This window comes from Streptomyces sp. SudanB25_2051 (assembly GCF_964272635.1).
GTDB lineage: Bacteria > Actinomycetota > Actinomycetes > Streptomycetales > Streptomycetaceae > Streptomyces.
The window spans coordinates 3,746,784-3,860,475 of the sequence record NZ_OZ186787.1 but is presented as its reverse complement, the minus strand read 5'-3'; the positions used below and the strand labels follow the sequence as shown (position 1 = coordinate 3,860,475).

The 113,692-nt window shown below is 73.0% G+C and carries 98 protein-coding genes, 3 rRNA genes and 3 pseudogenes (2 of these 104 only partly in view); 40 read left to right on the top strand and 64 right to left on the bottom strand.

Translation table 11 applies throughout. From position 1 onward, the window contains the following. Together mqnE and ACSUPT_RS17365 are read right to left on the bottom strand one after the other, a co-directional pair. On the bottom strand, positions 1–762 hold the 5' portion of the coding sequence (gene mqnE, locus ACSUPT_RS17370; protein WP_351966713.1) for an aminofutalosine synthase MqnE. It extends 402 nt beyond the left edge of the window; only the first 762 of its 1,164 coding nucleotides appear in the window; it begins with the start codon at positions 760–762; the stop codon falls past the left edge of the window. A 112-nt stretch (positions 763–874) separates the two neighbouring features. Next, entirely contained in the window at positions 875–1,330 is a 456-nt protein-coding gene (locus tag ACSUPT_RS17365; RefSeq protein WP_351966712.1) for an Lrp/AsnC family transcriptional regulator, read from the bottom strand. A 115-nt stretch (positions 1,331–1,445) separates the two neighbouring features. Here ACSUPT_RS17365 and ACSUPT_RS17360 point away from each other — a divergent pair, with 115 nt between their 5' ends. Beyond that, positions 1,446–1,604, top strand: a complete 159-nt coding sequence (locus ACSUPT_RS17360; protein ID WP_351966711.1) for a hypothetical protein — start codon at positions 1,446–1,448, stop codon at positions 1,602–1,604. A gap of 259 nt (positions 1,605–1,863) precedes the next feature. On the opposite strand, the gene ACSUPT_RS17355 is transcribed toward ACSUPT_RS17360, so the two are convergent. From ACSUPT_RS17355 to ACSUPT_RS17335, 5 genes are all read right to left on the bottom strand, one after another. Next, positions 1,864–2,544, bottom strand: a complete 681-nt coding sequence (locus ACSUPT_RS17355; protein ID WP_351966710.1) for a UbiX family flavin prenyltransferase — start codon at positions 2,542–2,544, stop codon at positions 1,864–1,866. Positions 2,545–2,665: 121 nt separating this feature from the next. After that, positions 2,666–3,226, bottom strand: coding sequence for a Uma2 family endonuclease (locus ACSUPT_RS17350; RefSeq protein ID WP_365727726.1), 561 nt, complete (start codon positions 3,224–3,226; stop codon positions 2,666–2,668). Positions 3,227–3,269: 43 nt separating this feature from the next. Continuing rightward, complete coding sequence (gene mqnP / locus ACSUPT_RS17345; protein ID WP_436944865.1) at positions 3,270–4,202, bottom strand: menaquinone biosynthesis prenyltransferase MqnP; 933 nt, start codon at positions 4,200–4,202, stop codon at positions 3,270–3,272. Further along, positions 4,199–4,702, bottom strand: coding sequence for a hypothetical protein (locus tag ACSUPT_RS17340; RefSeq protein WP_436944863.1), 504 nt, complete (start codon positions 4,700–4,702; stop codon positions 4,199–4,201). Before ACSUPT_RS17340 ends, mqnP begins: the two co-directional genes overlap by 4 nt. After that, the gene (locus ACSUPT_RS17335) at positions 4,699–6,150 is read right to left on the bottom strand and encodes a menaquinone biosynthesis decarboxylase (RefSeq protein ID WP_361661066.1); all 1,452 of its coding nucleotides are present in this window, start codon (positions 6,148–6,150) and stop codon (positions 4,699–4,701) included. Before ACSUPT_RS17335 ends, ACSUPT_RS17340 begins: the two co-directional genes overlap by 4 nt. A gap of 164 nt (positions 6,151–6,314) precedes the next feature. On the opposite strand from ACSUPT_RS17335, the gene ACSUPT_RS17330 reads away from it, so the two are divergent. From ACSUPT_RS17330 to ACSUPT_RS17320, 3 genes are all read left to right on the top strand, one after another. After that, positions 6,315–6,731 carry a PLD nuclease N-terminal domain-containing protein gene (locus ACSUPT_RS17330; RefSeq protein WP_365727723.1) on the top strand — a complete coding sequence of 139 codons (417 nt, stop codon included), beginning with the start codon at positions 6,315–6,317 and terminating at the stop codon, positions 6,729–6,731. Between the two features lie 216 nt (positions 6,732–6,947). Further along, positions 6,948–9,134 carry a hypothetical protein gene (locus tag ACSUPT_RS17325; protein WP_436944862.1) on the top strand — a complete coding sequence of 729 codons (2,187 nt, stop codon included), beginning with the start codon at positions 6,948–6,950 and terminating at the stop codon, positions 9,132–9,134. Between the two features lie 5 nt (positions 9,135–9,139). Next, positions 9,140–10,690, top strand: a complete 1,551-nt coding sequence (locus ACSUPT_RS17320; RefSeq protein WP_436944860.1) for an ABC transporter substrate-binding protein — start codon at positions 9,140–9,142, stop codon at positions 10,688–10,690. A 25-nt stretch (positions 10,691–10,715) separates the two neighbouring features. Here ACSUPT_RS17320 and ACSUPT_RS17315 read toward each other — a convergent pair whose 3' ends face one another. The 8 genes from ACSUPT_RS17315 to hemL form a co-directional block, all read right to left on the bottom strand. Further along, entirely contained in the window at positions 10,716–11,162 is a 447-nt protein-coding gene (locus tag ACSUPT_RS17315; RefSeq protein WP_436944859.1) for an SRPBCC domain-containing protein, read from the bottom strand. Positions 11,163–11,226: 64 nt separating this feature from the next. Continuing rightward, positions 11,227–12,324 (bottom strand): c-type cytochrome biogenesis protein CcsB, encoded by a 1,098-nt coding sequence (gene ccsB / locus ACSUPT_RS17310; protein WP_351966701.1) that lies wholly within the window; start codon positions 12,322–12,324, stop codon positions 11,227–11,229. Beyond that, entirely contained in the window at positions 12,321–14,279 is a 1,959-nt protein-coding gene (gene resB, locus ACSUPT_RS17305; RefSeq protein ID WP_436944857.1) for a cytochrome c biogenesis protein ResB, read from the bottom strand. The genes ccsB and resB overlap by 4 nt, the downstream gene beginning before the upstream one ends. 8 nt (positions 14,280–14,287) lie before the next feature. Continuing rightward, entirely contained in the window at positions 14,288–15,025 is a 738-nt protein-coding gene (locus ACSUPT_RS17300; RefSeq protein WP_361661081.1) for a cytochrome c biogenesis CcdA family protein, read from the bottom strand. A 3-nt stretch (positions 15,026–15,028) separates the two neighbouring features. After that, complete coding sequence (locus ACSUPT_RS17295) at positions 15,029–15,640, bottom strand: TlpA family protein disulfide reductase (protein ID WP_351966698.1); 612 nt, start codon at positions 15,638–15,640, stop codon at positions 15,029–15,031. A 109-nt stretch (positions 15,641–15,749) separates the two neighbouring features. Further along, positions 15,750–17,036: a hypothetical protein gene (locus tag ACSUPT_RS17290; RefSeq protein ID WP_436944856.1), complete on the bottom strand. Its 1,287-nt coding sequence runs from the start codon at positions 17,034–17,036 to the stop codon at positions 15,750–15,752. 408 nt (positions 17,037–17,444) lie between these two features. Beyond that, positions 17,445–18,167, bottom strand: a complete 723-nt coding sequence (locus ACSUPT_RS17285; RefSeq protein WP_361661087.1) for a histidine phosphatase family protein — start codon at positions 18,165–18,167, stop codon at positions 17,445–17,447. After that, positions 18,164–19,480: a glutamate-1-semialdehyde 2,1-aminomutase gene (gene hemL / locus ACSUPT_RS17280; RefSeq protein ID WP_351966695.1), complete on the bottom strand. Its 1,317-nt coding sequence runs from the start codon at positions 19,478–19,480 to the stop codon at positions 18,164–18,166. Before hemL ends, ACSUPT_RS17285 begins: the two co-directional genes overlap by 4 nt. A 783-nt stretch (positions 19,481–20,263) precedes the next feature. Here hemL and ACSUPT_RS17275 point away from each other — a divergent pair. The 3 genes from ACSUPT_RS17275 (at position 20,264) to ACSUPT_RS17265 (ending at position 22,170) form a co-directional block, all read left to right on the top strand. Next, entirely contained in the window at positions 20,264–20,701 is a 438-nt protein-coding gene (locus tag ACSUPT_RS17275) for a hypothetical protein (RefSeq protein WP_351966694.1), read from the top strand. Then, entirely contained in the window at positions 20,692–21,237 is a 546-nt protein-coding gene (locus ACSUPT_RS17270) for a GNAT family N-acetyltransferase (RefSeq protein ID WP_436946226.1), read from the top strand. The genes ACSUPT_RS17275 and ACSUPT_RS17270 overlap by 10 nt, the downstream gene beginning before the upstream one ends. Before the next feature lie 198 nt (positions 21,238–21,435). Beyond that, positions 21,436–22,170: a Mut7-C RNAse domain-containing protein gene (locus ACSUPT_RS17265; protein ID WP_361661096.1), complete on the top strand. Its 735-nt coding sequence runs from the start codon at positions 21,436–21,438 to the stop codon at positions 22,168–22,170. A gap of 174 nt (positions 22,171–22,344) precedes the next feature. On the opposite strand, the gene ACSUPT_RS17260 is transcribed toward ACSUPT_RS17265, so the two are convergent. Continuing rightward, on the bottom strand, positions 22,345–22,932 hold the full coding sequence (locus tag ACSUPT_RS17260) for a TetR/AcrR family transcriptional regulator (protein WP_351966691.1): 588 nt from the start codon (positions 22,930–22,932) through the stop codon (positions 22,345–22,347). Positions 22,933–23,062: 130 nt separating this feature from the next. On the opposite strand from ACSUPT_RS17260, the gene ACSUPT_RS17255 reads away from it, so the two are divergent. Then, a complete protein-coding gene (locus ACSUPT_RS17255) occupies positions 23,063–24,517 on the top strand; it encodes an FAD-dependent monooxygenase (RefSeq protein ID WP_436944853.1) in 1,455 nt (484 codons plus the stop codon). 414 nt (positions 24,518–24,931) lie between these two features. After that, positions 24,932–25,696, top strand: a complete 765-nt coding sequence (locus tag ACSUPT_RS17250) for an SDR family oxidoreductase (protein WP_351966689.1) — start codon at positions 24,932–24,934, stop codon at positions 25,694–25,696. Positions 25,697–25,871: 175 nt separating this feature from the next. Here the strand turns inward: ACSUPT_RS17250 and ACSUPT_RS17245 are convergent, their stop codons facing one another. After that, complete coding sequence (locus ACSUPT_RS17245) at positions 25,872–27,065, bottom strand: RtcB family protein (RefSeq protein ID WP_436944851.1); 1,194 nt, start codon at positions 27,063–27,065, stop codon at positions 25,872–25,874. A 171-nt stretch (positions 27,066–27,236) separates the two neighbouring features. Between ACSUPT_RS17245 and ACSUPT_RS17240 the strand changes: the two genes are divergently transcribed. The 3 genes from ACSUPT_RS17240 to ACSUPT_RS17230 all read left to right on the top strand — a co-directional run bounded on the left by ACSUPT_RS17240 (position 27,237) and on the right by ACSUPT_RS17230 (position 30,855). Next, positions 27,237–28,130, top strand: a complete 894-nt coding sequence (locus ACSUPT_RS17240; protein WP_436944849.1) for a DUF3558 domain-containing protein — start codon at positions 27,237–27,239, stop codon at positions 28,128–28,130. A gap of 182 nt (positions 28,131–28,312) precedes the next feature. Next, entirely contained in the window at positions 28,313–29,050 is a 738-nt protein-coding gene (locus ACSUPT_RS17235) for a DUF3558 family protein (RefSeq protein ID WP_351966686.1), read from the top strand. A 116-nt stretch (positions 29,051–29,166) separates the two neighbouring features. Then, positions 29,167–30,855, top strand: coding sequence for a DUF2637 domain-containing protein (locus ACSUPT_RS17230; protein WP_436944848.1), 1,689 nt, complete (start codon positions 29,167–29,169; stop codon positions 30,853–30,855). A 221-nt stretch (positions 30,856–31,076) separates the two neighbouring features. Here ACSUPT_RS17230 and lysS read toward each other — a convergent pair whose 3' ends face one another. Further along, the gene (gene lysS / locus ACSUPT_RS17225; RefSeq protein ID WP_351966685.1) at positions 31,077–32,831 is read right to left on the bottom strand and encodes a lysine--tRNA ligase; all 1,755 of its coding nucleotides are present in this window, start codon (positions 32,829–32,831) and stop codon (positions 31,077–31,079) included. 335 nt (positions 32,832–33,166) lie between these two features. On the opposite strand from lysS, the gene argS reads away from it, so the two are divergent. Then, on the top strand, positions 33,167–34,954 hold the full coding sequence (argS, locus tag ACSUPT_RS17220) for an arginine--tRNA ligase (RefSeq protein ID WP_351966684.1): 1,788 nt from the start codon (positions 33,167–33,169) through the stop codon (positions 34,952–34,954). 160 nt (positions 34,955–35,114) lie between these two features. On the opposite strand, the gene ACSUPT_RS17215 is transcribed toward argS, so the two are convergent. Then, complete coding sequence (locus ACSUPT_RS17215; RefSeq protein WP_436944846.1) at positions 35,115–36,752, bottom strand: helix-turn-helix domain-containing protein; 1,638 nt, start codon at positions 36,750–36,752, stop codon at positions 35,115–35,117. Positions 36,753–37,061: 309 nt separating this feature from the next. Here ACSUPT_RS17215 and ACSUPT_RS17210 point away from each other — a divergent pair, with 309 nt between their 5' ends. Continuing rightward, the gene (locus tag ACSUPT_RS17210; RefSeq protein WP_399217080.1) at positions 37,062–37,826 is read left to right on the top strand and encodes a DUF4232 domain-containing protein; all 765 of its coding nucleotides are present in this window, start codon (positions 37,062–37,064) and stop codon (positions 37,824–37,826) included. Positions 37,827–37,988: 162 nt separating this feature from the next. Here ACSUPT_RS17210 and ACSUPT_RS17205 read toward each other — a convergent pair whose 3' ends face one another. Then, on the bottom strand, positions 37,989–38,258 hold the full coding sequence (locus ACSUPT_RS17205) for a DUF1876 domain-containing protein (RefSeq protein ID WP_351966681.1): 270 nt from the start codon (positions 38,256–38,258) through the stop codon (positions 37,989–37,991). 209 nt (positions 38,259–38,467) lie between these two features. On the opposite strand from ACSUPT_RS17205, the gene ACSUPT_RS17200 reads away from it, so the two are divergent. From ACSUPT_RS17200 to ACSUPT_RS17180, 5 genes are all read left to right on the top strand, one after another. After that, positions 38,468–38,899 (top strand): VOC family protein, encoded by a 432-nt coding sequence (locus ACSUPT_RS17200; RefSeq protein ID WP_436944844.1) that lies wholly within the window; start codon positions 38,468–38,470, stop codon positions 38,897–38,899. A 66-nt stretch (positions 38,900–38,965) separates the two neighbouring features. After that, on the top strand, positions 38,966–39,505 hold the full coding sequence (locus ACSUPT_RS17195) for an SRPBCC family protein (protein ID WP_436944843.1): 540 nt from the start codon (positions 38,966–38,968) through the stop codon (positions 39,503–39,505). A 106-nt stretch (positions 39,506–39,611) separates the two neighbouring features. Beyond that, the gene (locus ACSUPT_RS17190; protein WP_436944841.1) at positions 39,612–40,217 is read left to right on the top strand and encodes a hypothetical protein; all 606 of its coding nucleotides are present in this window, start codon (positions 39,612–39,614) and stop codon (positions 40,215–40,217) included. Positions 40,218–40,306: 89 nt separating this feature from the next. Further along, positions 40,307–40,852: a SigE family RNA polymerase sigma factor gene (locus tag ACSUPT_RS17185; RefSeq protein ID WP_399217083.1), complete on the top strand. Its 546-nt coding sequence runs from the start codon at positions 40,307–40,309 to the stop codon at positions 40,850–40,852. After that, complete coding sequence (locus tag ACSUPT_RS17180) at positions 40,849–41,583, top strand: hypothetical protein (protein ID WP_351966676.1); 735 nt, start codon at positions 40,849–40,851, stop codon at positions 41,581–41,583. Before ACSUPT_RS17185 ends, ACSUPT_RS17180 begins: the two co-directional genes overlap by 4 nt. Before the next feature lie 40 nt (positions 41,584–41,623). Here ACSUPT_RS17180 and hemB read toward each other — a convergent pair whose 3' ends face one another. Both hemB and ACSUPT_RS17170 read right to left on the bottom strand, forming a co-directional pair. Then, a complete protein-coding gene (gene hemB / locus ACSUPT_RS17175; protein ID WP_351966675.1) occupies positions 41,624–42,622 on the bottom strand; it encodes a porphobilinogen synthase in 999 nt (332 codons plus the stop codon). A gap of 117 nt (positions 42,623–42,739) precedes the next feature. Beyond that, positions 42,740–42,922 carry a hypothetical protein gene (locus ACSUPT_RS17170; RefSeq protein WP_436944839.1) on the bottom strand — a complete coding sequence of 61 codons (183 nt, stop codon included), beginning with the start codon at positions 42,920–42,922 and terminating at the stop codon, positions 42,740–42,742. 23 nt (positions 42,923–42,945) lie between these two features. On the opposite strand from ACSUPT_RS17170, the gene ACSUPT_RS17165 reads away from it, so the two are divergent. Then, the gene (locus tag ACSUPT_RS17165) at positions 42,946–43,713 is read left to right on the top strand and encodes an alpha/beta fold hydrolase (RefSeq protein WP_351966673.1); all 768 of its coding nucleotides are present in this window, start codon (positions 42,946–42,948) and stop codon (positions 43,711–43,713) included. A 34-nt stretch (positions 43,714–43,747) separates the two neighbouring features. Then, entirely contained in the window at positions 43,748–44,284 is a 537-nt protein-coding gene (locus tag ACSUPT_RS17160; protein ID WP_351966672.1) for an SMI1/KNR4 family protein, read from the top strand. Positions 44,285–44,303: 19 nt separating this feature from the next. Here the strand turns inward: ACSUPT_RS17160 and ACSUPT_RS17155 are convergent, their stop codons facing one another. Further along, positions 44,304–45,266, bottom strand: a complete 963-nt coding sequence (locus tag ACSUPT_RS17155; protein WP_403498752.1) for a helix-turn-helix transcriptional regulator — start codon at positions 45,264–45,266, stop codon at positions 44,304–44,306. Between the two features lie 99 nt (positions 45,267–45,365). On the opposite strand from ACSUPT_RS17155, the gene ACSUPT_RS17150 reads away from it, so the two are divergent. Then, entirely contained in the window at positions 45,366–45,911 is a 546-nt protein-coding gene (locus ACSUPT_RS17150) for a DinB family protein (protein WP_361661143.1), read from the top strand. A gap of 246 nt (positions 45,912–46,157) precedes the next feature. Here the strand turns inward: ACSUPT_RS17150 and ACSUPT_RS17145 are convergent, their stop codons facing one another. From ACSUPT_RS17145 to ACSUPT_RS17135, 3 genes are all read right to left on the bottom strand, one after another. Continuing rightward, a complete protein-coding gene (locus ACSUPT_RS17145) occupies positions 46,158–46,766 on the bottom strand; it encodes a hypothetical protein (protein WP_351966669.1) in 609 nt (202 codons plus the stop codon). A 582-nt stretch (positions 46,767–47,348) separates the two neighbouring features. Further along, entirely contained in the window at positions 47,349–48,269 is a 921-nt protein-coding gene (locus ACSUPT_RS17140; protein WP_351966668.1) for a serine hydrolase, read from the bottom strand. Positions 48,270–48,771: 502 nt separating this feature from the next. Further along, entirely contained in the window at positions 48,772–50,175 is a 1,404-nt protein-coding gene (locus ACSUPT_RS17135) for an MFS transporter (RefSeq protein ID WP_436944837.1), read from the bottom strand. 70 nt (positions 50,176–50,245) lie between these two features. On the opposite strand from ACSUPT_RS17135, the gene ACSUPT_RS17130 reads away from it, so the two are divergent. After that, a complete protein-coding gene (locus tag ACSUPT_RS17130) occupies positions 50,246–50,671 on the top strand; it encodes a MarR family winged helix-turn-helix transcriptional regulator (protein WP_351966666.1) in 426 nt (141 codons plus the stop codon). Positions 50,672–50,963: 292 nt separating this feature from the next. On the opposite strand, the gene ACSUPT_RS17125 is transcribed toward ACSUPT_RS17130, so the two are convergent. The 5 genes from ACSUPT_RS17125 to ACSUPT_RS17105 all read right to left on the bottom strand — a co-directional run bounded on the left by ACSUPT_RS17125 (position 50,964) and on the right by ACSUPT_RS17105 (position 56,737). Continuing rightward, positions 50,964–52,631 carry a uroporphyrinogen-III synthase gene (locus ACSUPT_RS17125; RefSeq protein ID WP_351966665.1) on the bottom strand — a complete coding sequence of 556 codons (1,668 nt, stop codon included), beginning with the start codon at positions 52,629–52,631 and terminating at the stop codon, positions 50,964–50,966. Beyond that, a complete protein-coding gene (hemC, locus tag ACSUPT_RS17120; RefSeq protein WP_361661153.1) occupies positions 52,628–53,620 on the bottom strand; it encodes a hydroxymethylbilane synthase in 993 nt (330 codons plus the stop codon). Before hemC ends, ACSUPT_RS17125 begins: the two co-directional genes overlap by 4 nt. Next, a complete protein-coding gene (locus ACSUPT_RS17115; protein ID WP_436944836.1) occupies positions 53,617–54,975 on the bottom strand; it encodes a glutamyl-tRNA reductase in 1,359 nt (452 codons plus the stop codon). Before ACSUPT_RS17115 ends, hemC begins: the two co-directional genes overlap by 4 nt. Next, positions 54,972–55,787, bottom strand: a complete 816-nt coding sequence (locus ACSUPT_RS17110) for a redox-sensing transcriptional repressor Rex (protein WP_361661159.1) — start codon at positions 55,785–55,787, stop codon at positions 54,972–54,974. Before ACSUPT_RS17110 ends, ACSUPT_RS17115 begins: the two co-directional genes overlap by 4 nt. A 680-nt stretch (positions 55,788–56,467) precedes the next feature. Further along, entirely contained in the window at positions 56,468–56,737 is a 270-nt protein-coding gene (locus ACSUPT_RS17105; RefSeq protein WP_361661162.1) for a glutaredoxin family protein, read from the bottom strand. Between the two features lie 112 nt (positions 56,738–56,849). Here ACSUPT_RS17105 and ACSUPT_RS17100 point away from each other — a divergent pair, with 112 nt between their 5' ends. From ACSUPT_RS17100 to ACSUPT_RS17090, 3 genes are all read left to right on the top strand, one after another. Further along, positions 56,850–57,788: an HAD family hydrolase gene (locus ACSUPT_RS17100; protein WP_351966660.1), complete on the top strand. Its 939-nt coding sequence runs from the start codon at positions 56,850–56,852 to the stop codon at positions 57,786–57,788. Between the two features lie 419 nt (positions 57,789–58,207). Continuing rightward, positions 58,208–58,990: an ECF subfamily RNA polymerase sigma factor, BldN family gene (locus tag ACSUPT_RS17095; RefSeq protein WP_351966659.1), complete on the top strand. Its 783-nt coding sequence runs from the start codon at positions 58,208–58,210 to the stop codon at positions 58,988–58,990. A gap of 424 nt (positions 58,991–59,414) precedes the next feature. Next, on the top strand, positions 59,415–60,632 hold the full coding sequence (locus tag ACSUPT_RS17090; RefSeq protein ID WP_351966658.1) for a DUF5667 domain-containing protein: 1,218 nt from the start codon (positions 59,415–59,417) through the stop codon (positions 60,630–60,632). Between the two features lie 130 nt (positions 60,633–60,762). Here the strand turns inward: ACSUPT_RS17090 and ACSUPT_RS17085 are convergent, their stop codons facing one another. From ACSUPT_RS17085 to ACSUPT_RS17035, 11 genes are all read right to left on the bottom strand, one after another. Continuing rightward, the gene (locus ACSUPT_RS17085) at positions 60,763–61,878 is read right to left on the bottom strand and encodes a 1-acyl-sn-glycerol-3-phosphate acyltransferase (RefSeq protein ID WP_436944835.1); all 1,116 of its coding nucleotides are present in this window, start codon (positions 61,876–61,878) and stop codon (positions 60,763–60,765) included. A gap of 2 nt (positions 61,879–61,880) precedes the next feature. After that, entirely contained in the window at positions 61,881–62,987 is a 1,107-nt protein-coding gene (locus ACSUPT_RS17080) for an NAD-dependent epimerase/dehydratase family protein (RefSeq protein WP_361661171.1), read from the bottom strand. Positions 62,988–63,167: 180 nt separating this feature from the next. Continuing rightward, positions 63,168–63,266, bottom strand: coding sequence for a 30S ribosomal protein bS22 (locus ACSUPT_RS17075; RefSeq protein ID WP_003948845.1), 99 nt, complete (start codon positions 63,264–63,266; stop codon positions 63,168–63,170). Between the two features lie 144 nt (positions 63,267–63,410). Further along, the gene (locus ACSUPT_RS17070) at positions 63,411–63,623 is read right to left on the bottom strand and encodes a helix-turn-helix domain-containing protein (protein ID WP_058944276.1); all 213 of its coding nucleotides are present in this window, start codon (positions 63,621–63,623) and stop codon (positions 63,411–63,413) included. 127 nt (positions 63,624–63,750) lie between these two features. Next, positions 63,751–64,566 (bottom strand): phosphatase, encoded by an 816-nt coding sequence (locus ACSUPT_RS17065; protein ID WP_351966655.1) that lies wholly within the window; start codon positions 64,564–64,566, stop codon positions 63,751–63,753. 104 nt (positions 64,567–64,670) lie between these two features. Beyond that, a complete protein-coding gene (locus ACSUPT_RS17060) occupies positions 64,671–65,852 on the bottom strand; it encodes an acetoin utilization protein AcuC (protein ID WP_351966654.1) in 1,182 nt (393 codons plus the stop codon). Next, positions 65,821–67,017: an MFS transporter gene (locus tag ACSUPT_RS17055; RefSeq protein WP_436944832.1), complete on the bottom strand. Its 1,197-nt coding sequence runs from the start codon at positions 67,015–67,017 to the stop codon at positions 65,821–65,823. Before ACSUPT_RS17055 ends, ACSUPT_RS17060 begins: the two co-directional genes overlap by 32 nt. Positions 67,018–67,060: 43 nt before the next feature. Next, positions 67,061–67,705, bottom strand: a complete 645-nt coding sequence (locus tag ACSUPT_RS17050; protein WP_351966652.1) for an HAD family hydrolase — start codon at positions 67,703–67,705, stop codon at positions 67,061–67,063. Between the two features lie 71 nt (positions 67,706–67,776). After that, a 5S ribosomal RNA gene (gene rrf / locus ACSUPT_RS17045) occupies positions 67,777–67,893 on the bottom strand. A gap of 77 nt (positions 67,894–67,970) precedes the next feature. Then, positions 67,971–71,093, bottom strand: a 23S ribosomal RNA gene (locus ACSUPT_RS17040). Positions 71,094–71,376: 283 nt separating this feature from the next. Continuing rightward, positions 71,377–72,904 (bottom strand): 16S ribosomal RNA (locus ACSUPT_RS17035). The 16S, 23S and 5S rRNA genes sit together here, the layout of an rRNA operon. Before the next feature lie 821 nt (positions 72,905–73,725). On the opposite strand from ACSUPT_RS17035, the gene trpS reads away from it, so the two are divergent. Beyond that, positions 73,726–74,727 carry a tryptophan--tRNA ligase gene (gene trpS, locus ACSUPT_RS17030; protein ID WP_361656309.1) on the top strand — a complete coding sequence of 334 codons (1,002 nt, stop codon included), beginning with the start codon at positions 73,726–73,728 and terminating at the stop codon, positions 74,725–74,727. Here the strand turns inward: trpS and ACSUPT_RS17025 are convergent. Then, positions 74,694–75,680 carry a helix-turn-helix domain-containing protein gene (locus tag ACSUPT_RS17025; protein WP_365729481.1) on the bottom strand — a complete coding sequence of 329 codons (987 nt, stop codon included), beginning with the start codon at positions 75,678–75,680 and terminating at the stop codon, positions 74,694–74,696. The two genes, trpS and ACSUPT_RS17025, sit on opposite strands and share 34 nt — an antisense overlap. Before the next feature lie 94 nt (positions 75,681–75,774). Here ACSUPT_RS17025 and ACSUPT_RS17020 point away from each other — a divergent pair, with 94 nt between their 5' ends. Next, complete coding sequence (locus ACSUPT_RS17020) at positions 75,775–76,410, top strand: cysteine hydrolase family protein (RefSeq protein WP_351964061.1); 636 nt, start codon at positions 75,775–75,777, stop codon at positions 76,408–76,410. A gap of 72 nt (positions 76,411–76,482) precedes the next feature. Here ACSUPT_RS17020 and proC read toward each other — a convergent pair whose 3' ends face one another. From proC to ACSUPT_RS16995, 5 genes are all read right to left on the bottom strand, one after another. Continuing rightward, positions 76,483–77,292, bottom strand: a complete 810-nt coding sequence (gene proC / locus ACSUPT_RS17015) for a pyrroline-5-carboxylate reductase (RefSeq protein ID WP_351964060.1) — start codon at positions 77,290–77,292, stop codon at positions 76,483–76,485. 184 nt (positions 77,293–77,476) lie between these two features. Beyond that, positions 77,477–78,214, bottom strand: coding sequence for an ABC transporter permease (locus ACSUPT_RS17010; RefSeq protein WP_399219619.1), 738 nt, complete (start codon positions 78,212–78,214; stop codon positions 77,477–77,479). Beyond that, the gene (locus ACSUPT_RS17005; RefSeq protein WP_436944829.1) at positions 78,211–79,023 is read right to left on the bottom strand and encodes an ABC transporter ATP-binding protein; all 813 of its coding nucleotides are present in this window, start codon (positions 79,021–79,023) and stop codon (positions 78,211–78,213) included. Before ACSUPT_RS17005 ends, ACSUPT_RS17010 begins: the two co-directional genes overlap by 4 nt. A gap of 389 nt (positions 79,024–79,412) precedes the next feature. Continuing rightward, positions 79,413–79,973, bottom strand: a complete 561-nt coding sequence (locus tag ACSUPT_RS17000) for a hypothetical protein (RefSeq protein ID WP_436944827.1) — start codon at positions 79,971–79,973, stop codon at positions 79,413–79,415. 55 nt (positions 79,974–80,028) lie between these two features. Beyond that, entirely contained in the window at positions 80,029–80,292 is a 264-nt protein-coding gene (locus ACSUPT_RS16995; protein WP_351964057.1) for a peptidase, read from the bottom strand. A gap of 158 nt (positions 80,293–80,450) precedes the next feature. On the opposite strand from ACSUPT_RS16995, the gene ACSUPT_RS16990 reads away from it, so the two are divergent. Further along, positions 80,451–82,874: a protein kinase domain-containing protein gene (locus ACSUPT_RS16990; RefSeq protein WP_436944825.1), complete on the top strand. Its 2,424-nt coding sequence runs from the start codon at positions 80,451–80,453 to the stop codon at positions 82,872–82,874. A 343-nt stretch (positions 82,875–83,217) separates the two neighbouring features. Here the strand turns inward: ACSUPT_RS16990 and ilvD are convergent, their stop codons facing one another. The 4 genes from ilvD to ACSUPT_RS16970 all read right to left on the bottom strand — a co-directional run bounded on the left by ilvD (position 83,218) and on the right by ACSUPT_RS16970 (position 87,752). Further along, positions 83,218–85,071: a dihydroxy-acid dehydratase gene (gene ilvD / locus ACSUPT_RS16985; RefSeq protein ID WP_399219615.1), complete on the bottom strand. Its 1,854-nt coding sequence runs from the start codon at positions 85,069–85,071 to the stop codon at positions 83,218–83,220. Positions 85,072–85,279: 208 nt separating this feature from the next. Beyond that, positions 85,280–85,960, bottom strand: a complete 681-nt coding sequence (locus ACSUPT_RS16980; protein WP_403498257.1) for a TetR/AcrR family transcriptional regulator — start codon at positions 85,958–85,960, stop codon at positions 85,280–85,282. Continuing rightward, on the bottom strand, positions 85,957–86,787 hold the full coding sequence (locus ACSUPT_RS16975; protein WP_351964085.1) for a sugar phosphate isomerase/epimerase family protein: 831 nt from the start codon (positions 86,785–86,787) through the stop codon (positions 85,957–85,959). The genes ACSUPT_RS16980 and ACSUPT_RS16975 overlap by 4 nt, the downstream gene beginning before the upstream one ends. Before the next feature lie 35 nt (positions 86,788–86,822). After that, complete coding sequence (locus ACSUPT_RS16970; RefSeq protein WP_436944823.1) at positions 86,823–87,752, bottom strand: Ppx/GppA phosphatase family protein; 930 nt, start codon at positions 87,750–87,752, stop codon at positions 86,823–86,825. Between the two features lie 49 nt (positions 87,753–87,801). On the opposite strand from ACSUPT_RS16970, the gene ACSUPT_RS16965 reads away from it, so the two are divergent. After that, the gene (locus tag ACSUPT_RS16965; RefSeq protein ID WP_361656283.1) at positions 87,802–88,695 is read left to right on the top strand and encodes a hypothetical protein; all 894 of its coding nucleotides are present in this window, start codon (positions 87,802–87,804) and stop codon (positions 88,693–88,695) included. Between the two features lie 116 nt (positions 88,696–88,811). Here the strand turns inward: ACSUPT_RS16965 and ACSUPT_RS16960 are convergent, their stop codons facing one another. Then, a complete protein-coding gene (locus ACSUPT_RS16960; protein WP_436944822.1) occupies positions 88,812–90,626 on the bottom strand; it encodes a BACON domain-containing protein in 1,815 nt (604 codons plus the stop codon). Positions 90,627–90,821: 195 nt separating this feature from the next. Here ACSUPT_RS16960 and radA point away from each other — a divergent pair, with 195 nt between their 5' ends. Then, on the top strand, positions 90,822–92,249 hold the full coding sequence (gene radA, locus ACSUPT_RS16955) for a DNA repair protein RadA (protein WP_351964050.1): 1,428 nt from the start codon (positions 90,822–90,824) through the stop codon (positions 92,247–92,249). Positions 92,250–92,376: 127 nt separating this feature from the next. Continuing rightward, positions 92,377–93,498, top strand: coding sequence for a DNA integrity scanning diadenylate cyclase DisA (gene disA / locus ACSUPT_RS16950; protein ID WP_351964049.1), 1,122 nt, complete (start codon positions 92,377–92,379; stop codon positions 93,496–93,498). Between the two features lie 318 nt (positions 93,499–93,816). On the opposite strand, the gene ACSUPT_RS16945 is transcribed toward disA, so the two are convergent. After that, a complete protein-coding gene (locus tag ACSUPT_RS16945) occupies positions 93,817–94,689 on the bottom strand; it encodes a hypothetical protein (protein ID WP_436944819.1) in 873 nt (290 codons plus the stop codon). Positions 94,690–94,859: 170 nt separating this feature from the next. Between ACSUPT_RS16945 and ACSUPT_RS16940 the strand changes: the two genes are divergently transcribed. The 6 genes from ACSUPT_RS16940 to cseC all read left to right on the top strand — a co-directional run bounded on the left by ACSUPT_RS16940 (position 94,860) and on the right by cseC (position 100,570). Next, positions 94,860–95,546, top strand: a complete 687-nt coding sequence (locus ACSUPT_RS16940) for a phosphatase PAP2 family protein (RefSeq protein ID WP_351964047.1) — start codon at positions 94,860–94,862, stop codon at positions 95,544–95,546. Positions 95,547–95,712: 166 nt separating this feature from the next. Next, positions 95,713–96,699 (top strand): A/G-specific adenine glycosylase, encoded by a 987-nt coding sequence (locus ACSUPT_RS16935; protein WP_351964046.1) that lies wholly within the window; start codon positions 95,713–95,715, stop codon positions 96,697–96,699. 418 nt (positions 96,700–97,117) lie between these two features. Continuing rightward, positions 97,118–97,768 carry a SigE family RNA polymerase sigma factor gene (locus ACSUPT_RS16930; RefSeq protein WP_351964045.1) on the top strand — a complete coding sequence of 217 codons (651 nt, stop codon included), beginning with the start codon at positions 97,118–97,120 and terminating at the stop codon, positions 97,766–97,768. Continuing rightward, the gene (locus ACSUPT_RS16925; RefSeq protein WP_399219611.1) at positions 97,756–98,472 is read left to right on the top strand and encodes a hypothetical protein; all 717 of its coding nucleotides are present in this window, start codon (positions 97,756–97,758) and stop codon (positions 98,470–98,472) included. Before ACSUPT_RS16930 ends, ACSUPT_RS16925 begins: the two co-directional genes overlap by 13 nt. Before the next feature lie 31 nt (positions 98,473–98,503). After that, a complete protein-coding gene (gene cseB / locus ACSUPT_RS16920) occupies positions 98,504–99,211 on the top strand; it encodes a two-component system response regulator CseB (protein ID WP_361656266.1) in 708 nt (235 codons plus the stop codon). A gap of 6 nt (positions 99,212–99,217) precedes the next feature. Beyond that, complete coding sequence (gene cseC / locus ACSUPT_RS16915; protein ID WP_351964042.1) at positions 99,218–100,570, top strand: two-component system sensor histidine kinase CseC; 1,353 nt, start codon at positions 99,218–99,220, stop codon at positions 100,568–100,570. Positions 100,571–100,615: 45 nt separating this feature from the next. On the opposite strand, the gene ACSUPT_RS16910 is transcribed toward cseC, so the two are convergent. Further along, on the bottom strand, positions 100,616–101,311 hold the full coding sequence (locus tag ACSUPT_RS16910; protein ID WP_351964041.1) for a M23 family metallopeptidase: 696 nt from the start codon (positions 101,309–101,311) through the stop codon (positions 100,616–100,618). A 443-nt stretch (positions 101,312–101,754) separates the two neighbouring features. Between ACSUPT_RS16910 and dacB the strand changes: the two genes are divergently transcribed. Next, on the top strand, positions 101,755–103,380 hold the full coding sequence (gene dacB, locus ACSUPT_RS16905; protein WP_351964040.1) for a D-alanyl-D-alanine carboxypeptidase/D-alanyl-D-alanine endopeptidase: 1,626 nt from the start codon (positions 101,755–101,757) through the stop codon (positions 103,378–103,380). A gap of 120 nt (positions 103,381–103,500) precedes the next feature. On the opposite strand, the gene ACSUPT_RS16900 is transcribed toward dacB, so the two are convergent. Then, entirely contained in the window at positions 103,501–106,026 is a 2,526-nt protein-coding gene (locus tag ACSUPT_RS16900; protein WP_351964039.1) for an ATP-dependent Clp protease ATP-binding subunit, read from the bottom strand. A 430-nt stretch (positions 106,027–106,456) separates the two neighbouring features. Between ACSUPT_RS16900 and ACSUPT_RS16895 the strand changes: the two genes are divergently transcribed. After that, positions 106,457–107,062 carry an SCO3374 family protein gene (locus tag ACSUPT_RS16895; protein ID WP_436944816.1) on the top strand — a complete coding sequence of 202 codons (606 nt, stop codon included), beginning with the start codon at positions 106,457–106,459 and terminating at the stop codon, positions 107,060–107,062. Positions 107,063–107,225: 163 nt separating this feature from the next. Here ACSUPT_RS16895 and ACSUPT_RS16890 read toward each other — a convergent pair whose 3' ends face one another. The 8 genes and pseudogenes from ACSUPT_RS16890 to ACSUPT_RS16855 all read right to left on the bottom strand — a co-directional run. Then, positions 107,226–107,561 (bottom strand): histone-like nucleoid-structuring protein Lsr2, encoded by a 336-nt coding sequence (locus tag ACSUPT_RS16890; protein ID WP_023587237.1) that lies wholly within the window; start codon positions 107,559–107,561, stop codon positions 107,226–107,228. Between the two features lie 143 nt (positions 107,562–107,704). After that, positions 107,705–108,208, bottom strand: a pseudogene (locus ACSUPT_RS16885) (amino-acid N-acetyltransferase); the annotation flags it as partial. Positions 108,209–109,025: 817 nt separating this feature from the next. After that, a pseudogene (locus tag ACSUPT_RS16880) lies at positions 109,026–109,350 on the bottom strand (BlaI/MecI/CopY family transcriptional regulator); the annotation flags it as partial. 140 nt (positions 109,351–109,490) lie between these two features. Next, positions 109,491–109,679: a hypothetical protein gene (locus ACSUPT_RS16875; protein WP_351964037.1), complete on the bottom strand. Its 189-nt coding sequence runs from the start codon at positions 109,677–109,679 to the stop codon at positions 109,491–109,493. Positions 109,680–109,693: 14 nt separating this feature from the next. Next, a complete protein-coding gene (locus tag ACSUPT_RS16870) occupies positions 109,694–110,374 on the bottom strand; it encodes a hypothetical protein (RefSeq protein WP_399219607.1) in 681 nt (226 codons plus the stop codon). A 141-nt stretch (positions 110,375–110,515) separates the two neighbouring features. Beyond that, on the bottom strand, positions 110,516–111,322 hold the full coding sequence (locus tag ACSUPT_RS16865; protein WP_361656254.1) for a type III pantothenate kinase: 807 nt from the start codon (positions 111,320–111,322) through the stop codon (positions 110,516–110,518). 3 nt (positions 111,323–111,325) lie between these two features. Further along, positions 111,326–112,366: a carboxylating nicotinate-nucleotide diphosphorylase gene (gene nadC / locus ACSUPT_RS16860; RefSeq protein WP_351964035.1), complete on the bottom strand. Its 1,041-nt coding sequence runs from the start codon at positions 112,364–112,366 to the stop codon at positions 111,326–111,328. A 161-nt stretch (positions 112,367–112,527) separates the two neighbouring features. Next, positions 112,528–113,692 (bottom strand): annotated as a pseudogene (locus ACSUPT_RS16855) (L-aspartate oxidase); its annotated part runs 539 nt beyond the window's last position; the annotation flags it as partial.

Genomic DNA, 113,692 nt, shown 5'->3' with positions numbered 1-113,692 from the left:
GTGCTGGTACCGCAGCGGGATGAAGACCTGGAAGCCGCCGGTCTCGTCCTGCAGCTCACGCAGCCGCAGCACGTGGTCGACGCGGTGGCGGGGCTCCTCGATGTGCCCGTAGAGCATGGTGCTCGGGGTCTTCAGGCCCTTGGAGTGCGCGAGCCGGTGGATGCGCGACCAGTCCTCCCAGTGGGTGTCGTGGTCGACGATGTGCTGCCGGACCTCCCAGTCGAAGATCTCCGCGCCGCCGCCGGTCAGCGACTCCAGGCCGGCGTCGATCAGCTCGTCGAGGATCTCGGACGCGGGCATGCCGGAGATCTTCTCGAAGTGGTGGATCTCCGTCGCCGTGAACGCCTTCAGGGAGACGTTCGGCAGGGCCTTCTTCAGCTCGCTCAGCGACCGCGGGTAGTAGCGCCACGGCAGGTTGGGGTGGAGGCCGTTGACGATGTGGAGCTCCGTGAGGTTCTCCGACTCCATCGCCTTGGCGAGGCGGACGGCCTCCTCGATGCGCATCGTGTACGCGTCCTTCTCGCCCGGCTTGCGCTGGAACGAGCAGTACGCGCACGAGGCCGTGCACACGTTCGTCATGTTGAGGTGGCGGTTGACGTTGAAGTGCACCACGTCGCCGTTCTTGCGCGTGCGCACCTCGTGGGCGAGGCCGCCGAGCCAGGCGAGGTCGTCCGACTCGTACAGGGCGATGCCGTCCTCGCGGGTCAGCCGCTCCCCGGACCGGACCTTCTCCTCCAGCTCGCGCTTGAGCCCCGCGTCCATACGGCACTGCCTCCCACTGCCTCGACCCAACGTCACCTGCGGCCCAACGGGCCCCACCCACCGTACTCCCCCGCTCCGACGGCGACGGCGGCACCCGCCACCGTCGGGCGGTCTACTCCTCGCCGGGCAGGTCGCCGACCCGGTTCTCCCACTTGGTGGAGAGCACGATCGTGGTGCGGGTGCGGGAGACGCCCTTGGTGCCGGAGAGCCGGCGGATGATCTTCTCCAGGCCGTCCACGTCGCTGGCGCGGACCTTGAGCATGTACGAGTCGTCGCCCGCGATGAACCAGCAGTCCTCGATCTCCGGCAGGTCCTTCAGCCGGCGCGCCACGTCCTCGTGGTCGGCGGCGTCCGACAGGGAGATGCCGATCAGGGCGGTCACGCCGAGGCCCAGCGACGCGGCGTCGACGGTCGCGCGGTAGCCGGTGATGACGCCGGCCGCCTCCAGGCGGTTGATGCGGTCGGTGACGGAGGGCCCGGAGAGCCCCACGAGGCGGCCGAGCTCGGCGTACGAGGCCCTGCCGTTCTCCCGCAGAGCCTGGATGAGCTGCCTATCCACGGCGTCCATATGCCTGAAGCCTTCCATTAATCAGCAATCCAGCAAGTACAGGTGTAGAATCTAAGGCACGCAGGGGCTGTTTCCCTGCGATTCACTCAATCGATCAACGACGATCCTTCAGGAGATGACACTCACCGTGTACACGATCGAGATGGCCTACGCCCACATGCGTTCCATGCAGGAGCAGGCCCATCGCTCGCGTGTCCGCAAGGCAGCCGTCGCGGCCCGCCAGGAGGCGGCCGCCGACCGGCGCACCACCACGATCCGCACGAAGAAGCGCTGACCTCCCGGCCGGCCCTCCCGCCGGCCCTCCCGCCGCCCCCGGCGCGCGGCCGGGCAGCGGCGGCCTAGGGCCTGTCTTTCGGATCTTCCCGGGGCCGCGGGGCCTGGCACGCACGTCTGCGGCGTTGTCGTCGGTCGCCAGTGCTCCGCAATGGCTCCCTCCTCCGCCTTGCATCCGCACGCACCATGCCCCGCTCACCCGCAGGCAAAGACACCGCGCCACGGAGTCGGGCTGATCCGAAAGACAGGCCCTAGGACCGTCAGTCCTTCCGGGAGCCACCGAGCTCTCCCTTCCAGCGGCGGTACAGCCGGTGCGGCACCCCTGCCGCGTCCAGCACCCGCCCGGCGACGAAGTCCACCAGGTCCTGGATGTGCGTCGCCCCCGCGTAGAACGCCGGAGAGGCGGGCAGCACCACGGCGCCCGCCTCGTCCAGCGCCACCAGGTGCTTGAGCGTCTGCCCGTTCAGCGGGGTTTCCCGCACGGCCACGACCAGTGGGCGGCGCTCCTTCAGCACCACGCTCGCCGCCCTTTGCAGCAGGTCCTTCGACAGGCCCAGCGCGACCCCGGCCACACAGGCCGTCGACGCGGGCACGATCAGCATCCCCTTCGCCGGGTACGACCCGGACGAGGGACCGGCCGCGAGATCGCCCGCCGCCCAGTGCCGCAGGTCCGCCCCCGCCACGTCCACGTCGAAGGTGCGCGGCTTGCCGTCCGCGCCGCGCGCCAGCCATTCCTCCAGGTCCTCGCGCCAGTGCGCGTCCCGGAAGGAGATCCCCGTCTCGTCCAGCAGGGTCAGCCGCGACGCGCGGGACACCACCAGATCGACGCTCTCCCCCGCCGCGATCAGTCCGCGCAGCACTGCTGCCGCGTACGGCGTCCCGGACGCCCCGGACACTCCGACGACCCACGGACGACGACGCTGCTCCTCTACCGGCTCCACGCCGACGAGCCTATCCGCCCGCCCCCGCGGGTCACCGCGCGCGGTGGCCACCCCGGCCCCCGGTACGGACGGTGAACGCCCCCGGAACGGGCGGGGGCGCAGGCGTGCGGGGAGCGGGGCGTCAGGCGTCCGGGTCCACCGGCAGGCCGCTGGTGTCGATCGTCAGCCGGCCGATCCCCGTGTCCACGACGACCTTGCCGCCGTACGGCAGGAGGTCCCGGCCCCGGTAGCCCTCGGGGCCCGGATTCCAGCGGGTGGCGATGTGGCCCTTGCACGGGTCGAGGATCAGGTAGTGGCCGATGCCGCGGGCCGCGTACTGCCGGTCCTTGACCTCGTAGTCGTTGCGCACGCTGCTCGGCGAGACGACCTCGATGACCAGTTCGATGAGATCGGGCGAGTAGGCGCTGCGGTTGCGGTTCTTCTCCGCGGCCGGGATGAGGGCGAGGTCGGGGCAGAACTCGAACTCCCCGCTGAACGGGAAGGCCACATCGCTCACCAACCCCCACTCGGGGGCCAGCTGCTGGTTCAGCTGGGCCCAGACCATCAGGATGGTCTCGTTGTGGAACGGGCGAAGCGGACTCACCATGATGTTGCCCTCGACGATCTCGGTCCGATGGCCGGGGAACATGTCCTCGAACCGGCTGAGCCGCGAGTGCAGGTGTTCGGTCTGCGAGGTGGTCACGTCAGCCTCCCTGTCCTGCCCCCGATGGTGGGCCAGACGGTATTCAGACGGTCAGACCACGCGCCACGAGATCGATCAGGGAGAACCCGAAAAGGGCTATCCCGATGAAGCCGTTGACCGTGAAGAACGCCCTGTTCAGGCGGGACAGGTCGCCCGGCCGCACGATCGAGTGCTCGTACAGGAAGGCCCCCGCGACGATCGCCAGGCCCACCCAGAACCACGGCCCCGCGCCGGTCAGCAGCGCGTACCAGACGAAGAGGCCCGTCGTCACGACGTGCGCCCCGCGCGCCCCGTACAGGGCGGCCGGGATGCCGAAGCGGGCCGGCACGGACATGACGCCGTGCGCCCGGTCCGCGTCCACGTCCTGGCAGGCGAAGATCAGGTCGAAGCCGCCGATCCACACGCCGACGGCGAGGCCCAGCACCACCGCGTCCCAGGACCACGCGCCGGTCACCGCGAGCCAGGCGCCGACGGGGCCCATGGCCTGGGCGATCCCGAGGATCGCGTGCGGGAAGTTCGTGAACCGCTTGCCGTACGGATAGACGACCATCGGGACGACCGCGACCGGCGCGAGCATCAGGCACAGCGGGTTCAGCAGCGCCGCCGCGCCCAGGAAGACGGCGAGGGCGACGAGCGCGCCGGTCCACGCGGAGCGCACCGACATCGCGCCGGTGACCAGCTCGCGACCTGCGGTGCGCGGGTTCCGGGCGTCGATCTCCCGGTCGATGATCCGGTTGCACGCCATGGCGAACGTGCGCAGCCCCACCATGGCGACGGTGACGAGCAGCAGCGTCCACCAGTCCACCCGGCCGCCGTCCCGGTACATGGCCGTCAGGGAGGCGATGTACGCGAAGGGCAGCGCGAAGACCGAGTGCTCGATCATGACCAGCCGCAGGAAGGTCTTGACCCTGCCGGGGGCGGCGGGCGCCCCCGGCAGGGGACCGGCCGGGCCGGTCACGCCGTCGGTGGCCGTCATGAGTCGAGGCTCCCCAGGAACGCGTCGAGGTCGGCCAGCAGCTCGGCGGTGGGCACGGGACCCGTCTCCACCGTGCGCGGCCCGTAGGTGTCGGGGGCGTCGGCGTCGGGCGGGGTGACGTGCGCGGTGTACGTGTACGCGGCCTCGCCGGCCGGGCGGGCGTCCAGGCGCAGCACGGCTCCGCCGTCGACGGTGAACGGGCCGGGGGTGGCGCCGGGCGCGGAGGCGGCGGCCAGTTCGGCGCGCAGCAGCTCGGCGAAGCGGGCCGGTTCGGCGTCCCGGACGCCGGGAAGCTCGAAGCCGCCGCCCTCGCCCTCGGTTTCCGTCATGACGGCCCACACGCCTCCGGGGCCGGCGAACTCGGCCGGGTCGACGCCCGCCTGCTCGGCGGCGTGCCGCACCCCCGGGTCGTCCGGGTCCAGTTCGGGGCGGACGAGGGCGACGTACGCGGTGTCGGTGCCGATGAAGAGGGCGGGGCCGCCCACGGGCACGGGGCTCACAGTCCGTACTCCTTCCAGCGCCGGGTCACCTTCGCGGCGACGGCGGGGTCGGACTCGACCATCTCGGGCCAGCCGCCGTCGCGGACGTAGCCCTCCTCGGGCCACTTGCGGGTGGCGTCGATGCCGGCCTTGCCGCCCCAGAACTTCTGGTAGGAGGCGTGGTCGAGGTGGTCGACGGGGCCCTCGACGACGGTCAGGTCGCGGGAGTAGTCGACGTTGCCCAGCGCGCGCCAGGAGACCTCGTGCAGGTCGTGGACGTCGCAGTCGGCGTCCACGATCACCACCAGCTTGGTCAGCGACATCATGTGGGCGCCCCAGACGGCGTGCATCACCTTCTGGGCGTGCTTGGGGTACTTCTTGTCGATCGAGATGATCGCGCAGTTGTGGAAGCCGCCGGACTCCGGCAGGTGGTAGTCCACGATGTCCGGGACGATGATCTTCAGCAGGGGCAGGAAGAACCGCTCCGTCGCGCGGCCCAGCGGCCCGTCCTCGGTCGGCGGGCGGCCGACGACGATGGACTGGAGCAGCGGGCGGCGGCGCATGGTGACGCAGTCGATGGTGAGGGCGGGGAACTCCTCCTGCGGCGTGTAGAAGCCCGTGTGGTCGCCGAAGGGCCCCTCCGGCAGCATCTTGCCGGGCTCCAGCCAGCCCTCCAGGACGACCTCCGCGTTCGCGGGGACCTGGAGCGGGACGGTCTTGCAGTCCACCATGTCGATGCGCTTGCCCTGGAGGAACCCGGCGAACAGGTACTCGTCGATGTCCTCCGGCAGCGGCGCGGTCGACGCGTACGTCACGGCGGGCGAGGTGCCGAACGCGATGGCGACGGGCAGCCGCTCGCCGCGCCGGGCGGCGACCTGGTAATGGTTGCGGCTGTCCTTGTGGATCTGCCAGTGCATGCCGATGGTGCGGCGGTCGTGGCGCTGGAGGCGGTAGAGGCCGAGGTTGCGCACGCCGGTCTCGGGGTGCTTGGTGTGGGTGAGGCCCAGGTTGAAGAAGGACCCGCCGTCCTTGGGCCAGGTGAAGAGCGCGGGCAGCTTGTCGAGGTCCACCTCGTCGCCGCGCAGCACGACCTCCTGCACGGGGGCGTCCTTGACCTTGCGCGGGGGGACGTGGGTCATGGCGCCGAGCTTCCCGAACGCCTCGCGCACCCCGACGAACCCGCTGGGCAGCTCCGGCTTGAGCAGCCCGCCGATCTTCTCGCTGATCTCGTCGTACGAGGAGAGGCCGAGGGCCTTGAGGAGGCGGCGGTCGGTGCCGTACACGTTCATCGCCAGGGGCATCGACGAGCCCTTGACGTTCTCGAACAGCAGGGCGGGGCCGCCGGCCTTCTGGACCCGGTCGACGATCTCCCCGATCTCCAGGTGCGGGTCGACTTCGGCTTTGATGCGCTTGAGGTCGCCGTCTCGCTCCAGGGCCCGGAGCAACGAGCGAAGATCGTCGTAAGCCATGCCCCCCAGTATCCCGGAGGCGCCCCTCCGCCCCGCGCCCGGCCCGCCCGTTTCGCCCCCCGCACCACGCGGGCCGGGGGGCGTGTCGGACCGTGCCGATACCCTGGAGGCGTCACCGGGGCTCGCGCGCGCGGCCCATCAGCGGAACCAGGGGGCTGTCCCACATGCTCAGGGCACTGATGTACATCCTGCCGATCGCGCTGACGATCTACGCGTTCATCGACTGCCTGAACACCCCCGAGGACGAGGCCAAGCACCTGCCCAAGGTGGCGTGGGTCTTCATCATCCTGCTCTTCTGGATCGTCGGGCCCATCGTGTGGCTGGCCGCGGGCAAGACCCGGCGCGCCCCGGCCGGGGGCCGTACGCCCAGCGAGTGGCACCGCAACCACCGCACGCAGTGGGTGGCGCCCGACGACAACCCCGAGTTCCTGAAGTCCCTCAGCGAGGAGAACAAGAAGGACGAGGCGCTCCTGAAGGACTGGGAGGCCGACCTCCGCCGCCGCGAGGAGGAGCTGAAGCGCCGCGAGCAGGGCGACGGCGGCGGCGCGGGCCAGGGCGACGAGGACCCGAAGCAGCCCTGAGGCGCCCGCCCCTCGCCGTACCTCCCGGTCCGCGCGCCACGCGCGTCGCCGTGCCGGCCGGTCCGCGCCCCGCGCGGTGACCCGCGCGCCACGCGGCTTCGGTATGGCATCAGTTGGACAACTCTGCGCGACACCCCGCGCACACAAGGCTATTGTGCGGTCGAAAGTGTGACAGGACCTGTCTTGTGGCGCTGACGCTGCACCGGGGGGTGGCGGGTGGACAGAGAGTTGTACGGCCGTGAGGCGGTGTTGGATCCATCCGGTCTCGCCGCGCGCCTGACCGGCCTCGCCCCGTACGGCTTCGCCGGCGTCCGCTACGAGCACGGCGACGACCCGCCGGTCACCGTCTTCACCGGCGGCCGCGGCATGGGGAAGACCGCGCTGCTGAAGCAGATCCGCAACGCCTACCGCCGCGGCACCCCGCTCGCCTTCCTGGACTGCGCGCACATCGAGGAGCCCGCCGAGCACGGACCCGGCTGGACCCCGGTCACCGGCGCCCTCGCCGACCTGGCCGTGCAGCTGTCGCCGCGCGTGCTGTCGGCGCGTCCGGTGGAGTTCCCGCGCCTGGCGCTGGGGCTCGCGGCCGTGGCGAGCATCAGCTGGTCCCAGGAGGACGACGAGCGGGTCCGCCGCGACCTGCAGCGCCTCGGGCCCGTCCTGGCGACGGTGGACGAGTCGCGCGCCATGGCCAGCGTCTGGGTGGGCCGGGTCCTCTCCAAGCTCGCCGCGAAGGTCGCCGACGGGGTCGTGCCGATGGCCGGGGTCCTCGCGGAGGCGACGGTGGAGACCCTCCTGGAGGACGTCTTCGGCCGTTCCCAGCGCCGCACCGAGACCTGGTACGGCGCCTACCGCAGCGCGGGCGGCAACGGCACGTTGGGCCTGCGCCAGCTCGCCGCGGACTTCGCGCAGGGCGGGCCGCGCAGGGCCGACGCGGAGGACTTCCTCGTGGGCGCCCTCGTCGAGGACCTGCGCCGCGCGTACGTCGGGCTGACCCGGCGCGGAACCCGGCGCGGGCGCCCGGTGATCCTGCTCGACAACGCCCATCTGCCGCTCGGCCGCCGCCTGGTCGAGCCGGTCCTGCGGGACCGCGCGGACGGCCGCCGCGACCAGACCGTACTGATCGCGGCCTCCCGCGACGGGAGCCACGAGGGGCTGCGCCGCGCGACGCGGCTGCGGTTGCCGGAGGTCGCGCACCGGGCGCCCTGCCCCCGGGGCACGGACATCACCTCGGGCATCCTCGCGGTGGAGCTGACCCCGCTGAGCCCGGCGCAGACGCGGAGCCTGTTCGACCGGTACGACCCGGCGGGCCGCACCCCGCCCGGACTGCCCGGCGCGGTGCACCGGTTGACCGGCGGCCGGCCGCTGGCCGTGGCGCTGCTGGGGCGGGCCGCGGGCGGGGTGCCGGCCGGGGAGCGCGGCGCGCTCACACCGGGCGCCCTGCTGGACCTGGACGTCGAGCTGCGGGAGGACGCGCCCGAAGTCCCGGTCGCCGAGACGCTGCTGGCCGAACTGCTGCCGGAGCTGCGCCGTGACGAGGCGGCCGCGCTGACCGTACTGGCGGCCGCGTACGACGAGGAGTCGGCGCGGGCGCTGGCCCGCACCCGGCTGCGGGCCGCGTCCGTCGACGGCGACGTGACGCTGCGGCTGCGGGACGCGCTGCGCGGCGACGGCTGGCCGGCGGGGACGGCACACGGCCCGGCGGGCGGTGGCCCGGCAGGCGGTGCGGGCGCTGGTCCGGCAGGCGGTGCGGGCGCGGGGGGTGCGGGCGGTGCCGGGGGGCGGACGGGCGCCGTGCCCTCGTACTTCGTGGCCGATCCGCTGCTGCGCGCCCTGCTGCTGCACCGGCTCCGCTTCCAGGACGGCGACGCCCCGGAGTACGCCGCGTGGCGGGCCGTCCACGAGACGCTGCTCGCCCACTACGGACCGCGCCCCGCCGCGTACCGGCTGCGCCAGGAGCTGGCGCTCGGGCGCGTGGACGGCGCGGTGACCGCGCTGCGCGACGGCTTCGCCGACCCGGACGTGGGCGCCTGGCTGGACCGGCTGCTGTTCATCACGACCGCGCCGTACCCGCGCGACCCTCGCCGTCCCGGGCCCGACCCGCGGCGGGCCGTCGCGCTCGGCCGGGACCCCGGCCCCGTCGAGGCGCTCGCCGGTCTGGACGAGGCGGCCAAGGCCCTGCACCAGTCGGTGCGGCGGCTGCTGCACGCGGTGTGGCTGCTCACCGATCCGCTCGCGCTGCCCGACGACGACGTGATCGAGCGGATGGCGTACGAGCTGCGCCAGCTCTCGGGCCGCCATCTGACCGGCAGCCTTCCGCTGTGGGACGCGGCCACCCACTGGCCGAGGGACATTCGGGCCTGGCGTGCGCCGTCGTCGCCGCCGGGCAGCGAGGACGGAGCCTGACGAGCATGGACAACCCCTTCCGGTACCGCCTCTTCTACACCGTCCGCCAGAAGATCGTCACCAGCGCGGTCGTCCTCGCCCTGCTGGCGTGGGGCACGGTCGCCGTCGTCCAGCGCGTCACCACTCCCGAGGACCGCTCGTGCGCGCCGGGCGTGGCCCGCCCCACCGGCAGCGAGGAGTGCGTCGGCGTCGCCACGGCCGGGAACGGCTACGACTTCGGCGAGTCGCGGCTCAAGCAGGTCGCGGACGCCATCGGCCGGGAGAACGCCACGCTGAAGGAGGGCCAGTACGCCACGGTCGCCCTGCTGCTGCCGCTCACCTCCACCAGTACGGGCCTGCGCGAGAAGATGCTCAACGAGCTGCACGGCGCGTTCGCCCAGCAGTACCGGGCCAACCGGCGGAACAACGAGGTCCCGAAGATCCGCCTGGTCCTCGCCAACACCGGCAAGGACAACCTCCACTGGAAGACCGCCGTCGACCAGCTCAAGACCATGACCGGCGCCCCGCACCACCTGCGGGCCGTGTCCGGCATCGCGACCAGCAGCGCGCAGGTGCGCGGCGCGGTCGCCGAGCTGACCGGCGCGGGCATCGCCGTCGTCGGCACCACCATCACCGCCGACGACATCGCCAACGGGCCCGCCGGGCAGCCCTTCCCCGGGCTGGCGCGGGTCTCCCCCACCAACGGCGACGAGGCGCGGGCGCTGACCCACCTCGGCCCGGTGGACCCGGCGAAGGCCCTGCTGGTGCACGACACGCGGACCGGGGACCACTACACGGACACGCTCAGGAAGGCGTTCTCCGGCCTCCTGGACCGCTCCCCGTACGAGCCGCAGCTGTTCACGTCCGACACGGACCCGAACGCCGAGGGGACGACCGCCCTCGCGTTCCGGCGGATCACCCACCTGGTGTGCGACACCCGCGCGGAGACGCTGTTCTTCGCCGGGCGCCACACGCAGCTGCGGCAGTTCGTCAACGCGCTGGGCGCCCGCGGCTGCAAGGACCGGAAGTTCCGGGTGCTGACCGGCGACGAGGGCTCGTACCTGGGCACGGACCCGCAGCTCGACCGCGGGGCGCTGGAGCAGGGGCTCACGGTGCAGTACGCGGCGCTCGCGCACCCGGACGCGTGGCGGCCCAGGCCCGGGTACGAGCCGCCGAAGACGGGCGGATCGGCTCAGGCGTACGAGGAGTTCACGCGGGCGCTGGCCGAGGTGACCCGTGCGCCGGCGGGGCCGCTCGGGCCGACGACCCTCTGGGACGGGCAGGCCATCATCGCGTACGACGCCATGGCGATGGCCGTGGAGGCGATCCGGGAGGCGACACCCCCCAGTGAGACCGTTCCGCCGCTGGACCAGGTGGCGAAGCAGTGGCCGCACATCAAGGGCTCGCTGAGGGTCGAGGGCGCGAGCGGCTGGATATGCCTGGACAACTACGGCAACCCGTACAACAAGGCCGTGCCCGTGGTGCAGCTGACGCGGGGCGCTCCCCGGTTCGTGAGGATGGCGTGGCCGGAGGGCGAGCCGCCGGGCACCGAGTGCATGCGCCTGCGCCGCCCGTGAGCGCACCGGCCGGCCCGCGCGCCCGCTACAGCGCCGCCGCCAGGTGGTGGAAGCGGGCCGGCCAGGCGGCGGCGCGGGCCCGGCGCAGCGGGACGGGGCCCTCGAAGGTGTGGGTGACGCGCAGCACGGTCGCGCCCCGGTCGCCGTGCTCGCCCGGCTCCAGGTGGAAGCGGAGCCGTCCCGCGTCCCCGTCCAGGGTGTACTCGGCGACCCGCTCCACGTCCCAGGCGGTGACCGTCCCGGCCGCGGCGGGACCGCCCGGCTCGTCCAAACCGCGCAGCACGACCGCCCCGCCGAGCCGGGGTTCCAGCACCTCGACGGCGGCCAGCCAGGAGCCGAGCCCGGCGGCGCTCGCGACGGCCGGCCAGACGGCCTCCTCGGGGTGACCGAGCGGGACGGTGAAGCGCAGGACGTGCCGGTCCGCCCCGGTGGCGGCGGACCGGGCCGTCTCGGCTGCGGCGTTCCCGTCCATGCCTCCAGCGTCGCGCGCCGGACCGGCGCCCGCTACCGCTGCGGGCGCCTCTGCGGCGGGGGCGTCAGACGCCCGCGTACGAGTGGAGGCTGTTCACGAAGAGGTTCACGCCGTAGTAGTTGAACAGCCAGCAGGCGAAGGCGATCAGGGCGATGTACGACGCCTTGCGGCCCTTCCAGCCGACGGTCGCGCGGGCGTGCAGGTACGCGGCGTAGGCGACCCAGGTGATGAAGGACCAGACCTCCTTGGCGTCCCAGCCCCAGTAGCGGCCCCAGGCGTCGCCGGCCCAGATGGCGCCCGCGATGATCGTGAACGTCCACAGCGGGAAGACGGCGGCGTTGACCCGGTACGCGAACTTGTCGAAGGACGCGGCGGACGGCAGCCGCTCCATGATCGAGCGGGTGAACGCGGACGGCTTGCCGCCGCCCGCGACCTTGGCCTCGTAGCCGTCGCGCAGCAGGTACAGCAGGGTGGTGACCGCGCCGATGTAGAAGACCGCGCCGCAGAAGATCGCGGTGGAGACGTGGATCCACAGCCAGTACGAGTCGAGGGCCGGGACGAGCTGGTCGCTCTCGGTGTACAGCCAGGTGGTGGCGAGGCCGAGGTCGAGCAGGACGGTCGTGACGAGCGGCAGGCCCAGCCAGCGGACGTTCTTCCCGGCGAGGAGGAACGCGAGGTACGCGCCGGCCGCGACGGTCGAGAACGTCAGCGAGAACTCGTACATGTTGCCCCACGGCGCCCGCTCCACGGAGAGGGCGCGGGCGACCACGCCGCCGGCCTCCAGCAGGAACGCGAGGGTGGTGAGCGATACGGCGATGCGCCCGTACAGGTCGCCCTTCTCGTCCCCGGCTGCCGCGCCGGGCCCGTCGGGCACCTCGCGGGCGCCGGCCGCGCCGCGCGTGACGATCGCGGGCTTGTCCAGCACGGCGGTGCCGGACGCGGACCCTTCGGCCTGCTTGCCGCGCACCCGGACGGCCGGCGCCCCGGTCCGCGCGCCCGCCGTCGCGGTGAGCGCGGCGGCGGTGCGGCCGACCTTGCTGCGGCTGCCGAGCACCCACTCGGCGATGTGCGCGAGGAACGCCAGCGTGTACACGGCCATGGCCGAGTAGACGAGGGTGTTGCTGATGTTCGCCAGGTCTTCGTTGGCGGCGGCGATGATCACTGCGATGCCCCTTCGGCGGGAACAGCCTCTTCGGCGGGTTCGGCGCCGTCGTCCACGGGGTCGTGGCCTCCGGCGTCACGGTTCACGGCGCGGCCCGCGTGCGCGGAGCCGCCGGCGGGTGCGGGGTCGGCACGGTGTGCTCCGTCCGCGTCCGCGGTGTCGTCCGGGCCCGCGGTGCCGGCCGGATCGGCGGTGCCGGAGGCGTCGGAGGCGGTGTCGGCGTCGGCGTCGGCGTCGGCCGGCACGCTCGGGGAGACGAAGTGGACCAGGTCCGCCAGCTCGGCCAGCTCCTCCGGGAGCTTCGACGACTCGCTGCGTCCCAGACCCGCCATCTCCACGACCGTCACCCCGTCCGGACCCGCGACGGCCCGCACCCACACCCGGCGCCGCTGGATGAACAGCGAGGCCATCAGGCCGAGGATCGCGGCGACGGCGCCGGCCAGCGCCCAGCCGTTGCCCGGCTGCTGGCTGATCTGGAAGCTCGCCCACTCCTTGACCTCGCGCTCGAAGGTGATCGAGCCGGCCCCGTCGGGCAGCGTGAAGGTCTCACCGGGCTTGAGCTGCTTCTTCAGGATGTCGCCGCGCGCGTCCTTGAACGGCTTCATCTTGGACGTGTCGAGCTGGTACACGTTCTGCGGCACGCCCGAGTCGGCGCGCAGGTCGCCGCGGTAGGCGGAGACGCTCAGCCGCGGGTCCACGAGCGCCGGGAAGACGGAGAACATCTGCCCCTGCCCCTCGCCCGCGAACGTCGGCACGAAGAACATCGGAATGCCCAGCTGGTCCCGCTTGCCGTTCTTGTCCTTGTAGCCGTCCTTCACCTTGAGGACGCCCTGCGAGGTGACGTTGGCGTCGAGCGGCAGCAGCGGCACGGGGCCCCGGCTGACGATCTCGCCCTTGCCGTCCCGGACGGTGACGACGGGGGCGTACCCGTGCTCGATCAGGTACACCTTCGCGCCGTCCACGTGCAGCGGCTCGTTGACCCGGATGACGGCGTCCTTGTCCGGGCCGCCCTTCTCGGAGTACGTGACGGCCGCCTCGAACGTGCGGGGCGTGCCGCGCTGCGGGCCGGTCGGCTCGTACGTGCCGGTGAACTCCTTCAGTTCGAAGCTGAAGTGCCCGAGGTCGTCCAGGGCGAACAGGGAGCCGGAGCGGAAGTCGTCGTACTGGCTGAGGGTGTTGGCGAAGCCGTCGCCCTCGACGATCAGCTTGCCGCCCTCGGAGCGGAACAGCTGGCCCGCGGCGAAGGCGAGCAGCATGACGATCAGCGCGATGTGGAAGGCCAGGTTGCCGGCCTCGCGGAGGTAGCCCTTCTCGGCCGCGACCGCGTCACCGGACGCGTGGACCCGGAAGCGCCGCTTCCGCAGCACCTTCGCCGCCGCCTCGCGCACCCCCTCGGGGTCGACCTCGGTGCGCCAGGTCGTGTACGCCGGCAGGCGGGTCAGCCGCTTCGGCGCGCCCGGCGGGCGGCTGCGCAGCTGACCGACGAACTGCGCGGTGCGCGGGACGATGCAGCCGATGAGCGAGACGAAGAGCAGGATGTAGATCGCCGAGAACCACACCGACGTGTAGACGTCGAACAGCTGGAGCTTCTCGTAGATCGGTGTGAGCGTCTTGTGGGACTCCTTGAAGGCGTTGACCTTCATCTCGTCCACGCCGTTCTGCGGGATGAGGGAGCCCGGGATCGCCGCGAGGGACAGCAGGAAGAGCAGGATGAGGGCGACCCGCATGGACGTCAGCTGACGCCAGAACCAGCGGACCCAGCCGGTGAAGCCGAGGGCGGGCAGTCCGGCGGATTCGGACTCCTGCGCGGGGGCGGTGGACAGCTGCTCCCCGGCGGCGCCGAGCGACTGCTCGGCGGACGTCCCCTGGGAGGAGGGGCGCTCGCCGGCGGTCTTGCCGGCGGGTGCGTCCGTTGCGGGGCGGCGGGCCCCGCCGGTGTGTTCGGTGTTGCTCATGGTGAACCTCAGATCCCCACCTGGAAGCCGCTGGACCAGCTCTGCGTGGTCTGGACGAGCGTGTCCCACACACCCGTCAGCAGCAGCAGACCGGTCAGGATCATCATGCCGCCGCCGACCCGCATCACCCACGCGTAGTGCCGCTTGACCCAGCCGAACGCGCCGAGCGCCTTGCGGAACGCGACGGCGGCGACGATGAACGGCACGCCGAGCCCGAGACAGTACGCGAAGGTGAGCAGGGCGCCGCGCCCGGCGCTGGCCTCGGAGAGGGCGAGCGCGTTGACGGCCGTGAGGGTCGGGCCGACGCAGGGCGTCCAGCCGATGCCGAACAGCACGCCGATGACCGGCGCGCCGACGAGGCCGGCGGCCGGCCGCTTGTGGAACCGGAACTCGCGCTGGGTGAGCCAGGGCATGAGCCCCATGAAGAAGACGCCCATGAGGATCATCACGACGCCGAGGACCCGGTTCAGGACCTCGCGGTGCTCCAGGAGCGTCTGGCCGGAGTAGCCGAACAGCGCGCCGCCGGAGACGAAGACGGCGGTGAAGCCGAGGACGAACAGGGCGGCGCCGAGCACCATCCGGCCGCGCCGGGCTTCGGCCAGGTCGGTGCCGGTGACGCCGGTCACGTAGGAGAGGTAGCCGGGGACGAGGGGCAGCACGCAGGGCGAGAAGAAGGAGACCAGGCCGCCGAGGACGGCGACGGGCAGGGCCAGCAGGAGGGCCCCGCTGAAGACCGTCTCGTTCATGGACTACTGCCCGTCGGCCTTCTCGGCGAGGACCGGGTCGATCATGGCGCGCAGCTCCTTCTCGGAGACCGCCTTGAGGGTGCGCGCGGCGATCTTGCCCTCCCGGTCGAGGACGAGCGTCGAGGGGATGGCCTGCGGCTGGACCGCGCCCTTGGGGAAGCCGTTGAGCACGAGCTTGCCGTACGGGTCGTACAGGCTCGGGTACGGGACCTTGAAGTCCTTCTCGAACTTGATCGAGGAGAGCTTCTCGCTGCGGGTGTTGATCCCGACGAACTCGACGCCGCGGGACTTCAGCTCGCCCGCGACCTTCGCGAAGTGCGGGGCCTCGGCGCGGCACGGGTTGCACCAGTCGCCCCACAGGTTGATCACGACGACCTTGCCCTTGAGGTCGGCGACGTCGAGGCGGCCGCCGTCGAGGGTCTCGCCGGCCAGCTTCGGCGTGGGCCGCTCACCCTTGGGGATGGTGGCGACGCCGTCGACGTTGGTGACGAAGTTGGTGTTGCCGCCGCCCCCGGAGGTGCCCGTGGGGCTGCCGCTGCACGCGGTCAGCGCGAGCGCGGCCGCCAGGGCGCCGGCGGTGAGCAGGAGGCCTCGGGGGGCTCGACTGTGGCTCATGTGAAAAGTTTCGCATGGCCGTTTCGCCGATCTTGCCCGCCCCCCTGAGTGCCCGTAAAGCCCCTTGTGAAGCCGGGCTAAGCCTTGGCCGGGTTCCGGCTATGACCGGCTAAGCGCGCAGGAAGGAGTTCCAGCCGCCTGCCGGGGATTCTCCGACGGAGAGCGAGCGGAGCTTCCGGAGGATCCCGGGGTCCTGTGCGTCGAGCCAGTCGACGAGTTGCCGGAAGGAGACCAGTCGCACGTCCTTCTTTCCGGCCATTTCCTTGAGCGCGTCCTCGACGGCGTCCATATAGATTCCGCCGTTCCACTGTTCGAAGTGGTTTCCGATGAAGAGGGGGGCGCGATTCGTCTCGTACGCGCGGGTGAATCCGGCCAGATACGCCTCGGTGGCCTGCTTCTTCCAGCCCGGGTAGCGGGAGGGGACGCCGCGGGTGGTGTTCCCGGACTGGTTGGCGAGGATGTTGTAGTCCATGGAGAGGACTTCGAAGGAGTGGCCGGGGAACGGAACGGCCTGGAGCGGAAGGTCCCACAGCCCCTGGCGCCTGGCGGGCCAGACCTGGAGGCCGCCGGGGGACGAGGCGTCGTAGCGCCAGCCGAGTTTCCGGGCGGTGGGCAGGAGGTTGTCCCGGCCCAGGAGGCAGGGGGTGCGGCCGCCGATCAGTTCCCCGCGGTAGTCGAAGGGGAGCGGGTCGAGTCCGATCCAGCCGCTGTTGGTCTTCCATTCGGTGACGAATTTCACCGCCTGGTCGATTTCGGCGCGCCAGTCGTCGGGGGTCCAGTGCGCGACCGATCCGGAGCCGCCGCAGAAATGGCCGTTGAAGTGGGTGCCTATCTCGTGTCCGTCGAGCCAGGCGCGGCGGAGGTTCTCCAGGGTGTCCTTGATGTGGGCGTCGGTGAGGTATCCGATGTCGGAGGCGCCGGGGTTGTTGCGGGGCGGGCGGTAGAGGCTTTTCCGCGATTCCGGGAGGAGGTAGATCCCGGAGAGGAAGAACGTCATCGCGGCGCCGTGTTCCCGCGCGAGGTCGAGGAAGCGCGGGAAGAGGCCGTTGCCGACCTCCCCGGCGCCGTCCCAGGAGAAGACGACGAACTGCGGCGGGGTCTGGCCCGGTTCGAGCGGTGCGGGGCGGGCCGGCTGGCGGGGCTGCGGGCCGGTGTCGGCGGTGGAGCCGTCCCCGAGGGGGCGCACCCGCCGCCCGCCGCCCTTGCCGTCCCCGCCCGCGCCCGTACCGGGTTCCGTACCGCCGGCCGTACCGGATCCCGTACCGCCGGCCGCGCCGGGGCGGCCGGCCGGGCCCTGGTCGCCGATCTCCCCGAGGGCGCCGCAGGCACTCGTACCGAGTGCGAGCGCGGCGCCAACTCCCGTTCCCAGCAATGCCCTTCGGCTCATGGCAGGCATACCGTCCCCCATTCCACTCCCGGACCGGGCGGCCGGATTTCCGGCCGGTATCCGTTGAGATGGCGGAAAGTGGACGTTGGGTTCCACCGATAATCACAGGATTACCGGCGTGACGAAACGGATACCCCGTAACGGAGATCACGTCGGAACGGCCGGGGACGGCCGCCGGAAGCCCGTCCCCGGGCACCGGAGGACCGCCCCGGAGTCGCCCGGAGTACGGCCCGAAGGCGGAGCGGAAGTGCCGCCCGAAGTCCGGCCCGGCCGGGCGGAAGTGCCGGCGGAAGTCCGGGCCGAAGAGCGGACCCGAGTCCCGGCCGAAGTCCGGACCGAAGTCCCGGCCCGAGTTCCGGCCGAAGTGCGGGCCGCGGACCGGGCTGAAGACCGGGCTGAAGACCGCGCTGAAGATCGTCAGGCGCCGAATGCCTTCGACTTTCCCTTCACCGGCTTCGCGCCCGCGAGGAGGTGCGCCGGGACGAGATCGCGCGCCGGTTCGCTGTACCCCACCGAGACGATCGTGTCGCCGTGGTACGTGAAGGTCGTCAGCGACGCGAGCGTGCACTGCCGCCGGCGCGGGTCGTGCCACAGCCGGCGCCGCTCCACGAAGCTCCGCACGATCCAGATGGGCAGCTGGTGGCTGACGCACACCGCCTCGTGCCCGCGCGCCGCGTCCCGCGCGGCGGCCAGGGCGCCCATCATCCGGACGACCTGGTCGATGTAGGGCTCGCCCCACGACGGCCGGAACGGGTTGGTCAGATGCCGCCAGTTGCCCGGCTTGCGCAGCGCGCCGTCGCCGACACCGAAGGTCTTGCCCTCGAAGACGTTGGCCGCCTCGATCAGCCGCTCGTCCGTGGCCAGCTCCAGGCCGTGGGAGCGCGCGATCGGCTCGGCCGTCTCCTGCGCCCGCTCCAGCGGAGACGCCACGACATGGGCGATGTCCCGGTCGGCCAGGTGCTCGGCGACCCGGTCGGCCATCCGCCGCCCCAGCTCGGAGAGGTGGTACCCGGCGCGGCGGCCGTACAGGATGCCGTCCGGGTTGTGCACCTCGCCGTGGCGCATCAGGTGCACGACGGTCACGTCGCCGTCCGCGTCGCGCTCCCGCTTGTCCCGCAGCGCGTCCCGCACCTCCGTCATGCCGCGGCCTCCGTGGCCTCCGCGGCGGCGCGGGCGGCGGCGGGCAGCGCGGCGGCGATCCGCTCCACGGCGCGCTCGTCGTGGGCGGTCGACACGAACCACGACTCGAACGCCGACGGCGGCAGGTAGACGCCCTGCGCCAGCATCGAGTGGAAGAACGCGGTGAAGCGGAACGACTCCTGGCGCTTGGCGTCCTCGTAGTCCCGGACCTCCCGGTCGGTGAAGAACACCGAGAACATGTTGGACGCGGTCTGCAGCCGGTGCGCCACGCCCTCCTTGGCCAGCGCGTCCGTCACCAGGCCCTGGATCTCCCGCGAGACGGCGTCGACCTTCTCGTACGCGGCGTCGTCGAGCAGCCGCAGCTGCGCGAGGCCGGCGGCGGTGGCGACCGGGTTACCGGAGAGCGTGCCCGCCTGGTAGACCGGGCCGGCCGGCGCGAGGTGGGCCATCACGTCGGCGCGGCCGCCGAAGGCCGCCGCCGGGAAGCCGCCGCCCATGACCTTGCCGAACGTCATCAGGTCCGGGACGACGCCGTCCACGCCGTACCAGCCCGCCTTCGACGTGCGGAAACCGGTCATGACCTCGTCGGAGATGTACAGCGCGCCGTTCTTCGCGCACGCGTCCTTCAGCCCCTGGTTGAAGCCGGGGCGGGGCGGGACGACGCCCATGTTGCCGGGGGACGCCTCGGTGATCACGCAGGCGATCTCGCCCGGGTGCCGGTGGAACGCCTCCTGCACGGCCTCCAGGTCGTTGTACGGCAGCACGATCGTGTCGCCCGCCTGCGCCCCCGTGACGCCGGGGGTGTCGGGCAGGCCGAAGGTGGCGACGCCGGAGCCCGCGGCGGCCAGCAGCGCGTCCACGTGCCCGTGGTAGCAGCCCGCGAACTTGACGACCTTGCTGCGGCCGGTGAAGCCGCGCGCCAGGCGGATCGCGGACATGGTCGCCTCGGTGCCGCTGGACACCAGCCGGACCTGCTCGACCGGGGCGACCCGAGCCACGATCTCCTCCGCGAGCGCGACCTCGCCCTCACCCGGCGTGCCGAAGGAGGTGCCGCGCGCGACGGCCTCCTGCACGGCGGCGATGACCTCGGGGTGCGCGTGGCCGAGGATCATCGGGCCCCAGGAGCAGACGAGGTCGACGTACTCGCGCCCGTCCGCGTCGGTGAGGTACGGGCCCGTGCCCGACACCATGAAGCGGGGCGTGCCGCCCACGGCCCGGAAGGCCCGGACGGGGGAGTTCACGCCGCCGGGCGTCACCTGGGAGGCGCGGTCGAAGAGCGACTGTGAGGCTGGGGCTTCGTATGAGTACGACACTTGGGTCCTGACCTGCGAGAACGAGTGGACGGACGGCTGGTGCGGGAGCTGCCGCCGGCGCGGCGGCGGGGCGGTCCAGCGGGGCGCGGGGCGAGCCGTGTTCCTTTTCACGGCATCCGGTTTCACGACAATCGGCCGGGCGGCCTTGCTTCGGCGTGACGCCTTCCCCCACGATCTTGTTTCACAAGGGTGTTCCCCTGCTCGGGCGGAGCCGAGAGATCACGGAGTTTCCTGACCTTGTATTCAGGCACGGCGTCAGCCCTCCGCGTCTGCGAAACTGGGGCGTCATAGGGAGAGCTCACGGAAACCATGGTGTCAGAGGCCGGGACGTTCTCGCGGACAGGTGTTTCACCACTGGTTCGCAGGGGAGGTCACTGACACGATGATCGGGTCGCGCGGCGGGGGCCGTGTCACCCCTGCAAGCAGTCGGGTGGAGATATGCATCGCGGTGGCGGACTGGGCGAGGGGACCGGCGATCTGGGTCCCGAGCGTGCCCGTCGGGGAAGGCACCGGCGACAGCGGGACGACCCCCCTCGGGAGCCGGTACGACGGGACGACGCCCCGCAGCGGGAGGGCCCCGCGGGCTTTCCCGGCCCGGCGGGCCCCACGGGTCCGGCGGGTTTCGGGAGCGCGGCGGGCTTCGGCGGCCCGGCGGATTTCGAGCGCCCGGCCGGTTCCGGTGACCGGGCGGAGTCCGGGAGCGGACCCGAGTTCGGCGGCCTGGCGGGCTTTACCGGAGGCGAGCCCCTGGGGCCGGACCAGCTGGGAAGCAGGGGTGGCCGCATGGGGGTGACCTACAAGTACTTCGGCGCGCCCAACGGCGCCACGGCCGCGCGCGTGCCGATCTCGATGCGCCCCGAGGAGCTCGGCGGTGACGAGCTCGGCATGGGCGGGATGTTCACCAAGATCAAGCCGGAGACCATAGCCGCCATGGTGCTGACCGGCCTCCAGGGCATGCCCCTGCACAAGGTGCCGCCGCTGGAGCTGGTGGTGCTGCACCCGGACTACGCGGTCGTGAAGCTGCCCACGACGGTGGTCGACCCGCTGCGCGGCGTCGGCGAGGAGTCCGTGGGCGCCGCCGCCTTCATCTGGTCGACGGTCCCCGACCGGGGCGGTCCGCGCGACGCGTTCGACGTGTACCAGCTGCTGCACGAGTGGCAGGACTTCTCCGTACGGCTCCACGAGGCCGGCCACCAGCCCTACTGCCTGGTCTGGCCGTGACGGACGCCGCCGCGCCCTCGCCCGTGCGGCTCGATCCCTGGTCTCCGGAGTGCCTGCCGCTGCTGCGGGCCGTCAACGCCCCTGAGATGACGGAGCACCTGGGCGGTCCCGAGACCGAGGAGCAGGTGGTCCGGCGGCACCAGCGGTATCTGGCGATGCTCGACGGGCCCGCGGAGGCCGGCCGGATGTTCCGGATCGTCGTGGTGCCGGACGGGGTGCCGGCCGGGACGATCGGCTTCTGGCCGCACACCGGGGACGGCGAGCACGTCTACGAGACCGGGTGGAGCATCCTGCCCGGCTTTCAGGGCCGTGGCGTGGCGACGGCGGCGGCGCGCGCCGTGGTGGAGCTCGCCCGCGCGGCCGGCGCCTACCGGTACCTGCACGCCTACCCGTCCGTGCGGAACGCCGCGTCGAACGCCGTGTGCCGGAAGGCGGGCTTCGAACTGCGGGGCGAGCGGCTCTTCGAGTACCCGGTGGGGCACCTGATGGTGAGCAACGACTGGCGGTACGACCTGCGGGGGCGCGGGGAGGCGTAGGGGCGCGGGGTCCTGGTGCGCGTGCGCGCGGCCGGGCGTGCGGTCCTGGTGGGGCGACGGGCGGGGCGCGGGTTCCGGTGGGCGTGGCTGCGGTGCGGGGCACGGGGTGCGGGTTCCGGTGGCCGGGGCTGCGGTGAAGGCGGCCTGCGCCGGGAAATGGCCTGGCTGGCGGCGGGCGCCCGGTGGCATTCTGGCCGCGTGAAGGGACCGGAGATCCACATCAGCTTCGCGCCCGGCCTGGGCGTGTTCGTGGCGGCGCCCCGCCGAGCGGGCCGTACGGCCCTGTCGACGGACGGCGTGTCGACGCTCGGGCACGTCGTCGAGTCGCTCGGCGTACCGCTCACCGAGGTGGGGGCCCTGCTGGTGAACGGTGAGGCGGTGCCCGTCTCGCACGTCCCGGCGGCCGGCGAGGAGGTCGAGGTGCGGGACGTGCGGCGCCCGCAGGAGGTGCCGGGCGCGCCGCTGCGGTTCCTCCTCGACGTCCATCTGGGCACGCTCGCGCGGCGACTGCGGCTGCTGGGGGTCGATGCGGCGTACGAGAGCGAGGACATCGGCGACGCCGCGCTGGCCGCCCAGTCGGCGCGGGAGCGGCGGGTGATGCTCTCGCGCGACCGGGGGCTGCTGCGCCGCCGCGAGCTGTGGGCGGGCGCCTTCGTCTACAGCCACCGGCCGGACGAGCAGCTGCGGGACGTACTGGAGCGCTTCGCTCCCCGGCTGGCCCCGTGGACCCGGTGCACGGCCTGCAACGGCGTGCTGACCGAGGCGGACAAGGACGAGGTGCGCGAGCGTCTGGAGCACGGCACGCGGCGCACGTACGACGTGTTCGCCCGCTGCACGGCCTGCGACCGGGTGTACTGGCGCGGCGCGCACCACGCCCGGCTGGACGACATCGTCCGCACGGCGCTGCGCGAGTTCGGCGGCGCGGCGGCCTGAGGTCCGGACACCGGGCGGTCTGCCGCCGGGCGCCCGGAGGGTGCCGGATGCCGGACGGCGCCGTACTGCGACGGCCCCCGCCGTCCGTCGCCCCGGCCTCCGGCCGTCCATGGCGGCCTGACGGCCGCACCGTCTCACGGCCGCACCGTCCGACCACGGTGGCCGCCGTGCCGTTTACGGCCGCTCGGCCGTCAGGTACCGCTGGATCGTCGGGGCGAGCCAGGCGACGATCTCCTCGCGCTCCATCGCGACGGCGGGCGGGAAGCGCAGCACGTACCGGGCGAGGGCCATGCCGAGCATCTGCGCGCTGACGAGCGCGGCCCGCTTCGGCACCTCCTCCGGGCGGGGGCATATCCCGGCCGCCAGCTTCCCGACGTTGGCTTTGAAGACCTCGCGCAGGCGCTCGGCGCCCGCCTCGTTCGTGGCGCCGACGCGGAGCATGGCCTGCAGCGTCTCGTCCGACTCCCAGCGGTCGAGGAAGTGGCTGACGAGGACGACGCCGATGTGCTTGGCCGGCACGGCGGCCAGGTCCGGCATCCGCAGGTCGATCTCGGACGCGGCCACGAACAGCCGCTCCTTGTTGCCGTAGTAGCGCATCACCATCGACGGGTCGATGCCCGCGTCCCGGGCGATGGCCCGGATCGTGGCGCGCTCGTAGCCGTCCGCGGCGAACCGCTCGCGTGCCGCTCCGAGGATCGCGGCGCGGGTGGCGTCGGAGCGGCGCGGGGCGCGGCTCGGCGAGGTGACGGCTTCCTTCTCCATGCCAACAAATGTAGGCCAACAGGTGTTGACATACCAGCCCCGTCGACTCTACGTTTGCCAACAAGCGTTGACCAACAGGTGTTGACCAACGGTCGTTGGCCCCCCGTGGGGTCGGCTTGAGGAGGCAGGCATGACCAGCACCGGCATGACTGACGGACCGAGCACGGGCGCCGGAGCGCCGACCATCGACACGGATGTCGCCGTCGTGGGCGCCGGCCCCACCGGGCTGCTGCTCGCGGGGGACCTCGCCGAGGCGGGGGTCCGCGTCACCCTCGTCGAGCGGCGCCCCCGCGCGATCACCAATCTGACGCGCGCCTTCGCCGTCCACGCGCGGACGCTGGAGGTGCTCGACGCCAGGGACCTCGCGGACGAGCTGATACGGACGGGCACCACCGTGACCCGGCAGAGGCTGTTCGGCAGCGCCTCACTGCGGCTCTCGGGGCTGCGCAGCCGTTTCCCCTGCCTGCTCATCACCCCGCAGTACGAGGTGGAGGCCCTGCTGGAGCGGCGCGCCCGCGCGGCCGGCGTGGAGTTCCGCCACGAGACGGCGCTGCGCGCCCTGCGCCAGGACGCCGACGGCGTCACTGCCGAGCTGGCCCCGGGGGACGGCGGCGTCCTGCGCCTCCGCGCGAGATACCTGGTCGGCACGGACGGCGTGCGCAGCACCGTCCGGCAGCAGGTGGGCCTGCCCTTCCCGGGGCGTTCGGTGATCCGCTCACTCGTTCTCGCGGACGTCCGCCTCTCCGAGCCGCCCCGCGAGGTGCCGATGGCGGACGGCACGGGCGACGCGTTCGCCTTCCTCGCCCCGTTCGGCGACGGCTGGTACCGGATGATCGGCTGGGACCGGCACCGCCGGCTGCCGGACGACGCGCCCGTCGAGCTGGACGAGATCCGCGACATCACCCGCCGCGCGCTCGGCTCGGACTTCGGGATGCACGACGCCCGCTGGCTCTCCCGCTTCCACAGCGACGAGCGCCAGGCTCCCGCCTACCGGGTGGGCCGGGTGCTGCTCGCCGGGGACGCCGCGCACGTCCACTCCCCCGCCGGCGGCCAGGGCATGAACACCGGCCTCCAGGACGCCGCCAACCTCTCCTGGAAGCTCGCCGCGGTGGTGCGCGGTGACGCCGACGACCCGGAGGCGCTGCTCGACAGCTACCAGGCCGAGCGGCACCCGGTCGGCAAGGCCGCCGTCCGCAGCAGCGGGCTGATCGTCCGCCTCGCGATGGTCCGCACGCCCCTGGGCCGCGCCGCCCGCACGGCGGCCGCCCGCCTGGTGTCCACGGGCCCGGTCTCCGCCCGGGTGATCGGCAGGCTGACCGGCATCGGCATCGCGTACGGGGCCCGGCGCGGCGCCCACCGGCTGACCGGCCGGCGCGCACCGGACCTGGCGCTGGCCGAGGGGCGGCTGTACGAGCTGCTGCGCGAAGGGGCGTTCGTCCTGGTGGCCCCGCGGGGCACGGAGCCGGCCGCCCCGGAGATCGCCACCGCGCCGGGCAAGGTCATCCGCACGACGTGGACGAACCCGGCCCGCCGCACGGCCCTCCTGATCCGCCCCGACGCCCACATAGCCTGGGCCCAGGACTGACCCCTCACCTCCCCCGCTGTGGGCAGCCGTTCCGCAGGGGCCGGCGAGCGGCAGCCCTGCGACAGTCGCTCCCGCTGTGGGCAGACGTTCCGCAGGGGCGATGGGGGTCCCCCCTGCTCGAGCGAAGCCGAGAGCTTGGGGGAGGGTGGGCACAGCGGAACCTGCGGGGCGCACAGCCGGCACCCCGCCGCGCGGCGCCCCACGGCGGGAGCCGCGCACACGGCGCCGCGCACACGGCGGCCCGCAGGCCCGGCCGGACGCACGACACGGCGGCGGGGACGGCACGTACAGCGGGCCCCGTACGCACATCAGGCCCTACAGGGAAGCAATGATCATGTACGCCTCACGCGCCGGGGCGCACGCCCCTATGCTGGCGGCGTACCGCTCACCGCCGCCCCGAGGAGCACACCCACCATGACCGCCGCCGCCCTGCCCGTCGCCGTCGTCACAGGAGCCAGCAGCGGCATCGGGGCCGCCACCGCGCGGCACCTGGCCGAGGCCGGGCACCACGTCGTACTGACCGCCCGCCGCAAGGACCGCATCGAGGCGCTGGCCGCCGAGCTGACCGAGGCCGGTCACCAGGCGACGGCGTACGCGCTCGACGTCACCGACCGCCCGGCCGTCGACGCGTTCGCGGCCTCGCTGGACCGCTGCGACGTGCTGGTGAACAACGCGGGCGGCGCGCTCGGCGCCGACCCGGTGGCGACCGGCGACCCCGAGGACTGGCGCCGCATGTACGACGTGAACGTCCTGGGCACGCTGCACATGACGCAGGCGCTGCTGCCCGCGCTCACCGAGAGCGGCGCCGGCACGGTCGTCGTGGTGTCCTCCACCGCCGGGCACGCCACCTACGAGGGCGGCGCGGGCTATGTCGCCGCGAAGAACGGCGCACGGGTCCTCGCGGAGACGCTGCGCCTGGAGATCGTCGGCACTCCGGTCCGGGTGATCGAGGTGGCGCCCGGCATGGTGAAGACGGAGGAGTTCGCCACGACCCGGTTCCGGGGCGACACGGAGCGGGCGGCGAAGGTGTACGAGGGCGTTCCCGACCCGCTGTCGGCCGACGACGTGGCCGACACGATCGCCTGGGCCGTGACCCGCCCCCCGCACGTCAACATCGACCTGCTGGTGGTCCGCCCCCGCGCCCAGGCGTCGAACTACAAGGTGTACCGGCAGAACTGACGCTCAGCCGGCAAGTCGGAGCCGGCCCCGCGCCCGAGCCGGACAGGACCGGGCGCGGGGCCGGACCAGCGCCCGAGCCGCACCGGACACCGGCCCGCACCGGGCGCCACCCGACACCGGACACCGGCCCGCACCGGGCACGGGCCCGCACCGGTGCCAGAGCGGCAGCCGGTCGTCAGCCCTTCACGCAGACGACCTGCTTCAGCTTCGCCACGACCTCCACCAGGTCGCGCTGCTGGTCGATGACCTTCTCGATCGGCTTGTACGCGGCGGGGATCTCGTCCACGACGCCGGAGTCCTTGCGGCACTCCACGCCCCGCGTCTGCTCCTCCAGGTCCCGCGTGGAGAAGCGGCGCTTGGCGGCGTTCCGGCTCATCCGGCGACCGGCGCCGTGGGAGGCGGAGTTGAAGGACTTCTCGTTGCCGAGGCCCTTCACGATGTACGAGCCGGTGCCCATGGAGCCCGGGATGATCCCGTACTCGCCGCTGCCGGCGCGGATCGCTCCCTTGCGGGTGACGAGCAGGTCCATCCCGTCGTACCGCTCCTCCGCCACGTAGTTGTGGTGGCAGGAGATCTCCCGCTCGAAGGACACCTTGGCCTTCTTGAACTCCTTGCGGACGACGTCCTTCAGGAGCGCCATCATGACGGAGCGGTTGTACTTGGCGTACTCCTGCGCCCAGAACAGGTCGTTGCGGTACGCGGCCATCTCCGGGGTGTCCGCGACGAACACGGCGAGGTCCCGGTCGATCAGGTCCTGGTTGTGCGGCAGCTGCCGGGCGACGCCGATGTGGTGCTCGGCCAGCACGTTGCCGATGTTCCGCGAGCCGGAGTGCAGCATCAGCCACACCGAACCGGTCGAATCCAGGCAGACTTCGACGAAGTGGTTACCGCTTCCGAGCGTTCCCATCTGCTTCGCCGCACGGTCCTGACGGAACTTGACCGCCTCCGCGATACCGTCGAACCGCGCCCACAGATCGTCCCAGCCGCTCGCCGCGAAGCCGTCGAACCGGGCCGGGTCCACCATCTCGTCGTGCATGCCGCGGCCCACCGGAATGGCCTGCTCGATCCGCGACCGCAGCCCGGACAGGTCGCCCGGCAGGTCGTTCGCGGTCAGGGAGGTCTTCACCGCGGACATGCCGCAGCCGATGTCCACGCCCACCGCCGCCGGGCACACCGCGCCGCGCATGGCGATGACGGAGCCGACGGTGGCGCCCTTGCCGTAGTGGACGTCCGGCATGACGGCGAGGCCCTTGATCCACGGCAGGGTCGCCGTGTTCCGCAGCTGCTGGAGGGCGACGTCCTCCACCCCGGCCGGGTCCGTCCACATCCGGATGGGGACCTGCTCCCCCGGCACCTCGACGTACGACATACTCCCTCGATCCCCCATAAAGTCCAGAAAGCGCAAAATCCGGTGCCAGAACTGACATAAGTGACAGCAGACCGGCAGCAACGGCGCGCGTGCGATACACATTGTGTTCACCGGCCGCCGACCACCGGCAAGCTGTTTTCACCGTGACCGCAGGGAAGGGAGCCCGGGACCGTGCAGCGAAGGGCGTACGCAACCGGCATGGCCGCGCTCCTCGCGGCACTCAGCGCGAGCGCCCTCGCCGGATGCACGTCCGGTCCGGGAACGACAGGTTCGGACATCGACGCCAAGGCCGGCACCGCCACCGGCGCCGTCGCCCAGCCCGGCCGCTACCGCACCCTCCTGGAGCCGTGCGGTTCCGTCTCCCGCGCCACCCTGCAGAACATGCTGCCCGCCGTCACCGCGCTCCCCGCCGAGCAGCGCGACCGCGTCCTGCGCGGCACCGCCGCCGTCACCTACGACACGGACCGCCGCGTCGGCTGCGCCTGGAAGGCCGACGGCCCGGACGCGATCCACCACCTCACCCTCGACTTCGAACGCGTCGTGTCCTACGACCCGGCCGTCAGCGACGAGACGCGGGCCCAGGAGGTGTACACCACCAAGGAGTCCGCCGCCGGCCTGGCCCCCGCCTCGCCGCCCGCGACCACCCCTGACACGCCCCCCGGCACCGGCGCGGCCACGCCCGCCCCCGGCACCACCGCCAAGCCCCCCGCGAAGGCGGGCCATCCGGGCGCCGGAGTCGGTGCCGCCCTTCCCGCGGCGGGCCAGCAGGCCCAGACCGTCTCGCCCGCCGCCCCCTCCCCCGCGGCCTCCGCGCCGCCCGAGGGCCTGGAGTCCCGCACGCTCACCGACCTCGGCGACGCGGCGTTCCTCGACGACGTCCTCGCCCCGGCCGGTTCGGCCGCCCAGCAGCGCGTCGTCAGCGTGGTCTTCCGCACATCGAACGTGATCGTGACCGTGCGGTACGCGGCCCAGCCCACGCGTGTCGGCGAGGTTCCGGACAGTGAGGAACTGCAGGAAAAGGCCCGCGGGCTGGCGGCCCGTCTGGCCGAGCGGCTCGACGAGTGACCCGTACCGCGGGCCCCGCCGACGCGCGCCCGCTGCCCGGTCCGGTACGGCCGACGGCCCCCGTCCGGGCGCCCGGACGGGCTACCGTGGCCGGGCCGGATCGCCCGGACCGTACGACCGGACCGTAAGACAGGCCGGTACGAGCGACTCGTACGACAAGCGACAGAGCGACTGAAGGAACCATGCACCGATCAGCCCCGCGTCTCACCCGCATACTCGCCTGCGCCGCCGTCCCGGTGATGCTCGTCGCCGCCGGCTGCTCGTCGGACGACTCCGGCCCCGGCGCGTCCGCGTCGCCCTCCGCGTCCGCCGCGGGCGGTGCCTCCGCCGCGCCCGCCACCTCGGCGGCGCCCGCGCCGAGCGTCGCCCCGGCGAAGTTCGCCAAGCTGCCGGACGCCTGCAAGTCCATCACCGCCAAGACGGTCGAGGACCTCGTGCCCGAGGTGAAGAAGAAGGCGGGCACGCCCGGCAAGTCCTCCGACCTCAACGACCGCGGCAACTGCTCGTGGAACGGCCTGGAGGACAAGGGCGTCAAGGGCTCCGACTACCGCTGGCTGGACGTCTCGCTGCTCCGCTTCGACTCGGACCAGACGCTCGGCGCGGGCGAGAAGCGCGCCCAGGACAAGTACGTGGGCAAGGTCGCCGAGGTGAAGGCGACCGAGGGCGCCATGGACGTGGTCACCTCGTCGGTGCCGGGCGTCGGCAACGAGGCCCGTGCCGTCAGCTACTCCATGAAGAAGACCGGCGAGACCTTCCGCTACGGCGTGATCGTGGTCCGCTCGGAGAACGTGGTCATCACCGTCTCCTACAACGGCACCGGCTACGCGGGCGCCAAGCCCCCGGCCGCCGGCGAGCTGATGGAGGGCACGGTCAAGGCCGTCAAGGACGCCGTCGCGGCCGTGGCCGCCGCCAACAAGTAACCGCCCGTAGCGCGGGAGACGACGAGATCCGGCCGCCCCCGCGCGGCCGGATCTCGCACACATGTGCCAGGCTGTGCCCGCGAACAGCACATGCGCACCAGGGGAGGAGACCGCGGGTGGCCGCGATGCAACTGACACGGATGCACCGCGTTTTGATCGGTGTCGTCGTCGCCGGTGCCCTGGTCATCGCCGGAATCGGCTTCGCGGGCTCGTACGCGGCGGTGCGGGAGCTGGCGGAGAAGAAAGGTTTCGGCGATTTCTCCCTGGTCTTCCCCATCGGCATCGACGCCGGTATCTGCGTCCTGCTCGCGCTGGACCTGCTGCTGACCTGGCTGCGCATCCCCTTCCCGCTGCTGCGGCAGACGGCGTGGCTGCTCACCGCCGCCACGATCGCCTTCAACGGCGCGGCCGCGTGGCCGGACCCGCTCGGCGTGGGCATGCACGCGGTCATCCCGATGCTGTTCGTCGTGGCCGTCGAGGCGGCCCGGCACGCGGTCGGCCGGATCGCGGACATCACGGCCGACAAGCACATGGAGGGCGTACGGCTCACCCGCTGGCTGCTGTCGCCGGTGCCGACGTTCCGGCTGTGGCGGCGGATGAAGCTGTGGGAGCTGCGCTCGTACGACCAGGTGATCAAGCTGGAGCAGGACCGGCTGATCTACCAGGCGCGGCTGCAGGCCCGGTTCGGCCGCGCGTGGCGGCGCAAGGCGCCCGTGGAGGCGCTGATGCCGCTGCGGCTGGCGAAGTACGGCGTGCCGCTGGCGGACACCGCACCGGCGGGCCTGGCGGCGGCCGGCATCGAACCGGTACTGCTGCCCCCGAACCCGGTGGCCCACGAGGCCCCGGTGGCGGCGGCCGGGGCGCCCGCGGCCCTGGCGCCGGTAGCGGTGGCGGAGCTGCCTCAGGCGTCATCTGCCGCCGAGGCCGCGGGCCCCGTGGCCGCGACCGCGGTACCCGAGGGGCAGGCGGTACGGGAGGTGGCCGTCGCCCCGCAGCAGGTCCAGACCCAGGCCGCGCAGCAGACCGCGGCCCAGGCCCCGCAGCAGGTCCAGGCGCAGGCCCACGAGCCAGTCCAGACGCAGGCCCAAGCCCAGGCGCAGGCCCAGACACCGCAGCAGGCGCAGGCCCACGTCCAAGCCCAGTCCCAGGCCCAGCCCCCTCAGCAGCACCAAGGGCAGCCCCAGCCCCCGCAGCAGCTCCAGGCGCAGTCGCAGGGTCCCGTCCAGGGCATGGTCCAGCCGCAGCCGGCCGCGCCGGAGCAGCACCCGCAGCAGCACCCCCAGCCGCACCCGGCCCAGGCGTCCCGCCCGGAGGGCCCCGAACCGGACCCGGCCACGGTCACGGCTCCCGAGCCTGCCCAGCAGCACCCCGCGCCGGCGGAGACCCGGCCGGAGCCCGCTCCCGGCCCCGCCAGCCACGTCAGCCCCTGGTTCGCGGCGCCCAAGCCGCCCCAGGAGACCGCCTACGCGGGCACGTACGGCCCGGCGGCGCCCGCCGGTCAGCACCACACCGGGGAGACGGCCCGCGCCGAAGGCGCCGCCCGCCTGGAGGAAACGCCGTACGCCGACGCGGCGGCCGACGACCTCCCCGAGGTGAACGACGCCGAGTACCTCCACGCGGCGTACGAGGCGTTCGGCGCGTACGTGGACGAGTACCGTGCCGAGCCGGCCGTCGACGCCCTGGTCCAGCACCTCGCCGACGCGTACGGCCTCCGGCACTCCCGCGCCGTTCCGATGCTCCGCCGCGTGCTCCCCGACTTCGCGGCCCGCTACCAGGCCGAGCTGACGGAGAACCACATCGCCTGACGCGTGCGGGCGAACGGGGGCCGGGGCGACACGCCGTCTGCCCCCGGACCCGCCCGCGCGGCGCGGCACATGGATGAAGGGCCCCACCACCAGGCGGGGCCCTTCATCCATCGTCGGGGCACCTTACGCCCTGACCGGCAGGGCACCGGGCGCCTCGACGTCACACGCAGGGCGCCGCGCGTCACGCACTCGACGTCACACGCGGGGCGCCGCGCCGCGCGTCACGCGGCCAGCAGCTTGCGCACGCGGTCCGCGCCGACCGCCAGCAGCAGCGTCGGGAGGCGCGGGCCCGTGTCACGGCTGACGAGCAGGCGGTACAGCAGGGCGAAGAAGTCCCGCTGGGCGACCTTCAGCTCCGGCGTCGGCTTGGCCTCCGGGTCGAGACCGGCCATGACCTTCGGCACGCCGTAGACCAGCGTCGTCAGTCCGTCCAGCGACCAGTGGCTGTCCAGGCCCTCCAGCAGCAGCCGCAGCGACTCGCGGCCCTGGTCGTCGAGGGAGCCCAGCAGCTCCGTGTCCGGCTCGTCGCGCACGATGGTGCGGGCGTCGGCCGGGACCTGCGTGGTGATCCAGTTCTCCGCGCGGTCCAGCCGCGGCCGCACCTCGTCCAGCGACGACAGCGGGTTCTCCGGGTCGAGCTCGCTCAGGATGCGCAGCGTCTGCTCGTCGTGTCCGGCCGTGATGTCGACGACCGAGGCGAGCGTCCGGTACGGCAGCGGGCGCGGCGTGCGCGGCAGCTCACCGGCGGCCGTGCGCACCGCCCGCGAGTGGGCCGCGGCGTCGGCGGGCAGGGCCGTGCCGTCCGCGACCTTGGCCTCCAGCTTGTCCCACTCGTCGTAGAGCCGCTGGATCTCCTGGTCGAAGGCGATCTTGAAGGACTGGTTCGGCTTGCGGCGCGCGTAGAGCCAGCGCAGCAGCGGCGCCTCCATGATCTTCAGCGCGTCGGCCGGGGTGGGCACGCCGCCCTTCGAGGAGGACATCTTCGCCATGCCGGAGATGCCGACGAACGCGTACATCGGGCCGATCGGCTGGACGCCGTCGAAGACCTCGCGGACGATCTGGCCGCCGACGACGAACGACGAGCCGGGCGAGGAGTGGTCCACGCCGCTGGGCTCGAAGATCACGCCTTCGTACGCCCAGCGCATCGGCCAGTCGACCTTCCAGACGAGCTTGCCCCGGTCGAACTCGCTGAGCAGCACGGTCTCGGAGAAGCCGCACACGCAGCCGTACGTCAGCTCGGTCGTGTCGTCGTCGTAGGACGTGACGGTGGTGAGGTCGCGCTCGCAGTTCCCGCAGTACGGCTTGTACGGGTAGTAGCCGCCGGCGCCGCCCGAGCCGTCGTCCTCGCTGGCCGCGCCGGAGCCCTCGGCGGCCTCCAGCTCGGCCTCGTCGACCGGCTTCTGCTGCTTCTGCTGCTTCTGCCCCTTGGGCTGGCCGGTGGCCTTGTCCTTCGTCCGGTACCGGTCGAGGATCGCGTCGATCTCCGCGCGGTGCTTCATCGCGTGCAGGATCTGCGCGCGGTAGGCACCGCTCGTGTACTGCTCGGTCTGGCTGATGCCGTCGAACTCGACGCCCAGCTCGGCGAGCGCCTCGACCATGGCGGCCTTGAAGTGCTCCGCCCAGTTCGGGTACGACGAGCCGGCCGGGGCGGGGACGGACGTCAGCGGCTTGCCGATGTGCTCGGCCCAGGAGTCGTCGACACCGGGGACGCCGGCCGGCACCTTGCGGTAGCGGTCGTAGTCGTCCCAGGAGATCAGGTGCCGGACCTCGTGCCCGCGGCGGCGGATCTCGTCGGCCACCAGGTGCGGGGTCATGACCTCGCGGAGATTGCCGAGGTGGATGGGGCCGGACGGGGAGAGGCCGGAGGCGACGACGACCGGTTTGCCAGGCGCACGTCGCTCCGACTCGGCGATGACCTCGTCCGCGAAACGGGAGACCCAGTCGGTCTCGGTGCTGCTCTGAGCCACGATCGGCACGTCCTTGGTGTGTGTTCTCTGCGGGTTGGAAGGGGTTGGGAGGGGGCTGCCCCCGAGGCGCTGACGCCCCTCGGCCATTCTCCCAGACGGAACAACCGGACCGGAGGTTGTCCACAGGCGGCGCCCGTCACCGACCGGAGTTGTCCACAGGCTGGGAAAGGCGTGGGCAAGAGGTTGCTCGACCATGGGAGACTTGACAACCGGAAAAGCGCCACGCGGACGGCCACCGGACACCCGGAGCTCGGGACCCCGAGCACCCGGCTGTCCGGACCCCTGGAATCCGCGTCCGGCCGCCTCCGGACACGCCCAAGACCCCGACACAGGAACGGAAGCTCATGGCCTCGGTCCCTTCCCTCGCTTCGACCGTGCAGCAGCGCCTCGCGGACGCCCTCTCGGCAGCCCTGCCGGAGGCCGGTTCCGCCGACCCGCTGCTGCGACGTAGCGACCGGGCCGACTTCCAGGCCAACGGCATCCTGGCGCTCGCGAAGAAGCTCAAGGGCAATCCGCGGGAGCTGGCGACGAAGGTCGTCGACGCCCTCCCGGCGGACGACGTGCTCAAGGACGTCGAGGTCTCCGGACCCGGCTTCCTCAACATCACGGTCGGCGACCGGGCCATCGTCGAGACGCTGGCGGCCCGCGCCGCCGACGACCGCCTCGGCGTGCCGCTCGCCCCGGAGCCGGGCACGACGGTGATCGACTACGCCCAGCCGAATGTGGCCAAGGAGATGCACGTCGGCCATCTGCGGTCGGCCGTCATCGGTGACGCGATGGTGCAGATCCTGGAGTTCGCCGGCGAGAAGGTGATCCGGCGCCACCACATCGGCGACTGGGGCACCCAGTTCGGCATGCTCATCCAGTACCTGATCGAGCACCCGCACGAGCTGGACCACAAGGCGGACACGGACGACACGCAGGCCTCCGGCGAGGAGGCCATGTCGAATCTGAACCGGCTCTACAAGGCGTCCCGCGCGCTGTTCGACTCGGACGAGGAGTTCAAGGCACGCTCCCGCGACCGGGTCGTCCTGCTCCAGTCCGGCGACCCGGAGACGCTGCGGCTGTGGCAGCGCTTCGTGGACGAGTCGAAGATCTACTTCTACTCGGTCTTCAACAAGCTCGACATGGAGATCCGCGACCCCGACGTGGTCGGCGAGTCCGGGTACAACGACATGCTGGAGGAGACCTGCCGCCTCCTGGAGGAGTCGGGTGTCGCCGTCCGCTCGGAGGGCGCGCTGTGCGTGTTCTTCGACGATGTGAAGGGGCCCGACGGCCAGCCGGTCCCGCTGATCGTCCGCAAGTCCAACGGCGGCTACGGCTACGCGGCGACGGACCTGTCCGCGATCCGCGACCGCGTCCAGAAGCTCGGCGCGAACACCCTGCTGTACGTGGTGGACGCCCGGCAGTCGCTGCACTTCAAGATGGTCTTCGAGACGGCCCGCCGGGCGGGCTGGCTGGGCGACGACGTGAAGGCCGTCCAGCTGGCGTTCGGCACGGTCCTCGGCAAGGACGGCAAGCCGTTCAAGACCCGTGAGGGCGAGACGGTCCGGCTCGTGGACCTGCTGGACGAGGCGATCGAGCGCGCCTCGGCGGTCGTCCGGGAGAAGGCCGAGAGCCTGCCCGAGGACCAGCGGCTCACCGAGGAGGAGATCGCGGAGCGCGGCGCCCAGGTCGGCATCGGCGCGATCAAGTACGCCGACCTGTCCACGTCCGCCTCCCGCGACTACAAGTTCGACCTGGACCAGATGGTGTCGCTGAACGGCGACACGTCGGTGTACCTCCAGTACGCCTACGCCCGGACCCGGTCCATCGCCCGCAAGGCCGGCGACGCGAAGCCGGCCGCGCACCCGGAGCTGGAGCTGGCCCCGGCGGAGCGCGCGCTCGGCCTGCACCTGGACCAGTTCGCGGAGACGCTCGCCGAGGTGGCCGCGTCGTACGAGCCGCACAAGCTCGCCGCGTACCTGTACCAGCTGGCGTCGCTGCTGACGACGTTCTACGCCGAGTGCCCGGTCCTGAAGGCCCCGACGCCGGAGCAGGTGGAGAACAGGCTGTTCCTCTGCGACCTGACGGGGCGGACCCTCAGCAAGGGCATGGGCCTCCTGGGCATCCGGACGCCCGAGCGGCTCTGACCCGGGCCGTACGGCCGCCGGTGTCCCCCGCTCCGGTCGCCGCGCCCGCACAGCGCGGCGACCGGAGCGGGCCCGGCACCCCTGCCACGTCCCGTACGCCGGGACGCGGCCCGGCCCGGGGCCTGCCTTCCGGATGGCCCAGGGCCGGAAGACCGGCCTCTTAGCCCGCGACGTGCGGAATCCATCCGCTGCCGCCCAGCGGGTGGTCGAACAGGGGCCGCCCCTCGACCGCGCTCGTCGCGAAGGGCCGCCCCCGGTCGTCGATCAGCAGCGTGCCCCGCCGGTCCCCGCTGCTCCACTCCAGTTCCAGGTACCAGCGCACCGCGTGCCCGGCCGTGTGCGCCGTCACCCGCAGCATCTGCGGGTCGCCCGCCGACACCTTGTACGGGAAGTCGGTCGCCGGGATCTCCCTGTCGCCCTGCTGCCCCGCGACCGGCACCGGGCGGGGACGCGCCGCGTCCAGGTTGATGTCGAGGCTCATGGGCGTCATCTCGCCCCCGCAGCCCACGCCCATCGTGTATCCGTTCCACGGCAGCGGCGCGCCCTTCTCCACCACCCGTACGCGCAGGGCGTGCAGGACCACCGTCTCCTCGCCCGTGCCCTGGACGGTCAGCTCCATCAGCATGTCCCCGCCCGGCACCCCGCCGAGCCCGGTGACCCAGCCGCGCGCGCCCTGCTCCGAGGGCGGCGGCGGCATCCGCGAGGGCGGCCGGTCCACCACGTACACCTGGCTGCACGGGTCACGCCAGACGTACGGGCGCACGTCGACGGTCAGCGGCACGCCGCTCTCCCGCCGTTCCGGAGCGGCGCCGCGCGGCCGCGCGGTCACGGTCGGCACGGGGCCGGTGGGCCCGGTGGGGCCCGCGGTGGTGGAGGGGCGGAGGGTGCGGGACGGTGACGCGGAGGGCGTCGGGGAGGCGGACGGGCCGGTACGGGAGGGCTGGGCGGGGCCGTCGACGGGCGGGGCGTCCGCGGTGTGCTCGGCGCCGCTCACCTGGACGGTGCCCTTGGACTTGTCCGAGTACAGGGTCATGGCGAGCCCGGCCGAGGCGGTCACCGCGAGGACGGCGGCCACGGCGGCGGCCAGCCGCGCCCGCCGCCACCGCCCCCGCCCGCCGCCGGACGACCTCGGCCCGCCGGGCCCCATCACGGCGACGGGCTCGGCCGCGGCGGCGTCCGCGTCATCGGTACCGGGCGCGGGCTCCGTACCGGGCGCGGGCTCCGTACCGGGCGCGGGCTCCGTACGGGGAGCGGGCTCGGCCGCGGCGGCGGCCGGGACTTCGGTACGGGGAGCCGGCTCCGCCGCCGCAGGCGACTCGGGTTCAGGGGCGGGTGCGCCGGGCGCCGGGCCGGCAGGGGTGGGAGCGGCAGTGGCCGGTGGCGCGGCGGCGCCCGAGGCGGCCTCCGGTCCGGCAGGCGGTCCGGCCTCCGATCCGGCAGGCGGTCCGGCAGGCGGTCCGGCCTCCGGTCCGGCGGGCGTTTCCGCCGGTGCTTCCGCGGCCGGAGATGCGGACGGTCCCGCCGGTGGTCCGGCGGGCGGTTCCGCCGGAGTCGTACGGCTCCTGCGCCGGGCCTCGTCGGCGACGATCCAGCGCCGGTGCAGGGCCACCATCTCGTCCCGCGACGCCCCGCACAGCCGCGCGAGCCGCTCGACGGGGGCGAACTCCGTCGGCACGGCGTCGCCGTTGCAGTAGCGGTGCAGGGTCGACGTACTCATGTGCGCGCGCTTGGCGAGGGCGCCGTAACTGAGCCCGGAGCGCTCCTTGAGCCCCCGCAACGCCTCCGCGAAGCCTTCCATCCCGCTCCCCACCCGTGCCTTCCCTCCACCGCGCCGTTCCAGGCACGCGTTCCAGGCACCCGACAACCGTGCAGGTCAGGGCCGTTCCAGCGTTCCAGCGTCCCTCATTGTCCCGTGGCCATTGCCCCTGGATCACGCGGCTCGGCACGGTGTGTCCAGCACCACCCGACACGGGAGGCCCGATGCGGACAGACCGCCGCCTCGACCTCGTCGACGCCTGTGCCGTCGGCGTGCTGATCGTCTGCACGGCGATCGTCATCGCATTGATCAACCGTCACTGAGCCATACGAAACGGGGAGTACGACCACCATGCGCACCTTCCGCACCCGCACCACCACCGCCGCCGCGACCGCCCTCCTGGCCGCGCTCTCGCTCACGGCCTGCCAGAACGGCGGCTCCGACACCGGCGCGGCGGCCCCGGGCGCCACGTCCACCGCCGCCCCCGCCCCGGCGGGCGCCGCCACCCCGGTGGGCGCGGCCCGGCCCGGCACGAGCGGCGACCAGGCAGGCACCGCCGCCACCCCGGCCGGCGGCACCGGCAAGGGCTCCACCGGCGGCAACGGCTCCACCGGCAAGGACGGCGCGGGCAGCGCGAAGCCCAAGCCGGCCTCCCCCGCCGCGGGCGGCGGCACGTCCGACCCGGCCTCGTTCACCACCTGCACCAGCGCGAACACCAAGGTGACCGTCAGCAGGCCGTCCCGCCCGATCAACCACCTGCTGATCACCGCCACGAACACCGGCACCCGCACCTGCCTGGCGTACGCGGCCCCGCTGCTCCGCTTCGACGACGAGCAGTCCACGCCCCGGCTCGTCGAGAGCAGCCGCCCGCAGGCCGTGGTGACCCTGGCCCCCGGCGAGTCGGCCTACGCGGGCGTCATCCTGAGCGGCGAGCGCGCCCCGGAGGAGGCGAACGGCCGGGTCACGGAGCGGCTCAGCGTCCTGTTCAACTCGCGTGACGAGTCCGGTTCCGTCGGCGCGCCGACCACGGTGACACTGCCGGCGGACACGTACAAGACGGACGACGCGGCCGTCACGTACTGGCAGGACGACCTGGCGGACGCCCTCATGTACTGACCCCGTCCTGTCCTGGACGTACCGGCCCTCACGTACGGGCGGACACGCGACCGACGGACACGCCGCGGACGGACACAGGACGCACGGACACGCGGCGGACAGACGCGGGACGGACGGACACACGACGGAAGCCGGGGCGGCCCCACAGCCGCCCCGGCCGTCTCAGATCAGCGGGTGCGACGGCTTGCCCTTCGCCTCGTCGATCTCCACATGCGCCTTCTGGAGCAGTTGCGTGGCGATGTCCATCAGCGCGCGTGCGCCCGCGATCTCCTCGCCGACCCGCAGCTGCCCCGAGTCGGACGGGTGGCGCTGCGCCTGCCCGTGCCCCCGCACCTCGGACCCGTCCCCGAGCCGCACGAGCGCGGCGGCCTTGGTGCGGTTGCCGTCCTCCTGGAACTCCATGTCGACGTGCCATCCGACTAGCGTGTGCATACGGAACACCTCCAGTGGCTCCCTTCCAGGGTGCTCCGCTTCCCGGTGCTCCGCCCCTCCGGCCGCCCTCCGGACCTCCGCCCCGCCGGCCCCCGCCGGCCCCGTGGCGGCCCCGGCCGGGCGGGTCCGGCGTGCGGGCGGGTGGTCCATGCGCGACGGTGGTACCGCCCCGCTGCCCGCGGGCGCGCCCCTGCCGTGAGGAGGCCCACGTGAACATGACCCTCGAAGTCGTCCCGGTCCCGGTGACGGACCTGGACCGGGCGAAGGAGTTCTACGGCGAGAAGTGCGGCTTCAGGATCGACGTGGACAACGAGGTCGCTCCGGGCATCCGCGTCGTCCAGGCGACTCCGCCGGGCTCGCGCTGCTCGATCGCCCTGCTGGGCGGGATGCCTCCGATGCCGGGCACGAGGAGGACGGAACCCGGCGCGCTGCACGGCCTCCAGCTGTGCGTCACGGACATCGAGGCGGCCCGCGCCGGGTTCGTCGAGCGGGGGCTGGAGGTCTCGCCGGTGATGCACCTCGGCCCGGAGGGCTGGCAGGAGGGCAAGGGCGACACCTGGAGCACGTTCATGTCCTTCGAGGACCCGGACGGCAACGGCTGGGTGGTCCAGGAGGTCCCCGCGGAGCTGTCGGAACGCTAGCCGCACGCCCTCGGAAGGCACGCCAACCGGCCTGCCGTGCAAGGGGGTCCGCCCTACACTGCGCTCATGCGCTACGCGGACGGCCCCGCCGTGACCACCGAGACGTCGATATCAGCCCCGCTCCCCCGCGTCTGGGAGCTGGTGACGGACATCGGGCTCCCCGCCCGTCTGAGCCCCGAACTGCAGAGCGCCGTGTGGCTGGACGGCGCCACGGTGCCCGCGCCCGGCGCCCGCTTCGAAGGCCGCAACAACCACCCCCTGCTCGGCACCTGGCGCACCCACTCCCATGTGCGCGAACTGGTCGAGCACCGCTCCTTCGCCTGGGTCGTCACCGACCCGGACGGCCGCTTCGGCGACGACGCCCCCGACCCGGACCGCCCCCTGGCGACCTGGCGCTTCGACCTGTCCCCCGCGCCCGGCGGCGCCACGCTCCTGCGCCACACCGTCCGCCTGGGTCCGGCTCGCTCCGGTGTCAGCCTCGCCATCGACCGAGCCCCCGAGCGCGAGGAGGCCATCGTCGCCATCCGGCTGGAGGAGCTGCGCGCGAACATGACGGCCACCCTGGAAGGGGTCAGGTCTCTGGCGGAGGAGCGGCCGGCCGACTGAGGAATTCCTGTCGCGGTGTCATCCGGGCGGCCGGTGGCGGGAGTTTGTACGGGTGGAGAGGCGCCCCTCCGGTCCATCCACCCGCAGTCCCCAGGAGACCCGCAACATGACCCGGACCAAGAAGTACGCCGCGGCCGCCGCCGTGGCCGCCGTACTGGTGGGAATACCGACCGGGGCGTACGCCACCCACGCCACCGCCCCGTCCGCCCCCGCCCCCACCGCCGCGACAAGCACCACCCCCACCACCCCGAACAGCACCGCCGCGGAAGGCCCCGCCGCCGAGCGTCCCTCCACCCAGCGCCCCACCGTCGTCCGGCCGGGTGAGCGGGTCGACGCCGGCGGCGGCTGGACGCTGTGGCTGACGCGCGACGGCAAGCACTGGGCGGGCCCCGACGGCTACGAGAACTTCCGCAGTGTCACCGACGGCAACATCGACCTCGGCCGCCCCGGCGTCAGCCACCAGTCGGAGGGCGACGCGACGGGCGTGTTCCACTCCGGCGTGTACTACGGCACCAAGAAGGCCGCCCGCGTCGAACTGGTCGCCGCCGACGGCACCCGTACCCGCGCCGCGCTGGTGGAGCTGCCCGGCAAGCCCGGCTGGGGCGCCTGGTACGTGAGCACGCCGCCCGCGACGGACCCGGGCGGCATCGGCGTGGCGCTGTACGACCGTACGGGCAGGCTCCTCGCCGAACTCCCCGCCCGGCCCTTCTGACCCACCCGACCTGTGGCAGGGCCCGACACGGGGGGCGGGCCCTGCCACAGCACCGCCCCCGCCGCCGTACGAACGCGAGGTTCCGCACCGTGCCGCCCGAGTCCGACTCCGAGGCCACCGACTTCGCCGACTTCGCCACGGCGGCCTGGCCCCGCCTGGTCCGCACGGCCCGGCTCCTCACCGGCGACCACCACGAGGCGGAGGACCTGGTGCAGACGACGCTGGCCAAGGTGTACAGCCGCTGGGCGAAGGTTCCCCGCGACGAGATCGACCTCTATGTGCGCCGCGCCCTGGTCAACAACAACCTCAGCAGGCTCCGTCGCAGACGCGTCGTCCATCTGCTGACGCCGTTACTGCCGGACACCGCCCGCCACGCCCACGAGGGGCACGCCGACACGATCGACCAGCGCGCCACGCTCATGGCGGCGCTCGCCGACCTGTCCCCGCGCCAGCGCGCCGTGATGGTGCTGCGGTACTGGGAGGACCTGAGCGAGCAGGACATCGCGGAGGTCCTCGACTGCTCGCTCGGCACGGTCAAGACCCATGCCCGGCGCGGCCTGGAGGCCCTGCGCGCCCACCCCGTGCTCGCCGCCGGCCTCCCCGCGTCCCCCGCATCCCCCGGAGCCAAGCGATGACCCCCGAACCCCCGACGCGTACGGAACCCGAGGCGGCCGACACCGCCCGGGTGCTGCGCGCGGCGCTCTCCGAAGCGGCCTACGCCACCACCCCGCCGCCCATCCCCCTGGCGGCCATCGAACGCGCGGGCCGCGCCCGTCGCCGCCGCCGCGCGACGGCCCTGGCGACGGGGTGCGTCCTGGCGGTGACGACGGTGACGCTCACCCTGACGCAGCTGATGTCGCGCCCGGCCGCCCCCGACGCGGCGACGCCCCCGTCACCGGTCCACACCCCCACCACCGCGCCCCGCCCGAGCGCCTCCGCCGTGTCGAACCCCGTGGGCGCGCCGCGGATCGTGGAGCCGGGCGAGCGGGTGGACGCGGGCGGCGGCTGGACGGTCTGGCTGACGGCGGCGGGCAAGCACTGGAAGGGCCCGGACGGGTACGAGAACGTCCGCAGCGTCACCGACGGCAACATCGACCTGGCGGCCCCCGGCATCAGCCACCAGTCGGAAGGCGACGCGAAGCGCACCTTCCACTCGGGCCTCTACTACGGCACGAAGACCGCCGCCCGCCTCGACATCACCGACGACAAGGGCACCAGGACCACCGCGACCCTCCTGGAACTCCCCGGCAGGCCGGGCTGGGGCGTCTGGTACGCGACGACCCCGCCCGGCGGCGGCAGCGGGAGCGAGCGGCTGTCCCTCTACGACGGGGCGGGCGCCCTGATCACCAGCTACCCGCCCGGCTAGGGCCCGGCCCCCGGCGCGTCGTTCGGCCCCGGCCCGTCGGTCAGCCCCGGTTCAGGCGCTGGGCGACCTCGGTGGCCCAGTAGGTGAGGATCAGCTGCGCGCCGGCCCGGCGGATGCCCGTCAGGGACTCCATGATCGCCGCGTCCCGGTCGATCCAGCCCTTCTCCGCGGCGGCCTCGACCATCGCGTACTCGCCGCTGATCTGGTACGCCGCGACCGGCACGTCCACGGCGTCGGCGACCCGCGCGACGACGTCCAGGTAGGGGCCCGCGGGCTTCACCATCACCATGTCGGCGCCCTCGTCGAGGTCGAGCGCCAGTTCGCGCAGCGACTCGCGGACGTTGGCGGCGTCCTGCTGGTACGTCTTGCGGTCGCCGCGCAGCGACGAGCCGACGGCCTCGCGGAACGGCCCGTAGAAGGCGGAGGCGTACTTGACGGTGTACGCCAGGATCGCCACGTCCTCCTTGCCGATCGTGTCCAGGGCGTCCCGGACCACGCCGACCTGACCGTCCATCATGCCGCTGGGGCCCACGACGTGGACGCCCGCGTCGGCCTGGACCTGCGCCATCTCGGCGTACCGCTCCAGCGTGGCGTCGTTGTCCACCCGGCCGTCCGCGTCGAGCACGCCGCAGTGGCCGTGGTCGGTGTACTCGTCCAGGCACAGGTCGGACATGATGACCAGGTCGTCGCCGACCTCGGCGCGCACGTCCCGGATGGCGACCTGGAGGATGCCGTCCGGGTCGGTCCCGGCCGTACCGGCCGCGTCCTTCTTCGACTCCTCGGGCACGCCGAAGAGCATGATCCCCGAAACGCCGGCCTCGACCGCCTCCACCGCCGCCTTGCGCAGCGTGTCCCGCGAGTGCTGCACGACGCCCGGCATGGCCTGGATCGGCACCGGCTCGGACACCCCCTCGCGGACGAAGGCGGGGAGGATCAGGTCGGCGGGGTGCAGGCGGGTCTCCGCGACCATCCGCCGCATCGCGGGCGTGGTACGCAGCCGCCGCGGGCGCGCCCCGGGGAAGGAACCGTAGACAGTCATGCCTTCACGCTACGCCCGCCCCACCCGTGCCTTTGCCGACGCCCAGTCGGCGCGGGGCCGCCCGCCGCGCCCCGTCACACGGGCCGCCCGCCGGCGGGCGGCCTCCGCGGCCGGGGCTCAGCCGCCGATGTAGGGCCCCTGGACGACGTATGCGTCGCCCCGCGGCCCCAGCGGCTCGCCGTGCGTCGTGTACGGGCCGCCCCGCGTCGAGAAGACGTCCCCGTGCGTCACGTACGGGCCGCCCTGCGCCGCCTGCCGCCCGCCCGCGCCCCGGTACCGTGTGCGTCCGCGACCGACCATGCCGCCGACAGGGGGAACAGACCGTGCGCAGTGCCGCCGTGACGGCCGACGGGGACCGCATCCGCTGGGTGGAGCTGCCGGGCCGCGACCCGGTCCGCGTGTACGTCCACGGCCTGGGCGCCACAGCGCCCGCGTACTTCGCCGCGACCGCCGCCCACCCGCTCCTCGCCGGTCACCGCTCGCTCCTCGTCGACCTGCTCGGCCACGGCCACAGCGACCGCCCGGTCTCGTTCGCCTACACGCTGGAGGACCACGCCGACGCCCTGGCGACGGCCCTGCGCGCGGCGGGGGTCGCGGACGCCGAGCTGGTCGCGCACAGCATGGGCGGCTCGGTCGCGATCGTGCTGGCGGCCCGCCACCCGGACCTGGTGTCGCGCCTCGTGCTGGTGGACGCGAACCTGGACCCGCTGCGGCCGGAGCCCGGCGCGGTGGGGAGCAGCGGCATCGCGGCGTACTCGGAGGAGGAGTTCGTGACCGCCGGCTGGCGCGAGTTCCGCGACCGTGCGGGTGCGCACTGGTGGTCGACGATGCGCCTGGCGGGTCTGGAGGCGCTGCACCGCAGCGCGGTCCACCTGGTGCGGGGCACGACCCCGACGATGCGGGAGCTGCTGCTGGGGCTGGCGGTCCCCCGGACGTACCTGCTGCCCGAGGCGGACGCCCCGCTGCCCGGCGCGGCGGAGCTGACGGCGTCCGGGGTGGTGGTGGAGGCGGTCCCGGACTGCGGCCACAACATCATGCTGGACAACCCCGAGGCGTTCGCCCGCGCCGTGGCGGGGGCGCTGGCCGGCTGAGGCGGCTGTCGGTGCCGGCGGTTAGCCTGCGCGGATGACGCAGCCGCCCGGCGACGACCGCCGCCTCCCGCCCGCCCTCGCCGAACTGGCCCGCCTGGGCTTCGACTACGACGGGGGCGACGGCATCGACTTCGAGCCGTACGACGCCTTCGACTCCGCCGACGAGACCACCGACTGGTTCCGCCACTGGACGGGCAACCACGAGCTGGACGACGTCCCCTACCGCGTCTTCGGCCAGGACGGCTCGGGCGGTCTCGCGGCGGTCTGGCTCGCGCGCCCCGGCCGGCCCCTGGCCGAGCAGCCCGTGGTGTTCCTGGGCTCGGAGGGCGAGAGCGGCGTGGTCGCCGGGAACCTGTCCGACTTCCTGTGGGTGGTGGCCGACGGAGTGGGCCCGCTGGAGTCCGTCCTGTACGAGGCGCCCGAGCCCCGACCGGACGCGCCGCGCAGCGAGTACACCGCGCTCGCCGAACGCCACGCGACCACCCCCCGCCGCCCGGCCCGCGACATCATCGCCGAGGCTCGCGCGGAGTTCCCCACGTTCACCGAGGACCTCGACGAACTGTGCCGCTGAGGCCCGGCCGGGCGGGCCGTCAGTCCCGTACCGCGCGGTCGAACCGGGCTGCCCAGTCGCGGAGCCGGTCGACCAGTTCGGCCGGCTCCAGCACGCGGAACTCGGCGCCCAGGGAGCCCAGGGCGAGGGTCGGCCAGTCCAGCGAGTCACTGGTCATGCGGACCCGGCAGCGCCCGGCGTCCACCTCCTCGACCGTGCCCCACCGCCCGATCCGTTCCCGTACGGCCGCGGCCGGGGCGTCCACCAGGGCCGTCACCCGGTACGGGCGGGGCAGGCCGCCGATCCCGGCGCGTACGAACTCGGCGGCGTCGGCCGCGGGCAGAGCGCGCGGGCGGAACGGCGTGCCGGTGCCCTCCGGCGCGGTGAGCCGGTCGACCCGGAAGCTGCGCCAGTCCTGCCGCGTCAGGTCGTACGCGACCAGGTACCAGCGGCGCGCGAGGCGGACCAGCCGGTGGGGCTCGACCTCCCGGCCGGTGCGACGGCCGTCGGCGGCGGTGTAGCCGAAGCGCAGCCGTTCGCTGTCCCGGCAGGCCAGCGCCAGCGTGGTGAGCACGCCCGGGTCGACGCCCGCCGGGTCCGGGCTGCCCCAGCCGGCGGGCACGGTCATCGCGCGCAGCGCCTCGACCCGGTGGCGCAGCCGGGCGGGCATCACCTGCGTCACCTTGGCCAGCACCCGGATCGAGGCCTCGGCGATGCCCTCCACCGCGCCCTCCGCGGCGGTGTGCAGCCCGACGGCCAGGGCGACCGCCTCGTCGTCGTCGATCACCAGGGGCGGCAGCGCGGCGCCCGCGGCGAGCTGGTAGCCGCCGTCGACGCCGCGCTGGGCCTCCACGGGGTAGCCGAGCTCGCGCAGCCGGTCGACGTCCCGGCGCAGTGTGCGGACGGAGACGCCCAGCCGGTCGGCCAGTTCGGTGCCCGGCCAGTAGCGGTGGGTCTGCAGGAGGGACAGCAGTCGCAGCGTCCGGGTGCTGGTGTTCGCCATGCCCGCCATCCTCCCGGCAATTCAGGCCGGAAAGTGGCCGCTATGACCCCTACCGTCGTCGTAGACGGAGGAACACCTCAACCCACCGGAGGCGGAACCATGACCGAGACCCCCAGCACGGACGCGGCGGCCACCCTCTCCCGCGAGCACGCCGACCTGCTGCAGACGCTGGCCATGCACCGGAACTTCCTGCGCGTCACCACCCAGGGCCTCACCGACGAGCAGGCCCGGCTGCGGACCACCGTCAGCGCCCTGTGCCTGGGCGGCCTGATCAAGCACGTGTCCGCGATGGAGCGCCTCTGGGTGGACTTCATCCTGGAGGGCCCGTCGGCCATGCCGGATTTCAACGCCATGGCCGAGACCGACTCCGCCGAGCGGGAGGACGAGTTCCGGCTGCTGCCCGACGAGACGCTGGCCGGGGTGCTGGCCGAGTACGAGGCGGTGGCCCGCCGCACCGACGAGGTGGTCGCCACCCTGCCCGACCTGGATGTGGACCACCCGCTGCCGGACGCGCCGTGGTTCAAGCCCGGGGTCCGGTGGTCGGCCCGCCGGGTGCTGCTGCACGTGATCGCCGAGACCGCGCAGCACGCCGGGCACGCCGACATCATCCGCGAGTCCCTGGACGGTGCCAAGACCATGGGCTGACCGGTCCGCCCGGCCCCCCGGCAGCACCCGGTCGCAATACGGCGGCCGGGGCGGCGCCCCGCGTGAACCGGTCGGCGGCACCCGGGCCCGGCCCCGACACTCGTCGGCGGCCCCGGGCCCGGCCCCCGCACGTCGCGGGGGCAGGGTGAGGCGCCCGTCCGCGCGGCGCGGGCCCGAGGAAGGCGGGCGCCCCTTCGCACCGCCCGCCCGGCGCGGTCGCACGCCGGGACGAGAGGTGACACGGCCTCAGATGGTCGGGGTGTCGTCGACGATCGGCTTGTGGATCTCGACGACCGGCTTCCAGCCCGCGGAGAACTCGATGAATTCCGCACGGGTGGGGTAGGTGTCGATCGCGCGGCGGTCCCGCTTCGGGCTGTCGCTCGCCTTGCGCCCCCGGGGAATCTGCTCCTCGAAGATGTCGACCTTCACGTCGGGGACCTCCTTGAGGCCCTGGCGCCAGATCTGCACGACGTCGGCGCCGAACGCCTGCCGGGCCGCGGCGTAGAGGGCCGTGAGGGAGCCCCTGTCCCCACCCGGGACGAACAGCGCCAGGTCGAGCACGACGCCGGCCGACTGGAGGACCTCGACGGTCTCCGAGCCGTTCTCGTCGGCCACGTAGACCCCGGCTTCGTTCTCGTCGTCGGGAAGGCAGGAGACCTCTTCCTGGAATACGGTCCTCGCCGTGATCGAGCCGCCCTCGAATTCCTCACCGGGCTTGGTCAGAAAAGCAGGGACATAGCAGCCGGGGAGTTTGAGTTCTGCCGTGTCGGCGGAAACCAGGATCTTGTCCTTCACGCCGAGCTTCGTCACCTCTTCCAGCGAGAGGCGGCGAGCGGCGGTCTTCTCCGTGTTCACGATTTCCCTTTCAGGTCGCACTGTCCCTCCGAGCGAGGACGCTACCACGAAACAGCGAGGTCAACTGCCTCGCAAACCCTGGGGTATTGACCTCCGGCGACCTCCTCGGGAGGGCTTCGGAGCGCGTGCCACTCGGCCGGGCACACGCATTCGCCGGAGCATGCCCCGCATCGCGGCGCCGGGAGCCGAATGGCTGTTGCATTGCGGCGCGCCGGGCCGCACGGAGTGACTGAAAGAGGGCTTACGGTAGATATCCCCCATACCACCTTCGGGAAGGTGGCGGCGGGGTAAGGCGGTCCATTCGCCGTGCGTCTCGAAGAGCGCAGTGGAAACCAACCGGATGGCCCGGCCACGCACCACCGGGGACCTCCGCCGGCGCCATCCGGACGGAGCGCGGACCGGGAGCCGCGTACCACCGCCCTGCGGCGGGGCTCGCCCTTCTGCGTCCCGGATCCGTGGGCCGCAAGGCGCCTGGCCGGGTCCGCCGCCGCTCGCGTGCCTTCGACAGGAGCGGGGTCCCGGTCCGCCCCCACCGTCTCGCACGCCACCGGCCGGTGGCGCACGCGAAGCCCTCGTGGAACGTCAGCCCTGCGGCGGTACGGGGACGATCGCCTCGCTCGGCCGGCTGGTCGGGGTGAAGCGGGTGACTCCGGGCCCTGTCGGCACCAGGGCCTTGTGGATGGCCTGGGAGACGTTCTGGATGGTGGTCACGCCGTAGCCCATGGTGCTGTTGCCGTGCGTCAGCACGGTGATCGCGTAGTCGTGGCCGGCGCCCTGGAAGGTGCCCAGGCTGTGCACGCGCCAGCCGTGCGTGGAGCGCTGCAGCCAGCCGTTCTTGACCCCCACGGTGACGGAGGACGGGGCGCCGGCCGGGGTGCCCCAGCGCTGCGAGGGGACGACCTGGCCCATGAGCTTGCGTATGTAGGCGCGGGCGTTGTCGCTCAGCACGCTGTTGCCGGCGGTGATGAGCGCCAGCAGCCTCTGCTCGTCCCTGGCGTTCACCTGGGTCAGGCCCCAGTAGCCGCCGCTGCCCGGCACGGTCGCGGTCATGTTGGCGGCCGCCAGGAAGCCCTTGATCTTAGTCGTGCCGAGCTGCTTCCAGAGCGTGCTGGTCGCGGCGTTGTCGGACTTGGTGATCATGGCGGTGGCGAGCGACTGCTCGGTGCTCGTCAGGTACCTGTTGTGCTTCTTGGCGTCCCACAGCAGTGCGGCGAGCACGGTGACCTTGACGGTGCTGGCCGAGTCGTAGGAGGTGGTGGCCCGCAGGGTGCAGCTGGTCTTGGTGCTGCGGTCGTAGAGGCCGACGGCGACGGTGCCCTTGCGGCCCGCGAGGGCGGCCGTGATGTCCTTCTTCAGCTTGGCGGCGAGGCCGTCCTTGGCCGACGTGCAGCTCACGGTCGGAGTGGCGGCGACGGCGGTGGTCGGAGTGAGAGCGGGTACGAGCAGCGCGGCGCTGACGACGGCGGCGAGCGCGCCGCCCCGTCCTATGGTCCGGCGAGTCATGCGGTAGTCCCCCTTGAGGTCCCTGCGGGCGTCCCCCGAGCGCCGTCGAGCGCGCCCGGGCATCGCCTGGTGGGACTCACCGGGACGATCGGAGGTTGTACGGAGCGGGCGTCCCGGCGAGCGGCCGGGGCGGTCCGGGGAGGGTCCGCACGCCACCCCTCACGGACCGCTGCCGGGAGCGGGGTCCAGTTCGGCCCGCGCCGTCTTGCACGGCACCGGCCCGTGCCGGACGCCCCGGCGGTCCGCCGGTTCCCGGCAAGCAGCAGCCGTACCCGGACGTGGCTCCGCCACGAGCAACAGCGCGGGATCGTCGGGCACTTCCCACTCCCGCAGCCGACCGGCCGCGAGCAACCGGGCCAGTCGGGCACCACGCCGGGTGGCGGAGAGCGGTACGGAGAACCGGTGCGGGGGGGGGAGGCGCACAGCGGGCCGACGGCATCGCTTTCGCACCATCCGGGCGCACGCGCTCACGCCACGAGAGCCGGCCGACCGGACGGGTACGTCAAAGCTCCGCCGGGGCCCGCCGCGTCCGGGGCACGAGGAGCGCCGCGGCGGCGCTCGCGGCGACGATCGCCGCGATCCAGCCGACTGCGGCGCGGGTGGTGTCGCCGCTGCCGGCCGTGAGGGTGACGAGGACCGCGAGGCCGACCGCACCACCGAGTTGCTGCCCGGTCGTGGCGATACCTCCGACGGTGCCCTGCTCGTCGTCGGCGGACCCGGTGGCCGCGGTGGCGAACATGCTGGTGAACACGATGCCCTGGCCGATGCTGAGAAGGAGCAGGGTGGACAGGAGCGTGACCCAGCCCGTCCCCGCGCCGATGGTGAGCGAGAGGACCGCCAGTCCCGCTGCTCCGGTCAGGTTTCCGCCGACGAGCGCGACGCGCAGGCTCCGCGTGGCCAGACGCCCGCCCACATGGGTTCCGATCAGGACGCCCGCGCAGGGGACGACGAAGATGAGCCCTGTCGACAGGGCGGAAAGCCCGCGGGTGTCCTGCAGGTAGGTGGTGACGAAGTAGGCGAGCGCGCCGAACCCGGCCATGAAGAGGAACGTCGAAACCGTACCGACCACCAGGTGGCGGTTCTTGATGTCCTTCTTCCGGAACAGCGGCTCGGCCGCACGCGACTCCACCGTCACGAGAGCGGCCGCCACGAGTGCCGCCAGCCCCAGGCACCCCCACGTGGCCCGCGCGGACCATCCGTCTTCGGTGGCGAAGGTGAACCCCATGACGGTGAGTCCGGCAGCGGCGGTCGCGAGGAGGCCACCGGTGAGATCGAGGCGTCCGGAGGGCGCCTCGGGGCGGTCGGAAGGCACGCTGCCCCACGCGAGAGCGACGACCAGCGCCACGAGGGGGATGTTGACGAAGAAGACGGCCCGCCACCCCAGCGCCTGTGTCAGTACGCCGCCCAGGATCGAGCCGAGAACCATGCCGGCCGAGCCGGCGGCACCCCAGATCCCGAACGCCCGGTTCCTCGCGGGCCCCTCCGCGAAGCCGGCGCTGAGCAGCGCCAGGATCGCCGGAGCCAGCGCCGCCCCGCCCGCGCCCTGCACCGCTCGCCCGATAACCAGCATCGCGGGCGAGGTGGCCGCACCCCCGAGGACCGAGCCGAGCGCGAAGAGCGCCAATCCGGCCATGAACAGGCGCCGTTTCCCGTACCGGTCGACCAGGCGCCCGCAGAGCAGCAGGAGCCCCCCGAAGGCGACCGCGTAGGCGCTGATCACCCAGGGCAGGCCGCCCGGCCCGAAGCCGAGCCCGGCGATCTGCGGCAGTGCGACGAAGACGATGTTGTAGTCGATGCCGACCAGCATCTGGGCGAGCGCCACCGCGGCGAGCAGCGCCGCGGCATGACGAGCGGTCGGGCCCGTGGCGGGACGGGCGGGTGAGGTGCCCTGGTATGCAGACGTCACGATACTCCAAACTCGGAAGGTCCGAGTTCGGACTTTAGCAGTTCGGATGATCTCTTGGTAAAGTGCTCTTGTGAACGCACCAGCCGAGCCTCAGACCGACTCAGCCGCACTGTGCGGGCTCGTCGCCCGGTTCAATCAGCGCATCGACGCCCACGCGCGCAAGGTCGCCGACCGGCTCGGCATCACCAGCTCGCAGGTGATCGCGCTGCGGGAGCTGTCCGAGCCGCTCACGCTGACCGACCTCGCCGGACGGATGTGCTGCGAGGCGTCCAACGCCGGATACGTGGTCGACCGGATGGCGCAGCAGGGGCTGATCACCCGCCGGCCGCACCCGACCGACCGCCGCGCCAAACTCATCACGCTGACCGACGCGGGGGCGTCCTGCCGGCGCAACGTCCTCGCCGCGCTCAGCGAGGAAACGCCCACATCGGCGCTGACCGCGCGCGAGATCGCCGACCTCAGCGCCCTCCTGGCGAAAGCGATCACGACGCCCTGACCCTCGGGCCGCACGCGCACACGGGAAACACGCACCGCCGCGCTGTGACGCCGCGCGGAGGCGCCGGCACTCGGCCGGGCGCGACGCCCCCCGGAGAGGCACGACCCGCCGGACGCGCGCCGACCGGTCGGCATCGCGCTGCGTGAGCGGGCTCCACCTCACGGGGCCGGCAGGGGACGGCACCGCAGCCTCCCCGGAGGCCGCCCGCCCCGACCGCCCTCGAAGTCCCCGCACACGCCGACGGGGCGGAAGGGCACCGTTCCGTGCCCTTCCGCCCCGCAGACGGTGAACCTCAGGTCGTCGTACGTCGCCGACGCGCCCCCGGACGGCGCTCGCTCGGCCGGGTGACCGGGTCGCCCGCCTCCAGCGCCGCCGCGCGGCGCTTCGCGCCGAACTCCGCCAGCGCCTCCGCCAGCTTCGTCACCGACGGTTCCGGCGACAGCACGTCCACGCGCAGGCCGTGCTCCTCCGCCGTCTTGGCGGTGGCCGGGCCGATGCAGGCGATGACCGTCACGTTGTGCGGCTTGCCCGCGATGCCGACGAGGTTGCGCACGGTGGACGACGAGGTGAACAGCACCGCGTCGAAACCGCCGCCCTTGATCGCCTCGCGGGTCTCCGCCGGCGGCGGCGACGCGCGCACGGTCCGGTAGGCCGTGACGTCATCGACCTCCCATCCCAGCTCGATCAGCCCCGCGACCAGGGTCTCGGTGGCGATGTCCGCGCGCGGCAGGAACACCCGGTCGATCGGGTCGAAGACCGGGTCGTACGGCGGCCAGTCCTCCAGGAGGCCCGCCGCGGACTGCTCGCCGCTGGGCACCAGGTCCGGCTTCACACCGAAGTCGATCAGCGCCTTGGCGGTCTGCTCGCCGACCGCCGCGACCTTGATCCCGGCGAAGGCGCGGGCGTCGAGCCCGTACTCCTCGAACTTCTCGCGGACGGCCTTCACGGCGTTGACCGACGTGAACGCGATCCACTCGTACCGGCCGGTGACCAGGCCCTTGACCGCGCGCTCCATCTGCTGCGGGGTGCGCGGCGGCTCGACCGCGATGGTCGGGACCTCGCTGGGCACGGCGCCGTACGACCTGAGCTGGTCGGAGAGCGACGCCGCCTGCTCCTTGGTGCGCGGCACGAGGACCTTCCAGCCGAACAGCGGCTTGGACTCGAACCACGCGAGCTGGTCGCGCTGGGCGGCGGCGCTGCGCTCACCGACCACGGCTATGACCGACTGGTGGCCGTCCGGGGACGGCAGCACCTTCGCCTGCTTCAGCGTCTGCGCGATCGAGCCGAGCGTCGCCGTCCACGTCCGCTGCCGGGTTGTCGTACCGGCGATGGTGACCGTCATGGGGGTGTCGGGCTTGCGGCCCGCGGCGACCAGCTCGCCGGCGGCCGCGGCCACCGAGTCCAGCGTCGTGGACACGACGACCGTCCCGTCGGACGCGCCGACCTCGGTCCAGCACCGGTCGCTGGCGGTACGGGCGTCCACGAACCGCACGTCCGCGCCTTCGGAGTCCCGCAGCGGGACACCGGCGTACGCGGGCACGCCGACGGCGGCCGCGACACCGGGCACGACCTCGAAGGGGATGCCCGCGGCGGCGCAGGCGAGCATCTCGGCGCCCGCGTTGCCGTCGAGCCCCGGGTCGCCGCTCAGCGCACGCACCACCCGCTTGCCGCCCCGCGCGGCCTCCATGACAAGATTGGCGGCGTCCCTCAACACCGGGACACCGGCGGTCATTGACGCATCGTCAACAACCGTCAGCTCGGGCGTGCTCACGCCCGCCCTCGCGTGGCCGCGTACGACGTCGAGCACCTCGGGCTCGGCGATCAGTACGTCCGCGCCCGCCAGCGCCTCGACGGCGCGCAGAGTCAGCAGCCCCGGATCCCCGGGTCCGGCGCCGAGGAAGGTGACGTGCCCGCACGCGGAGAACGCCGAGGCAGCCTTGGATGCAGTGGTGGGGCTCAAAGTGCTCGCTCCCCCATAAGACCGGCCGCGCCCTTGGCGAGCATCTCGTCCGCGAGTTCGCGACCGAGGGCCACCGCGTCGTCGTGCGACGTGGGTACGGGACCGGTGGTGGACAACTGCACCAGCGTGGAGCCGTCGGTCGTGCCGACGACGCCGCGCAGGCGCAACTCATGAACATCCTGATCGCCGGCCACCAGGTCGGCGAGCGCGCCCACGGGGGCGGAGCAGCCTGCCTCGAGGGCGGCGAGCAGGGACCGCTCGGCGGTCACGGCGGCGCGGGTGTGCGCGTCGTCGAGCTGGGCGAGTGCCGCCACCAGGTCGGTGTCGGCGGACAGGCACTCGACCGCGAGGGCGCCCTGGCCCGGTGCGGGCAGTACGGCGTCGAACGGCAGGAACTCGGTGACCTCGCCGATCCGGCCGAGCCGGTTCAGCCCGGCGGCGGCCAGGACGACCGCGTCGAGCTCGCCGTCGCGGACGTACCCGATGCGGGTGTCGACGTTGCCCCGGATGGCGACCGTCTCGATGCGCAGCCCGTGGTCGCGGGCGTACGCGTTGAGCTGCGCCATGCGGCGAGGGGCGCCGGTGCCGATCCGTACGACGCCGTCCGGCGCGGACGCGGCCAGCTCGGCCAGCGGCAGCCCGTCGCGGGCGACGAGCACATCGCGCGGGTCCTCGCGGACCGGGATCGCGGCGAGCACGAGGTCGTCGTGCTGCGCGGTCGGCAGGTCCTTGAGGGAGTGCACGGCGAAGTCGACCTCGCGGGCGAACAGCGCGTCGCGCAGGGCGGTCACGAAGACGCCCGTGCCGCCGATCTGCGCGAGATGCTCGCGGGAGGTGTCCCCGTACGTGGTGATCTCGACGAGCTCCACAGGGCGGCCGGTCAGTCGCCGGACGGCGTCCGCGACGTGCCCGGACTGGGCCATGGCGAGCTTGCTGCGCCTGGTTCCCAGCCTCAGTGCCCTCTGGGTGCTCTGGGCCCACTCGGTCATACTCGCCCTCGGTTCTTCACGTCGGCGTCATTCAGGTCGGCCCGCGAGACGGCGGCGACCGCCTCCGGGTCGAGGTCGAAGAGGGTGCGCAGCGCGTCGGCGTACCCGGCGCCGCCGGGCTCGCTGGCCAGCTGCTTCACCCGCACGGTCGGCGCGTGCAGCAGCTTGTCCACGACGCGGCGGACCGTCTGGGTGATCTCGGCGCGCTGCTTCTCGTCGAGGCCGGGCAGCCGGCCTTCCAGGCGGGCCATCTCGCCGGCGACGACATCCGCGGCCATCGTGCGCAGGGCGACGACGGTCGGGGTGATGTGCGCGGCGCGCTGGGCGGCGCCGAACGCGGCGACCTCGTCGGCGACGATGCCGCGGACCTGGTCGACGTCGGCGGCCATCGGCGCGTCCGCGGACGCCTCGGCGAGGGACTCGATGTCCACGAGCCGGACATTCACCATGCGGTGCACGGCGGCGTCGATGTCGCGGGGCATGGCCAGGTCGAGCAGCGCCAGCGGGGCCTTGCGCCCGGCCAGCGCGGTCTCGACGGCCACCGCGGTCAGGACGAGGCCGGTCGCTCCGGTGCAGGAGACGACCACGTCGGCGCGGGCCAGCTCGTCGCCGACCTCGGCCATGCGCACGGCGCGGGCCGCGACCCCCGTGCCGCCGGGCTCGGTGAGGATCTGGACCAGGCGCTCGGCGCGCTCGGCGGTGCGGTTGGCGATGACGACCTCGTCGACACCGGCGCGGGCGAGGGTCGCCGCGGCGAGCGACGACATGGACCCGGCGCCGATGACGAGGGCGCGCTTGCCCTTCGCCCAGGCCGGCACGTCCGCGTGGCCGACGGCGAGCTGCTCCAGGCCGAAGGTGACCAGGGACTGCCCGGCCCGGTCGATGCCGGTCTCGCTGTGAGCGCGCTTGCCCACCCGCAGGGCCTGCTGGAACAGGTCGTTCAGCAGCCGCCCCGCGGTGTGCAGCTCCTGGGCGCGGGCGAGGGAGTCCTTGATCTGGCCGAGGATCTGGCCCTCGCCGACGACCATGGAGTCCAGGCCGCAGGCCACCGAGAAGAGGTGGTGGACGGCGCGGTCCTCGTAGTGCACGTACAGGTAGGGGGTGAGCTCCTCCAGGCCGACGCCGCTGTGCTGGGCGAGCAGCGTAGACAGCTCGGCGACACCGGCGTGGAACTTGTCGACGTCGGCGTAGAGCTCGATGCGGTTGCAGGTGGCCAGGGCCGCGGCCTCGACGGCCGGCTCGGCGGCGAGGACGTCCTGGAGCAGCTTCGCCTGCGTGTCGGCGTCGAGGGAGGCCCGCTCCAGCACGCTGACGGGTGCGCTGCGGTGGCTGAGGCCGACGACGAGGAGGCTCATGCCGGCATCACCGCGGGGACGTCCCCGTCGGGTCCCTTGCGGCCCGCGGCGGCGGGCTCGGCGGCGGCCGCCTCGGCGGCGGCGGTGGCGGCGGCCTCGGCGGCGGCGGCGCGGACGGCGGCCGGGGTCGCGAGAGCGGCCTCGCCGTCCTCGCCGGCCTTGCGCTGCTCGTGGAAGGCCAGGATCTGGAGCTCGATCGACAGGTCGACCTTGCGCACGTCGACGCCGTCCGGGACGGACAGGACGGTCGGCGCGAAGTTCAGGATGGACGTCACCCCGGCGGCGACGAGCCGGTCGCACACCTGCTGGGCGGCGCCGGCGGGCGTGGCGATGACGCCGATGGAGACGCCGTTGTCCTCGATGATCCGCTCGAGGTCGTCGATGTGCTGGACGGGGATGCCGGCGACGGGCTTGCCCACCATGGACGGATCGGCGTCGATCAGCGCCGCGACGCGGAAGCCGCGGGACGCGAAACCGCCGTAGTTCGCGAGGGCGGCGCCCAGGTTTCCGATACCGACCATGACGATCGGCCAGTCCTGGGTCAGGCCCAGCTCGCGGGAGATCTGGTAGACGAGGTACTCGACGTCGTAACCGACACCGCGCGTGCCGTAGGAGCCGAGGTAGCTGAAGTCCTTGCGCAGCTTGGCGGAGTTGACCCCCGCCGCGGCGGCGAGCTCCTCGGACGAGACCGTGGGAACGGAGCGCTCCGACAGGGCGGTGAGCGCCCGCAGATACAGCGGAAGCCGGGCGACGGTGGCCTCGGGGATGCCTCGGCTACGGGTCGCCGGTCGGTGAGTTCGGCCAGTTGCCACGGTGCTCCTGCGGGATGAGCGGGGCTGCGGGCGGCCTGTCCCGAGACCGCCCCGTCGACAGCAGGCTATGTCTTTGTGAACGCGTGCACAAAGATGATGTCCGGTTTGTCCGCGCAAAGTGACCGGGGTCACGCAACTCGTTCGCGCCATCGCGGAACCAACGGGAGCCTCAGCGCGTTCGATCTCCGGATAGGGCAAAGCCGTACACACTCCCTACGATCACGCCCCCGAAACCGAACAAAAAGCACCCGATGGTAACCGCCCCGCTCCCCCACCAAAACCACCCAAGCCCCAGACCGGGCACGTGACCCCCCTGCGCCCCGCCGCGAGGAGCTACCCGGGGCGAACGCCCCGCCCCCGTTGCGGGCCGCCCTCCCCGCTGCGGACAGTCGCTTCACGCCCAAGCCGACGCCATGCACCCGTGCGAGCGCGCCCACCCGTTGTGGGCAGTCGTTCCTCCCCCAAGGACTTCGCCCAGCCCCAAGGACTCCGTCCAGGCGCGGGCGCTGGAACGGACACCCGTCGGGCCCGCCGTGCCCACCCGTTCCGCCCCCGGCCGGACCAGCTGCCCACAGCGGAGCGCAAGCGGCCCGCAGGGGCCAGGCGTCAGCGCGGGCAGGTCCACAGGGTGCCCGGGCGCCGGAGCGCACGGGGTTCACGGGGCCGAGGCCCCGGGAGGGTCAGGGCTGTACGGCCCGGCGGAGGCGCGCCTCGTCCACCCGCCAGAACGTGTGCTGCTCCCCGTCCACCAGCACCACGGGAATCTGCTCCCAGTACGCCCGGTACAACTCCTCGTCCCGCGTGATGTCCTTCTCCTCCCACACGGCCCCCGTCTCGGCGCACACCCGCTCGATCACCACGCGCGCGTCATCGCACAGATGGCACCCGGGCTTGCCGATGAGCGTCACGGTCCGCGGCCCGTCGGCCCTCTTCTTCGCACGTCCGAACATGCAGCCATTGAACCCCGCCGCGACATGCCGTTTCACACCCCCGCCGCCCCGCGTTCACGCGTTGGCGTCCCACCGGTCGGGCGGAGGTGAACACACTGGCTATGCTCACGTCATGGCCGCACTCGGATGGCTCACCCCCCGCAGGCGCCCCGCCACGGCACGCAGCGTGCTCGCCGGCGAGGCCGCGGCGGAGGCGGCGCGCAAGACCTCCCGCCAGCTGGAGCTCCTGGACCGGGCGGAGAAGGAAGCGGAACCGGAATTCGAGTTTCCGGTACGTGGCGACGCCCGCGCGGCCGCCTTCTTCGACCTGGACAACACGGTCATGCAGGGCGCAGCGATCTTCCACTTCGGCCGCGGACTGTACAAGCGGAAGTTCTTCCAGCGCCGCGAGCTGGCCCGTTTCGCCTGGCAGCAGACCTGGTTCCGGCTGGCCGGCGTCGAGGACCCGGAGCACATGCAGGACGCCCGCGAGAGCGCCCTGTCCATCGTGAAGGGCCACCGCGTCTCCGAGCTGATGACCATCGGCGAGGAGATCTACGACGAGTACATGGCCGACCGGATCTGGCCCGGCACCCGCGCCCTCGCCCAGGCGCACCTGGACGCCGGGCAGAAGGTGTGGCTGGTCACGGCGGCGCCCGTGGAGACGGCGACGATCATCGCCCGCCGGCTCGGCCTGACCGGCGCGCTCGGCACGGTCGCCGAGTCGGTCGACGGCGTGTACACGGGCCGCCTGGTCGGCGAGCCGCTGCACGGCCCGGCCAAGGCGGAGGCCGTACGGGCGCTGGCCGCCGCCGAGGGCCTGGACCTGGACCGCTGCGCGGCGTACAGCGACTCGCACAACGACATCCCGATGCTGTCGCTGGTCGGCCACCCGTACGCGATCAACCCCGACGCGAAGCTCCGCCGGTACGCCAAGGAGCGGGAGTGGCGGCTGCGCGACTACCGGACCGGCCGCAAGGCCGCGAAGGTCGGCATCCCCGCCGCCGCGGGCGTCGGCGCCCTGGCCGGCGGTACGGCCGCCGCGGTGGCCCTGCACCGCCGCCGCCGCTGACCCCCGCCACACGGCAACCGCTGACCCCCGCCACACGAAAACCGCCTTTCACCCGCCCGCGAGGGCCGTACGGGTGATCCGCCGGCATGCCCGGGGGCGCACGGAAGCGCGTCCAGGCCATTCACCAGTCCTACCCGCCGGGTGCGGGCACCAGTCGCGCCCGGCGCACTCGGCCACAACAGAGCGTGCGGGCAGACAGAAGGCGAACTAATCCGATCAAAAAACGGTCACCAATTGCGACTTGAACCGCCGCTCAGTCGAAAGAGAAGCGACTGAATCGATGATTTGAGCAACTCGGTGTAGCGCTCCCTGCACGAAGCGTTATTCTCCTCAGACGCATACGGAACCCCCCACACGTCGCCACGACGAGTGAACGGTCCCGCACTGCACGTGATGGAAGCTCTGCCTCTGGGAGTCCCGTGTACCCACACGTCGGGGTTGACGCCTCGGGCCTGGCTACGCTGCGCGCAACGGTCCTCGACCACTTGCGCGGCTTCGTCCCCACCGCGTACGCCGTCCCCGCTTTCGCCGTACCGGCACCCGCCGGACCCAGCTACGCCCTGGCCGACGGTGGTGCCGCGGCCGTCGGAAGAAGGACCGGACGGGGCGGCACGGGCACCTCGACCACCGCCCGCCGCCCCACCGCCGACAGCGACGGCGGCCGCATGATGGAGCTGGTCGAGCGCGCCCAGGCCGGCGAGGCCGAGGCCTTCGGCCGTCTCTACGACCAGTACAGCGACACCGTCTACCGCTACATCTACTACCGCGTCGGCGGCAAGGCGACCGCCGAGGACCTGACCAGCGAGACCTTCCTGCGCGCCCTGCGCCGGATCTCCACCTTCACCTGGCAGGGCCGCGACTTCGGCGCCTGGCTGGTCACGATCGCGCGGAACCTGGTCGCCGACCACTTCAAGTCGAGCAGGTTCCGGCTCGAAGTGACCACAGGTGAAATGCTCGACGCCAACGAGGTCGAGCGCAGCCCCGAGGACTCCGTCCTGGAGTCCCTCTCCAACGCCGCCCTGCTCGAAGCCGTCCGCAAGCTCAACCCCCAGCAGCAGGAGTGCGTCACGCTCCGCTTCCTCCAGGGGCTCTCCGTCGCCGAGACCGCACGCGTGATGGGCAAGAACGAGGGCGCGATCAAGACCCTCCAGTACCGCGCCGTCCGCACCCTCGCCCGGCTCCTCCCCGAAGACGCCCGCTGACAGCTCCACCCCGCCCCACCGGGTCCTCGCCGGACCCGCCAGGCCCCGCCCGGGACCGGCCCGCAGTCCCGCCCCGAGCCCCGGTCCCCGCACCACCCGTCCCCACCCCGTCCCCAGTCCCACCCGGTCCCACCCGGTCCCCTTCAGTCCCCTCGCACTCGCCCCGAGCCCGTCCCGAGCCCGCCGCCGCCCCAGCCGGCCCCCCTCCCCGCCAACTCACCCCTGGTGACCGCCTCATGACGCGCTGGTCCGATCATCTTCCGTCCGTAACCCAGGTGCCGCGACACTCGTTGTCCGGAATGCAGGCTCCCTCTGGTCGCGCCCTGTCCACAGCCACTCACTCGTACGTGTGGATGTGCTCGGCATGTGCAACCTTCCGGACCCCCTGGGGAGTCGACCGTCATGACGAGAGGAGGTGCCGCCAGTGATCGCGAACGTATCGGCGCACCGGCGGGCGAACGCCTTCGCCCAGGCCCTGGAAGATCAGGCGGCCCAGCAGCCCGAGGCGTCGGCCGAACCCAGCGAGCACGACAGGCTCCTGGCCCTGGCGAACGGACTCGGCGAGCTGCCGAAGCCGACGATGGACCCCGAAGTGAAGGTGGTGCAGCGAGCCCAGCTCGTCGCCGCCATGGAAGCGATGCTCCAGGAGGGCACGGCGGCGGGCGGTGCGTCCGCGGACCCTACGGTTCCGGAGCAGCGGACAGCGAGCGGCCGCGGCGCGCACCGCGCCACCGCCCTCCGGAAATTGCGGCCCCGCAGCCGCTGGTCGAAGGGCCTGGCCGCCGGCGGCCTCACCGTGGGCGTGGCGGCGGGGGCGTTCAGCGGAGTGGCCGCTGCCAGTTCCGACGCCCTCCCCGGTGACTCCCTGTACGGGCTGAAGCGCGGCATGGAGGATCTGAAGCTCGGCCTCGCCGACGACGACGCCGACCGCGGCGAGATCCACCTCGACCACGCCTCCACCCGCCTCAGCGAGGCCCGCCGCCTGCTGGAGCGCGGCCGCTCCGGCGAGCTGGACCACGAGTCGCTGGCCGAGATCCGCCGCACGCTCAGCGGCATGCAGCACGACGTGTCCGAGGGGCACCGCCTGCTCCGCCTCGCCTACGAGCGGGACGGCCGCATCGGCCCCATGGCGACCCTCGACAGCTTCGCCCGCAGCCACCGCGGCACCTGGGACGGCCTGCGCGCCAAGCTCCCGCCCCAGCTGACCGACGTCCGCGACCAGGTGACGTCCGTCTTCGACGCCATAGACCAGCAGGTCGCCCCGCTCAAGTCGCAGCTGCCGACGTCCCGTCAGGAGGACGGCCGCGGCGACGGGCCGGGCGAGTCCACGGCGCCCGACGGCTCGACCGGTCCCGCCCCGTCCCGCGAAGTCCCGTCCGGCCCGCACGGCCAGGCACCCGGCGGCGCGGGCGGCACGGACACCAGCCCCGGCCCGTCCGGCGGTTCCAGCGCGGACACCGACCAGGGCCTCCTCGGCGGCGGCACGGGCGGCCTCCTCGACCCCGACGGGCCCGCCACCTCGGCGCCGCCCGCGCAGGACGCCCCGGCGGAGTCCCCGGCACCCCGGCCCGACGTGACCCTCCCGCCGCTGCTCCCCGGCATCCTGCCGGGCCTCGGCATCGACGGCGAGGACGCCCGCTAGCAGTCCGCACGGTACGAGGCCGGGCGCCGTTCCCCCAGGAGCGGCGCCCGGCCTCGTACGCGTACGCCGCCACGCGACAGGCGTCCCCCGGCGGCGCCCCGTGGGAGACGCCCCGTCAGAGGAACACCCCTCAGAAGAACACCGACCTGCGGCGGACCAGCAGCTTGTACAGGGTGTGCTGGATCTGCTCGCGCACCTGGTCCGTCAGGTTGAACATCAGCATCGGGTCCTCCGCCGCCTCCGGCGCGTACCCGTCCGTCGGGATCGGCTCGCCGAGCTGGATCGTCCACTTCGTCGGCAGCGGCACCGCACCCAGCGGGCCCAGCCACGGGAACGTCGGCGTGATCGGGAAGTACGGCAGGCCCAGCAGCCGCGCCAGCGTCCTGGAGTTGCCGACCATCGGGTAGATCTCCTCCGCCCCGACGATCGAACACGGCACGATCGGCACCCCCGCGCGCAGCGCCGTCGACACGAACCCGCCCCGTCCGAACCGCTGCAGCTTGTACCGCTCGCTGAACGGCTTCCCGATGCCCTTGAAGCCCTCCGGCATCACCCCGACGACCTCGCCGCGCCGCAACAGCCGCTCCGCGTCCTCCGCGCACGCCAGCGTGTGCCCCGCCTTCCGGGCCAGCTCGCTCACGACGGGCAGCATGAACACCAGGTCGGCGGCGAGCAGCCGGAGGTGACGGCCCGCCGGATGGTGGTCGTGCACGGCGACCTGCATCATCAGGCCGTCCAGCGGCAGCGTGCCCGAGTGGTTGGCCACGACCAGCGCGCCGCCCTCCGCCGGGATGTTCTCGACGCCCCGCACCTCCACCCGGAAGTACTTCTCGTACAGGGGCCGCAGCAGCGACATCAGGACCTGGTCGGTCAGCTCCTCGTCGAAGCCGAACTCGTCGACCTCGTACTCCCCCGTGATCCGCCGCCGCAGGAAGGCGAGCCCGCCCGCGATCCGCCGCTCCCAGCCGTCCGCGCGCTCGGACACGTCGGCCGGCTCCGGCACGTCGGCCGGCTCCGGCGGCGGAGAGGCCGCGGAGCCGTCCGCCGGCGCGGACGACGCCGGTACGGGGCTCTCGTGCCCCGCCTGCCCCGCCTGCCCCGCCTGCCCCGGCAGGGGCGTCACCGGGCTCGGCGGGGCCGCCCCGCGGCGGCCGGAGCGCGGCGCACCGCCTCGCGCACCGCCTGCCCGTGTGCTGCCGCCGCGCGGGCGGTCCTCGTCGAAGGGGATGACCTTGGCGTCCGCCATCGTTAGCCCGCGCTCCTTGTCCCGGCGGTTCCCCGCCGCCTCGCCGTCCGCGCCGCGCTCCGGGTCAGCGCCGCCACCCGGTCGCCCAGCCGGTCCGCCACCCCGTCGACGGCCGCCGCCAGCGCGTCCGGCGGCAACAGGCCGGGGCCCCGGTGCCGTACGAAGTCCGCGAAGGTCTCCGCCGTCGTGTGGGCGGGCTCGAAACCGAGGGCCTCGCGCGTCAGCACCGTGCTGACGACCCGGCCGTGCGTGAGGAGCCGGATCTCCTCCGGCGAGAAGTCGCTCACGCCGAGCGTCCGCAGCGCCGTGCCCGCCCAGGTCACGGCGGGCGGCAGCAGCGGCAGCGTCGGCCGGCCGAGGCGCCGGGCGCACTGCGACAGGGTCAGCACCCCGTCCCCGGCCACATTGAACGTGCCGCTGTTGAGGGTGCCCCGGCGCGGCTCGGCCGACGCGATGCTCAGCACGTCCAGCACGTCGTCCTCGTGGACGAACTGGAGCCGCGGGTCGTATCCGAGGACCGTCGGCAGCACCGGCAGCGAGAAGTACTGGGCCAGCGGGGACACCGCGTCGGGGCCGAGGATGTTGGCGAAGCGCAGCACGCACACGGCGACGTCCGGGCGGCGCCGGGCGAAGCCGCGGACATACCCCTCCACCTCGGCGACGTCCTTCGCGAAGCCGCCGCCCGGCAGCGACTTGGGCGGGGTCGTCTCGGTGAACACCGCCGGGTCGCGGGGCGCGGAGCCGTAGACGGTGGTGCTGGAGCGGACGACGACCCGGCTGACGGTGGGGCACTTCTGGCAGGCGCCGAGCAGCTGCATCGTGCCGATGACGTTGGTCTCCTTGGCCGCCGTACGGCCGCCGCCCCCCGCCGGGGCGGTCGCGGAGATGTCCAGGTGGACCACGGTGTCCACACCGTGCTCGGCCAGCACCCGGCCGATGGCGGGCTGACGGATGTCCGCGCGGACGAACAGGGCGCCGTCCAGCGGGTGCTCGGGCGGTACGGCGTCCACCCCGACGACCCGGTCGACCCCCGGATCGCGCAGGACGCGCCGTACGAAACGGCCGGCGAGCTGCCTGGCCACTCCGGTGACGAGCACGACCCTGCCCACGTTCAGCGCCTTCCCGTTCGATTCCCCGCGACGCGTGTGGCTGCCACCGTAGCGGGTCGGTGTCACCCCGCGGCGGTCACGGGGCCCCGAACCGGCCGCGCCCCGGACCCGGCCGGACATGACCGCGGCCCTCCCACCGGAACCGGTGGGAGGGCCGCGAGGCGCACGTAAAGCCGCCGCTTACTTCTTGTTACGGCGCTGAACACGGGTGCGCTTCAGAAGCTTGCGGTGCTTCTTCTTCGCCATCCGCTTGCGCCGCTTCTTGATAACAGAGCCCACGACTACCCTCGCTCACTTCTCGGAACACCCCCGCACAAGCGGGGATCTCGGTGCGGGGCGTCTGGGCCCACACGACCTACGTCGGCCTAGCCTACCCGCCGAAGCGCCGAGCTCGTAATCCGAGGGTGGTGAAAGGACTCCGGACTACGCGGTCTCCACCCCCACGAAGGACTCGCGGAGGTACTCGTGAACCGCCTGCTCCGGCACCCGGAAGGACCTCCCCACCCGGATCGCCGGCAGATGACCGCTGTGCACCAGCCGGTACACGGTCATCTTGGACACACGCATCACCGAGGCAACTTCCGCCACGGTCAGGAACTTGACCTCGTTGAGAGGTGTCTCGCCAGCAGCAACCATGACCCACCTGTACCTTCCGCACATGACGCCACCGGCTTCCCCTCCGGTGACTCTTCGTCGCTGTGCGCTCACTCCCCAGACTAGGGGCGGTTGATACGGGTGGGGAAGAGGAGCAGCCATCCGCCGCCTACTGTGACAGACACGCCCGATTGAGTACATAGCGAGTGAGCGGGCGGTACGACGCGGACCGTACGGCGTCGTCCAGCGGCACCGCGACCGCCACCTGCCCCTCGGCCTCCCCGACGAACAGCGCCGGGTCGTCCGTGTCGGCCAGGCCGATGGCCTCGATGCCCAGCTGACCTGCCCCGCAGACCCATCCGTGGTCCCCCACCACCAGTTCCGGAAGGGGCCCGCCGGACTCGGCGGCGGCCCCCAGGACCACCCGGACGGGGAGGGGCGAGTGGGTGTGCGCGCCGGGCTCACAACCGGCGCCTTCGCCCTGGGCACGCCGGACGAGCGCGACTCCGCGTGCGTAGCCGAGACGATGCGTACGTACGCCAAATCGGGTCGTTATGTCGACACATCTCCCCTGCGCGGGGGTGAGGACGGGACAGCCCGCCGCCGACATGGCGTCTGCCAGCGCGGCGTAGAACCCCAGCAGCCGGTGCGGGTGCCCGGTCCCGAACAGTACGGGGGCACGGCGCCGGGCGGCCGCGGCGAGCCTCCGCGCGAACGCGTCGAGCGCGCTCAGGGTCCGCTCGGGGTCGATGACGTCCCGCCCGGTGCGGTGGCCGGGGTCGTCGGACACCCCGCACCGTTCGGCCATGAGCCGCAGCAGGTCCCTTTCGTCCCACCGCCGTTCGGGGTCGAGGCCGAGTGTGACCCGCGGGTCGCGGGCGGCGAACAGCCGGTAGTTGCGCAGGCTCTTCTCACGCGTGGTGGCGACGGGCCCGGCCAGCCCGGCCGCCAGCAGATGCGCGCGCAGCGCCCCGGTACTCAGCACGCCGCCGATGCTGCCGTACGAGCCCGCCGCCCACGCCGCGAACGGCCGGGCACCGCACGGTTGGCGTAACGCCCGCCGCGGCCGCACGGGCCCGTGTGCGGCCGCTACGGGTGGACGAGCAGCCCCCGCAGGGGGAACACCGCCTTGCGGGTCGCCAGGACGGCCTGGTCGAGCCGGTCCTCCGGGTCGTAGCCGTCCTCCCAGGCGCGCCAGGTGACGGGCCACCGGCCGTCGGTCATGCGCCGCGGCCCCGGTGTCCGGGTCCGCGCGTACACGACGCTCCGCCATTCCTCGGGGATCACCGTCTCGGGCGGCACGTCGGCCCCGGCGACGATGGCGACGAGGTGCGTCCAGGAGCGGGGCACGACGTCGACGACGGCGTACCCGCCGCCGCCGAGCGCGATCCACCGGCCGCCTTCGACGTGTTCGTCGGCGAGGCCGCGGCAGGCCAGTTGGACGGCCCGCTGCGCGTCGAGGGACACGGTGAGGTGGGCGAGGGGGTCTTCGAAGTGGGTGTCGGCGCCGTGCTGGGTGACGAGCACCTGCGGCCGGAAGTCGGCGAGCAGTTCGGGTACGACGGCGTGGAAGGCGCGCAGCCACCCGGCGTCGCCGGTGCCGGCGGGCAGGGCGACGTTGACGGCGCTGCCGGCGCCCGCGCCGCCGCCGGTCTCCTCGGGCCAGCCGGTGCCGGGGAAGAGGGTGCGGGGGTGCTCGTGCAGGGAGATGGTCAGGACGCGCGGGTCGTCCTGGAAGACGGCCTGCACGCCGTCGCCGTGGTGGACGTCCACGTCGAGGTAGGCGACGCGTTCGGCGCCGAGTTCGAGGAGCCGGGCGATGGCGAGCGCCGCGTCGTTGTAGACGCAGAACCCCGCGGCGGCCCCGGGCATGGCGTGGTGGAGGCCGCCGGTGAAGTTGACGGCCCGGTTCGTGTCGCCGCGCCAGACGGCTTCGGCGGCGCCGACGGACAGTCCGGCGATCCGCGCGGACGCCTCGTGCATGCCGGGGAACGCCGGATCGTCGGGGGTGCCGAGCCCGTAGCCCTGGTCGGCGCCGCGGGGGTCGGCGGACGCGGCCCGCACGGCGTCGAGGTAGTCCTCGCGGTGGACGAGCCGCAGCGTGGAGTCGCCCGCGGGCTGCGCGGACCGGATCTCGACGGCCCGGTCGACCTCCAGGGCCCGGATCAGCTCCATGGTCAGCCCGAGGCGTACGGGGTCCATCGGATGGCCGGGACCGAAGTCGTACCCGGTGACTGCGTCATCCCACATCAACAGTGCGCGGCCGCTCATGACCGCCACCGTATCGGTCGCCCCGTCCGGCGACCGACCCGGCGTACGGGAGTGTCACCAGCAGCAGGGCGAGCGGCACGGCCATGGCCCAGCGCGGGCTCCACGCCGCGCCGAGCGCCCCGACGAGCGGCGCCCCGACGAGGTACCCGGCGTACGTGAACACGTTGAGCCGTGCCACTGCGGTGTCGGCGCGGGCGCGCTTCCCGGCGGCGGCGAAGGTCTGCGGGACGATCACGCTCAGTCCGAGCCCGAGGACGGTGAACGCGGTGATGCCGGTCCACGGCCCGGGTGCGGCGGCCACCCCGGCGAACCCGCCGGCCGCGAGGAGGGCGCCGCCCCGGACGACGGCGGCGGGCCCGTACCGCTGGACGGCGCGGTCGCCGGCGGCCCGGCCGAGGAGGGTGGTCGCCATGTAGGCGTTGTACGGGAGGGTGGCGAGCGCCTCGCTGCCGCCGAGGACGTCCTGGACGTAGGCGGCGCTCCAGTTGGAGACGGTGGCGTCGCCGATGTACGCGAACGCCATGACGAGGCACAGCGGCAGGAGGCCAGCCCAGGGCGCCCGTTCACCGTCGCGTCCTCGCGGCGCCGCCCCCTCGGGCCGGTCCGGGCGGTCGCCGTGGGCGTGGCCGGAGAGGAGCACGGCGGCGAGGAGCACCAGGGCGAGCGGCGGGTGGAAGTGGGCGAGCGGCAAGCCGAGCCGGGCGCCGCCCCAGGCGAGGGTGGCGCCCGCGATGCCGCCGAGGCTGTACGCGGCGTGGAAGCCGAGCATGATGCTCCGCCCGTACGCCTGTTGGAGGCGGACGCCCCGCATGTTCATGGACGCGTCGAGGGCGCCGACGGCGAGCCCGAACACGCCCAGGACGGCGCCGAGCTGCCAGCCCTGCCCGCCGAGGCCGACGCCCGCGAGGGCGAGGAGCACGACGGGCTGGGCCCATCGCAGGAGGGTGGTGGGGGCGACGCGGGCGGCGAGGGCGCCGGCGGCGGCGCTGCCGAGCCCGGCGAGTACGGGCACCGCGGCGAGGTAGGCGGGCAGGTGCGCGTCGGGGATGCCGTACTGCCGCTGGATGGCGGGGATGCGGGTGACGAGGAGCGCGAACGCGGCCCCCTGGACGAGGAAGGTGAGGGTGAGTGCGCGGCGCCCGCGCCGCAGCCGCGCGTCGGTCATGGCCGGAAAGGGTACGGCGGTGTTCAGCGGCTGGACAGGGGTGTCACAGCAGGAGCTGCGGCAGCTGCGCCATGTCGTCGAAGTAGCCGTGGGCACCGGGGAGTTTGCCGGCGTCGCTCATGGCGGTGAAGGCGTACACGTCCATGCCGGCGGCGTGGGCGGCCTGGACGCCGAGGGGGCTGTCCTCGATGACCGCGCACCGCTCGGGGGCGATGCCCATCTGCGCGGCGGCGTGGAGAAACAGGTCGGGTGCGGGCTTGCCGCGGCCGACGTCCTGGGCGCTGAACACGGTGCCGGGGGTGAACCACCGGTCGAGTCCGGTCTTGCGGTGCCCGACGCGGATGCGTTCGTGGCTGCCGGATGAGGCGACGCAGTAGGGCACGCCCTCGGCGGTGAGCTTGCCGAGGACGTCGGTGACTCCGCGGACGGCGGTGAGGTCGCGTTCGAAGGCGGCGAAGACACGGGCGTGGAACGTCGCGTCGAAGTCCTCGGGGAGGCGCTGCCCGGTCCGTTCGAGGATGGTGTCGTGGATGCGGTGCGTGGCCCCGCCCATGTAGTCGCGGAGGGAGTCCTCATACGTGGTGGGGTGCCCGAGCTCGGTGAGGTAGCCGGCCAGGATGGCGTTGGACAGCGGCTCGCTGTCCACGAGGACGCCGTCGTTGTCGAATATGACCAGGTCGTAGCGCATGGGGCCACCCTAAACGCAAAAAAGCCCCGGCCCCGAGAAACGAGGTTTCTCGGGGCCGGGGCCCAATATTTGTTCGGCGGCGTCCTACTCTCCCACAGGGTCCCCCCTGCAGTACCATCGGCGCTGAAAGGCTTAGCTTCCGGGTTCGGAATGTAACCGGGCGTTTCCCTAACGCTATGACCACCGAAACACTATGAAGATATGAACTCAACCAGCCAAATGGGAGTTCGTTACTTCAGAACTAACACAGTGGACGCGAGCAACTGAGGACAAGCCCTCGGCCTATTAGTACCGGTCAACTCCACCCATCACTGGGCTTCCATATCCGGCCTATCAACCCAGTCGTCTACTGGGAGCCTTACCCTCTCAAGGAGGTGGGAATACTCATCTCGAAGCAGGCTTCCCGCTTAGATGCTTTCAGCGGTTATCCCTCCCGAACGTAGCCAACCAGCCATGCCCTTGGCAGAACAACTGGCACACCAGAGGTTCGTCCGTCCCGGTCCTCTCGTACTAGGGACAGCCCTTCTCAATATTCCTACGCGCACAGCGGATAGGGACCGAACTGTCTCACGACGTTCTAAACCCAGCTCGCGTACCGCTTTAATGGGCGAACAGCCCAACCCTTGGGACCGACTCCAGCCCCAGGATGCGACGAGCCGACATCGAGGTGCCAAACCATCCCGTCGATATGGACTCTTGGGGAAGATCAGCCTGTTATCCCCGGGGTACCTTTTATCCGTTGAGCGACGGCGCTTCCACAAGCCACCGCCGGATCACTAGTCCCGACTTTCGTCCCTGCTCGACCCGTCGGTCTCACAGTCAAGCTCCCTTGTGCACTTACACTCAACACCTGATTGCCAACCAGGCTGAGGGAACCTTTGGGCGCCTCCGTTACCCTTTAGGAGGCAACCGCCCCAGTTAAACTACCCATCAGACACTGTCCCTGATCCGGATCACGGACCCAGGTTAGACATCCAGCACGACCAGAGTGGTATTTCAACGGCGACTCCACCTGAACTGGCGTCCAAGCTTCACAGTCTCCCACCTATCCTACACAAGCCGAACCGAACACCAATATCAAACTGTAGTAAAGGTCCCGGGGTCTTTCCGTCCTGCTGCGCGAAACGAGCATCTTTACTCGTAGTGCAATTTCACCGGGCCTATGGTTGAGACAGTCGAGAAGTCGTTACGCCATTCGTGCAGGTCGGAACTTACCCGACAAGGAATTTCGCTACCTTAGGATGGTTATAGTTACCACCGCCGTTTACTGGCGCTTAAGTTCTCAGCTTCGCCTGGACGAATCCAAGCTAACCGGTCCCCTTAACGTTCCAGCACCGGGCAGGCGTCAGTCCGTATACATCGCCTTACGGCTTCGCACGGACCTGTGTTTTTAGTAAACAGTCGCTTCTCGCTGGTCTCTGCGGCCACCCCCAGCTCCGAGTGCAAGACTCATCACCAGGCGTGGCCCCCCTTCTCCCGAAGTTACGGGGGCATTTTGCCGAGTTCCTTAACCATAGTTCACCCGAACGCCTCGGTATTCTCTACCTGACCACCTGAGTCGGTTTAGGGTACGGGCCGCCATGAAACTCGCTAGAGGCTTTTCTCGACAGCATAGGATCATCCACTTCACCACAATCGGCTCGGCATCAGGTCTCAGCCTTAACGTGTGACGGATTTGCCTACCACACGGCCTACACCCTTACCCCGGGACAACCACCGCCCGGGCTGGACTACCTTCCTGCGTCACCCCATCGCTCACCTACTACCAGTCTGGGCCACCGGCTCCACCACTCCGTGCTTGTCCGAAGACGCACACGGCGGTTTCACGGGCTTAGCATCGCTGGGTTCAGCGCTGGCGCTTCAAAGCGGGTACCGGAATATCAACCGGTTGTCCATCGACTACGCCTGTCGGCCTCGCCTTAGGTCCCGACTTACCCTGGGCAGATCAGCTTGACCCAGGAACCCTTAGTCAATCGGCGCACACGTTTCTCACGTGTGTATCGCTACTCATGCCTGCATTCTCACTCGTGAACCGTCCACAACTCGCTTCCGCGGCTGCTTCACCCGGCACACGACGCTCCCCTACCCATCACAGCGGGCGTTGGCCCTCATGCTGCAATGACACGACTTCGGCGGTACGCTTGAGCCCCGCTACATTGTCGGCGCGGAATCACTTGACCAGTGAGCTATTACGCACTCTTTCAAGGGTGGCTGCTTCTAAGCCAACCTCCTGGTTGTCTCTGCGACTCCACATCCTTTCCCACTTAGCGTACGCTTAGGGGCCTTAGTCGATGCTCTGGGCTGTTTCCCTCTCGACCATGGAGCTTATCCCCCACAGTCTCACTGCCGCGCTCTCACTTACCGGCATTCGGAGTTTGGCTAAGGTCAGTAACCCGGTAGGGCCCATCGCCTATCCAGTGCTCTACCTCCGGCAAGAAACACACGACGCTGCACCTAAATGCATTTCGGGGAGAACCAGCTATCACGGAGTTTGATTGGCCTTTCACCCCTAACCACAGGTCATCCCCCAGGTTTTCAACCCTGGTGGGTTCGGTCCTCCACGAAGTCTTACCTCCGCTTCAACCTGCCCATGGCTAGATCACTCCGCTTCGGGTCTTGAGCGCGCTACTAAAATCGCCCTATTCGGACTCGCTTTCGCTACGGCTTCCCCACACGGGTTAACCTCGCAACGCACCGCAAACTCGCAGGCTCATTCTTCAAAAGGCACGCAGTCACGACCCACATCCGAAGATGTGAGCGACGCTCCCACGGCTTGTAGGCACACGGTTTCAGGTACTATTTCACTCCGCTCCCGCGGTACTTTTCACCATTCCCTCACGGTACTATCCGCTATCGGTCACCAGGGAATATTTAGGCTTAGCGGGTGGTCCCGCCAGATTCACACGGGATTTCTCGGGCCCCGTGCTACTTGGGTGTCTCTCAAACGAGCCGTCAATGTTTCAGCTACGGGGGTCTTACCCTCTACGCCGGACCTTTCGCATGTCCTTCGCCTACATCAACGGTTTCTGACTCGTCTCACGGCCGGCAGACCGTGAAAGAGAGATCCCACAACCCCGCATGCGCAACCCCTGCCGGGTATCACACGCATACGGTTTGGCCTCATCCGGTTTCGCTCGCCACTACTCCCGGAATCACGGTTGTTTTCTCTTCCTGAGGGTACTGAGATGTTTCACTTCCCCTCGTTCCCTCCACTTACCCTATGTGTTCAGGTAAGGGTGACAGCCCATGACGACTGCCGGGTTTCCCCATTCGGACACCCCCGGATCAAAGCTCGGTTGACAGCTCCCCGGGGCCTATCGCGGCCTCCCACGTCCTTCATCGGTTCCTGGTGCCAAGGCATCCACCGTGCGCCCTTAAAAACTTGGCCACAGATGCTCGCGTCCACTGTGCAGTTCTCAAGCAACGACCAGCCACCCATCACCCCCGGACACAAGATCCGGAGTTCACTGGGGCCGGCGTTCGAAGGGCGAGCAACGCTCGCACCCTCAGACACCCAACAGCGTGCCCGGCACGATCTCCGCCGCTCTTACTGTGTTCCACGCCGAAGCAGTACTAACAGAAGGCTTTGAAGAATCGCGCCGAATAGTCAACGTTCCACCCATGAGCAACCGTGCGAGTCATTCGCTCGCAGTCGGCTATGTGCTCCTTAGAAAGGAGGTGATCCAGCCGCACCTTCCGGTACGGCTACCTTGTTACGACTTCGTCCCAATCGCCAGTCCCACCTTCGACAGCTCCCTCCCACAAGGGGTTGGGCCACCGGCTTCGGGTGTTACCGACTTTCGTGACGTGACGGGCGGTGTGTACAAGGCCCGGGAACGTATTCACCGCAGCAATGCTGATCTGCGATTACTAGCGACTCCGACTTCATGGGGTCGAGTTGCAGACCCCAATCCGAACTGAGACCGGCTTTTTGAGATTCGCTCCACCTCGCGGTATCGCAGCTCTTTGTACCGGCCATTGTAGCACGTGTGCAGCCCAAGACATAAGGGGCATGATGACTTGACGTCGTCCCCACCTTCCTCCGAGTTGACCCCGGCGGTCTCCCGTGAGTCCCCAGCACCACAAGGGCCTGCTGGCAACACGGGACAAGGGTTGCGCTCGTTGCGGGACTTAACCCAACATCTCACGACACGAGCTGACGACAGCCATGCACCACCTGTACACCGACCACAAGGGGGCACCCATCTCTGGGTGTTTCCGGTGTATGTCAAGCCTTGGTAAGGTTCTTCGCGTTGCGTCGAATTAAGCCACATGCTCCGCCGCTTGTGCGGGCCCCCGTCAATTCCTTTGAGTTTTAGCCTTGCGGCCGTACTCCCCAGGCGGGGAACTTAATGCGTTAGCTGCGGCACGGACGACGTGGAATGTCGCCCACACCTAGTTCCCAACGTTTACGGCGTGGACTACCAGGGTATCTAATCCTGTTCGCTCCCCACGCTTTCGCTCCTCAGCGTCAGTATCGGCCCAGAGATCCGCCTTCGCCACCGGTGTTCCTCCTGATATCTGCGCATTTCACCGCTACACCAGGAATTCCGATCTCCCCTACCGAACTCTAGCCTGCCCGTATCGAATGCAGACCCGGGGTTAAGCCCCGGGCTTTCACATCCGACGCGACAAGCCGCCTACGAGCTCTTTACGCCCAATAATTCCGGACAACGCTTGCGCCCTACGTATTACCGCGGCTGCTGGCACGTAGTTAGCCGGCGCTTCTTCTGCAGGTACCGTCACTTTCGCTTCTTCCCTGCTGAAAGAGGTTTACAACCCGAAGGCCGTCATCCCTCACGCGGCGTCGCTGCATCAGGCTTTCGCCCATTGTGCAATATTCCCCACTGCTGCCTCCCGTAGGAGTCTGGGCCGTGTCTCAGTCCCAGTGTGGCCGGTCGCCCTCTCAGGCCGGCTACCCGTCGTCGCCTTGGTGAGCCGTTACCTCACCAACAAGCTGATAGGCCGCGGGCTCATCCTGCACCGCCGGAGCTTTCCACCACCATCAGATGCCTGAAGTGGTCGTATCCGGTATTAGACCCCGTTTCCAGGGCTTGTCCCAGAGTGCAGGGCAGATTGCCCACGTGTTACTCACCCGTTCGCCACTAATCCCCCACCGAAGTGGGTTCATCGTTCGACTTGCATGTGTTAAGCACGCCGCCAGCGTTCGTCCTGAGCCAGGATCAAACTCTCCGTGAATGCTTCCGGGTTATCCCGGTGAACACTCGCGTTGAGCGGAACCCGAAGGAGGAATAGTCCTTCCGGTTCTCAGCGTCCTCGCTGTGTTTTTCAAAGGAACCTCGTCTCAGAGAGACGGGGTTATCAACATATCTGGCGTTGACTTTTGGCACGCTGTTGAGTTCTCAAGGAACGGACGCTTCCTTTGTACTCACCCTCAGTTCCCTGCGGGCTTTCCTCCGGGCGCTTCCCTTCGGTGTTTCCAGCTTAGCAGATCCGTTTTCCGTTTCTGCCACCCGCTGGAGCGGGCTGCCGGGCTGTTCTCCGCTTTCGCGTTTCCCTTTCCGGCGGTTCCGACTCTATCAGATCCTTTCGGGCCTGATTCCCAGTCAGCGGGTTTTGTCTTCGCGGCTGTTGGGCCGTTCCGACGTCGTGAACCTTAGCGAATCCGTGGCCCCGACGCTAATCGGGTCCCGCTCTCTCGAACGTGGATTCCTCTATTCCGCAAAAGCGCACGAAAAGCGGGGCGACGGTGAGTCGCTCGCTGAAGGTGTTTCCTGCGGAATGGCTGTCCGGGGACCGACCGGAGTCGGCGCTCACGTCGGACAACTCGGAGAACACTACGCACCGCCCGCACCACTGTCAACCCACGCCCCTACCCCGGTAGAGTGCCGGTATGACCACGCACGCGCACTGTCTTCTGTGGTGGGCCGCCTGACGGCGGCCCCGCACTGACGCGTGCAGACAACGGCCGCCGCCTCGGCGGCCGTTCGCGTTTCCCCCTCAGGGCGGGGCGGCCGTGGGGAGCGGCGGTCCCGACCAGGAGTGAGAGGGACAGCGACATGACGCGGATCTTCAGCGGGGTCAAGCCCACGGGGCATCTGACGCTGGGCAACTACATCGGGGCCGTCCGGAAGTGGGTCCAGGAGGACCAGCACCGGGCGGAGGCCCTGTTCAGCATCGTGGACCTGCACGCCCTGACCGTGGAGCACGACCCCGCGCGGGTGCGGCGGCTCAGCCGGCAGGCGGCGACGCTGCTGCTGGCGGCCGGGCTCGACCCGGAGCGGTGCGTCCTCTTCGTACAGAGTCATGTGGACGAGCACGCGCGGCTGTCGTACCTGCTGGAGTGCACGGCGACCGACGGCGAGATGCGGCGCATGATCCAGTACAAGGAGAAGGCGGCGCGGGAGCGGGAGCGGGGCGGGAGCGTACGGCTGTCGCTGCTGACCTACCCGGTGCTGATGGCGGCGGACATCCTCGCGTACGAGACGGACGAGGTGCCCGTGGGCGACGACCAGGCGCAGCACGTGGAGCTGACACGGGACCTGGCGGTGCGGTTCAACCAGCGGTACGGGCACACCTTCACCGTGCCGAAGGCGACGCACCCGGCGGTCGGGGCGCGGGTCATGAACCTCCAGGACCCCACCTCGAAGATGGGGAAGTCCGACGACAGCGGGCCGGGCATCGTCTATCTGCTGGACGAGCCCGAGGTGGTGCGGCGGAAGGTGATGCGGGCCGTCACCGACAGCGGGCGGGACGTCGTGTACGACCGGGAGGGCCGGCCGGGGCTCGCGAACCTGCTGGAGGTGCTCGCCGCGTGCACGGGGGCCGGTGACCCGGCGGAGCTGGCCGGGGGCTACACGTCGTACGGGGCGTTGAAGCGGGACGCGGCGGACGCGGTGGTGGAGCTGCTGCGGCCGCTTCGGGAGCGGCACGCCGAGCTGGTGGCCGACCCGGCGTATGTGGACGGGGTGCTGCGGGCCGGGGCGGAGCGGGCCCGGGCCATGGCGCGTCCGGTGGTGGACCGGGCCTACCGGGCGGTGGGGCTGCTGCCGGCGGTCTGACGGAACGCGGCGCGGTAGTCGCGCGGGCTGGTGGCGAGGTGCGTCGCGAAGTGCTGGCGCATGGTGACCTCGCTGCCGAAGCCCGCGCGGCGGGCCACCTCGGGGAGGGGGTGGTCGGTGCGTTCGAGGAGTTTCTGCGCGGCGGCGACGCGCTGGGCGGTGAGCCAGCGGAGGGGGGTGGTGCCGGTGGTGGCCTGGAAGTGGCGGGCGAAGGTGCGGGCGGACATGCCGGCGCGGGCGGCGAGCGAGGCGACGGTGTGCGGTTCGTGGAGGTGGGCGAGGGCGTGGGCCCGTACGGCGGCGAGGGCGTCGGCGTCGCGGTCGGCGCGGGGAGTGGGGTGCTCGATGAACTGGGCCTGCGTGCCGGTGCGGAACGGGGCGGTGACCATGGCGCGGGCGATGGTCGCGGCGGTCTCCGCGCCGTGGACGGTGCGCACCAGGTGGAGGCACAGGTCGACGCCGGCCGCGGTGCCGGCGGACGTCCACACGCCGCCGTCCTCGACGAACAGGGCGTTCGGCTCGACGGTGACGGCGGGGTGGCGGGCGCGGAGGCGGTCGGCGACGTACCAGTGGGTGACGGCGCGGCGGCCGTCGAGGAGGCCGGCGCGGGCGAGGACGAAGGCTCCCGCGCAGAGCGCGGCGACGGGTGTGCCGGCCTGGTGGGCGCGGCGCAGGGCGTCGAGTACGGGGGCGGCGATGTCCGTGTCGGGGTCGGTGAGGCCGGGGACGATCACCAGGTCGGCGTGGTCGAGCCAGGTGAGCGGCCGGTCGGGGGTGAGGGCGAGGCCGCCGGGGATGGGGACGGGCGCGGTGGGGTCGGCGGCGGCGCGGCGCAGTTCGAACGGCGGGACGCCGCGGTCGGCGCGGTCGACGCCCCAGACCTCGGTGATGACGGAGACGTCGAAGGCGCGGATGCCGGGGAAGGCGAGCATCGCCACGCGGTAGGGGGTCATGGGGCGAGGATGCCAGGGGTGGTGGCCGTATGTCATCGATGCGTGGCATTTCGGCCACTGGTGGGGGTGGGGCGGCGGCCGGAGGATGAGCGGCATGGAACGGAACGAGAGTGTCGTGGCCGGTGCGGCCGAGGACGGGTACGGGGCCGGGGTCGAGGTGGCGGCCGACGCCGCGCTGGTCGTGGTCGATGTGCAGAAGGGGTTCGCGGAGCCGTACTGGGGGCGGCGGAACAATCCGGGGGCCGAGGGGAACATCGTCGCGTTGATCGACGCGTGGCAGGCGTCGGGGCGTCCCGTGGTGTTCGTACGGCACGACTCGGTGTCGCCGCGGTCGCCGCTGCGGCCCGGGCAGCCGGGGAACGGCTTCCAGGACGCGGTGGAGGAGCGGCGGGGGAAGGGCGCGGGGCCGGAGCTGCTGGTGGTGAAGTCGGTGAACTCCGCTTTCTACGGCGAGCCCGATCTCGACGCGTGGCTGCGGGGCGCGGGGGTGCGGCAGATCGTGGTGGTCGGCATCCAGACGAACATGTGCGCCGAGACGACGGCCCGGATGGGCGGGAACCTCGGGTACGACGTGCTGTTCCCGCTGGACGCCACGCACACGTTCGACACGACCGGGCCGTTCGGGTGGACGCTGACGGCGGACGAGCTGGCCCGGGCCACGGCGGTGTCGCTGCACGCGGACCGGTTCGCGCGCGTGGTGTGGACGGCGGACGTGCTGCGGGGGCTGTAGCCCGGAGCGTGAGGCGGTGGCGGGGCGGTGCCGGGTTGCGGGGCCGGTGCCTTGTGTGGGGCGGTGCCGGGGTCAGCCGTTGCCGGAGGCGAGTTCGCGGCTGCGGTCGCGGGCCGCTTCGAGGGCGGCGATGAGGGCGGCCCGTACGCCGTGGTTCTCCAGCTCCCGGATGGCGCTGATCGTCGTGCCGGCGGGCGAGGTGACGGCCTCGCGGAGCTTGACCGGGTGCTCGCCGCTGTCGCGGAGCATCACGGCGGCACCGATGGCGGCCTGGACGATCAGGTCGTGGGCCTGGGCGCGGGGCAGGCCGAGGAGGATGCCGGCGTCGGTCATCGCCTCGACGAGGAAGTAGAAGTACGCCGGTCCCGATCCGGACAGGGCCGTCGCGGCGTCCTGCTGGGACTCGGGGACGCGCAGGGTCTTGCCGACGCCGCCGAAGATCTCCTCCGTGTGGGCGAGGTGCGCGCCGGTGGCGTGGGTGCCGGCGGAGATGACGGACATGCCCTCGTCCACGAGGACGGGGGTGTTCGGCATGACGCGGACGACGGGGGTGTCGGGGGCGAGCCGCTCCTCGATGAACGCGGTGGGGATGCCGGCCGCGGCGCTGATGACGAGGTGGCCGGGGGTGATGTGGTGCGCCAGCTCGTCCAGGAGGCGGCCCATGTCCTGCGGCTTCACGGCGAGGATGAGGGTGTCGGCGCGCTTGGCCGCCTCGGCGTTGCCGACCGCCTCGACGCCGTAGCGGGTGCGGAGTTCCTCGGCGCGCTCGGGGCGGCGGGCCGTGACCAGGAGGTGGGCGGTGGGCCAGCCGGCCCGGATCATGCCGCTGAGGAGGGCCTCGCCGATCTTGCCGGTGCCGAGGACCGCGACTGTCTGGGTCATTGCTCTGCTCACCTCGCCGTGCGGTGTACGTGCCTGGGGTCATCTTTCCACCGGGGCCGGGGCGGCGGCGGGGGTGTCCGAGGGGCGGTACGGGGCGCGTCGGGGTGGGAGTGCGCCGGGTGTCCGGTCGCTGCGGGTGGTCGGCGGCGGGTGTCCGTAGTGCGGGTGGCAGCAGGTGCGGGTGTCAGGGGGTGCGGCGGCGGAGCGTGGCGGCGCCGAGGGCGAGGACGAGGAGGGCGCAGCCTGCGACGACCAGCGCGTCGCGGACGAAGTCGCCGGTGACGTCGGGGTGGCGCAGGACCTGGTTCATGCCGTCGACCGCGTACGACATGGGGAGCGCGTCGGAGACCGCTTCGAGTACGGGCTGCATGCGGTCGCGCGGGGTGAACAGGCCGCACAGCAGGAGCTGCGGGAAGATCACGGCCGGCATGAACTGGACGGCCTGGAACTCGGACGCGGCGAACGCCGATACGAACAGGCCGAGCGCGGTGCCGAGGAGCGCGTCGAGCAGGGCCACGACGAGCAGCAGCCACGGCGAGCCGGCCACGTCGAGGCCGAGGGCCCAGACGGCGACGGCGGTGGCGAGGGCCGACTGGACGACCGCGAGCAGTCCGAAGGCGAGGGCGTACCCGGCGATCAGGTCGCCTTTGCCGAGCGGCATGGCGAGGAGCCGTTCGAGGGTGCCGGAGGTGCGTTCGCGGAGGGTGGCGATGGAGGTCACCAGGAACATCGTGATCAGCGGGAAGATGCCGAGCAGGGACGCGCCGATGGTGTCGAAGACGTGCGGGCTGCCGTCGAACACGTACCGGAGCAGCGTGATCATCAGCATCGGGACGAGCAGCATCAGGGCGATGGTGCGCGGGTCGTGGCGCAGCTGGGTCAGGACGCGGCGGGCGGTGGCCAGGGTGCGGTAGCCGTTCATGACGGGTCCTCGGGGGTGGGCCGGGCGGCGTGCGGGGCGGGGGTGGCGGTGGCCGTGGTGGCGGTGGCGGCGGTGTCGACCAGGTGGAGGAACGCCTCCTCGACGGTGGCGGTGCCGTTGCGGCGGCGGAGGGCCTCCGGGGTGTCGTCGGCGAGGAGCAGGCCCTCGCGGAGCAGGAGGAGGCGGTGGCAGCGCTCGGCCTCGTCCATGACGTGGGAGGAGACGAGGAGGGTGGTGCCCCGGTCGGCGGCGATGCGGTGGAAGAGGTCCCACAGGTCGCGGCGGAGGACGGGGTCGAGGCCGACCGTCGGCTCGTCGAGGACGAGGAGGTCGGGGGTGCCCAGGAGGGCGACGGCGAGGGAGACGCGGCTGCGCTGGCCGCCGGAGAGCCGGCCCGCGAGCGCGTCGGCGTGGTCGGTGAGGTCCACGTCGGCGAGGGCGCGGCTGACGGAAGCGGCGCGCTCGTCGCGGTGGCGGCGGCCGGGGCGGAGGACTTCGGCGAAGTAGGCGAGGTTCTGGCGGACGGTCAGGTCGTCGTAGACGGACGGGGCCTGGGTGACGTAGCCGATGCGGGGGCGGAGGGCGGGGTCGCCCGCGGGGCGGCCGAGGACGTTCAGGGTGCCGGTGACCTTGGCCTGCGTGCCGGTGATGGCCCGCATGAGGGTGGACTTGCCGCAGCCGGAGGGACCGAGGAGGCCGGTGACCCGGCCGGGCGGCACGGAGAAGTCGAGTCCGCGCAGGACGGTGCGGGGTCCCCGGACGACGGTGAGGCCCCGCGCCTCGATGGCGGGACCTGGGGAATTCATCATGTGATGAATAGTGGGCATGGGGGGTTGGGGCGTCAAGGGTGGCGGGGGGCGCGCCGGGCGCGCGCCGGATGTCGGGTGGGCCTTGGGGCGGTGCGTGCGCGGGGGTGCGCGCCGGGGGCGGGGCGCGGGGCCGGGGCGGGGGCGTGCGCGTGCGTTGGCCGGGGTGCGGACCGGGGGCCGAGGCGTGCGTGGTGCGTTGCCGGGGCGCGGGCCGTGTGGCGGGCGGGGCGGCCGGGATGGTGGGGAACCGGGTGCGGTGGCGCGCGGGGCGGTGCGCGGGGCTTGGTCGCGGCTCGGGGGCCGTGGCGCACCCGGCCGGGCGGCCGGGTGCGGCGCGTGGTGGTGCGGCGGCCTCGCCGGTGTCCGGGTCCGGGCAGTGGCTCAGCGACTCAGCGGCGGGGGCGCTTCTTGCGGGTGGCCGGGTTGCCCGTGCGGGTCGTGCGGCGCTTCTCGTACTGGGCGCGGGCCGTCTCGTACTCGGCGCGGACGAGCTTCTCGCCGGGCGCCTCGAACAGCGACCGTACGAAGTAGGCGAGGAGCGCGCCCAGGAAACCGACCGCCTTCAGGCTGCGCAGGGCTTCCTCGCGGGCCGGGTCGGCGGGGCGGCGTACGAAGCCCTCCCATGTCCGCTGGAACGCGAGCGCCGTACACACCGCGAACATCACGACCAGCAGGCCGTTCACGAAGCCTCCGACCCGCGCGATGGACAGGCCCTCGTACGCGAACCGCAGGGCGAGCGCGCCCACGACCGCCGCCGCCAGCGACCCGGCGGCCACCCCGGCGCGCCGCACCCCGTATCCCCCGTCGTGGCGGACCCACGTCGTACCGAAGAAGCGCAGCGGTTCGGGCCGCGGGCCGGCCGGCGTGCCGGTGGCGCGGGTCGCGTCGCCGGACGGGGCGGCGGGGCCGGTCGGGGCCTTCGGGGCGGTCGGATCCGCGGTGTCGCTCACGGGCCCGATTATCCCCCGCCGGCCGGATCCGCCGCCGTGGCGGCGTCCGTGCGCGTCAGGCGCAGCGCACCGTCACATAGCCGTCGCTGCCGGTCCGCACGTACGCGTCCGCCACCCACTCGCCGTTGGCGATGTTGTCCCAGATGTTCGACGTGCCGTACGTGCCCGTGACCCAGGTGCCGGGCGTCTGGCAGTTGATCGGGACGCTCACGCCCTCCGGCAGGGCGCGGATGACGCCGTACTGCGTGCCGGGACCGCTGCGGACGTTGAGCCGCACGCCGGGTGCGACCGGGTACCGCTTGACCGAGTTCGTGCTCATGTGTGCCTCCCCCCGAGGCGCCCGCCTGGTGCGGGTGCGTCTGTGAGGGGGAGGCTAACAAGCCCCACCGACATCGCACGCATCATCGACTAGGCTCCGTGCGTCGCGCGCGCCGGTCGTGCGCCGCGCGTCCGAGCGAGCACACACGGGGGTGGACGATGCCGCCGCTGCGCAGCCCCGGTCCCGTACCGGAAGCGGAGCATCCGGAGTACGCCGGCAGGTACCGGCTCGAGGACTGGCTTGGCTCGGGCGGCATGGGCGTCGTCCGGCTCGCCACCTCCGACTCCGGGCTGCGCCTCGCCGTGAAGGTCATCCATGCCGAGCATGCGGCGGACCCCGAGTTCAGGGCGCGTTTCCGGCAGGAGGTCGACGCTGCGCGGCGGGTCAGCGGGGCGTTCACCGCGCCGGTCGTGGACGCCGACCCGGACGCCGCGCGGCCGTGGATGGCGACGCTGTTCATCGACGGGCCGACGCTGTCGGACCGGGTCAAGCGGAACGGGCCGCTGGACGCGGCGGAGCTGCGCAGGCTGGGCGCCGGGCTGGCGGAGGCGCTGCGCGACATCCACCGGGCGGGGGTCGTCCACCGGGATCTGAAGCCCAGCAACGTGCTGCTCGCCTCCGACGGGCCCAAGGTCATCGACTTCGGGATCTCGCGGCCGAGCGACAGCGATGTGCGGACCGAGACGGGGAAGCTGATCGGCACGCCGCCGTTCATGGCCCCCGAGCAGTTCCAGCGGCCCAGGGACGTGGGGCCGGCGGCGGATGTGTTCGCGATGGGCGCGGTGCTGGTGCACGCGGCGACCGGGCGGGGGCCGTTCGACTCCAACAGCCCGTACATCGTGGCGTACCAGGTGGTGCACAACGAGCCGGATCTCGCCGGGGTGCCGGAGGAGCTGGCGCCGCTGCTGCTGCGGTGCCTGGCCAAGGACCCGGCGGAGCGGCCGCTGCCGGAGGAGGTCATGGCGGCCCTGCGGGTGCCGGGTGGGGAGGTGGATTCCGCAGCGGCGGACGGCTGCGGGGCACCGGGCGGGCGTGTGCCGCGCCAGCGGGGGCGTGCGGGTGCGCGGGATGCGGCCGGGGCTGACGGGGGGTCGAGGGCTGGGGCTGTCCGGGGCGAAGGGGCTGCTGCGGGTGGGGCGGCTCGGGGCGGTGCGTTGCCGGGTGCGCGGGGGTGGTCCGAGGCCGGGGCGGTTGGGTCCGGTGCCGGTGGGTCCGGTGCGGGTGGGTCCGGTGTAGGTGGGTCCGGTGCGGGTGGCTCCGGTGCGGGTGGGTCCGGTGCCGGTGAGCCCGGTGCGGGTGGGGTGTCGCGTGCGGGTGGGGTGGCGGCCGGTGGGCGCGGGGCCCGGCGGGTGGGGTTGCCCCGGCTGGTCTGGGTGGCCGCCGGGGTCGCGCTGGCCGGGGCTCTCGTGGGTGGGCTGATCGCCGTGCGGGGCGTGGGCGAGGCGGGCGGCGGCGTACGGGACGCCGGGTCGGCCGCCGCCGCGCGGAGTTTCCGGGCCTGGGCGGTGCCGCTCGGTACGGGCGGTGACGCGGGACGGCCGCCGGTGTGCGCCGCCTCGGACGGCGCGCTGTACTGCGCGGCGCCCGGCGTGAAGGCCGCGCGGCTGGACGCGGCGGACGGGACGGTCGCCTGGTCGGTGCCGGCCGGCGGATCGGCGGCGCCGGGTGAGGGCGACGCCGTCGTGGCGGCCGGGGGGCTGGTGCGGGTGATGAGCGCCCGGTCGGCCGCTGCCGGTGGCGGCGCCCGGCTGGAGGCGCTGGACCCGGCGACGGGCGCGGTGCGCTGGGGCGCCGACCTCGGTGCGTACGCGCAGGTCGTGCACGGGCCGGACGTCGTACTGGCCGTGCACGGGGACGGGCGGGTGCGGGCGCTGGACGCCGCGACGGGCGCCGAGCGGTGGACGGGCCGACCCGCGGGGCGCGGCGCCCAGTGGGTGGCCGGGGCTGTTGCGGGCGGGGCCGTGGGGAGCGGGGCGGCGGGGGGCGGGCCGCTGTTCGCCGCCGCTGTCGCTGAGGACGGGGCGTCGACGCTGGTCAGCGCCGTGGACCCGGTGGGTGGCGGGGTGCTGTGGCGCAAGCGGGTGCCGGGTTCGCTGACGCCGGTTCAGGCGACGGAGGACGCGCTCGTGCTGCTGTCCGCGGACAAGGAGCTGTACGCGGACGCGGTCGTACGACTGGGCCTGCGCGACCGGGACGTGCGGCGGGTCCCGCTGTCGGGCGCCGCCGACCAGGCGCAGGCCGTGGTGGACGGGGACACCGCGTACGTCGTCGGGTCCGGCGGGGCGCTGGCCGCGGTGGACCTGGGCGCCGGGCCCGGGCGGGGGCGGGAGCTGTGGCGGCTGGAGACCGGGGCGGCGCGGGTGTCCCGGCCCGCGGTGGCCCAGGGGCGGGTGTTCCTGATGGCCGGGGACGGGCGGCTGCTGGGGGTCGACGCGGGGCGGGGGGTGCTCGTGGGGCAGAGCGGGCCGCGCATGGCCGGGGGGCTTGTGCCGTTACTGGCGGCGCCGGTGGTGGCGGGGGGCAAGGTGTATGGCGGGGCGCCGGACGGGGTGGTGTTCGGGGTGGACCCCGCGGGGTGGTGACCCCGCGCCTTCCGCGGCGCGGTGCGGGGGTGCTCGTCGGGGGGCGCGGCGCGGTGCGGCGCCACGCGGCGCTCGTGCGGGGCCTGCGGTGCGGTGCGGCGCGGTGCTCGTACGGGGCCCAGCCGGGGCCGGTGCGCACCTGTGCGGCAGGTCCAGGGACCGGCGCCCCGCAGCTCCGCTGTGCCCGCCGTCCCCGAGGACGCGCCCGACCAAGGGAACCCCCACCAGCCGCCCACAGCGGTGACGGCCCCCGTCCGAGCGGCCCCCGGGCCGCCAGGCCCGGCCCGGCCGCCCGGAGTGGACGGACGGGCCCGGGGCCGAGGGCCGGGGCTTCCGGGCCCGGTTACGGCAGCTTCGTCACGTCGCGGACCGCGCCCTTGTCCGCGCTGGTCGCCATCGCCGCGTACGCGCGCAGGGCCGCGGACACCTTGCGGGTGCGGGACTTCGGGGCGTACGTGCCGGCCAGGGCCTCGCGGCGGGCCGCCAGGGTCGGCTCGTCCACCAGCAGTTCGATCGAGCGGTTCGGGATGTCGATGCGGATGCGGTCGCCGTCCTCCACCAGGGCGATCGTGCCGCCCGACGCCGCCTCCGGGGACGCGTGGCCGATGGACAGGCCGGACGTGCCGCCCGAGAAGCGGCCGTCGGTGATCAGCGCGCAGGTCTTGCCCAGGCCCCGGCCCTTCAGGAACGACGTCGGGTACAGCATCTCCTGCATGCCCGGACCGCCCTTGGGGCCCTCGTAGCGGATGACGACCACGTCGCCGTCCTTCACCCGCTTGTCGAGGATCTTCTCGACGGCCTCCTCCTGCGACTCGCAGACGACCGCCGGGCCCTCGAACGTCCAGATCGACTCGTCCACGCCGGCCGTCTTCACGACACAGCCGTCGACCGCCAGGTTCCCCCGCAGGACCGCGAGGCCGCCGTCCTTGGAGTAGGCGTGCTCCACCGAGCGGATGCAGCCGTTCTCCGTGTCCAGGTCCAGCGCGTCCCACCGCTCCGACTGGGAGAACGCCTCGGCCGAGCGGACGCAGCCGGGCGCCGCGTGCCACATCTCGACGGCCTCGGGCGACGGGGAGCCGCCGCGCACGTCCCAGGTCTTCAGCCAGTCGGAGAGGGACGGGCTGTGCACGGCGTGCACGTCCTCGTTGAGCAGCCCGGCCCGGTGCAGCTCGCCCAGCAGGGCGGGGATGCCGCCCGCGCGGTGCACGTCCTCCATGTAGTACGTGCGGTCCTTCGCGACGTTCGGCGCGACCTTCGCCAGGCACGGCACCCGGCGCGACACCGCGTCGATCTCCTCCAGGCCGAACGGCACCTCCGCCTCCTGCGCCGCGGCCAGCAGGTGCAGGATCGTGTTGGTGGAGCCGCCCATGGCGATGTCCAGGGCCATGGCGTTCTCGAACGCGGCGAACGTGGCGATGCTGCGCGGCAGCACCGACTCGTCGTCCTGCTCGTAGTACCGCTTCGTCGCCTCGACCACCGTGCGGGCGGCGTTCTCGTACAGGGCGCGGCGGGCGGTGTGGGTGGCGAGGACGGAGCCGTTGCCGGGCAGCGACAGGCCGATGGCCTCCGTCAGGCAGTTCATCGAGTTGGCGGTGAACATGCCGGAGCAGGAGCCGCAGGTCGGGCAGGCGTTCTCCTCGATGCGGCGGATGTCCTCGTCGGAGATCTTGTCGTTGACCGCGTCGGAGATCGCGTCGACCAGGTCGAGCGTGCGGACCGTGCCGTCGACGAGGGTGGCGCGGCCGGACTCCATGGGGCCGCCCGAGACGAAGACCGTCGGGATGTTGAGCCGCAGGGCGGCCATCAGCATGCCGGGGGTGATCTTGTCGCAGTTGGAGATGCAGATCAGGGCGTCGGCGCAGTGCGCCTCGACCATGTACTCGACGGAGTCGGCGATCAGGTCGCGCGAGGGCAGCGAGTAGAGCATGCCGCCGTGGCCCATGGCGATGCCGTCGTCCACGGCGATCGTGTTGAACTCGCGGGGGATCGCGCCCGCCTCGCGGATGGCGTCGCTGACGATCCGGCCGACCGGCTGGAGGTGGGTGTGGCCGGGGACGAACTCGGTGAAGGAGTTCGCGACGGCGATGATCGGCTTGCGGCCGATGTCCTCGCCCGGTACCCCGGACGCGCGCATAAGGGCGCGGGCGCCCGCCATGTTGCGGCCGTGGGTGACTGTGCGGGACCTCAGCTGGGGCATCGTCGCTCGCTCCTCATCAGAGAGACTGGCTCCTTCGAGCGTACGCCGCCCCTCCAGGAAGTGGACAACTTGTCCGGATAGCGGGACGTACGGGTCGCCTGCCGGTCACCGCCCCACGCCCGCGGCCGGGCCTCCACCGGGGCCGCTGGGCCTCCACCGGGCCTCCACCGGGACCGCCGGGACGCCCCCAGGGCCACCGGGCCGCCGCTCACGCCTCCGTCAGGTACCGCTGCAGCGTCGGCGCGACCATCTCAACGATCGCGTCCGGTTCCGCCGACGCGAGCGGCTCGACCCGGATCACGTACCGCAGGATCGCGATGCCGATCATGTGCGACGCGGCCAGCTCGGCGCGGAACCGCGGGTCGGGTACGTCCAACTCCCGCGCGACCCGCTCCAGCAGCCGCCGCAGGACGAAGCCGCGCAGCACCTTCGCCGCCGCCTCGTGGGTGAGCGCCGAGCGGATGACCGCCAGCAGCGGGGCGCGCGTCGCCGGGTCCTCCCACACGGCGAGGAAGTACCTGGCCAGCCGCTCCCCCACGCCCCGCGGGCCGGGGCCGATCACGGCCGGGACGATCAGCGCGGGCTCGAAGGACACCTCGACGGCGGCGGCGAACACCTCGTCCTTCGTGCCGAAGTAGTGGTGGACGAGGGCGGCGTCGACCCCGGCGGCCTTGGCGATGCCGCGCACCGAGGTCTTGTCGTAGCCGCGCTCGGCGAACTCGGAGCGGGCCGCCTCCAGGATGCGCTCACGGGCTCCCGGCCCGTCGGCGCGCTCGGACGCGGGCGGCCTGCCCCTGCCCCGGCGCGGACCCGGCGCGGAACGTCCGGCCGCCGCTTCCCCGTCGCCGGCCGGTGGCGGTCCGTCCGCCGCCGGTCCCGCGCCGGTCACGGGACGCGGGCCGACGAGGCCAGGTGCTGCCGGGTGAAGGCCAGCGCCTCGGCGAGGTCGGCCTCCCGCTCGGCGGCGGACATGGCCCGCCGCGTGTTGACCTCGATGACGACGTGCCCGTCGAAGCCGGTACGGGTCAGGTGCTCCAGCAGTTCGGCGCAGGGCTGCGTGCCCCGGCCCGGTACGAGGTGCTCGTCCTTCGCGGAGCCGCGCCCGTCCGCGAGGTGGACGTGGCCCAGCCGGTCGCCCATGCGGGAGACCATCGCCATCGCGTCGGTGCGGGCGGTCGCCGTGTGGGAGAGGTCCACCGTGTAGTGGCGGTAGTCGTCCTTGGTGACGTCCCACTCCGGGGCGTACGCCAGCATCTCCCGGTCGCGGTAGCGCCACGGGTACATGTTCTCCACGGCGAAGCGCACGTCCGTCTCGTTCGCCATCCGCCAGATGCCGGAGACGAAGTCGCGCGCGTACTGCCGCTGCCAGCGGAACGGGGGGTGGACGACCACCGTCGAGGCACCGAGCTTCTCCGCCGCCGCCCGGGCGCGCTGGAGCTTGACCCACGGGTCGGTCGACCAGACGCGCTGGGTGATCAGCAGGCAGGGGGCGTGCACGGCCAGCACGGGCACCTGGTGGTAGTCGGAGAGGCGGCGCAGGGCCTCCAGGTCCTGGCTGACCGGGTCCGTCCACACCATGACCTCGACCCCGTCGTAGCCGAGGCGCGCGGCGACCTCGAAGGCCGTCGCCGTCGACTCCGGGTAGACCGAGGCCGTCGAGAGGGCGACCTTCGCGCGGGGCGCGCGCGCCGCCGCCCGGTCCGCTTGCTCTGCCACGTCTGCCACGAGGGAAAGGGTACGGGCCCGGCCGGTCACGCGGGGAGGTGGTCCAGGCGCCGCAGGATGACGCCCTCGCGCAGCGCCCAGGGGCAGATCTCCACCGCCTCGACGCCGAACAGGTCCATCGCCGCCTCCGCCACCAGGGCCCCGGCCAGCAGCTGAGCGGCCCGGGCCGCCGATACGCCGGGCAGTCCGCAGCGCTGCTCGACGGTCATGGCGGCCAGCTTCGGCACCCACGTCTCCAGTGACGAACGACTCAGCAGGCGCTGGACGTACTGGCCCTCGGCGGAGCCGGGCGCCCCGGCGATCCGGGCCAGCTGCTTGAAGGTCTTGGAGGTGGCGACGACGTGGTCGGGGCGGCCGAAGCGGGCGAACTCGCCGACCGTCCGCGCTATCTCCGCCCGCACATGGCGGCGCAGCGCCTTCACGTCGGCCGGGGCCGGCGGGTCGCCCGGCAGCCATCCGGCGGTCAGCCGGCCGGCGCCCAGCGGCAGGGACACGGCCGCGTCGGGCTCCTCGTCGATGCCGTACGCGATCTCCAGCGAGCCGCCGCCGATGTCGAGCAGCAGCAGCTTCCCGGCCGACCAGCCGAACCAGCGGCGGGCCGCGAGGAAGGTGAGCCGCGCCTCGTCCTCGCCGGTGAGGACCTGGAGGTCGACCCCCGTCTCGGCCCTCACGCGGGCGAGGACGGCGTCGGCGTTGGCGGCGTCGCGGACGGCGGAGGTCGCGAACGGCAGGACGGCCTCGCAGCCCTTCTCCTCGGCGGTGTGGACGGCGTCCCCGACGATGGTGACCAGCCGGTCGACGCCGGCGGCGCCGATCGAACCGTCCGGGTCGAGCAGTTCGGCGAGGCGCAGCTCCACCTTGTGCGAGTGGGCCGGGAGCGGGCGGGCGCCCGGGTGGGCGTCCATGACCAGCAGGTGCACCGTGTTCGAACCGACGTCGAGGACTCCGAGTCTCATGCCAGCACGCTACTGCTCCGGTGCGCCGGGCTGCGCCTACGCTGGGAGGGTGCCAAAGACGAAGAAGGCCAAGCCGGGCAAAACGGGACCCGGCACGAAGCGCGACGATCTGACGGCCGGGGCCGCCGCCCCCGAGGCGGTGCCCGCGGCGGTGCCCGCGGTCCCCGAGGACGACGAGAAGGGCCTGGACTTCCCGCGCGCCTGGGTGGAGTTCCCCGACCCGGCCGACGAGGAGCAGGTCTTCCGCTGCGACCTGACCTGGCTGACGTCCCGCTGGACGTGTGTCTTCGGCAGCGGCTGCCAGGGCATCCAGGCGGGCCGCGCCTCCGACGGCTGCTGCACGCTGGGCGCGCACTTCTCCGACGAGGACGACGAGAAGCGGGTCGCGGGGTACGTGGACCGGCTGACGCCGGAGCTGTGGGAGTTCCACGGCGAGGGGACGCGGTCGGGCTGGGTGCAGCTCGACGAGGACGGCGAGCGGCAGACGCGCCGCTGGCAGGGCTCCTGCATCTTCCAGAACCGGCCCGGTTTCGCCGGCGGCGCCGGGTGCGCCCTGCACATCCTGGCCCTGCGGGAGGGCCGCGAGCCACTGGAGACGAAGCCGGACGTGTGCTGGCAGCTGCCGGTGCGGCGGACGTACGACTGGATCGAGCGGCCCGACGACACGAAGGTCCTCCAGGTGTCGATCGGCGAGTACGACCGCCGGGGCTGGGGTCCCGGCGGGCACGACCTGCACTGGTGGTGCACGTCCGCGACCTCGGCGCACGGCGCGGGCGAGCCCGTGTACGTCACCTACCGGCCGGAGCTGACCGAGCTGATGGGCAAGGCGGCGTACGACGTGCTGGTCGAGCTGTGCGAGGCGCGGCTGGCGTCGTCGCTGCCGCTGGTGGCCCCGCACCCGGCCGACCCGGTGCGGCACCCGGCGGGCCCGGCGGCCGGCTAGCGCGGCGCAGCGGCGGGCGGCCAGGTGCGCCCCGGCGGCTGACGGATCCCGGCGGCCCGTGGGCGGGCGCGTCGGATGGTCGGCCGGGGCCGGGGCACCGCCGCCCGCGAGCCGGGTCACTGCGGCTGCGGGTCCGACGCGGGGGGTTCCGAGGCGGGCGGTTCCGACGCCGGGGGCGGGGTGTCCGTCGGCGTCGGCGGTGCGGAGGGCGGCGGCGGCTCCGTCGCCGGGGGCGGTTCGCTCGTGGCGGGCGGTCCGGTGGGCGCCGGGCCCGGGTCGGTGACCGGCGGGCCGCTGGGCGGCGCCGTGGGCCGGCTGGGCGGCCTCGGGCGGTCCGGGGCGCCGGGGCGCTCCCCCGTGCCGTACCCGGTGAGCGAGACGACCGCGCCGGAGGGGCTGACGTGGATGCGGGCGCTCCAGGGGCCGAGCGGTTCGCGGGCGCGGTCGACGGAGACGTACACCGTGACGGAGCGGCCCGGCTCCAGCGTGCCGGACGTGCGGGTCGCGTACAGCCAGGGGGCGTCGGTCCACAGGGACCAGTCGACCGGCCCCTCGCCGCTCGCGGTGAGCGTGAGCATCGTGGCGTCGCCGTACGGCCGGGCGGCCACCGTGACGCGGCCGGGGCCGGTGCGGCCGGAGAGCGCGGGCGAGGGGGCCGAGCCGCCGCCGATCACCTCGACGGAGACGTCCGGCGCCTGCCGGGGCGTACGGAACCGGGGGTCGGCGTGGGCGCTGCCCGCGTTCGCGTAGTGGCCGCTCGCGGACCTGCCGGCCGCCTCGTCGGTGGCGCTGAACGCCGGGTCGCCGCGCCCGTCGCCGAGCTCCGCGTCGCCCCGGTACGCCGCCCACAGCGCGAGTACGGGCGCCGCGACGACGGTGGCGACGACGGTGGTGGTCACCGCGCGGGCGCGCATCCGGTCGCGGCGCGCGGCCTGGTCCTTGGGGTCGAGGGGGAACCCGTCCCGCCCGAAACGCGGTCCCGCGCCGCGCGTGCGGGGGGCGTGGAGCATCGCGGCGCGCACCGCCTGGCGGGGCGCCGGCACCAGCGGGAGGGTGGCGGGGGTGACCGTGGAGCCGGGCCAGGGCCCGGCGGCCTCGGCGCGTTCGGCGCTGCGGCGGCACTGCGGGCAGTCGTCCACATGGCGCACCAGTTCCCGGCGCAGCGCCGCGGAGAGCAGCACCCGGTGGTCGCCGGTCAGCCGGGCCACGGCGGGGCACGTGCCGGTCTCGACGACGGCCAGGGCGGCGCGGGTGCGCTCCACCTCGCACGCGGCGGCGGACAGCAGCTCCCGGGCGGCCTGCGGGGCCATGCCGAGCACGGCGCCGACCTCGGCGGCGCCCATCTGGTGCCGTACCGCCAGCTCCAGGGCCTCGCGCTGCTCCGGGGTGGTGCCCGCGGCCTCCGGCCAGGCCAGGCGGGCCAGCTCGGCGCGGCGCCGCTCGGACTCCTCCGGGGGGAGGGGGGCGTGCGGAAGCACCTGGGGGCCGGCGGACTCGGACGGGCGGGGCGCGGGCGGCGCGGAAAGGGGCGCGGGCGCGGGCCAAGGGGCGTGCGGGGCGTCCGGCGGCGCGGGGCTCCGGGAGGGCGCGCCGCTGTGCCGGGCGCGCCGCCGCCGGGCCAGCTCGCGCAGGCAGGCCCAGCGGGCGAGCGCGTACAGCCACGCCTTGCGCAGCGACGGGTCGGCCGGACAGCGCCCGTGCTGGCGCTCCGCGACGGCCAGGGCCTCACCGAGGACGGCGGTCGCCGCGTCGTGGTCGCACAGCACGGACAGGCAGTAGGTGAACAGGCCGTCCAGGTAGGGCTCGTACCGGGCGGGGGGACGCTGCGCGACCGAGCGGTGCCCGCTCCGGGGCCCGCTCCGGGGCGCGCGGCGCCGCGTCCGGTGTGCGCCGGTGGTGTTCGTGGGGTGCTCCAGCCTGCTGCTCGTCACCCGGACGACCGTAGGCCGACCGAGGCACACCCCCCGTACTCCCCGCGCGCTTTTAAGCCTTATGGGTGAACGTATCCCTCAAAAGAGGACAGCGGGATTTGCCAATGTCCTGTGTCGGTCCTACAGGGGCGGCCCGCGGGAGGGCGCCCGGGTGCGCAGGGCCCGCTGTCAGTGGCGGCCGCTACGGTGGGCCGCATGGCTGCCCGTACGAAATCCTCCAAGGACCGGCCGTCCTACCGCTGCACCGAGTGCGGCTGGACGACCGCCAAGTGGCTCGGCCGCTGCCCCGAGTGCCAGGCGTGGGGGACGGTGGAGGAGTACGGCGGCGCGCCCGCCGTCCGGACCACGGCCGCGGGGCCGGTGTCGACGGCGGCCGTGCCGATCGGGCAGGTCGACGGGCGGCAGGCCACGGCCCGCTCGACGGGCGTGGACGAGCTGGACCGGGTGCTGGGCGGGGGGCTCGTGCCCGGCGCGGTGGTGCTGCTCGCGGGCGAGCCCGGCGTCGGCAAGTCGACGCTGCTGCTGGACGTGGCGGCGAAGGCGGCGAGCTCCGAGCACCCGACGCTGTATGTGACGGGTGAGGAGTCGGCGAGCCAGGTGCGGCTGCGGGCCGACCGGATCGGGGCGCTCCACGACCATCTGTACCTGGCGGCGGAGACGGACCTGTCGGCGGTGCTGGGCCACCTGGACGCGGTGAAGCCGTCCCTGCTGATCCTCGACTCGGTGCAGACCGTGGCGTCCCCGGAGATCGACGGGGCGCCGGGCGGCATGGCGCAGGTGAGGGAGGTGGCCGGTGCGCTGATCCGGGCGTCCAAGGAGCGGGGCATGGCCACGCTGCTGGTCGGCCACGTCACGAAGGACGGCGCCATCGCGGGGCCCCGCCTGCTGGAGCACCTGGTGGACGTGGTGCTGCACTTCGAGGGCGACCGGCACGCGCGCCTGCGGCTGGTGCGGGGCGTGAAGAACCGGTACGGGGCGACCGACGAGGTGGGCTGCTTCGAGCTGCACGACGAGGGCATCGTGGGCCTGGCCGACCCCAGCGGCCTGTTCCTGACCCGCCGCGCCGAGCCCGTGCCGGGCACCTGCCTGACGGTGACGCTGGAGGGGCGGCGGCCGCTGGTCGCGGAGGTCCAGGCGCTGACGGTCGACTCGCAGATCCCCTCTCCGCGGCGCACGACCTCCGGTCTGGAGACGTCCCGGGTGTCGATGATGCTGGCGGTGCTGGAGCAGCGCGGGCGGATCAGCGCGCTGGGCAAGCGGGACATCTACAGCGCGACGGTCGGCGGCGTACGGCTGTCCGAGCCGGCGGCGGACCTGGCGATCGCGCTGGCGCTGGCGTCCGCGGCGTCCGACACACCGCTGCCGAAGAACCTGGTGGCCATCGGCGAGGTCGGGCTCGCCGGGGAGGTGCGGCGCGTGACGGGCGTGCAGCGGCGCCTGGCCGAGGCGCACCGGCTGGGCTTCACCCACGCGCTGGTCCCGACGGACCCGGGGAAGGTGCCCGCCGGGATGCGGGTCATCGAGGTCGCCGACGTGGGCGACGCCCTGCGGGTCCTCCCCCGCACGCGCCGCGGCCAGGGCGCCTCCGCGGGGGCGGGCAAGGCGGCCGCGGCGGAGGGCTAGGGGCCGGCGCCGGGCGGGCTAAGGGCCGGTCCGGGGCAGGGGGGATTCCTCGGCCGAGCCACTGCCGCGGTGCGGGTCGCTAGACTTTGGGCTGGTCTCGCCCACCCGTACGAGCCGGAGGAGTGCAGTGGCAGCCAACGACCGGGCAACACCCGGAAAGTCGGGCGGAGGCTCCGGCAACGAAGCGCTGATGCGCGCGTCCCTCAGCGCGGTCGCCCCCGGCACGGCGCTCCGGGACGGTCTGGAGCGCATCCTCCGCGGCAACACGGGCGGTCTGATCGTCCTCGGCATGGACAAGACGGTCGAGTCCATGTGCACCGGCGGTTTCGTGCTGAACGTCGAGTTCACCGCGACCCGTCTGCGCGAGCTGTGCAAGCTCGACGGCGCGCTCATCCTCGACAAGGACATCACCAAGATCCTCCGTGCCGGCGTCCAGCTGGTCCCGGACGCGTCCATCCCGACCGAGGAGACCGGCACCCGGCACCGCACGGCGGACCGGGTCTCCAAGCAGTGCGGCTTCCCGGTGATCTCCGTGTCGCAGTCGATGCGGCTGATCGCCCTGTACGTGGACGGCGAGCGCCGCGTCCTGGAGGAATCCGCCGCGATCCTGTCGCGCGCGAACCAGGCCCTGGCCACGCTGGAGCGGTACAAGCTGCGCCTGGACGAGGTGGCGGGCACGCTCTCCGCGCTGGAGATCGAGGACCTGGTCACCGTCCGGGACGTCACCGCCGTCGCGCAGCGCCTGGAGATGGTCCGCCGGATCGCCACGGAGATCGCGGAGTACGTGGTCGAGCTCGGCACCGACGGCCGCCTCCTGGCGCTCCAGCTGGACGAGCTGATCGCGGGCGTGGAGCCCGAGCGCGAGCTGGTCGTACGGGACTACGTGCCCGAGCCGACCGCGAAGCGGTCCCGTACGGTCGCGGAGGCGCTGACCGAGCTGGACGCGCTGTCCCACGCGGAGCTGCTGGAGCTGCCGACGGTGGCCCGCGCGCTCGGCTACAGCGGTTCGCCCGAGACCCTCGACTCGGCCGTGTCGCCGCGCGGCTACCGCCTGCTGGCGAAGGTCCCGCGCCTGCCCGGCGCGATCATCGAGCGGCTCGTGGAGCACTTCGGCGGGCTGCAGAAGCTGCTCGCCGCGAGCGTGGACGACCTGCAGACCGTGGACGGCGTCGGCGAGGCCCGCGCCCGCAGCGTCCGCGAGGGCCTGTCGCGGCTGGCCGAGTCGTCGATCCTCGAACGGTACGTCTGAGCCCTCCAGGCCCTCGGGCACCCACACCCGGGATCCCGACGGCTCGCCCGGACTGACGCTCCGGCAGGTCCGGGCGTCCCGATAGGACCGGGCGGCCCGGCAGGTCCGGACGACCCGATAGGACCGGACGACCCGGCAGGTCCGGGCGTCCCGATGGGACCGGGCGGCCCGGAAGGAACCGACGGGCTCCGACGGACACCCGAGGACCTCGCCGACCCGGGACCCCAGGTCGGGCCCGCGGACCCGCCCGCAGGGGCGGCGGACCGCCCCAACGGGCGACGGACCCCAACGGCCCCGAAGGCCCCCGGACCGGGCCGCTCAGTCCTTCGCCAGCGTGATGGACGACCGCAGCACGCCCTTGACGCCCGGCACGGTGGCCTCCGCCAGATAGGTGCCGGGGCCCGCCGTCTTCACCGGCGGCGTGGCGCAGCGGGGCGCGCTGTGGCGGCGGTCCCACTCGATCACGTACGTGGCGGTGCCCCCGCCCGGCACGGCGACGTACACGCTGCCGGGGCCCTTGGGGCAGTCCTTGGACGACCAGATCTCGTCGCCCGCCTCGTCACTGATCGTCAGGACGGCCGTCGCGGGGCCCAGGTCGGTCTTGCAGCCGGCGCCGGAGCTGTTCCGCGCGGTCAGCCGGAACCGCGGCTTCTCCCCCGGCGCGTACGAGACCTGGGTGCTGCTCAGCGTCAGCTGCAGGGCGCCCGGCGCGCAGTTCGGCAGCGGCGAGTCGGCCGGGACCCGCTGGGCCGAGCCCGTACCGGAGCCGCCCGCGCCGCCCGCGCCGCCCGTGCCCGCGCCGCCGGAACCGGAGCCCGCGCCGCCGCCCGTGCCGGAGCCCGCGGAGCCGCCGACGGCACCCGTGCCGGAACCGCCCGTGCCCGGCCCCGTACCGGAACCGCTCGAACCGGAACCGCCCGTGGCGCCGGGGCTCTCGGAGGCGCCGGCCTCGTCGCGGCCACCGGGCTGCGCGCTGATGGCGGAACCGGAGGGCGAGGGGCCCGGCGTGATGGACGGGGCGGGCGAGCCGGCGTTGGCGCCGTCGGCACCCGGCCGGGAGCCGCCGTCACGCGAGCTGACGAACCATACGATCAGCACGGCGAGCAGCGCGATCACGGCCGCGACGACCGCCCTCCGCCGCCAGTAGATGGAGGAGGGAAGCGGCCCGACCGGATTGCGCAGAGATCCCACGGCGAAAACTGTACGAGAGATCGGCGCCAACTCCCGCCCCACCCGCCGCTGGTACGCCAGATTTTGCCGATGATCACATCTCCGTGGCCGGTTTGCGAGCACCCGCCGCGCGCGTCTTCGGTGGATGGCGCCGAACGGGTGGTTCCGGGGGCCGGGTACCGTCCGTCCTCATGAGTGAGGACCTCTATCGCACCGTCACCGACTTCGCCCGGGACACACCGGCCTGGGTGCACGTCACCGCCGAGATCGGCACCGACGCCGGACTGCTGATATTCGGCGTGCTGTTCGTCGTCGCCTGGTGGCGGGTGCGCCCCGCCGACGGGCGGGCGGTGGCCGTCGCCGCGCTCGCGCCGGTCGCCACCGCCTTCGGCTACGTCGTCAGCGAGACGCTGAAGTCGCTGGTGGACGAGGAGAGGCCGTGCCGGGCCGTGGTGGGCGCCGTCGCCTCGATCGCCGAGTGCCCGCCGTACGGGGACTGGTCGTTCCCGAGCAACCACTCGGCCATCGCCGGCGCGTCCGCGATGGCGCTGGCGCTGGCGTGGCGGCGCATCGCGTGGCTGACGATGCCGCTGGCCGTGGTGATGGCGTTCTCGCGGGTGTTCGTGGGCGTCCACTACCCGCACGACGTCGCCGCGGGCCTGATCGTGGGCGCGCTGGCGGTCGTCCTGTTCGTCCGGCTGCTGACCGGCCCGGCCCAGCGGCTGGTGGAGACGATGCGGACGAGCCGCTCGGGCGCCGCGCGGTGGCTGGCCGGGCCCGGGCCCGACGTGGACCTGGCGACGGCGGTGCCCCGGCAGCGCACCCGCGGCCGGCGTGCCGCCCCGCGCCGCGAGTCGGGCCGCCGCCGGGTGTCCTGACCACCGCGGCCGGCCCTCCGGGGCGCCACCAGGCCTCCGGGGCGCCGCCCGTCTCCGGGAGGAGGCGCCGCCCGGTCCCCGGGAGGGGCCGCGGCGGGGGCTTCCCGGGGGGCGCGGCGGGCGGGAGCGCGGAAAACCGGACCGGCCGTGTCAGGATCGGAGGGTCATGACTGCGACCGAGACTCCTGAAGCGGCCCCGCTCCCCCCGGCCCCGGCCTCCCCCGCCCCCGCCGCCCCGTCCCCCGCGTCCGCCCCCGCCGCGCCGGTCGTGCCGGGCGCGGCGGAGCGGCTCCACACGCCCGTCCTCGCCTGGTTCGAGCAGCACGCGCGCGATCTGCCCTGGCGGCGCCCCGAGGCGGGCGCCTGGGGTGTGATGGTCAGCGAGTTCATGCTCCAGCAGACGCCCGTGAACCGGGTCCTGCCGGTGTACGAGCAGTGGATGGCCCGCTGGCCGCGCCCCGCCGCGCTGGCGGCCGAGGCGCCCGGCGAGGCGGTCCGCGCCTGGGGCCGCCTCGGCTACCCGCGCCGCGCGCTGCGGCTGCACGGCGCGGCCGTCGCCATAACGGAACGGCACGGCGGCGACGTGCCCCACGACCACGCCCAGCTGCTGGCGCTGCCCGGCATCGGGGAGTACACGGCGGCGGCGGTGGCGTCGTTCGCGTACGGCAGGCGGCATCCGGTGCTGGACACCAACGTGCGCCGCGTCTTCGCCCGCGCGGTGACCGGCGTCCAGTACCCGCCGAACGCCACGACCGCCGCCGAGCGCCGCCTCGCCCGCGCCCTCCTGCCCGACGACGAGGCGACGGCGGCCCGCTGGGCGGCGGCCTCCATGGAGCTGGGCGCCCTGGTGTGCACGGCGCGCGGCGAGGACTGCGGGCGCTGCCCCATCGCGCGGGCGTGCGCCTGGCGCCTGGCCGGGAAGCCCGCCCACGACGGCCCGCCCCGGCGCGGCCAGACGTACGCGGGCACCGACCGGCAGGTGCGGGGCAAGCTGCTCGCCGTACTGCGCGAGGCGACCGGCCCGGTGCCGCAGTCCGCGCTGGACGCCGTGTGGCACGACGCGGTGCAGCGCGCGCGGGCCCTGGACGGCCTGGTCGCGGACGGCCTGGTGGAGCCGCTGGACGGCGGCCGCTACCGGCTCCCGTCGGCCTGACCGGCCCCGGCCCCCCGGACCGCACCCTCGCCGCTGCGAGCCCGGCCCCCACCGGGCCCGCCCCGCGCCACCGGCGAGGCACCGGGCCGGGACCGCGCCACGGCCCCCGCCCGCCGCGCGATGGGGCCCGCCCCGCGCCACGGCGCGCCCGCACCGCGTGCCTCACCGCACCGCTCCCGCCCCGGTGTCCCCTCCCGCGCCAACCGTCTCGCTCCGCGTCCCCGCCCTCACGCACCGCTGTGACAACGCCGCTGTTACACAACCGATGGACAGCCGTGCGCCCGCCGAAGGGTGGACCGCACAGTGCCGTGACAAGCGCTCCGTAACTTCTCGTGATGTCAGCGCGGGACACCGGCCGAAGGGGCCGGGGAGCGCTGCGGGGACCACGGCTTGTCACGGGGAAACGGAGGCGGTTCGGATGGCGCACGGCGAGGTGCTCGGATTCGAGGAGTACGTACGCACGCGGCAGGACGCCCTCCTGCGCAGCGCCCGGCGGCTGGTACCGGACCCGGTCGACGCGCAGGACCTCCTCCAGACCGCGCTGGCCCGCACCTTCGGCCGCTGGGACGGCATAGCCGACAAGTCCCTCGCCGACGCCTACCTGCGCCGCGTCATGATCAACACCCGGACCGAGTGGTGGCGCGCCCGCAAGCTGGAGGAGGTGCCCACCGAGCAGCTGCCCGACGCGTCCGTGGACGACGCCACCGAGCAGCACGCGGACCGGGCGCTGCTGATGGACGTGCTGAAGGTGCTCGCGCCGAAGCAGCGCAGCGTCGTCGTGCTGCGCCACTGGGAGCAGATGAGCACCGAGGAGACCGCCGCCGCGCTCGGCATGTCGACCGGTACGGTGAAGAGCACACTGCACCGCGCGCTCGCCCGGCTCCGCCAGGAGCTGGAGAGCCGGGACCTCGACGCCCGCGCCCTGGAGCGGACCGACCGTGCCGCCGAGGGCGCCGGACACGCCGTCGAGGGCGCCCGGCGCGGCGGCGGGGCCCGGCGTCCGCGGCACGGCGCGCGGGTGGTGGAGCAGCGGCGTCACGGACAGGAGCAGGAGCGGTGCGCGGCCTGAGCGGCAGCAGCCTGAGCGGCACACACGGGAACGGCGGCGCACGCCCGCCGGAGCCCGGCGGCGGCAGAGCGGCGGGGAGAGCGGCGGTGGCCGGGCTCGCCGCCGCAGGCGTGCTCGGCCTGCTCACGGCCGCCTGCTCCACCGGGGGCACCGGCACACGCGACGAGGGCGCAGCCCCGGCGGAGCAGGCGGCCCCGTCCGGCCGGCCCAGCGCGTCCGCGTCGGCCGCTTCGCCGTTCCGGCGGGTCGACGTGATCGCGCTGCTGAAGGCCGACCCCAAGGTCGGCGAGCAGGTGAAGCGGGACCTCAAGCCGTGCGCGGCCGACGCCTACCCGGTGGACACCTCGTACGGGAACCTCACCGGCACGGGCGTCGCCGACGTCGTCGTCAACGTCATGACGTGCGGCGACGCGGTGGGCGTCGGCACCTATGTGTACCGGCTGCGGGACAAGTCGTATGAGAACGTGTTCGCGCTGGAGGAGCCGGCGGTCTACTCGGAGATCGACCGGGGCGATCTGGTCGTGACCAAGCAGGTGTACGCGAAGGGCGACCCGATCGCCTATCCGTCCGGCGAGGACGTGATCACCTACCGCTGGTCGTCGGACCGGTTCACCGAGCACTACGTGGTGCACAACGAGTACAGCAAGGCGGTCGAGGGCGGGGACATCACCGGTCCCGCGCCGACCGGGCCGAGTGAGAACTGAAGCAGAGGCGACGGGCGCGGGAGGGCGCGGTATGGCGGAGACGCACGTCCTGTTCGTGGAGGACGACGACGTCATCCGGGAGGCCACGCAGCTGGCCCTGGAGCGGGACGGCTTCACGGTCACGGCGATGCCGGACGGGCTGTCCGGGCTTGACGCGTTCCGGGCGCGCCAGCCGGACATCGCCCTGCTGGACGTGATGCTGCCCGGCATGGACGGGGTGAGCCTGTGCCGCCGCATCCGGGACGAGTCGACCGTGCCGGTGATCATGCTGTCGGCGCGGGCTGACTCGATCGACGTCGTGCTGGGCCTGGAGGCGGGCGCCGACGACTACGTCACCAAGCCGTTCGACGGGGCCGTGCTGATGGCGCGGATCAGGGCCGTGCTGCGCCGCTTCGAGAACGCGGGCGGCGCCGCGGGCGCGGACGCGGACGGGCGGGGCGGGCGCGCCGAGCACGGGCTGCTCGCCTTCGGGGACCTGGAGGTCGACACGGAGGGCATGGAGGTGCGCCGGGGCGGGGAGCCGGTCGCGCTCACGCCGACGGAGATGCGGCTGCTGCTGGAGTTCTCGTCCGCGCCGGGCACCGTGCTGTCGCGGGACAAGCTGCTGGAGCGGGTCTGGGACTACGGCTGGGGCGGTGACACGCGGGTGGTGGACGTCCATGTGCAGCGGCTGCGCGCCAAGATCGGCCAGGACCGGATCGAGACCGTCCGCGGCTTCGGATACAAGCTCAAGGCCTGACGACGGATGAAGCAGCCTGCACTGCGGACGGGCGTGCGGTGGAAGATCTCCGTCGCGATCGCCGGCGTGGGCGCCCTGATCGCGATGGCGCTGAGCCTCGTCGTCCACAACGCCGCCCGGGTGTCGATGCTCGACAACGCCCGCGAGGTGCAGATGGAGCGGCTCGTCTTCGCACAGCGCGTGTACGAGGCGTCCAAGCCGAAGGAGCCCCGCTTCGGCACCAAGCTCAACGACCCGAACCTGCCGCGCGAGCTGGACCGGCTGATGGCGCGCAAGCACCGGGGCACGTATGTGGAGGAGCACGCGGACGGCGCGCCGGACGTGTGGGCGGCGGTGCCGCTGGGCAACGGCGACGTGCTGTCGCTGCACACGCCGTTCGCGGACCGCAGCGCGACGGTGATGCGGCGGCTGGACGAGGCGCTGATCGTCGGCTCGGTGTCGGTGGTGTTCGCCGGGTCGGCTCTCGGGGTGCTGATCGGCGGGCAGCTGTCGCGGCGGCTGCGGAAGGCCGCGGCGGCCGCCGGGAAGGTCGCGCAGGGCAACACGGACGTGCGGGTGCGGGACGCGATCGGCGGTGTCGTACGCGATGAGACGGACGAGCTGGCGCGGGCGGTGGACGCCCTGACGGACGCCCTGCACGAGCGGATCGAGGCGGAGCGGCGGGTCACGGCGGACATCGCGCACGAGCTGCGCACCCCCGTCACGGGCCTGCTGACGGCGGCCGAGCTGCTGCCGCCGGGCCGCCCGACGGAGCTGGTGCGGGACCGGGCGCGGGCGATGCGCACGCTGGTGGAGGACGTGCTGGAGGTGGCCCGGCTGGACAGCGCGTCGGAGCGGGCCGAGCTCCAGGAGATCGCGCTCGGCGAGTTCGTCAGCCGCCGGGTGGCGTTGCTGAACCCGGACGCGGTGGTGCGGGTGGTGCACGAGTCGTGGGTGAGCACGGACCCGCGCCGGCTGGAGCGCATTCTCGGCAATCTGCTGACCAACGCCGCCAAGTACGGCAGGCCGCCGGTCGAGGTGACCGTGGAGGGCCGGGTCCTGCGGGTACGGGACCACGGGCCCGGGTTCCCCGAGGCGCTGCTGCGCGAGGGGCCGAGCCGGTTCCGTACGGGCGCCAGCGACCGGGGCCGGGCGGGCGCCGGGCACGGGCTGGGCCTGACCATCGCGGCGGGCCAGGCGCGGGTGCTGGGCGCCCGGCTCACCTTCCGCAACGCCGCGGTGCCGGAGGGGCCCGGCCCGCAGACGCCCGATGGCACCGGCCCTGGGGCGGGCGGTGCCATCGCTGTGCTGTGGCTGCCGGAGCACGCTCCGACGAACACGGGGAGCTTCCCGATGATCCCGTTCCCGGACGAGGACTGAGCCTCACGGGAACGGGCGGGGGCGTCCGCGCGGCCGGGGGTGTCCTTAGAGGACGACGCCCTCGGCGCGCAGGAACTTCGCCGGGTTGACGGCCGAGCCGTAGTTCGGCGTCGTGCGGATCTCGAAGTGCAGGTGCGGGCCGGAGGAGTTGCCGGTGTTGCCGGACCGGGCGATGTTCTGGCCGGTCTTCACCTTCGAGCCGATCTTCACGTTGATCTTCGAGAGGTGCGCGTACTGGGAGTACGTGCCGTTGGAGTGCTTGATGACGATGGCGTTGCCGTAGGCCGGGCCGTCGCCGCCGCCGTTGGGGCCGGCCTTGACGACGATGCCGCTGTGGGTGGCCTTCACGGGGGTGCCGACCGGGACGGCGAAGTCCTGGCCCGAGTGCTTGCTCGCCCACATGGCGCCGCCCTGGTTGTAGCTGGCGGTCAGCGTGTAGCCGTTGACGGGCTTGACCCAGCCGAGGGCCTTCTTCTTCGCCTTCTTGGCGGCGACGGCCTTCTGGGTGGCGGCCTTGACCGCGGCGGCCTTGACGGCCTTCGCCTTGGCGGCCTGCTGGGCGGCGTGCGCCTGGGCCTGGGCCTGGGCGGCGACGGCGCCGGCGGTGTCCATGGCGAGCGGAGCCTTGGCCTCGGCCGCGACGGCCGACGCACCTGCTCCGAACACCGTGGCGACTCCCATGCCGGCGGCAGCGAGGGCGACGACGGCGTTACGGGTGGGGTGCTTGGCGCGCTGCGACATACGAGGTGAACCTCCGGGTGGGGGGATGGGACCGAGCCGTCGGCACGAGCGGCGTACCGGGCTTCGGTCATCCTTGGTACCGGCTTCTCCCGGCATGTCCCAAACGCCGTTTCTACGACATACAGTCGTAGTGCCCCGTGTGTGACGCGAACACTTGACGCCCGGCGCGATCCCCTCACCACCCTTGAGATATCACCCCAAAGAGGACATTCTCCCCGCATCTCCAAGGCTGACGGGCCCCGTCACCCCGCAACGCGCCCCCCGCCCGGCCGGCGGCCCCGCCCGAGCGCTTGATCACCTCCGGGAAGCGCACCCGCGGAAAAGATGCAACGGGGCAACAGCGCACTATTCCGCCTAGTACATCCGGATTGCCCTGTGCGCATCGTCACCAGGAAGGGCCCCGCCTCCTTCCTGAGCGGCCCTCGCTCCGGGACCCTTTCGCCATGAGACCCGTGACGCGCACCACGCAGACACGCAAGCCGGCACGTACGTCCCTGACCGCCCGCGCCACCGCGCTCGGCCTCGCCGCGCTCCTCGCCTGGACCGTCCAGGGCGCGACCGGCGCACCCGCCGGCGCCGGCCCGTCCGACACCGGCCTCAAGGGCGCCATCGACGAGATCCTCACCGATCCGCGCCTCGACGGCGCCGCGGCGGGGGTCGTCGTCGCCGACGCCGACACCGGCGCGACCCTCTACCAGCGGGACAGCGGCGACCGTCTGATGCCCGCCTCCAACACCAAGATCCCCACGTCGGTGGCCGCCATGGCCCTCCTCGGCCCCGACCACCGCTTCCGCACGGAGGTGCTGGCCACCGGCCGCCAGTACGCCGGCGCCCTCCACGGCGACCTCTACCTGCGCGGCACCGGCGACCCCACCACCCTGGCCGCCGACTACGACCGGCTCGCCGCGCGCGTCGCCGCCGCCGGGATCCGCCGGGTCACCGGCCGCCTCGTCGCCGACGACACCCGCTTCGACGCCAACCGGCTGGGCCGCTCCTGGGCGGCGGACGACGAGTCCTCGTACTACTCCGCGCAGATCTCCGCACTCACCCTCGCCCCCGACACCGACTACGACGCCGGCACCGTCATCGTCGAGGCGGCCCCCACCGCCGGCGGGCAGCGCCCCGCCGTCACCCTCACCCCCCGCACCGACTACGTCCGCGTGGACAACCGGGCGACCACCGTGGGCAGCGGCCGCCCCGACACCCTCACCATCGAGCGCGCCCACGGCACCAACACGCTGGTGATCCGCGGCGAGATCCCGGTGGGCGCCTCCCCCACCAAGGAGTGGATCACCGTCGACGAGCCGACCGGGTACGCGACCGCCGTCTTCGCGGACGCGCTGGCCGCCCACGGCGTCCGCGTGGAGGGCCCGACCCGGCTCGGCCTGGCCGCGCCCTCGTCGGCGAGGCCCGTCGCGGTGCACCAGTCGATGCCGCTCAGGCAGCTGATGCACCCGTTCATGAAGCTCTCGAACAACATGCACGCCGAGGCCCTCACCAAGGCCGTCGGCCACGAGGTGTCCGGCAGCGGCACCTGGAGCGCGGGGCTCGCCGCCATCGACGACTACCTCGCGAAGGAGGGCGTCGACACGTCGGTGGTCCGGCAGGCCGACGGCTCGGGCCTGTCCCGGATGAACCTCTTCCCGGCCCGGCAGCTCGCCGATCTGCTCCTCGCCGTGCGGGACGCCCCCTGGTACGCCGACTGGTACGCCTCCCTGCCGGTCGCCTGCGACCCGGACCGGGCCGTCGGCGGCACGCTGCGGCGCCGGATGTGCGACACCCCGGCCGCGCTGAACGCCCGCGGCAAGACCGGCACCCTGACCGGAGCGTCGGCGCTCTCCGGCTACGTCACGGACGCGGCCGGCCGCCGGCTCGTCTACAGCGTGGTCCTCAACAACCACCTGGCGTCCTCCGTGAAGGACATCGAGGACGCGATCGTGGTCACCCTCGCCTCGTCCGACACGGCGGCGGGCGACATCGCCCAGGCGTCCCCCCGCCCCGAACGGCGCACCGCGCCCCCGGCCCCGTCCCTGGAGTGCACCTGGCTCAAGCCGCGGACCGGCTGCTGACGCCCCTCCCGGCCGCCGGGCCTCCCGCCTCCCGCGAGGCGTGAAAAGGGCCCGCCCCGGACCGTGGTGCACGGTCCGGGGCGGGCCCCTTCAGGCTTCAGCCTCGATGCGCGTCGCGCGTCAGGCGTCCTTGGACAGGTTCGGTCCGGCGCCGCCGGCCGCCTCGATCGGCGGGGCGTCCGGCAGAGCCGACTTCTCCTCGCCGCGGAAGGTGAACTTCTTCTCCTCACCCTCGCCCTCGGTGTCCACGACCACGATGTGACCGGGGCGCAGCTCGCCGAAGAGGATCTTCTCCGACAGGATGTCCTCGATCTCGCGCTGGATCGTCCGGCGCAGCGGACGGGCACCCAGCACGGGGTCGTAGCCCTTCTTCGCCAGGAGGATCTTGGCGTCACCGCTGAGCTCGATGCCCATGTCGCGGTCCTTCAGACGCTCGTCCACCTTGGCGATCATGAGGTCGACGATCTGGATGATGTCGTCCTGGCTGAGCTGGTGGAAGACGACCGTGTCGTCGACACGGTTCAGGAACTCGGGGCGGAAGTGCTGCTTCAGCTCCTCGTTGACCTTCGCCTTCATCCGGTCGTAGCCGGTCTTGACGTCGCCCTGGGCGGCGAAGCCCAGGTTGAAGCCCTTGGAGATGTCCCGGGTCCCGAGGTTGGTCGTCATGATGATGACCGTGTTCTTGAAGTCCACGACCCGGCCCTGGGAGTCGGTCAGGCGACCGTCCTCCAGGATCTGGAGCAGGGAGTTGAAGATGTCGGGGTGGGCCTTCTCGACCTCGTCGAAGAGGACGACGGAGAACGGCTTGCGGCGCACCTTCTCGGTGAGCTGGCCGCCCTCCTCGTAGCCCACGTATCCGGGCGGGGAGCCGAAGAGGCGGGACACGGTGTGCTTCTCGCTGAACTCCGACATGTCGAGCGAGATCATCGCGTCCTCGTCGCCGAAGAGGAACTCGGCGAGCGTCTTGGACAGCTCGGTCTTACCGACACCGGACGGGCCGGCGAAGATGAACGAGCCACCGGGGCGCTTCGGGTCCTTGAGGCCGGCCCGCGTACGGCGGATGGCCTGCGACAGGGCCTTGATGGCGTCCTTCTGGCCGATGACGCGCTTGTGGAGCTCGTCCTCCATGCGGAGCAGACGGGAGGACTCCTCCTCCGTCAGCTTGAAGACCGGGATGCCGGTGGCGGTCGCGAGGACCTCGGCGATCAGCTCGCCGTCGACCTCGGCGACGACGTCCATGTCGCCGGCCTTCCACTCCTTCTCCCGCTTGGCCTTGGCGGCCAGGAGCTGCTTCTCCTTGTCGCGCAGCGACGCGGCCTTCTCGAAGTCCTGCGCGTCGATCGCGGACTCCTTGTCCCGGCGGACGGAGGCGATCTTCTCGTCGAACTCGCGGAGGTCCGGCGGCGCGGTCATCCGGCGGATGCGCATCCGGGAACCGGCCTCGTCGATCAGGTCGATCGCCTTGTCCGGCAGGAAGCGGTCGGAGATGTACCGGTCGGCCAGCGTGGCGGCCTGGACGAGCGCCTCGTCCGTGATGGACACACGGTGGTGCGCCTCGTACCGGTCGCGCAGACCCTTGAGGATCTCGATCGTGTGCGGCAGCGACGGCTCGGCGACCTGGATGGGCTGGAAGCGGCGCTCCAGCGCGGCGTCCTTCTCCAGGTACTTGCGGTACTCGTCGAGCGTGGTGGCGCCGATGGTCTGGAGCTCACCGCGGGCCAGCATCGGCTTCAGGATCGACGCGGCGTCGATGGCACCCTCGGCGGCGCCCGCACCCACGAGGGTGTGGAGCTCGTCGATGAAGAGGATGATGTCGCCGCGCGTGCGGATCTCCTTGAGGACCTTCTTCAGGCGCTCCTCGAAGTCACCGCGGTACCGGGAGCCGGCGACCAGCGCGCCGAGGTCCAGGGTGTAGAGGTGCTTGTCCTTGAGGGTCTCGGGCACCTCGCCCTTGACGATGGCCTGCGCCAGGCCCTCGACGACGGCGGTCTTGCCGACGCCGGGCTCGCCGATGAGGACCGGGTTGTTCTTCGTACGGCGGGACAGCACCTGCATGACCCGCTCGATCTCCTTCTCGCGCCCGATGACCGGGTCGAGCTTGGATTCGCGGGCGGCCTGGGTGAGGTTGCGGCCGAACTGGTCGAGGACCAGGGACGTGGACGGCGTGCCCTCGGCGGGTCCGCCGGCGGTGGCCGCCTCCTTGCCCGTGGAGTAGCCGGAGAGCAGCTGGATGACCTGCTGCCGCACCCGGTTGAGATCGGCGCCCAGCTTCACGAGGACCTGGGCGGCGACGCCCTCGCCCTCGCGGATCAGGCCGAGCAGGATGTGCTCGGTGCCGATGTAGTTGTGGCCGAGCTGAAGGGCCTCGCGGAGCGACAGCTCCAGCACCTTCTTGGCACGGGGCGTGAAGGGGATGTGCCCGGACGGGGCCTGCTGGCCCTGGCCGATGATCTCCTCCACCTGCTGGCGGACCGCCTCGAGCGAAATCCCGAGGCTCTCCAGGGCCTTAGCGGCGACACCCTCACCCTCGTGGATCAGGCCCAGGAGGATGTGCTCGGTGCCGATGTAGTTGTGGTTGAGCATCCGGGCTTCTTCCTGAGCCAGGACGACAACCCGCCGCGCGCGGTCGGTGAACCTCTCGAACATCGTTAATCGCTCCTCAGAGCGGTCAGGCAGTAAGGGGTCGGTCCCCTCCCTGTCCTTCCGCAGCTTAGTCCCGCAAGCGGGGACCGCTCATTCCAACTGCCGACACCCGTCGATGGCCTCCTGACCCCGAACGCCGACAAATGCTCCAACCCGATGGTGCGAGACGATGTTCCCGCAGGCCAGGCAGATACCCGTACCGGCAGTACGCCGATGGCGAACGTGAGACGTCCGCGCCTGCGTGTCGCCCCTCCCCACTAGGCATGTCTTACCCGCAAGCAGTGACAGTCCATGCGGCGCACCCCCGGGGCCTCAGCTACGGGCGAACATCCTTGCGTGGCGGTCCGCCCCCGCACACCTCCGGAACGCGCACGCAGCGCGATCACCGCCGCACTTTCCGTAACTTCCGGCGGTCGTCGGAAGTTCCCCCGGCATGGCGCCCATCGTCCCCGTTCCCGCTCCCCGTCCGCCGCTCGGCGGGCGCCCCTCGCGTCCGGGATGGCCGTCCGTCGCGCGCTGGTACGAGGACCGGCTGGGCTGGGCGACCGCCGGAGGGCCGCCGGCGCGGCTGCTGACCGGGGTGCGCTTCGACGTCCTGGACCTGCCGTCCGCAGCCGGACTCGCCGTGCTGCGGCGGGTGCCGGGCGAGTGGCCGGTCGCGGTGGCCGGGCGCCGGATGCGCGTCCTGGTGGCCCCGGGGAGCGCCGACGAGCTTCCCGGTCTCCTGGACTGGCTGGAGTGGGGCGGGGTACCCCTGGACCTGGCCGTGTGGGGAGCGGGCGGGCGGATGACCGCCCCCACTCCCCCGGGCTGGGAGGCGTCGGGCGCGCCCGGTGCCTCCGTGTGGCTGCGTCCGCCGGAGCCGGGGCGCGAGGTGGAGGCCACCCTCGCGGGGCTTCCGGGGATCGGCGCCGCGGGGCCTTCGGACGGCTCCGGGCTGGTGCGGCTGGTGGCCGTGGCCGCGGCGGAGTGCCACCGGGCCCGGCTGCTGGCCGCCCGCGCTCGCCCCGGCCGCGGCCGGGGCGTTCCCCGGCGGTGACGGCGCCGGTGCGCGCGGGGCGCGCCGGCCTCCCGTACGGCATCGGTCACACGGGGACCCGCGGGCCCGCCTCGGGGCGCGGGCCGGGCGTCCGGTGCGTCCGGCCCGGCCTGACGGGTCCGGCTCGGGCCGCGGGTGCGGCCTGGTGCCGGGAGGCCGCCGGTCAGCGGTTGGCGTCCTCGTACGCCTGGCGCACCTCGGCCGGGACGCGGCCGCGGTCGTTGACCGGGTAGCCGTTCTCCTTCGCCCACGCGCGGATCTTCGCGGTGTCCGGGCTGCCGCTCGCGGAGGCGCGGCCCTTGCCGCGGCCGCCCGCGGTGCGGCCGCCGGTGCGCCGGCCGCTCTTGGTGTACGGCTCGAGCAGGGAACGCAGCTTGTCCGCGTTGGCGGTGGTGAGGTCGATCTCGTAGGTCTTGCCGTCCAGAGCGAACGTCACCGTCTCGTCCGCCTCGCCGCCGTCGAGGTCGTCGACAAGAAGGACCTGAACCTTCTGCGCCACCGGATTTCCTTTCATCGAAAATGCAGTACGCGGAAAGGAAACCGCTTTTCCCGGAAAAACACAAACCCTTGGGACGGGTTCAGAACCGCGAGAACGCGGGAAACATACGCGATTCGGACATAGGGCTCGCTTCCGGGGGCCCGTCACAGGTGCAGAAGCATCCGGCTGTTGCCCAAGGTGTTCGGCTTCACCCGTTCGAGACCGAGGAACTCCGCGACGCCCTCGTCATAGGAACGCAGGAGCTCGCTGTAGACATCTCCGTCGACCGGCGTCTCGCCGATCTCCACGAAGCCGTGCTTGGCGAAGAAGTCCACTTCGAAGGTGAGACAGAATACCCGGCGCACCCCGAGCCAGCGTGCGGTGTGCAGCAACTTGTCCAGCACCTGATGGCCGACGCCTGCGCCCTTGAAGTCGGGGTCGACGGCGAGAGTGCGGACTTCGGCGAGATCTTCCCACATCACATGGAGTGCGCCGCAACCCACGACGGTGGCGTCCTCGTCGCGTTCGGCGACCCAGAACTCCTGGATGTCCTCGTAAAGCGTCACGGTCGCTTTGTCGAGGAGGATGCCGCGGGCGACGTAGGGATCGACGAGGCGGCGGACGGCGGGTACGTCCGAGGTGCGCGCGCGGCGGACGGTGACGGCTTTCCCCCGCGCGTTCCCCGCGTCGCCGGCGGTGTTCCCGGCGTTGCCGGTGTTGTGGGCGTTCCCGGTGGTGCCGGTTTGGCCGGTGTCACGGGTGTGGCCGGTTTCTGCGGGGCTCCCGGCGGGCGGGGCGGCGGCCGGCGCCGGTGCGGCGGAGGGGGAGCCGGGGGCGGTGCCGGGGCCGGACGCGGCGCCTTCGGGGGACGGGGCGGATGACGTGGACGACATGGCCGGGAACGCTACCGTTCCGCGCCGCCCCGCCCGGCGCCGCCCTCGTGCGCGGGGCCGTCGTGGGGGTGGGCGGGCGCGGCCTCGGGCCCTGCCGGAGCGGCGGGCGGGGCGGGCTCGGCGGGGTCCACGGGCGGGGCGGGCGTCCCGGCGCCGGCGGGGTTCTCCGACTCGGGGTTCTCCGGCTCCGCGTTCCCGGGCTCCGGGTTCTCCCGCTCGGGGTTTCCGGGCTCGCGGTTCTCCGGCTCGGGGTTCTCCGGCTCCGTAAGGGGGTGTTCTTCGCGCTCGGCGGACCTCGGCGGCCGGGCGGGGCGTACGGGCTGTGGGGACTCTTCGGGCGGGAATCCGTCAGCGGGGCTTTCCGGGGGGCGTTCGGCGCCGCTTTGCGGGGCGGCGGGGGGCGCGGCGCGCAAGGGGCGGCCTTGGCCCTCGCCTCGCACTCCGCTTTCGTCCGCGTGCGGAGCGCTGTCGCCCGGAGCAGTGCCTTCCGCGGGCGCATTCGGTGCTTCTCCCGGCGTGAACGGCGCGCCTTTTCCGGGAGTTTCACGTTCCGGCCGTGCGGCGCCTTCCGGGGTCTCGGCTGTTTCCGGGGTGTCGCGCTGGACGATGCGGATCGCGTCGTTGAGCGCTTCGCGCTGCCCGGGCGACATCATGCCGAAGAAGGCGACGAGTGCGGCGGCCGGGTTGTCGCTCTGCGACCACGCTTCGTTCATCAGTGCGGCCGAGTAGGCGGCGCGCGTGGAGACCGCCGTATATCGATAGGCCCGGCCGACGACTTCCCGCCGTACCCAGCCCTTCTGGTGGAGATTGTCCAGCACGGTCATGACCGTGGTGTAGGCGATGGACCGTTCCCGCTGGAGATCCTCCAGGACTTCCCGGACGGTGACCGGACGGTTCCATTGCCAGACGCGCGTCATGACGGCGTCTTCAAGCTCTCCCAATTGACGGGGCACACGGCCACCATAGTGGGCGTTCCCTGAATGAACAGCTATTGACGTAACAAAAAGGACGTACGACGCGAATCACGTCGTACGTCCTCTCGGCGCCCTTCAGAGGGTCACGCCTTGCCGGGCTCCGGGGAGCCGTCGGACTGGCGGGCGGCCTCCGCGCGGGCGAACGCCGCGTCGACGGCGGCGTCCTCCTTGGACTTGTTCGGGCCGCCCTGGCTCTTGATGATCGTCCTCACCACCGCGGTGAAGAAGATGGCCATCACCACGGGCGGAAGGAGCGCGGATACGTAGTCCATGGCATCCAGCGTAGCTACCCGGCGGCCCGTTTCTCCGCCGGGGGCGGCGCGGGGCGGCGGCGGGGCGGGAAGACCTCGGACGGTTTGGGCACCGGGCGGCCCGCGGGCGAGGGGGCGGAGGGCTTGGGCGGCTGCGGCCGCTTCGGCTCGTCGGCCCCCTCCCCGGCGCGCCCGCCCTGGAGCACCAGGAGCCGGGTGCGGGGACTTGCCGGGGCCGGGATGGCCAGTGCGGCCGGGGCCGTGGGGACGGCGGCCGCAGGGGCGGCCGGGGCGGCGGGCTCGGGCGCGGCGTGGCGGCCGGCGAGGCGGGCCCGCACCGCGCGCTCGGCCAGGCGCTCGCAGCGCGCCAGGAGCGCGGCGGCCGCGGGGTTGCCGTGCAGTGCGCGCAGCGCCGCCAGGTCGTCGGGCGCGGGGTCGTATCCGGCGGCGAGGGCGCCTTGGAGGAGGTCCAGGTAGCCGGGGGCGGCGCCGGGCAGGGCGGCGCGGTAGCGGGCCAGGTCGGCGAGGAGGAAGGACCTCATCCTGCCGCTCTCGCGGGCCGCTTCGTCCACGGCCCGGGCGAGGCGCAGACAGTCCCGTACGTCCTCGTCGGCGAGCGGGGTCGGGTGCAGGGCGTGGCCCAGGGCGCGTCGCAGCACTCGCAGTTCGTCTGCGCTGAACGCCAGGCCGCCTCGGGGTCCGTATGGCGTGGGCATAGTTCCGACAATACGGGCACTTCGGACAAAGTTGGCGCAGGTGCGGGGCCGGGCGCGTTCAGCCCCCGGCCCCGCTCGCATCACGCTCCGACACGGCCCCGCTCCGGCCTGTCCCGGCGGGTCGCGCCCACCGGGTCCGGGTCACATGCGGCCGACGTTCCGCTCGTACACGAGGCGCAGCCCGATCAGGGTCAGCCACGGCTCGTGCTCGTCGATCAGCTTCGCCTCGCCGAGCACCATCGGCGCCAGCCCGCCCGTCGCGATGACCGTCACGTCGGACGGGTCGCCGCCGGGTCCGACCAGCTCCTGCCGCATGCGGTGGACGACCCCGTCGACCTGGCCGGCGAACCCGTAGACGATGCCGGACTGCATGGCCTCCACGGTGTTCTTGCCGATCACGCCGCGCGGCCGGGTCACCTCGATCTTGCGGAGCTGCGCGCCCCGGACGCCGAGCGCCTCGACGGAGATCTCGATGCCGGGCGCGATGACCCCGCCGACGTACTCGCCGCGCGCGCTGACCGCGTCGAACGTCGTCGCCGTGCCGAAGTCCACGACGATCGCCGGGCCGCCGTACAGCTCGACCGCCGCCGCCGAGTTGATGATCCGGTCGGCGCCGACCTCCTTGGGGTGGTCGGTCAGCACCGGCACGCCCGTCTTGATGCCCGGCTCCACCAGGACGGCCGGCACGTCGCCGTAGTACCGGCGGGTCACCTCGCGCAGCTCGTGCAGCACGGACGGGACCGTGGAGCAGATCGCGATGCCCTCGATGCCGTCGCCCAGCTCGTCGCCGAGCAGCGGGTGCATGCCCATCAGGCCCTGGAGGACCACCGCCAGCTCGTCCGCGGTGCGCCGGGCGTCCGTGGAGATCCGCCAGTGCTCGACGATCTCCTCGCCGTCGAAGAGGCCGAGGACGGTGTGGGTGTTGCCGACGTCGATGGTGAGCAGCATCGGTCAGCCCCGGGCCTCTCGCAGGTCGAGGCCGATGTCGAGGATCGGCGACGAGTGGGTGAGCGCGCCCACCGCGAGGTAGTCGACGCCGGTCGCGGCGTACGCGGCGGCGTTCTCCAGGGTGAGCCGGCCCGACGACTCCAGGACGGCGCGGCCCGCGACGAGCGCGACGGCCTCCTCGGTCTCGGCGGGCGTGAAGTTGTCCAGCAGGATCAGGTCGGCGCCCGCGTCGAGGACCTCGCGGACCTGGTGCAGCGTGTCCACCTCGACCTCGATCGGCACGTCGGGGAACTGCTCCCGCACGGCCTTGAACGCCTGGGCGACCCCGCCCGCCGCGACCACGTGGTTGTCCTTGACCAGCGCCGCGTCGGACAGCGACATCCGGTGGTTGACGCCGCCGCCGCAGCGCACGGCGTACTTCTCCAGGGCGCGCAGGCCCGGCGTGGTCTTGCGGGTGTCGCGGACCTTCGCCTTGTAGCCCTCCAGGGCGTCCGCCCACGCGCGCGTGGCGGTGGCGATGCCGGAGAGGCGGCACATGATGTTGAGGGCGCTGCGCTCACCGGTCAGCAGGTCGCGGGTGCGGGCCGTGACGGACAGCAGCTTCTGCCCCGCCTCGACGCGGTCGCCGTCCAGGACGTGCCGCTCCACCTCGAACTCGTCGGTGCAGACGATGGACAGCACCGCCTCCGCGACGTGGATGCCGGAGACCGTGCCGGCCTCGCGGGCGGTGAAGTCGGCGGTGGCGACGGCGTCCTCCGGGACGGTCGCGACGGTGGTGACGTCCACGCCGCCGTCCAGGTCCTCCTCGATCGCGCGGTACGCGACGTCCTCGACCAGCACCGGGTCGAGGCCCAGCTGGGCGAGGAGCTCGGCGAGCGCCGGGTCGAGCCCGCACTCGTACACCTCGTCGCCGTCCGGGCCGGCCGCGCAGCCGCAGCCGTCACCGCAGCCGCCCGCCTCCGCCGCGTCCTGGGCGGGCGCGGGGGCGCCGATCTGGATCAGGGGGACGTCCACGGGCTGCGGGCGTTCTTCGGGCGTGGTCATGCTTGCTGCTCCCTGCGGGCGGCGGCCTGTGCGGCGGCGGCGGTGTGATCGGCGGGCTGTGCGGTGGAAGGACCGGTCTCCTCGGCGGGCCGGCCGGTGTCCTCGGCGGGCCGGCCGCTGGAAGGGCCGGTCCCGTCGGCGGGCCGGGCGGTGGAAGGACCTGCGGGCCGGACGGTCGGGGGGAAGTCGTGGGTCTCGGTCGTACGGACGTCCAGACTCCGGTCCGGGCGGAGCCGTACGACGAGGTGGCGGCGCCAGGCGGTGTCGTCCCGGTCGGGGTGGTCCTCGCGCCAGTGGCAGCCGCGGGTCTCCTCGCGGCGCCGGGCGGCGGCGACCAGGACGCGGGCGACGCACAGGAGGTTCGTGGTCTCCCAGGACTCCACGCCCGGCTCGGCCGTCTTGTGGCCGCCCTCCCCCTCGCCGAGCGCGGCCGCGTGGATGGCGTCCAGCTGCCCGGCCGCCTCCGCGAGGCTCCGGGCGGAGCGCAGGACACCCGCGCCGAGGGTCATCACCTGCTGCACCCGCGCGCGGGCGGCCGGGTCCAGCAGCGGCAGGACGCGCGGGGAGGGGTGCGGCACCGGCGTGACCGTGCGGGGCTCCCGTACGGCCGAGCCGGCGCCGAGCTCCGCCGCGATGTCGTCGGCGATGCGCTCGGCGAAGACCAGGCCCTCCAGGAGGGAGTTCGACGCGAGCCGGTTCGCCCCGTGGACGCCGGTGCAGGCGACCTCCCCGCACGCGTAGAGGCCCGGCACGGTGGTGCGGCCCCGCAGGTCGGTGCGGACGCCGCCGGAGGCGTAGTGCGCGGCAGGGGCGACCGGGATCGGCTCGGTCACCGGGTCGAAGCCGTGGGTGCGGCACGCGGCGAGGATCGTCGGGAAGCGGGACTCCCACATCTCGGCGCCGAAGTGGCGCGCGTCGAGGTACATGTGGGCGGCGCCCTGCTCGCGCATCCGCCGCATGATGCCCTTGGCGACGATGTCGCGCGGGGCCAGCTCGGCCAGCTCGTGCTGCCCGACCATGAACCGGACGCCGTCCGCGTCGACCAGGTGGGCGCCCTCGCCCCGTACCGCCTCGGACACCAGCGGCTGCTGGCCCTCCGCCTCGGGGCCGAGGAACAGGACGGTCGGGTGGAACTGGACGAACTCCAGGTCGCTCACCTCCGCGCCCGCGCGCAGCGCGAGCGCGACACCGTCACCGGTGGAGACGGCCGGGTTGGTGGTCGCGGAGAACACCTGGCCCATGCCGCCGGTGGCGAGGACGACCGCCGGGGCGTGGACGGCGCCCACACCGTCGTGCTGGCCCTCGCCCATGACGTGGAGGGTGACA

Coding starts and splice junctions, on each gene's coding strand:
- ACSUPT_RS17365 (WP_351966712.1), bottom strand. CDS start 1,330: ATGGACGCCGTGGATAGGCAGCTCATCCAGGCTCTGCGGGAGAACGGC.
- ACSUPT_RS17360 (WP_351966711.1), top strand. CDS start 1,446: ATGACACTCACCGTGTACACGATCGAGATGGCCTACGCCCACATGCGT.
- mqnP (WP_436944865.1), bottom strand. CDS start 4,202: ATGACGGCCACCGACGGCGTGACCGGCCCGGCCGGTCCCCTGCCGGGG.
- ACSUPT_RS17335 (WP_361661066.1), bottom strand. CDS start 6,150: ATGGCTTACGACGATCTTCGCTCGTTGCTCCGGGCCCTGGAGCGAGAC.
- ACSUPT_RS17330 (WP_365727723.1), top strand. CDS start 6,315: ATGCTCAGGGCACTGATGTACATCCTGCCGATCGCGCTGACGATCTAC.
- ACSUPT_RS17320 (WP_436944860.1), top strand. CDS start 9,140: ATGGACAACCCCTTCCGGTACCGCCTCTTCTACACCGTCCGCCAGAAG.
- ACSUPT_RS17315 (WP_436944859.1), bottom strand. CDS start 11,162: ATGGACGGGAACGCCGCAGCCGAGACGGCCCGGTCCGCCGCCACCGGG.
- resB (WP_436944857.1), bottom strand. CDS start 14,279: ATGAGCAACACCGAACACACCGGCGGGGCCCGCCGCCCCGCAACGGAC.
- ACSUPT_RS17300 (WP_361661081.1), bottom strand. CDS start 15,025: ATGAACGAGACGGTCTTCAGCGGGGCCCTCCTGCTGGCCCTGCCCGTC.
- ACSUPT_RS17295 (WP_351966698.1), bottom strand. CDS start 15,640: ATGAGCCACAGTCGAGCCCCCCGAGGCCTCCTGCTCACCGCCGGCGCC.
- ACSUPT_RS17290 (WP_436944856.1), bottom strand. CDS start 17,036: ATGCCTGCCATGAGCCGAAGGGCATTGCTGGGAACGGGAGTTGGCGCC.
- ACSUPT_RS17285 (WP_361661087.1), bottom strand. CDS start 18,167: ATGACGGAGGTGCGGGACGCGCTGCGGGACAAGCGGGAGCGCGACGCG.
- ACSUPT_RS17275 (WP_351966694.1), top strand. CDS start 20,264: ATGGGGGTGACCTACAAGTACTTCGGCGCGCCCAACGGCGCCACGGCC.
- ACSUPT_RS17260 (WP_351966691.1), bottom strand. CDS start 22,932: ATGGAGAAGGAAGCCGTCACCTCGCCGAGCCGCGCCCCGCGCCGCTCC.
- ACSUPT_RS17255 (WP_436944853.1), top strand. CDS start 23,063: ATGACCAGCACCGGCATGACTGACGGACCGAGCACGGGCGCCGGAGCG.
- ACSUPT_RS17250 (WP_351966689.1), top strand. CDS start 24,932: ATGACCGCCGCCGCCCTGCCCGTCGCCGTCGTCACAGGAGCCAGCAGC.
- ACSUPT_RS17245 (WP_436944851.1), bottom strand. CDS start 27,065: ATGTCGTACGTCGAGGTGCCGGGGGAGCAGGTCCCCATCCGGATGTGG.
- ACSUPT_RS17235 (WP_351966686.1), top strand. CDS start 28,313: ATGCACCGATCAGCCCCGCGTCTCACCCGCATACTCGCCTGCGCCGCC.
- argS (WP_351966684.1), top strand. CDS start 33,167: ATGGCCTCGGTCCCTTCCCTCGCTTCGACCGTGCAGCAGCGCCTCGCG.
- ACSUPT_RS17215 (WP_436944846.1), bottom strand. CDS start 36,752: ATGGAAGGCTTCGCGGAGGCGTTGCGGGGGCTCAAGGAGCGCTCCGGG.
- ACSUPT_RS17210 (WP_399217080.1), top strand. CDS start 37,062: ATGCGCACCTTCCGCACCCGCACCACCACCGCCGCCGCGACCGCCCTC.
- ACSUPT_RS17205 (WP_351966681.1), bottom strand. CDS start 38,258: ATGCACACGCTAGTCGGATGGCACGTCGACATGGAGTTCCAGGAGGAC.
- ACSUPT_RS17195 (WP_436944843.1), top strand. CDS start 38,966: ATGCGCTACGCGGACGGCCCCGCCGTGACCACCGAGACGTCGATATCA.
- ACSUPT_RS17190 (WP_436944841.1), top strand. CDS start 39,612: ATGACCCGGACCAAGAAGTACGCCGCGGCCGCCGCCGTGGCCGCCGTA.
- ACSUPT_RS17180 (WP_351966676.1), top strand. CDS start 40,849: ATGACCCCCGAACCCCCGACGCGTACGGAACCCGAGGCGGCCGACACC.
- hemB (WP_351966675.1), bottom strand. CDS start 42,622: ATGACTGTCTACGGTTCCTTCCCCGGGGCGCGCCCGCGGCGGCTGCGT.
- ACSUPT_RS17170 (WP_436944839.1), bottom strand. CDS start 42,922: ATGGTCGGTCGCGGACGCACACGGTACCGGGGCGCGGGCGGGCGGCAG.
- ACSUPT_RS17160 (WP_351966672.1), top strand. CDS start 43,748: ATGACGCAGCCGCCCGGCGACGACCGCCGCCTCCCGCCCGCCCTCGCC.
- ACSUPT_RS17155 (WP_403498752.1), bottom strand. CDS start 45,266: ATGGCGAACACCAGCACCCGGACGCTGCGACTGCTGTCCCTCCTGCAG.
- ACSUPT_RS17150 (WP_361661143.1), top strand. CDS start 45,366: ATGACCGAGACCCCCAGCACGGACGCGGCGGCCACCCTCTCCCGCGAG.
- ACSUPT_RS17140 (WP_351966668.1), bottom strand. CDS start 48,269: ATGACTCGCCGGACCATAGGACGGGGCGGCGCGCTCGCCGCCGTCGTC.
- hemC (WP_361661153.1), bottom strand. CDS start 53,620: ATGACCGAGTGGGCCCAGAGCACCCAGAGGGCACTGAGGCTGGGAACC.
- ACSUPT_RS17115 (WP_436944836.1), bottom strand. CDS start 54,975: ATGAGCCTCCTCGTCGTCGGCCTCAGCCACCGCAGCGCACCCGTCAGC.
- ACSUPT_RS17105 (WP_361661162.1), bottom strand. CDS start 56,737: ATGTTCGGACGTGCGAAGAAGAGGGCCGACGGGCCGCGGACCGTGACG.
- ACSUPT_RS17100 (WP_351966660.1), top strand. CDS start 56,850: ATGGCCGCACTCGGATGGCTCACCCCCCGCAGGCGCCCCGCCACGGCA.
- ACSUPT_RS17085 (WP_436944835.1), bottom strand. CDS start 61,878: ATGGCGGACGCCAAGGTCATCCCCTTCGACGAGGACCGCCCGCGCGGC.
- ACSUPT_RS17070 (WP_058944276.1), bottom strand. CDS start 63,623: ATGGTTGCTGCTGGCGAGACACCTCTCAACGAGGTCAAGTTCCTGACC.
- ACSUPT_RS17060 (WP_351966654.1), bottom strand. CDS start 65,852: ATGAGCGGCCGCGCACTGTTGATGTGGGATGACGCAGTCACCGGGTAC.
- ACSUPT_RS17055 (WP_436944832.1), bottom strand. CDS start 67,017: ATGACCGACGCGCGGCTGCGGCGCGGGCGCCGCGCACTCACCCTCACC.
- ACSUPT_RS17050 (WP_351966652.1), bottom strand. CDS start 67,705: ATGCGCTACGACCTGGTCATATTCGACAACGACGGCGTCCTCGTGGAC.
- trpS (WP_361656309.1), top strand. CDS start 73,726: ATGACGCGGATCTTCAGCGGGGTCAAGCCCACGGGGCATCTGACGCTG.
- ACSUPT_RS17025 (WP_365729481.1), bottom strand. CDS start 75,680: ATGACCCCCTACCGCGTGGCGATGCTCGCCTTCCCCGGCATCCGCGCC.
- ACSUPT_RS17020 (WP_351964061.1), top strand. CDS start 75,775: ATGGAACGGAACGAGAGTGTCGTGGCCGGTGCGGCCGAGGACGGGTAC.
- proC (WP_351964060.1), bottom strand. CDS start 77,292: ATGACCCAGACAGTCGCGGTCCTCGGCACCGGCAAGATCGGCGAGGCC.
- ACSUPT_RS17010 (WP_399219619.1), bottom strand. CDS start 78,214: ATGAACGGCTACCGCACCCTGGCCACCGCCCGCCGCGTCCTGACCCAG.
- ACSUPT_RS17005 (WP_436944829.1), bottom strand. CDS start 79,023: ATGATGAATTCCCCAGGTCCCGCCATCGAGGCGCGGGGCCTCACCGTC.
- ACSUPT_RS16995 (WP_351964057.1), bottom strand. CDS start 80,292: ATGAGCACGAACTCGGTCAAGCGGTACCCGGTCGCACCCGGCGTGCGG.
- ACSUPT_RS16990 (WP_436944825.1), top strand. CDS start 80,451: ATGCCGCCGCTGCGCAGCCCCGGTCCCGTACCGGAAGCGGAGCATCCG.
- ilvD (WP_399219615.1), bottom strand. CDS start 85,071: ATGCCCCAGCTGAGGTCCCGCACAGTCACCCACGGCCGCAACATGGCG.
- ACSUPT_RS16970 (WP_436944823.1), bottom strand. CDS start 87,752: ATGAGACTCGGAGTCCTCGACGTCGGTTCGAACACGGTGCACCTGCTG.
- radA (WP_351964050.1), top strand. CDS start 90,822: ATGGCTGCCCGTACGAAATCCTCCAAGGACCGGCCGTCCTACCGCTGC.
- ACSUPT_RS16940 (WP_351964047.1), top strand. CDS start 94,860: ATGAGTGAGGACCTCTATCGCACCGTCACCGACTTCGCCCGGGACACA.
- ACSUPT_RS16935 (WP_351964046.1), top strand. CDS start 95,713: ATGACTGCGACCGAGACTCCTGAAGCGGCCCCGCTCCCCCCGGCCCCG.
- ACSUPT_RS16930 (WP_351964045.1), top strand. CDS start 97,118: ATGGCGCACGGCGAGGTGCTCGGATTCGAGGAGTACGTACGCACGCGG.
- cseB (WP_361656266.1), top strand. CDS start 98,504: ATGGCGGAGACGCACGTCCTGTTCGTGGAGGACGACGACGTCATCCGG.
- cseC (WP_351964042.1), top strand. CDS start 99,218: ATGAAGCAGCCTGCACTGCGGACGGGCGTGCGGTGGAAGATCTCCGTC.
- ACSUPT_RS16910 (WP_351964041.1), bottom strand. CDS start 101,311: ATGTCGCAGCGCGCCAAGCACCCCACCCGTAACGCCGTCGTCGCCCTC.
- dacB (WP_351964040.1), top strand. CDS start 101,755: ATGAGACCCGTGACGCGCACCACGCAGACACGCAAGCCGGCACGTACG.
- ACSUPT_RS16900 (WP_351964039.1), bottom strand. CDS start 106,026: ATGTTCGAGAGGTTCACCGACCGCGCGCGGCGGGTTGTCGTCCTGGCT.
- ACSUPT_RS16895 (WP_436944816.1), top strand. CDS start 106,457: ATGGCGCCCATCGTCCCCGTTCCCGCTCCCCGTCCGCCGCTCGGCGGG.
- ACSUPT_RS16875 (WP_351964037.1), bottom strand. CDS start 109,679: ATGGACTACGTATCCGCGCTCCTTCCGCCCGTGGTGATGGCCATCTTC.
- ACSUPT_RS16870 (WP_399219607.1), bottom strand. CDS start 110,374: ATGCCCACGCCATACGGACCCCGAGGCGGCCTGGCGTTCAGCGCAGAC.
- ACSUPT_RS16865 (WP_361656254.1), bottom strand. CDS start 111,322: ATGCTGCTCACCATCGACGTCGGCAACACCCACACCGTCCTCGGCCTC.
- nadC (WP_351964035.1), bottom strand. CDS start 112,366: ATGACCACGCCCGAAGAACGCCCGCAGCCCGTGGACGTCCCCCTGATC.